The organism is Kumtagia sp. (assembly GCF_059502445.1).
The window spans coordinates 1-107,923 of record NZ_JCACER010000011.1 but is presented as its reverse complement, the minus strand read 5'-3'; the positions used below and the strand labels follow the sequence as shown (position 1 = coordinate 107,923).

Below are 107,923 nucleotides of genomic sequence, written 5' to 3'. Positions count from 1 at the left end.
AAGCGCCGCAGCGACAGATGTTGCCGCTCATATATTCGCGGATCTCGGCCGCGTTGGAGGCGTGACCTTCCTGCACACACGCGACCGCCGCCATAATCTGCCCCGGCGTGCAATAGCCGCATTGCAGGGCGTCGTGGTCGATGAACGCCTGCTGCATCGGGTGCAGCGACCCCTCGCGGAGCGACAGGCCTTCGATCGTCAGCACCGCGCGATCCTGTGTTGTTGCAGCAAGGGTGAGACAGGAGGCGACGCGGCGACCATCGATATGCACGGTGCAGGCGCCGCACTGGCCGTGATCGCATCCCTTCTTCGCACCTGTCAGCTCAAGCCGCTCGCGCAGTAAGTCGAGCAGGGAGGTACGCGGATCGACGACGACCTCGATCGGCTGGCCGTTCACTTGCAGTCGAAGAGGAACTGTCGCCCCCGGTGCGGCGGATTGCGTGACAGGGGTCTGCGCCTCGGCGCTATGCGCTCCAGCGAGAGCAGCGCCGGTCATTGCCGCGCCGACCAGCATCATATCGCGCCGGCTGATCGCAAGGGCGTCTTCGTCAGATTGTGGATCGGGTCCATTCAGTTCGTGCATGTCGTTGATCCTCGATGTCGGCGAGCTGTTCGTGGTCGCTGATTGTTTTTGCGAGTTCACCAGACGTCGGGCGAGCCTCAATATGGGGGCGGGATGCGGTGGGCCGCGCGGTCATAGCTGCTTGGAAAGCCAGCGATCTACGCCGTAGCGTCCGCCACCTGTGATCGCGATGTGCAGGGCGACGAAGCCGAGCATCAGCGGGTATTCGTAGCCGCGATCGATCCACGCGAATGTCGGCGCATGGGCGACACAGATGACCGCCATCTGCACCGCCAGCGCGGCTGCAAAGAACCGGGTCATGAAGCCGGCGGCCACGGCGATGGCGCCGACCGTCTCAAGCAGCATGGCTGCCACAGCGAGCGCGTACGGAAACGGAAGGTGGAGCACGTTGGCGATCATGTTGGTCGCGCCGGTCATCGGATCGGCCATCGATCCATGAGGCGTGCCAAATGCCTTGGGAATACCGTGGGTCAGGATGATAAGGGCAAAGGATATCCGCAGCAAAGCATAGGTGATCGGCTGTATCCGTAGATAGAAGGGCCCGAGCCTGGGAAGGAAATACGACGTCGGCGCGCGCTCGACATCCGCCTCGGTCTCTATGAAGGATGACTGTTCTGTCATTGCGGCCTCTCTTGCGGGATCTACGTGCACAATTCGTCACGGCACCATAGCCGTGGTGCGCATGCACGATAATCCGGTCAAACTTGAACGGCCCGTTCGGTGAGCCGGACAGTTGGATTGTACGAAACGCCGAACGGGGCGTCCGGATTTCAGCCCATTGCCGGATGATGGACATGGCGCTAAAAATAGCGGGTTGGCGCGTGCGCTGCTCTGGCCGGTCGCCCAGTTTGTGCGTGATCGAAAGGCCAGCTAATGGGCTCTCTTAATTTTTCCGACGTCTCGAACTTCATTGCCGTGGTCGATGCTGGTGGCTTCCGCGTCGCGGCGCAGATCAGGCGCGTGAGTGCTTCGACACTCAGTGACTCCATCAAGCGGCTTGAGACCGACCTCAGCATCCGGCTTCTCAACCGCACGACACGCAGCATCACGCCGACCGAGGCCGGCTCGCGGCTTCTTGATCGCGTGAGGCCGGCATTTGCGGAGATCGAAGCGGCCGTGAACGACCTGCGTGACGACTCCAGTCGCCCGGTCGGGACACTTCGGTTGAACGTTCCCGTGCCCGTGGCGCGGCATATCCTGCCCGAGATCGTCACAGGCTTTCTCGACACCTATCCCGGCGTTCGAATCGATGTCGTCATGGAGAACGACTTCACCGACGTCATCGGTCGCGGTTTCGATGCGGGCGTTCGCTATGAGGAAAGCATCGCCAAGGACATGATCGTGGTGCCTATCGGACCTCGCCGCCAACGGTTTGTGGCGGCCGCCTCGCAGGGCTATCTCGATCGCTTTGGCACGCCTGAGGAGCCGCGCGAACTGACCAGCCATCGCCTGATCGGCAACCGCTTTCCGAACGGTTCGGTGGGGACCTGGGAGTTCGAGCGCGGCAAAGATCTTTTGCGTGTCGTGCCCGATGGCCCGCTGGTCTCAAGCTCCATCGATCTGCAACTCGCAGGCGCCGCCGCCGGGGCCGGCATTATTTATACGTTTGAAGATTTCCTCCGGCCGCACCTCGAATCGGGCCTCGTGGTTCCGATCCTTGAGCCTTGGTGGCAGGAGTTCGACGGTCCCTATCTCTATTATCATAGCCGCCGCCACATGCCGTCGCCGCTCCGCGCGTTCGTAGACTTTGTAAAGCAGCGACGCGCGATCGATGCTGTTGGCGCCGCTTCCCTATCATCTTCGCCATAGGCGAAGACGGCCGCCGCTGGGTTACATGCGGCGATCGTCGTCAAGACTGTGTAATCAGGCCAGACCGCCATTGTTGAAGACGGTCTGGCCGTTGATCCAGAAACCGTCGTCACTGCACAGCATGGCGATATTGTCTGCGATGTCGGATGCCTCCGCGAGGCGCTTGTGCGGCGTGTTTGCCGCAAAGCCGGCAATTACCTCGGGCGTCTTGCCGTTCGTGAACAGCGTCGTGTTCACCGCGCCCGGCGCGACGGCGTTGACGGGGATCATGCGACCCGCCAGTTCCTTAGCCAGGACCGCCGCGAAATGCTCCTGCAGGCCCTTGGTCGAGCCATAGGGGCCATAGGCCGGCGACCGGATCTTCGACTGGCTGGAAGACAGCGTGATGATGCGGCCGCCATCGCGCACCCGGCGGGCGGCTTCACGCAATGTGTTGAAACTGCCCTTGGCGTTGACGGCGAACATGCGGGCGAGATCCGCGTCCGTCATCTCGCTGAACGGGGCGAGCCGCATGATGCCGGCATTGGCGACCACGACATCGACGCCGCCATAGGCCTGATCGTGCGCGTCGAACAACCGGCGAACCGCGGCAGGATCGCTGACGTCCGCCTGGACGGAGATCGCGCGACCACCGGCGCCTTCGATCTCGCGGACCAGGGTCGCTGCCAGATCACGGCTCTCAAGGTAGTTGATCGTCACGGCGTAGCCATCCTGCGCCAAACGTCTGGCGGTGGCGGCCCCGATCCCGCGTGAAGAGCCGGTCACCAGCGCGGCCTTATTGTTGGCGGGCTGAGTTTACTGTGTGTTTGCACTCCTGCTGGATAGAGCGGCAACTGCCGGAACAGCGAGCGCCGCTGCACTCAGCAGTCCGCGTCGTCCGATCCGATTGGCTTCCTTGGGCGTGGTCTCATCGCTCATCATAGTCTCCTGCGTTCTTGGGAGTTGTTGCAGGCGCTCGCAAATCTCAGTCATGCCTAGCTACATCGACGATCGATTGAGCCGAGTGCCAACGCTAATCTATTCGTGCGCCTGAGGATGATGTTCGCGCACTTAAGATCCTGCGATAAGCGGGACGGACCCGGACGGCCCGTCTGAAGGGCCGTACAAACGAACGCAAGAGATGGGCTGGACAATCCAATGCCGGCAAGGATTGCAATTGCCCTGTTAGATTGTCCGACATGCCGGACGGCCCGTTCGCAACTATTCGGCTAATCGATCGATCATAACGCCGCTATCGTCTTGTTCAATCAATCGACGCAAGGCGAGGGAGGCTAACATGTCCTCGATCAATATACCTGCGGAGGTCAGGAGCAACTGGAAGGTTCTTGTCACCGCGATGGTCGGGACGGGCTGCGGTCTGCTTTCAATCACCTTTTACACACAAGGGCTTTTCTTTGCGTCCGTGACGGAAGAATTTGGCTGGAGCCGCGCCGAGTTCTTCGCCGGTTATACTGTCCTGATGCTCCTTGGGATCGTCACTGGCCCGCTCGTTGGCAAGCTGGTTGCTCGCTACGGCGTTCGGACAGTCGGCCTGGCAGGACTTGCCGGCCATGGCATCGGTTATCTCCTGCTGGCGATCAATCCGGGCTCGCTGGCGCTTTGGTATGTCAGCTACGGTATGCTTTCGATCCTGGCCGCTGGGTCATTGCCGATCACGTGGACTGCGCTCGTCAGCCGCCATTTCAGATCCCGGCTTGGTCTCGCGATCGGCATCACCATGTCCGGCACGGGCGTCGCTGCGGCTCTCGCCCCGCTCTATGTTCAGTTCGGTCTGGAAGCGTTCGGCTGGCGCATGACGTACGCTACCTTGGGGCTCATCGCCTGGGCGCTGGCGACGGCGGTCATTCTGTCCTTGTACCGGGAGCCGGAGGGTGGATCCCATGTCGCGCAGCAAAGCGCCGATCAGGACGGCCTGACGCCACCGCAAGCGTATCGCAGCTATCGCTTCTGGTTTCTCTGCGCCGCGGTTTTCATCCTTTCTCTCGCGGTCGCCGGCCTCGTACCGAACTTCGTGCCCCTGCTTGAAGAGAAAGGCATTGCCACCGCCGACGCCGGCCCGGTTGTTAGTCTTTTGGGAGTTGCTGTGATCGTGGGGCGCCTTAGCGCCGGCGCTGTTATGGATCGCATCTGGGCGCCTGCTGTCTCGGCGATCTACTTCACCGGCACGGTGCTTGGAATTCTCGTCGTATGGGCGTCGGCCTCGCTCTCGCTGTCGATTGCGGCGATTGCAGCCATTCTGGCCGGACTGGCACTAGGCGCCGAACTCGACATCATCGCTTACCTCACCCGCCGATATTTCGGCTCGCGCCGTTACTCCGAGATTTTTGGCAGCGTCTATGTGGCTTTCGCCGTCGGCGTCGGCCTCGCTGCTCCTCTCTGGGGTGCGCTGCACGATCGCAGCGGGAGCTACACTCCGCATCTCATCGGCTCGGTCATCGCTATCGCAGTCGCCAATGCCATGATCCTCGCGCTCGGTCGTTATCCCGATCGCCTCGGGACACGCGCTGAAGCGTCGAGCACGGCGACCGGCTGACTGTCCGACTGACCGGACGGGCCATCCGGTTCGTCGCCTCTAATCGCGACCGCTCGAAACCCTCACATCAACTTTCATCTGCCGACCAGAGCGCGTCGGTCCCCTCTGGATGCAGGAGACGTGCAATGTCCCAAGTGGTGCTCATCACCGGAGCGTCGAGCGGTTTTGGGTTGTTGACCGCCCAAACGCTCGCCCTTCAGGGTCACATCGTCTACGCCGGAATGCGCGATCTCGATCACCGCAACGCAAAGAAGGCGGAAGCGGCGACGAAATTCGCGACCGAGAATCAGGTTGTCCTCAATCCCATCGATCTCGACATCCAGCTCCAATCGTCGATCGATCAGGCAGTCGAGACGATCATCGACGAGCAGGGCACGGTGGATGTCGTGGTCCACAATGCCGGGCACATGACGTTTGGGCCTACCGAGGCCTTCACAGCCGAGCAACTGGCGGAGCTTTACGACGTCAATGTTCTCGGCACGCAGCGCGTCAATCGCGCCGTCCTTCCGCACATGCGCAAACGCGGTATCGGCTATCTGGTCTGGGTGTCGTCCACGAGCGTGCGGGGCGGCATCCCGCCGTTCCTTGGTCCCTATTTCGCAGCCAAGGCGGGAATGGACGCGCTTGCGGTGACGTACGCTTACGAGGTCGCGCGCTGGGGCATTGAGTCCACGATCGTCGTGCCTGGGGTGTTCACCGAAGGAACAAGCCACTTTGAGCATGCCGGTCAACCGGCCGACAGCGGCGTGGCGGCGGAATATGCGCGCGGTCCTTACGCCGGCATTCCCGACATTATCATGAGAGGGCTCGATCGTCTCGAGCCCGATAACAACAATCCGCAGCAGGTCGCCGACGCGATCGCCACGTTGCTCGCATCGCCTGTCCGCAAGCGCCCCTTCCGCGTCCATGTCGATCTGTCCCAGGACGGCTGCGAAGTCGTCGAAGCTGTCATGGATCGGGTGCGGGCTGAGTTCCTGCGTCGCACGGATCTCGGCGATCTCCTGATCGCGAGCAGCCCCAGCAATACCAACTGAACCTCAAACCCAAGAATAGGAAAAGACAATGTCTACTAACGATCGCCGTATCGCCATCGTCACGGGCTCATCCCGCGGTATCGGCCGCGCGGCAGCGGAGCGGCTTGCGCAAGACGGACTCGCCGTCATCATCAACTATGCCGGCAACGATGCCGCCGCCAGGGAAGCGGTGGACGCCATCACCGCCGCCGGCGGCGAGGTGAAGGCTTTCAAGGCGGACGTCGCGAGCGAAGAGCAGGTTAAGGCCTTGTTCGATTTCGCCGAGCAGGAATTCGGCGGCGTCGACGTCACGGTGAACTGCGCCGGCATCATGACGACCAAGCCCGTAGTCGATTTCACCGTGGAAGAATTCGACCGCATGCATGCGATCAATGTCCGCGGCACCTTCCTCGTGGCACGTGAGGCCGCTCGCCGGATGCGGGCAGGGGGCGCGATCATCAATATTTCCACCTCGGCGGAGCGGCAGGCCATGCCTGCTTATGGTCCCTATGCGATGTCAAAGGGCGCGGTAGAGGGCCTGAATCTGGTGCTCGCGCGCGAGCTCAGGGGCCGCGAGATCACCGTCAACGCAATCGGCCCCGGTCCAGTAGCGACGGAGCTGTTCCTCAACGGCAAGGACGATGCCCTGGTCGAGCGGATTGCAAGCTTCAATCCATTCAATCGGATCGGGCAGCCGCCCGAGATTGCCGAAGTGATCTCGTTCCTGGCCGGCCCCGCTCGCTGGATCAATGGGCAGACGATCTACGTCAACGGCGGCATGAACTGATCTTCCGCTTCGATGACCAATTGTGGCTTGTCCACGTCCGGCGCCTTGCACGCGCCGGGCGCGGACGGCTCTTGGTGATTACGAAGGCGCGGCGCCGTGCCTGATCTTTCCCTGGATCTACGGCATTTGAGGTGCGCTCTTTCGGTCGCGGAACTCGGCAGCTTTCGACGTGCCGCAAGGGCCCTCGAACTCCCACAATCGACGGTAAGCAGGCGCGTGCAGGGGCTGGAGCATCGGTTGGGCTTTCCACTCTTTGTCCGCAGCAGGCACGGCGCAACGCTGACGACTGCTGGCGCTGAGTTTCTCCGAGATGCGGTTGGAGGTGCCCATCAGCTCAGCCGTGCCGCACGGCGGGCAATCGAGTTTCATCGGGGCGACCGCGGACAACTCAAGGTCGGGGTACTGGCGTCGCTGACCTCGGGCTATCTACACAGACTGCTTCGGCTCTTTCGCAAGGAGCATCCAAATATTCACGTCCAGCTGAAGGAGTCGACACCTCACGAGGTTCTCCGCAGTTTAACTGCTGCGGACCTGGACGTGTCGTTCGTGACCGGGCATCCATCCATGCCGGGTTACGAAGTGAAATTGTTGTGGACCGAGTCCATCTTTGTCGCGCTTCCCGCCGACCATCGCCTCGCGTCGCTAGTCGAGCTGACTTGGACTGACATTCGAGGCGAGACCTTCATCGTCGGCCAATCTGGACCCGGCTCGGAGATCGAAGACTATCTGATCGGCAAACTTGGTCGCCCCGGATTCAGACCGCGAATTGACGTTCATGACGTATCGCGTGGCAGTCTCCTTGATCTTGTCGCTATGGGTTATGGCATCACACTAACCAGCACTTCGTCCGGCCCTGCCGAGGCACAGGGCATGGCGTTCCGGCGAGTCGTGGGCGAGACGAATATCCTGCCGTCAAGCGCAGTGTGGTTGCGCACCAACGAGAACCCTGCGCTACGCCATCTTTTGCTGTTGGCCGAGCGCATCTCGGGAGGCGGTAGCGCCGCAATTTCCAGCCTGGCACTGACGGCGTGGCTGTCGACTATGTTCGCCAAGCGGCCGGATGGAGTGAAATGGGTACTTGATCTTTGGGCGAGCTTCGAAGCACTGGTTTAAAGGCGAGGCCGATAGGATGGCACTTCAAAGTTTGAGCTTAAGGGAAAGATGAAGACGAGATTCGTGGATTTTGCGAGCGGCAAGGGCACATGCGGGAAACCTTCCGTTTTTGAAAACCCGATTTCAGGGCTGAGGCTGAGAGTGTCAGGCTTTCGACCTATCCCGTTCGCGTAGTCTTTGAAGATAGTCCTGCAACATTCGCGCGCGGCGAGGTCGAAAGCTTTGGCCGTCGTCATCTAACTTCTCGATCCGGTCGCTCCGGAACATGCGATAGTCCTGCCGCAGACAGCACCAGGCCAGTAAAGTCAGAGCACGTTCGGTATACATGACGGCCAGCGGGTAAATTGTGCGCTCCGTATCAGTGCCATTTCGGTCGGCATACCGGATCTTCAGTGCGCGTTCCTGCCAGCACGCGCTACGTACCAGGTCCATATCGACCGTGGCAGGCAATCGGGCATCGGGCCGATAGACCTGCGAAATCGCGTGAAACAATTGCTGCTCGCGCTCGTCAGGGAGCGTCGCCCCGACCTTGGCCTGAACGGAGGCGGCGGCCCGCGCAAGCGTAGCGTCGCCCATATGGCGCACCTCGGCGAGCCCGAGCGCCAACGCCTCGATTTCATCGCGATCCAGGGTCTGTGGCGGCAGGGCGTAATCCTCGATCAGCCGGTAGCCATAGCCCCGCTCGCCCTCGATCCGCGCGCCCGCCGCGCGCAGGCTATCGATATCGCGGTAGAGCGACCGGAGCGACACATCCGTTTCCTCGGCCAGACGTGCAGCCGTGATGGGCGCTTGCATCACGCGCATGGCCTGAAGAAGGCGAAACAGACGGTCGGCACGGGCCATTATTTTCCCTCGTCGATGTAACTGCCGAAAACTGACAGTTGGGTTTGTTTATACGTCGGCCATCGAAGCAATCAAATCGGACCCACGCCAATGTCGATACAGACCACCACCCATCTCAATTTTCGCGGGCAGGCCCGCGATGCGCTGGCTTTCTACCAGTCGGTTTTCGGCGGAGAGCTCGCCGCCATCTCCTACAAGGACGCGGGCGCGGTTCAGGACCCCGGAGAGGCTGACCAGATCATGTGGGGCCAGGTCGCAGGCGAAAACGGGTTTCGCGTGATGGCCTATGACGTCCCCTCGGCGATGGACTGGGACGCTGGAACCATCCCCGTCTTTGTTTCCGTGCGCGGGGACGACGCAATTGAACTTCGCGGATACTGGGACAAGCTTGAAGACGGCGCCGATGTGATCCAGCCGATCGGACCCGCGGCATGGTCGCCGCTCTACGGGATGCTCAGGGACCGTTTCGGCATCACCTGGGTGCTCGACATCGCCGTGGCCTATCAAGGCTGACCTCTTTCGAGGCAACGCTGCCGCGCTACGCACGCATTGGAGATGGATTGAACGTCCGTGGCGCGGCGATTACTGACCTTCACCAGCGTGGTTGAAATCGGTCACCTGGCTTCGGAAAGTTATTGTCAGCGACTGCACAACAGCCCTTTTCATCATTTATATCGGATGAAAACGCGAGAAAGAGGGTCCCCATGCGACTGACAAACAGAACAATCCTTATTACCGGGGGCACGTCCGGGATCGGCCTCGAATTCGCCAGACAGCTTCTTGCGAAGGGCAACAGCGTGATCGTCACAGGCCGCAATCAGGACAAGCTGGACGAAACAGCGCAGAGCTTACCTGGCGTTCTAATCCTTCGGAACGATGTCGGCGAGGTCGAGACAATCGAACCCTTCCGCGATGCCGTCCTGAGGGAGCATCCCGGCTTGGACATGCTGATCAACTGTGCGGGCCTCATGCGGAAGATCGATCTTCAGAAGGCCGGCACCGACCTGCCGGACGCCACGCGCGAGGTCGAGATCAACCTCAACGGCACGATCTGGATGACGCTCGCCTTCCTCGATCACCTCACATCGAAAGACGACGCCGCCATCGTCAACGTCTCGTCCGGCCTCGCATTCGTACCGATGGCCATCTCACCGATCTACTCGGCAACGAAGGCCGCAATCCACGCTTACACTCGATCGCTTCGCGCGCAGCTCTCGAATACATCCGTCAGGGTGTTCGAACTGGCGCCGCCGGGTACTGAAACGCCGCTCTTCCACGGCGATTTCACCCCCGAGGACACGGAAGGAATGGCGCCCATGCCGGTCGGCAAGATGGTATCGACAGCGATCAGGGGCATTGAGGCGGATCGTCTTGAGATCCGTCCTGGAGCGGCGAACCTGCTCAAGATGGCCAGCCGGATCGCCCCGGAGTTTGTTTTCGGCAAAGTGAACGGGTCGGTCAAACGGATGCAAGGGCGGGGCTGAGCCAGGCGCTGCGGGCCGGCCTATCGTAGCCTCATTTTCGGGGCGAGAGAAGGCTGAGCAGCAAATCCATGCTTTGACCGATGCTGTTAAGGCCTTTTTCCGGCCTTAGCCTCGCGTTTGCATCCAGGTTGATGAGGCCGTGCAGGGTGGCGAAAATCAGCCCGGCAAGGGCTGGACCCGGGACATCCGGCAGGTCTCCGGCAACCCGGCATTCTTCGACAAGAGCGGAGAACTCGCCAAATGTCGCGAAGGCCGCCTTCTCGACGTCGCCATGCTCACCGATATCGGGGTTATTGGCCATGAGCCGGTAGCGCGCGGGCTTCTCCTGACCATATTTGGCAAAGACGGCCAGCGCCCGCCTGAACTTGTCCATGGGCTTTTCGGACGACTGTCGGATGCTGCTAAAAGCATCCGACAGCATCGCGAAATCATCAGCTACCACGGCTGCCAATAGGGCATTCCGGCTTTTGAAATGCTTGTACGGCGCGTTGTACGATACCCCGACAGCCTGGGCGACAGCCCTGAGCGTGACGGCGTCTTCGCCGCCAGCGTCCAGTAACGCCGAGGCAGCCGCAACCAGCCTTCTTGCGGTGCTCATTTCAGAATTGCCGGCTCCTCCGATGGCTGCAAGCGAGCAAGACGCCTGGAGTCGTCCCACAGCTTTGCCGCGCTTGCTTCGTTGTAGGAGGCTTTCGAGGACTTTGCCACCAGCAACGATCCGTCATTCGACTGCAGATATTTGCCCGACATTTGCGCGTAACCAGGGTCCGCGGCGACCTTCGCCAGAGATGCTCCCGAAAAGTCCAGATGGCCCTGAGTGATTCCCATCATTCTCGTTATCCATCGCGTAAACGAGGATTTGGTGAGCGCCTGGAGCGGCGCGGGCAGGCTTCGCATCAAACCGGTTTCAGGTATCGAGCCGGGATCAAAAGCGATCGAGGCGATCGACTTGCCCGACCGCTTCAAGCGCCGATCGAGTTCGTAGGCACAAAGGATCATGCAGAGCTTGGAAGTGGCATAACGCTGACCACCTGAGATGGGTTTTGCGCCGTCCTTGCCCAGGTTGGCGAGAGCAACGGCATCCGCCTCGGCCGCTTTCCCAACGAACCTGCCGTCCCTTGTATTCGGGTCGTGCGTGCCGCTCGCGACGAATACGACGCGGCCGTTTTCGGCCAGGTGGTCGAGTAGCAATTGCACGAGCAGGAAATGGCCCAGGAAGTTGGTCGCAAACGTGATTTCATACTCGTCCACGCTATACGAAACCTTGCCCAGGAAATTCGCCCCGGCATTGCAGACGATTGCCTGCAGCGCGTCGATGTCGCCACTCGCGATCATGGAATTGCAAACCGCGACTGCGCTTCTGACCGAGTCGAGCGAGGCAACGTCGAGCCTGATTGCGCTGACCTTCACCCCATGAGCAGACCTCAACTCCGCAGCGACTGGTTCAATGCTCTTAAGGTTGCGACCCGCAAGGACAAGGTTGAGACCCATTGCAGCCAGATTTTTTGCACCTTCGAGTCCAAGGCCGGAATGTCCGCCCGTGATTAAGACTGTTGGCATAGAATGCTCCTAGGTTGACAACGTCAACCTATAGGCCGCGCAGGTTGACGTTGTCAACTCGCTCCCTTCGCACATATGGAGGTGACAGTCGGTTCGGAGTCACGTGACCCCGCATTTCATTCAGCGGGACGATCTGCTGACTGGCCCGTTGATCGTGTCCTGCCCGCGTTGCGGATTGCCCCAGCCGCGCGCTTTGAAGCAGAATGGTCTCCAGGAGTGTTCGCCATGCCTCTCGCGAGACTAATCAGTTCGAGGCCGAGCGGCCTGCCGCGATGATCGGCGCGCTTCCGTCGCTCTGTTGGCTGGTGGATCGACTTCTCACCCTCTCGCGCCTCATCGACCGATTCCCGACCCCTTTTGCGGCGACCATTGGGCGACACTCAAAGCCTGAGTATTTTCCTCCCCCCACGTCCGCCGAGGGGACTAACGTCTGCGACGGTGTCCTTCGACCGATGCTCCACGATCGAAGGATACCGTGACCAATTGAACGGTTTGGATCCGCGCGCGAGACAGATCTTTCATAAGAGGCTAGCCCGCGATGCCAGCAGGCAATCCGGTCATGGCCGCGCTGGAAGCCCAAAGCTCGCGAGCCTTGTTCTCATCGTAAGAGGCTGCAGATGAACGAACGGCCTGGCCGTTGGAGAAGTACCGGCCGCCTGGCACGGCATCGTCTCCGGTCGTGAGTACGGCAACACGCTTTGCTGAGGTTTCAGGCAAATGGACGTTGTTGTGCACCAGCCGCAGCAATGGCAGTACGTTCCGCATAACCCATCGCATCGGGGCGGGCCAAGATCGAGCTAGTCCCGTGGCCGGCATCAGGCCGGGATCAATGGCATTCACCTTGATCGAGGACAGCCGCGGATCGCCTGATGCGGCCAGCCGGCGTGAAAGCTCATAGGTGCAATAAATGTTGCAGAGCTTGGAAGTCGTGTAGCGACGCGCACCGGCGGTTTTGGACGCCTCGAAATCGTGAGCGACCACTTCCGCGTTCTCGTAGACGGCTGCGGGCATCCCAGTCCGCTCCTTGGGATCATGTGTACCGCTCGAGACGAAGGTGATCCGGCCGTCCTTAACCATGTCGTCGAGGAGAAGGCGTGTCAGTAGGTAATGCCCAAGATGATTGACCGCAAAAGTCATCTCATACCCTTCGACGGTTTTCGTCGGCATGGCGACGTTTTGCGTTCCCGCGTTACAGATGAGACCCTTGAGTGGCGGCAAGCTCGCATTACGCCAAGCCACCGCGAAATCTCTGATCGAAACCTGGCTCGCCAGATCGAGCGGCAGGAAAGCCGCGTGACCACCGAGGGCCGTCAGTCGGGCGACAGCGTCCCGTCCCAACTGGGGATTTCGACAGGCGATTACGACCATCGCGGTCTTGTCGGATGCTGCAACCTTTGCAGTTTCGAAACCGAGGCCGGCATTGCCGCCGGTGATGATGATCGAATGCGTGGGAGACATGGGATGCCTTTGCTCTAGAAGATTGAAGATGTACAATGTATATCTTTGCATCCGCTGAGTCAAGGTGTACATTGATGACCATGGCCTATCCGAGCAAGATCGACTCTCAAACCATCATGAACGGAGCCCTCGCGCTGCTGGAGCGCGAGGGCGAGGAGGCGCTGACGCAACGGCGTCTGGCCACTGAGGTTGGGGTAACGGCAAATGCCCTTTATCGATATTTCAGCAGTCGCGATATCCTGATCGCAGCCACAGCCGATGCCGTGGCTCAACGCCTCTATTCGGCAATCGAACAAGGAATGGCTGAACTTCCGAGCGACGCAGATAGCGAAGCCGGGGTCCGTAAGCTGCTCACGGTGTATTCCCACTTCGCCGAACAAAATGCCACGCTTTATCGGGTACTTCTCAGTGCAAAACGGGAGGCTGCGAGCCAACTCCCTCATCCACGATATCACGAGTTATTGTGGCCAAGGGTCGTCGGTATTCTTGAACCGCTGGCCGGCGCTGACAATGCGACGGCGGCAGCCGTTACGCTTTGGGGATTACTCCATGGAATATGGTCGCTGCGACAGGCCGACGTGCTCGGCGGCAAGAAGCCATCAGAAATCGATGACTACGCTTTCGATGTGTTGATTCAAGGAATGAAAGGAAATGTACATCCGAAATCTGAGGGCCGCCCGTCATCGGCCTCGCCCGTATCAACCGCATTGGCGCCATCCGCACCAAACGTCTAGCGGCTCATAGCCGCTATGTTGGTCCAGTCGTCGCCATAGCCGTTTGCCTCCTGTTGATCGAAACCGCCGGTCAGCGAGTAGCGGAAGGCAGTCATGAGCTTCTTTTTCTCAACCTCCTTCCGGTCCAGCACTTCAACGCGGATCAGTTCGTCTTGCATCCGTTGGGCCGTGCGAGCTGCTTGGGCGATAACCGCCGCAGACGTTCATAGGATACCTCCTGATTAGAATTTTTCGCGAACGAGCGCTTCGCTCTTCGCCCAAAGCTGCTCGGCGCGCTTCGGATCGAGGGCGCAGGACCTCACGCCGTCGCCGAATCCCGAAGTGTCCTCGATCGGAGCGACCCGGCAATCCTGCAAATAGCGGCCGCCGAACTCATCGCCGTCCGCCACCACGACACTCCAAACCGGCGTTGCGGCTATCCGCGCATGCACGCCTATTCAGTTGTCGGCTTTGCCCGACGCGCTTTTGCAAAGCCTCGATCTGTAGCGATGAAGTGCTGCACCATCGGGGCGATGAGCTTCGCTGGATCGGCGACCGGCTGTCCCGTCTCGCGCGCGAGAACCTCCGCATAGACAACGAGATCCCGATGCACAGGCGCAGGCAGTTCTACTGTTACCTTGATGGGTTTATCATCGACGATCGCGTTGAGCTTCAACTTGGTCATGTCACCCTCCGTAGGGCTCGAGAACGAGATCACGGGTGACAATGACCCGGACCGGAAAGCCTGGCCGGACGGTGAGTGTGGGCGAGATATTGAGCTGGCGCCGGACGATCTGTTGGCCCGCATCATTGATCGTGTCCTGACCGCCATCGCGGATCGCCTGGATCAGTCGATCGTCATTGTCCACGGCGAGTTCGGCGCCGACACTGAGCAGGGTCGAGAGGCCCGCGGCTTTGGCGAGGTCCCACCAATGGTAGTCGACGCCATCCCGTAGGCCGGCGTAGCCCTCGGCGTCTGCGCCAGGTTGGCGCTCGAGAACGATCGAGCGTCCATTCGGGAGGATCAACCGGTTCCAAACCAACAGTACGCGGCTTTGTCCGAACTGGACGTTATTGTCGTACTGGCCGATGACGCGTGTGCCTTGGGGCACGAGGAGGATGCGACCCGTCGGGCTGTCGTAGATATTTTCTGTCACCTGAGCGGTAATCTGGCCGGGGAGATCCGAACGGATGCCGGTGATCAGTGCGGCGGAGATCACGGCGCCCGCTTGCAGCACGTGTGGCGAGGCCGGCGCAGCGACGCGATCAGCGGCGACCGTTCGCCGATCTGCGGCAGCGTTCAAGAAGGCGCTCTGTCGATCCTGCGCCGTGGGCGTCGTCGGCGGCGGGGCCAGCCCGAGACTGGTAAGATCGGGCGTTGGTAGCGCGCCGGACGTTGCCTGGGACGGCGTTGTAGCCGCCGTCCGGGTTTCGGTGGAGGCGAACAAACGCGCCGTGCGTGCCGATTCAAGCTCCTGAATACGGCGCTGCTCTTCCGGACTGAGGCCGGGGTTGGGCGTGGCGACGCCGGGCGTCGGTAGGGGTTGGCCGCGATTCTGTGCGCCAAGGATGGGGCGGCCGAGGTCGCCCGGAAGCGGCGGGCCCAGTTGGGGCACGCCGCTATAATCGCGTGGCAAACCGGCGATGCCGTCGGCTGTCGAGCGGTTCTCAGTCGAGTAGAGTTCCTCGTTCGACCGGCCGCCATCGCGGGTCTGAAGCGCGTAGATGAGCGCGCCGCCGATCCCGACGCTCGCGACCAGGCCGAGACCCGTCAGCACTTTTCGCGATAGTCGGGTGACGCGCGGCGGTTCGGCGCGCAGCCGCATAGGCGCGGGACCGACCGGCTCGCCGGTCAACGGCCGAGCCTCCTCGTCCGGCCCTTCCTCTTTCCGGGGCTCTGTTTCGCTCACGATGCCGGCCTCCCATCGGTACGCACGATGCGGACGCGCTTTTGGCGATCGCCGGAGCCGAAGCGCAGCTCGGCGGCGGCGAAAAGCCGATCGACGATCATGTGATGGCCGCGCACCCGGTAGTTCACCAGCTCGGAGGTGTTGCCCTCGGGACCGACCACGAACAGCGGCGGCATCTCGCCCTGTCCAATCCCGCGCGGGAATTCGATGAAGACCTGGCGGCCGTCGTCAAAGGCGCGCAGCGGCCGCCACGGCGCGCGATCGCCGTCGATCGCGTAGCGGAAGTTGACGCTGGCGAGGTCGACGCCGGATGCAACCGGCTGCGCAGCCTCAGCCTGCTGGTTCTGACGGCGCAGCGCGATGAGCTGGTCCTGCGGATACTGCCAGGAGACGGAGGCCATGTAGGTCCGCTCGGTGGACCGCAACTCCATGTGATAGGTGCGCAGGTTGGTGTTGATGACGAGGTTGGTCATCAGCTCCGGCCGGGTCGGCTTCACCAGGATATGGACTTGAAGCGTTGGCCCGGCGCCGCTCTGCGTGTCGCCGATGATCCAGCGGACTGTGTCGCCGGCGGCAACCGGGCCGGAGCCGACGAGTTGCTCGCCCGGCTGCAACGCGATGTCGGTGATCTGTCCGACGGCGGTGTAGACCTGATAGAGCGCGCCTTGCGTGAACGGATAGATCTGCATCGAGTTGATGAAGCCGTTGCGCACCGGCTGAATGCGGGCGGCGGCGTTGGCCTGGTTGACACGTGCCGTGGGATCGGTCGGTTCCGGCGTGGCTCGGGATGGCTCGACGCGCTGCATCTGCCCGGGCAGCGGAAGCGGCCGCGGGATCTCGACCACGGTGACCGGCGCGGGCGGATCGACGGTCTGTACGGCCGGAGCAGCGGCGTCGTAGGAGATTTCGGGGGGCGGAGTGCTGGTGGCGCAGCCGGCAAACGCGGACGTCGCCAGCATCAGGAGCGGCAATGCGCCCCGGCGCAAAGCCGGAACTGCGGAATTGTGCGAAGCCGGGTTTCCGGCTTTACGGAACGACGGCTTCATTGACCAAGCTCCCGTGACCAGTTGATGGCGTTGACGTAGATGCCGAGCGGGTTCGCCCTGAGCCGATCGGCGTTGCGTGGGACCTGCACGACGATTGTCAGGATCGCGGTCCATCGTTCGGTGGTGGCGAGCTGGCCATTCTCGTACCGGCGCTCGACCCAAGCGACACGGAAGCTGTCAGGAGACGCGCGGATGACGCTGGAGACTTCGACGGCGATCTGCTGGCGGCCGACCTTGGTGAACGGGTCGTTGGCCCGCGCATAATCGTTGAGCGCCGTCGCGCCGCGGTCGGTCGTGAAGTCGTAGGCGCGCAGCCAGTTCTGCCGCACGATGATGGCGTCGGCCGGGATCGAGCGGACCTGCTCGATGAACCGCGCCAGGTGGAAGGCTATCTGGGGATCGGTCGGACGATAGGCGGCAACAGCAGGCGCCACGGCTTGCGCCTGGCCGAGCCGGTCGACCTGCACCACCCAGGGAACGATCGTGCCGCGTGCCGATTGCCAGACCAGCGCGGTGGCGAAGCCAGCCGAGAGGATCAGCGAACCGAACGCCATCAGCCGCCAGTTCTTCGCCTGGACGCGCGACGCGCCGATCCGTTCGTCCCAGATCTGTGCGGCGCGCTGATAGGGCGTCTCGGGTTCGGGGGCTTTGCCATAGTGGGTGGAGGGTCGTTTGAACATCAGCGGTCGCCTTCGGAAAGATTGACGGAAGAGCCGCCGCCATGGGCGTCACCGGAGCGCACGGCATGGGCGGTCGCCTGGACGGCGTGGGTCATGCGTTGGGAGCGGCGCATGCGCTGCGCCCATGCGGGCGGCCCACCCGCGGCTGCCGGAGCAGCCGAGCCGCCACCGTCGCCGGCTGCGTCACCACCGACCGAGCCCATCGTCGAGGAGCCGCCGGTGGACTCGAACGCGGCCTTGCCACCGGCATTGAAGCTGGAGCGCATGCTCTCGGCGGCGCGTGAGGCGGCACGGCGCAGCGGCGAGACCGCCGCGCTGCCGCCAGCACGGGCGACGGCGCCGAGGCCGGATGCGACGCCACTGGCGCCTGACTGGCCGGCCGCGCCGAGGCTGTAGGCCGTGGATGCGCCGCCCGCGATCGCGGCGCCGCTCCGGGCCGCGGCTGCTGCGCCTCCGGCCAGCGCTGCGCCGCCGGATGCAACGGCGCCGACCGCGCCAGCTCCGGCGGCAATCATGCCACCGGCAGCGAGGCCCGTACCCACCGCCGCGCCGGCGCTGAGCTGCGGGCCGCCGGAGACGATGCCGCTGGCGATGCCGGGGCCGAAGATGCCGAGGCCAAGGAGCGACAGTGCGGCCAGGACGATAGCCATCGCCTCGTCGATCGAGGGCGTGGCGCCGCCAAAACCAGCAGTGAACTCGGAGAAGAGGGTCGAGCCGATGCCGATGATGACGGCGAGCACCAGCACCTTGATGCCGGACGAGATGACGTTGCCGAGCACCCGTTCGGCCATGAAGGCGGATTTGCCGAACAAGCCGAACGGGATCAGCACGAAGCCAGCGAGTGTTGTCAGCTTGAACTCGATGAGCGTGACGAAGAGCTGGATGGCGAGGATGAAGAAGGCGAGCAGCACCAGCCCCCAGGCAAGGAACATGCAGGCGATCTGGATGAAGTTCTCGAAGAACGACCAGTAGCCCATCAGGCCGGAGATCGATTCCAGCAGTGGCCGCCCGGCATCGAGGCCGGTCTGCGCCACCTTGCCGGGCCGCAGCAGGTCGGCGGTGGTAAAGCCTGTGCCGCTGGCCTTCAGGCCCAAGCCCGCGAAGCTTTCGAATACGATGCGGGCGAGATTGTTCCAGTTGCCTATGATGTAGGCGAACACCCCGACGAACAGCGTTTTCTTCACGAGCCGGGCGAAAATGTCGTCGCCGCCGCCCCAGGACCAGAACAGCGCTGCCAGTGTCACGTCGATCACGATCAGCGTCGTGGCGATGAAGGCGACTTCGCCGCTCAGCAGGCCGAAGCCGGAATCGATGTAGCGGGTGAAGACTTCGAGGAAGTGGTCGATGACGCCGGTGTTGCCCATGACGCTACCGCGTCTCGGCCGGCGGCGACACTGGCACGGGCTGGGCCGGGAGAGCCGCGTCCGATGGCGGGTGTGGAGCTGGCGCCGCTTCCGGCAGCCGCTCTGCCGGCCGAGCGCCCGGCGCGAGGAAGCGATTGCGGTTCTCGGCCCAAGCCCGCAGGCAGGCCGCGTCACGCGGCCCGGCTTCTCCGAGGGCCTGGCAGCGGAACAGCTCGTCGCGCAGCGGGTCGGACGGAGCCGTGTTCGACCGTGATGAAGCCCAGCGCTCCGGCTCCTCCTCATTCCGGCTCATCTCGATCGCTGTCGCAGTGATGGCCACCGCGACGAACACCACCGCGCCAAGTCGGGCGAGCATCTTGCCGTCCATGACCACGCCCTCAGTTGCCGCTGTTCGGGAACATGCGGGCGTTGCCCGCCTGGTAGCCGGAGCCCGGTGTCAGGAAGCGGCGGCGCTGCTCGCGGCCCTGCTCGGCGGCTGCGGCGCGCTCTGCCTCTGACAGCGCCTGTGCCCGACCGTTGGCAGCAGCGACGGCCGTGAGATCGGCAAGTTGCTGTGCCTGAAGCGCGAGGAGCTGGTTGCCGGCCTGCGTCGCCTGCAGCGCGCCCGTCGCCCCCTGGCTGCGACCGATCAAGGAGGACATCTCAGTCCGGTTGGTGTCGATGTTGCCGACGACACCGGCCTGCACGCGCATGGCGTCCTGCAGCCCGCCGACGGTGTTCTGCCAACGCTCGCGCGCCCGCGCCATGAGCGCCTGATCGGAGGCGGACATCGAGGCGTTGCCGTAGGTGGTTTGGAACGCCTGATCGATGTTCTGGACATCATAAGCGATGCGCTGCGCCTGTTGCAGTAGCTGCTGGGTGCGTTGCACCGACTGCTGAAGCTGCTGGAGCGACGAATACGGCAGGCTCGCGAGATTGCGGGCCTGGTTGATGAGCATCGTCGCTTCGTTCTGCAGCTGGGTGATCTGTTGATTGACCTGCTGAAGGGTGCGGGCCGCCGTCAGGACGTTCTGCGCATAGTTGGTCGGATCGTAGACGATCCATTGCGCGGCAGCCGGGCTGCTGATGATCGGCGAGAGCGCCATGGGCGCGGCGAGGAGAATTGCAGCGACGCGCATGGCGCGCGAGCGGGAATGAACGGAGCGGGTCATGGGCGTGCCTCCGGATCGGTTTGGGGGGTGACGTTGATGAGATCGGCGATGAGGTCGGCCGCCCAACCGAGGCGGTTTTCAGCGAGCCACTCGGCGAGGAATCCGTCGGTGCCGCTACGGGCATGCACCTCGGCGATGAGGGCTTGGTGCTGTTTCGAGGAGGCGGCGCAGAGCGCCAGAGCGACATCGGAAAGGCCCAGCTCGAACAGGCGATTGCCTCGCCGCGACTGGCAGTAATAGTCGCGCTTAGGCATGGCCCGCGCCAGGATCTCGATCTGGCGATCGTTCAACCCGAACCGGCGATAAATCGCGGTGATCTGCGGTTCGATTGCGCGCTCGTTCGGCAGTAGGATGCGGGTCTGGCAGCTTTCTATGATGGCCGGTGCGATTGCCGAGCCGTCGATGTCGGAGAGCGACTGAGTGGCGAAGATGACGCTGGCGTTCTTCTTGCGCAGCGTTTTCAGCCATTCGCGGAGCTGCCCAGCGAAGTCCTCGTCATCGAGTGCGAGCCAGCCTTCGTCGACGATCAGCAGCGTGGGCCGACCATCGAGACGGTCCTCGACGCGGTGGAAGAGATAGGCGAGGACGGCGGCCGCAGCGCCGGTGCCGATCAGTCCTTCGGTTTCGAATGCCTGCACCGAGGCCTCGCCGAGATGTTCGGCTTCGGCGTCGAGCAGGCGTCCATAGGGGCCGCCCACGCAGTAGGGCCGTAGCGCCTGCTTGAGATCATTCGATTGCAGCAGGACCGACAGGCCCGTCAGCGTGCGCTCGCTGATCGGCGCGGAGGCGAGGGAAGAAAGCGCCGACCAAAGATGCTCCTTGACCTCGGGGGTGATCGAAACGCTCTCGCGTCCCAGAATGGCGGCGAGCCAGTCAGCCGCCCAGGCCCGTTCCGCGACGACATCAATGCGTGCGAGCGGCTGCAGCGAGACACCGTCGTCGGCGCCTTCGGTGAGCCCGCCGCCGAGATCGTGCCAGTCGCCGCGCATGGCTAGCGCGGCAGCGCGGATCGATCCGCCGAAGTCGAACGCGAAGACCTGGCTTTGGGGATAGCGCCGGAACTGCAACGCCATCAACGCCAGTAGCACCGACTTGCCGGCGCCGGTCGGGCCGACGATCAGCGTATGGCCGACATCGCCGACATGGATGGAAAGCCGGAACGGGGTCGAGCCCTCGGTCTTGCCGAACAGCAGTGGGGGCGCTGCAAAATGCTCGTCCCGTTCCGGTCCCGCCCACACCGCCGACAGCGGGATCATGTGGGCGAGATTCAATGTGTTGATCGGGGGCTGCCGGACACTGGCGTAGACATGGCCGGGTAGCGAGCCGAGCCAGGCGTCCACGGCGTTGATCGTCTCGGGCATGGCGGTGAAGTCGCGGCCCTGGATGATCTTCTCGACGAGGCGCAGCTTCTCGGCCGCAATGCGCGGGTCCTCATCCCAGACGGTGATCGTCGCCGTGACATAGGCCTGGCCGGCATAGTCGGCGCCCAGCTCCTGCAACGCCATGTCGGCATCGGCAGCCTTGTTAGACGCATCGGTATCGACCAGTGCCGACGCCTCGTTGGTCATCACCTCCTTCAGAATGGCGGCGATCGACTTGCGTTTGGCGAACCACTGCCGCCGGATCTTGGTCAGCAGCTTGGTCGCGTCGGTCTTGTCGAGTAGGACGGCGCGCGTCGACCAGCGATAGGGAAAAGCAAGCCGGTTCAGCTCGTCGAGGATGCCGGGCGTGGTCGCGGTCGGGAAGCCGACAATGGTGAGGATGCGGACATGCGCGTCGCCGAGCCGGGGCTCAAGCCCGCCAGTCAGCGGCTGATCGGCGAGCAGCGCGTCGAGATACATTGGCGTTTCGGGCACGCGGACGCGATGCCGCTTTGTCGAGACGGTCGAGTGCAGATAAGTCAGCGTCTCGCCGTCATCGAGCCAGTCGCACTCTGGCATGAAGGCGTCGATGAGGTTGAGAATGCGGTCAGTGCGATCGACGAAGCCGCGCAGGATTTCGTGCGCATCGACGCCGGCGTGATCGCGGCCTTCATAGAGCCAGGTCTCAGCGCGGGCCGCATCCTCGGCCGGCGGCAGATAGAGGAAAGTCAGGAAGTAGCTGGACTCGAAGTGCGCGCCGGCCTCCTCGAAGTCCGCCTTGCGTTCGGCGTCGACCAAGGCGGAGGCGCTGTCGGCGAACATGCTGGCGGGATAGGTCGCGGCGCCATAGCGCTGCGCCTCGACGAAGATGGCCCAGCCGGAGCCGAGACGACGGAAGGCATTGTTGAGCCGGCCGGCGACCGCGACCAGCTCAGCCGGCACGGCGCTGTCGAGGTCGGGACCGCGAAAGCGTGCGGTACGCTGCAGGCTGCCATCCTTGTTGAGCACGACGCCTTCGCCGACCAGTGCGACCCACGGAAGGAAGTCGGCGAGCCGGGAGTTGCGGTTGCGGTACTCGGCGAGGTTCATCATCAGCTTCGCTCCTCAGACCGACAGGTGGCCGGGGATGCGCAGATGTTTGCGCACGACGTCGACGAACTGCGGATCGCGCTTGGCGGCCCAAACAGCCGCGAAATGGCCAACCGCCCAAAGGCCTAGGCCGACCAGCCAGAGGCGCAGGCCGAGGCCGAGCGCCGCCGCCAGCGTCCCGTTCAGGATGGCGATCGAGCGTGGCGCGCCGCCGAGCAGGATGTGTTCAGTCAGCGAGCGATGGACCGGAACCGAAAAGCCCGGCACTTCGCCTGCCGTCTCCGCCGACGTCGCCATCAGACCAGCGCTCCGCCGCCGAACGAGAAGAACGACAGGAAGAAGCTGGACGCGGCGAAGGCGATCGACAGGCCGAAGACGATCTGGATCAGGCGCCGGAAGCCGCCCGAGGTGTCGCCGAAGGCCAGCGTGAGGCCAGTCACGATGATGATGATCACCGCGACGATCTTGGCGACAGGGCCCTCGATGGATTCGAGGATGGACTGCAGCGGCGCTTCCCACGGCATGGACGAACCGGATGCGTGGGCAGCCGGAGCGAGCGCCAAGGTGAGGAACGTGACGGAGGCAGCCGTCGCGATGTGACGGCGGATTCGCATGGCATGCTGGATCATGACGGATCTCCTGTGGGGTGCTGGCTGGCTGGGAGGACGCGGTAATCGCCGTCGGCGCCGAGCCCTTCGACGCGAGCGAGTTCGGTGAGGCGGCGCGAGTCGCCGCGGCCGGAGAGCACGGCAACCAGATCAATCGTCTCGGCGATCAGGGCGCGCGGAACGGTGACTACAGCTTCCTGGATGAGCTGCTCGAGGCGGCGGAGCGCGCCGATGGCGGTGCCCGCATGAATGGTGCCGATGCCACCCGGGTGACCGGTGCCCCAGGCTTTGAGCAGATCGAGCGCTTCAGCGCCGCGTACCTCGCCGACCGGGATGCGATCGGGGCGCAAGCGCAGCGAGGACCGGACGAGATCGGACAGCGAGACGACGCCGTCCTTCGTGCGCATGGCGACGAGGTTCGGGGCTGCGCATTGCAACTCGCGCGTGTCCTCGATCAGCACAACGCGGTCGGAGGTTTTCGACACCTCGGCCAGCAGCGCGTTGGTGAGAGTGGTCTTGCCGGTCGAGGTGCCGCCGGCGACGAGGATGTTGCGGCGGTCCGCGACGGCCTGCCGCAGCGTCTCGGACTGAGTTGCGGCCATGATCCCAGCGGCGACGTAATCGTCGAGCGTAAAAACGGCGACGGCCGGCTTGCGGATCGCAAAGGCGGGCGCGGATACAACCGGCGGCAACAGTCCTTCGAACCGCTCCCCCGTCTCGGGCAGCTCGGCCGAGACACGCGGGGCGCCGGGATGAACCTCGGCGCCGACATGATGGGCGACCAGTCGGATGATCCGCTCGCCGTCCGAAGGCGACAGCAGCTCCCCCGTGTCGGCAAGGCCTTCGGAAAGCCGGTCGACCCAGAGCCGTCCATCGGGGTTGAGCATCACCTCGACGATCGCCGGGTCTTCCAGAAACCGGGCGATCGCCGGCCCAAGGGCCGTGCGCAGCATGCGGGCGCCGCGAAGGATTGCTTCCGATTTCTGGTGAGTTGCCGCCACGTCGTCCCCGTTCTCTTGCGGGACCGCGACATGCGGCCCTGGATCGGGGATGAGTAGAAGAGGCAGAAATCATGGCCTGACAACAACCATAATATGGCCGTCGTACTGTGGCGTACAAAGACAGGTGAACGGCGGAGTAGAAGACCTACGCCTTAATCACCACGAGCATTCGCGCTGTGATGCGGGGCTCACACCGTTGCACGCAGCGCATCTGCGACAACCATTTCGAGCTAGGCTGCTGATGCGGCGAACGTATCAGGAAATGCGGCGGCGACGCAGCTTCGAAACCAGCGCTGGGCAGGATGCGTATCATTCCGGCGGTGCCAGGACATGACGAACTGAACGGGTTCGAGTTCGAGCGGCGGCTTCAACACGGCCAACTTGTCTGCATGACCCGATGCGGAGACGACGCCTTCCATAACGGTGGCGATCATATCGGAAGATGCGATCAGCGCAGGTGCGGCGTACATATGTGGCAGCGTCAGGGCCAAACGCCGTTTGAGGCCCATATTCGCCAATGCGACATCAACAACGCCAAAGCGCTCATTTTCTGGCGAAACGAGAAGGTGCGACTGCGACAGGAAGTTTTCGAGACTGAGTTCGGAGCCAGCCGCAGGATGGTTCTTTCGCAGGATGCAGATGAAGTGCTCATCGAACAGGCGAACGTTGAGAATGCGACCCGTTGGAGTTGGTGGTACGCCAATCGTCAGGTCCGCTTCGCCACCATCAAGCATGTTTATCGCATCGTCGCGATTGGTGAAGTTACGGACTTGCAGCGTAATGCCCGGCGCCTTGTTGCGGAGTATCGCAACCAGGCGAGGAAGGAGAAGGAATGTGGGGTGATCCGACAAGCCGACGGTCAGAGCGATTGTCGATGTCGATGGATCGAACTCATGGGTGAATTCCAAAGTCCGCTGAATCTCACCAAGGGCGCGGGTGATCGGTTCAGCAAGATCGAGGGCACGCGGCGTAGGTTGTAGCCCGGTCGGACTGCGTACGAATAGTTCGTCGCGCAGGAGCGTGCGAAGGCGAGAGAGCGCGGCGCTCATTGCAGGCTGCGTCCGTCCGATCCGTGTCCCGGCGCGGGTGACGCTGCGTTCCGCCATCAGAGCGTCGAAAGCGACGAGGAGGTTGAGATCGATGCCGTGTAAATCCATTCTGTAAATATTGCCACATATCGCATATCGATTTCAAGTATGTGCAGCGACGCCGTATTTTCAGGGCCACTCAACTCAAGAGGACACCCTGATGACAATAGAACCAGGAACCGTGGTTTCAGGCCTAACAGCGGAGGAGCGCACCGCTGTAGAGACCTTCTACAAAGCGTTCGAGGGCCGACCCGAGCTTCTCAACGAAGCGGTCACCGAGGATTGGCAAGACATTCCGCTTGCTCCCGGTCAGCAGCCTGGCCGTGAGGGCATGAAGCCCTTGATCGACGGGTTCAAGGCCGCATTCCCCGACACAAAAGTTAATTTGCACGAGATCATCGGCGCGGGCGGCCGCGTCGCTGTGCGTGCATCGATTTCGGGTACGCATCTCGGCGATTGGTTTGGCGTTGCGGCCACTGGCAAATCCTTCGAGATGCCGATCCACGAGTTTCATCACATCACCGACGGGAAGCTGACCCATACCTGGCATCTGGAAGACTGGCTCGGATGGCTCTTCCAGGTTGGTGCTTGGCCGGCTGGCAAGCAGGAGACGGTGTGATGAAGGCTGTTCGTATCAATGGCTACAACGCTGCTCCGTCGCTCGAAGAGATCGCCAAGCCAGTCCCGGGCGCCGGGGAAGTTCTGGTGCGGGTCAAGGCTGCCGGCCTCAATCCGCTCGATGTCAAACTCCATCGTGGGTATATGGAGCAATTCTTCCCCCTGCAGTTTCCGTACACGCTCGGCACCGACCTGGCGGGTAGCATCGAAGAAATTGGCCCGGATGTCTTGGGATGGTCGATCGGCGATCAGGTTGTCGCAAGAACAGACCCAACGGCAGGCGGCGCGATTGCCGAGTATGTCGTGGTGCCCGCGGGTTATCTGACTACGGCGCCGTCGACAGTTCCGCTGGATGACGCGGCTGGAATCCCGACAGCCGCCGGCACGGCGTGGCAGGCGCTGTTCGAAAGCGTCAATCTGACGAGTGGCCAATCTGTGTTGATCCATGCGGGTGCAGGTGGCGTCGGAAGTTTCGCGATCCAATTTGCGCGCGATGCAGGCGCCCGAGTGACTGCGACTGCTTCCGGCGACGGGGTCTCCATTGCGCGGCAGCTAGGGGCGGACAAGGTGATTGACTATCGATCGTCCGATTTCACGAAGAACATCTCCGATGCTGATGTCGTGCTCGATACGATCGGCGGCGATACGCAGCATCAGTCCTACAGTGTGCTCCGCGTGGGTGGCAATCTCCTCGCCACGGCCATGCCGCCGGACGAAGCGTTGGCGAAGGCGCATAAGGTCGAAGCTGGCTTTGTTTTTCACGCTTCCGACGGTGAACGCCTGCGGCGCGTGGTGGAGGCGATCGACACGCGCGGAGTGACGATCCTGATTGACCGCAAGGTGCCGCTGGATCGCTTCGCCGAAGCATTCGCACACCAGGCATCCGGGCGGGCCCGCGGCAAGATCATCGTCGAAGTCGACGCCTGATTTCCAAGGTTGGCAGCCGGCTTGGCGCCGGCTGCCAACCTCGATCGTCTGATCAACGGCAATTCCACTCAGCCGCCGAAACGATCGGCAGCGACCACCAAGCCAAGAGCGCAGAACACAGGAGACGTGTGATGGAGACTGAAAGCAGGCTGCATGCAGACAGACGCGATGTGCTGAAGGTGGTGGCCCTGGCTGGATTGGCCGGCATCATTCCATTTCCCGCCAGCGCGCAGGAGCAGGAAGTCAACTTCAAATTGCCGGCGCGGCCTTTACCAGTCGTGGACACGCGATACCCCGCTGAAATCGCGCCGGGCGTTTTTCTTATTCCAGATAAGCGGATTCCGCTGGTTCCGAACATCGGGATCATCATCGGCACGGAAAGCGTACTTGTGGTCGATTGCGGGCTTGGAGTCTCAAGTGCGGAAAACGTCCTTCGGCTAACGCGAGAGCTCGCGCCTGGAAGAAAAATCATTCTCACTGTCACGCACGCCCATCCGGAGCATGGGTTCGGTGCTCAGGTTTTCAGGAATGACGCCCGCATCTACTACAACAGTGCGCAACGCGATTACTTCGCGCGCTCGGGGCAGGCCTTGCTTGACGGCTTCAGGGCCGGTGTCCTGCCTGAGGGGCAGAAGCACTTGCTGGACGGCATCGTCCTGACGCCGCCGCATGAAACCTATGACACAGCGGAATCGACGCTGGACCTGGGCGGCCGCGAGGTTCGGCTGAAGACGTGGGGCACCGCCCATTCTCCGGGAGACCAGATCGTCTTCTTTCCAGGCGAGCGCATCATGTTTGGTGGCGATCTGCTCGAAGAGCGGATGTTTCCAATCGTGCCGTACTTCCCGCCGATGATCGGCGCAGGAGACATCGATCTGGCCAAATGGGCAGTGGCGCTGAACGATATCATTGGACTGCAGCCACGCGTGATCGTGCCGGGTCATGGCAATCTCGGGGGCACCGAGATGCCTGAGTCAATCCTGGGCTACTTCCAGTCGCTCCAGCTTGTCGCGCAAGCTCGGGGTACGTCGGACGCCGACGCCCAACGACGTCTCCGAGATCAATATCCCACCTGGGAGAACCCCGAGTTTATCGGTCCAGCGGTCCGGTTCCTTCGGCAGCGCGGATAGGCCCCTTGGGGAAGAGCTATGCGATCCCGGTAGCGGAACAGGGCAGCTTCCGGCATGCCGCAGAGATCCTCAATCTCTCCTGGTCGACCGTGATTCGTCTGGTTCTATTACTGGAAAGACGCCTAGGCGCTCCGCTTTATCGATCGCGACAAAGGCGGTGCGCATTTGACGCCAATCTGCGGCCGCGAAAGGCGCCAAACTCAAGTGTCGGAGAAGCGGACACCGCGGACGCCACATAGGTGGGGTCCTTGCCAACGACCGGCGCTCCGCGAAACTCGGCCAGCTAATCGGAGATTCTAAAAGTGCTCGCCGACCATCTCCTCGCTCTTGGCCCAGAGCGCCTTGGCCCTGTCGCCGTCGAGCGCGTAGGGCACGACACCGCCCTCGCTTCCCTCACCAGTCAGTAGTCCGGCCACGTGGCAATCTTCGCAGTAACGGCCGCCGACTTCGTCGGCGGGCGCCACCGCCGCGGCCCAAACGGACGTTGCCGCACCCTGCGGTATCGACTTGTATGCCATGAGGACGACGCCATGCGCCTTCTGGGTGTAGTCGATCATCGCCGTGATCTTCTCGGCCGAGTCTGATGTCATGTGACGGCCGAGATCGGTTTCTTGAACGACGCCGGGGTGGATCGCCGTTGCGCGCACGCCGCGCTCGCGGTGGCGCCGATCGAACTCGACTGCGACGAGGATATTGGCGGTCTTTGAGCGCCCATAGGCAACCAGCTCATCATAGGGCGTCCGTTCGAAGCTGGGGTCGTCGAGGTCGACATCCGAAAAGCGGTGCCCGCCGGACGACACCATCACCAGCCTGCCGCCTGCACGCAGCAGCGAGGCGATGCGGTTCACCAACACGAAATGGCCGAGATGGTTGGTCCCGAACTGCGTTTCGAATCCGTCGCGCGTCTGGCCTTGCGGAGTGGCCATTACTCCTGCATTGGCGATGATGATGTCAAAGGGGCGACCATCCGCCAAGAGCGCGTCGGCGCAGGCGCGCACGTTGGCAAGTGATGCCAGGTCCAGCTCGACGAGCTCGATGCTGGCGCCGGACACTTCAGCCGCGGCCCGTACCGCCGCGGTGGCGCTGTCTGCCTTGGCGAGATCACGGGCGGCTCCGACGACATCTGCTCCGCGGGCCACGAGCGCACGCGCCGTTTCGAGGCCGATACCTGAGGAGACGCCGGTCACAAGGATGCGCTTGCCGGTGAGATCGACGCCGGCGAGCACATCGTCCGCCGTTGATCGTGCTCCGAAGGTTTGGGTCTGGTGGGCTGTTTCGGTGTTGGTCATATGAGCTCTTCCCGTGTTGGTGTTGGCCGGCGACGCGTCGAGCCGCGCCGATCTGGTCCAAAAGGTGGGAAGAGACCTTGGCCCGCCGAAGTCCGTTCCTATCCAAGTCTTGCCTAATTCTATCAAAATTAGTCCGTGCGCCGTACCCGAGACTTGTTCTTGCGATGGACAAGAGTGATGTTGCGGCATGCAGGAACAGATCAGCCGCATACGCCGGATCGTCGAACGTCACGCCGAGGGTGAACAGCCCGCGACGATGCTGCCGCGTGTCAGGCTCTATGTTGGCCGCTCCACAACGACGGCGACGACCGGCGTATATGAGCTCTCGTTGTGCATGGTCTTCCAGGGCGCCAAGCAACTGGTGATCGGCGATCAGGTGCTGCGCTATGATCCCGCCAACTACTTCGTCGCCGCCGTGGAGGTTCCCGCCTCCGTCTGCGTGTCGGAAGCGACACCGTTGCAGCCTTATGTCGGTGTGAGCATGATGCTGGATCCAACGACGCTTGCGTCTCTGGCCCTAGAGATGCCCGATCGCGCGGAGGATCAAGGCGTCGGCTTCGCCGTGAGCGCGGTCACGCCAGAGTTGCTCGATGCGTTCGCGCGGCTCCTTTCCCTTCTCGACGTACCCGACGATTTGCCGGTGCTCGGGCCGCTGCACGAGCGGGAGGTGCTTTACCGACTGCTCCAGGGGCCGCATGGCGGGGCGCTTCGCCAGATCGCGCGCGCCGACAGCCGCTTGAGCCGGGTGCGCCAAGCGATCGCCTGGATGCGATCGCATTTCGCAGAATCTCTCTGCGTGGAGGAACTGGCTGAATTCGCAGGGATGAGCCCGGCGTCATTTTATCGTCACTTCAAGGCGGCGACGACGGTAAGCCCGCTGCAATATCAAAAGATGCTCCGTCTGCAGGAAGCGAGGCGATTAATCCTGGTCAACGGCGATGCCGCAGGCACGGCCCACAGGGTCGGCTATGAGAGCGCGTCGCAATTCAACCGCGAATATTCTCGCATGTTCGGCGCGCCGCCCGGCCGAGACTTGAAGCGTCTGCGTGCCGGCTTCAAGGATGCGGGCGACGTACTGGATCGTCCCGGCCGGAAAGCGGGGCGCGTTTGACGCTAGTGGGCGCGTGCTTCCTCAAAGACGCGTCGCCTGGCGCTGCGTTATTGGCGCCAAGCTGCTGAAAACCTACTCGCGGCGAGGCAAAGCGAGATTGTCATGTCGATCGGCGTGCACAATGCTTCCCCGGGGCGGCCGCCAGCAATCCTCATCGACACTTCAGCGACAGCGCGGCCGGCCGCTCTTGCTAATTCCGTGATCGCCGCGTCTGCAACGCCTAGACGGCCGCAGCCGCCTCAATCTCCGGAAGGAACTTTGCGAGAAACACTTCACGGGTGATCTGCCCCATATCGACTGCCTTGGCATTGCCGCCGGCGACCACGGTGACGTCCCCGATACCGATGATCTTCAGGATCATGCGCAGGTACGTCGTGGCCAGGTCGAGGTCTCGGATAGGCGAACCCTCGGTGTAAACCCCGCCTGATGCCATCAGGATCGTACACTTCTTGCCGTGAACCAGGCCGTCGCCTGCGAACCCAAGGGTGATGCCCTTGCGAACGATATGGTCGATATAGGCCTTGAGATTGGCCGGCACGTTGTAATTGTGGACCGGGGTTCCAATTGCGATGTGATCCGCTTCAAAAATTTCGGCGACCAGTTCATCGGACAGCTTCATCAATTCCTTCATCTCGCCCGTATGCTGCTCGACCGGCGTGAAATAAGCGCCGAGCCAGGGCATTGTCAGGAAGCCCAACTCCGTCTTGATGAGATCGCGTTCGATCACGCGACCATCGGGATTATGCGTCCGCCAGTCCGCCACGAATTGGGCAGTGAGAGCGCGGGACATCGAGTGTTCGCCCCGGGGGCTTGCTTCGATGACTAACAGGGTGGCCATGCTTAGTTCCTTCTTGAGTTGATCGCGCCGGTTGTTGCCGGCGGAGTGGAAAGGTTCAGCCGAAGCGGAATCCCGAGATCGGCTTGCCGAGGACGTGGCCGTGGAACGCAACCGTCCCCGCCTCGCCAGAAGCGGCGCCGGCTGCGACCATCAGCGGAAGGAGATGGTCTTCATGCGGCTGCGCATGCCGGGCGCCGGGCGCGGCTTCCCAGTTAATCAGCAACTGCTCGCGTGTGGCGGCCAGGGTAACCGCGTCGCGAAGCCAGGCGTCGAACGCTTCCGCCTCGGGATCAGTGGCCGTCCCGCCAAGGCCACGCATGTTATGGTAGGTCTGGCCGCTGCCGATGATGAGGACACCTTCGCCGCGCAACGGCCTGAGCGCTCGACCGATCGCAAGATGCGCTGCCGGCTGGAGGCCGCGCTGCATCGACAACTGCACGACCGGCAGATCAGCATCCGGGAAGGCGATCTTCAGCGGCACGAACACGCCGTGATCATATCCCCGCTCGCCGTCCACTCCGCTGGGGATGCCGCTGGCACTCAGGAGCTTACTAACGCGGCGGGCAATCTCAGGCGACCCCGGTGCCGGCCAGGTCAGCTCGTACGTGTAGCTGGGGAAGCCGTGATAGTCGAACAACAGCGGCGGCGCTGGGGATGTGTTGACGGTCGGCACCGCCTCTTCCCAATGCGCGGATACGACAAGTAGCGCCCTCGGCTTGGTGTCGAGCGCACCGGAGAAACCGAGCAGATAATTTTCGAGAGAACTCCACGCCGTGCGCATCGGCCCTGGCCGCAGGAAAAAACAGGGGCCACCGCCGTGGTTGATGAAGAATGTCGGTTGCATTCCCAACCAGATAAGCCTCTATGTATCCCATAAAAAGAGATCAAATTGTGATGGCTTCTATCGGTTGGAGTGATGGACTTGATCGGCAACCTCACGCTTGATCAACTGCGAGTGCTTCTTGCGGTCAGCAGCAGCGGCAGCTTCTCGGCGGCTGGACGCTCTCTTGGCCGGGTCCAGTCAGCGATCAGCCAGACGATCCGGACACTCGAGGAAACCCAAGGCGTGGCGCTGTTCGACCGCCGCAGCCACAAGCCTACCCTCACCCCCGTCGGCGAGGTGCTTGTCGAGCAAGCGCGTAGGGTCGTCGCCAGCGCGGACCATTTCGAGGCCATCGCAGCAGGTACGAAGATCGGGCTCGAGCCCGCGCTGAACCTTGCGATCGATCCGCTTGTCCCCACGGAGCCGTTCATCGACAGCCTGCGTGCGCTGCGTGATATATTTCCAGATCTTCCGGTCTCTTTTTCTACAGAGGGTGTCGGCGGAGCCGAGCGTCGACTAAGAGATGGCTCGGCATCCCTGGCGATCTGCCTGCTCCTGCCGGTTGTTCCCGATGATTTGGCAGCTTACCCACTCGTCGAACTCAACCTCGTCCCCGTCGCCGCCGCGGAACATCCGCTGGCGCAGCTCGGACGACGGCTCGACCGTGCCGATCTCGAGGAGCATGTCCAACTGGTCCTATCCGATGCTGTCGGCGTTCACGGCCCCAGCTACGGTGTCGTGGGCAGCCGGGTCTGGCGCTTCGTCGACCTGGGGCGTAGGCTCGACTTTCTGCTGGCCGGCTTTGGCTGGTGCAAAATGCCTCCCTACCTGATCGAGCGCTACCTGGCGGACGGGAACCTTGTGCTATTGAACATCGCTGACGAGGACCTCGCGCCGACGGGTACACTCCCCGTACATGCCGCACATGTTCGAAACCAGCCATTGGGGCGCGGCGGGAGTTGGCTTCTTGACGATCTGCGCAAGAGGTTGATGACCTGACTATGTGCTAGAGTCGGCGGCGCCACTTCGATGCCCCGGTTCCTTGCCGCCGCCGTTCGTCGCCTGCCCGAGTCCGCGCTGACCAGCAGACGCGGCGCTGATTAAGCACGGCTGAATTCGCCGCCGCGCGCTCACGCGCACAAGGCTGGCGAGCTGGAGCCGTGCATCGCCAAAACGCGCGAGCGATTCTTCAGCACCTTGCAATGCACCAAGCACTGCCTTCCGATAACGCGATGGTACGCCTTTTCGTATCGCAGGGGCTATTGCTCGCCACGAAGCTGACGCACGGCTCGCCCCCAGTCCTCGATGTGATAGGTGCGAACGATCTTCCCACCCTCTACTTCATGGACGTCGAGCGTCATGATTGCGAAGGACCGCCCTTCGGGCGCAATACCCATAAACGGTTCGGTCGGCGCCCCTGTCGCTTGGCTGCGAACGATAATCCGGCTGCCGGAGACGAGGATTTCTCTGATGTCGAACCGAAAATCGGGGAGCCGAGCGATGCGGGCGCTCCAACGCGCGATCGTGGCGTCCCGCGTTTCGCATGCGTCGTTGGAGCTGCAATTCTGCCAGTCCGGCGAGGTCGCGGCTTCCAGCCGAGAGCGCACCTCGTCCGCCCTCGAAGCCGTCAAAGCCTCATAGAGCGGCCTGACGATAGTGGCCGCCTCAGTCGGCGCGATCGTTTGCAGACTTGCCGCATCTGGTCCTTGAGCCGTCAAGGCAGCAAGCGCCCCGGCGGCGAACGTCAACTTTTCCATGGCTGGTTTTCCTGATGACGGGAATGGTCGGTCCGACGCTCAAAATGCCGGTGGGGTAAGGTCGGAGAGGCCGAATTCTTCTAGAAGTGCGGCTTGTCGCGCATCCTGAATGGCCAGGATGTCCTCGACACCCTTCTTCTGGCCATCCACGAAAATGCGGTATGGCCGTTTGCCGACCGGCTTGGTGAGCGCGTCACGCAGAGCTTCACCCACGGCCGTGGCGTCCAAGGACCCGCCGTTGGCGTCATCGATGGCCTGCAGCCGCTCACCGAGGGTCTCGGCCCTGGCGGGAAGTTCGCCATACTGGGCGACGATCGTTGGGAACGCTGGCGCGACGGCGTGAGCAAAATGCTCGGTTCCCGTGGTAAACGCCCCCGGGACAATGATGATGGTGTCGATGCCAAAGGGCCGCGTCTCCATGCCCATTACCTCCGCCAGAACGTCCCCGGCAGCCTTGGCCGCGGCGTACGGGCCCAGGAATGGCTCCGAAATGTGGGCGGTCGTGCTGCCGGTATAGACAAGCGTGCCGCTGCGCTGCCGACGCATGACCGGCAGCACAGCGCGGTTGACGCGCAGCCACGACGTCGCGTTGGTATCGAAAATCCTTTGGAGCTGGTCTGGATCGAATGCCTCGGTAATGCCGGTCATGAGCATGCCGGCATTATTGACGACGACATCGATCCGGCCTTGCTCGACCAGGATCTGATCAACGGCGGCGCGGCAACTCGCCTCCGACAGGACGTCGAGATCCACGATCCGCAGGTCAATATTCTCGGCGGCGGCCAGATCACGTATTGCACTGGCTCGCTTCTCTGCATCCGGCCGTGCCAGTCGCAGACCCGCATACACGGTGTGTCCGGCGTGTGCGAGAGTTGTTGCAATGGCGTGACCGATGCCGGATCCCGCACCGGTCACGACAATGATCTGGGTGTCCTCGGTCATGCGATGCCTCCATTTGCGCGCACGACCTGGCCGTTGATCCAAGCCGCTTCTGGAGACGCCAGGAAGGTCACAAGATTGGCGATATCATCGGGTCGTCCGATGCGCTTCTGCGGGGCCATGGCAGCCATGCGATCAATATCGGCGTCGGACTTTCCGCGTAAAAACAACTCGGTCTCGACCGGGCCAGGAGCGATGGCGTTCACCGTTATGCCACGCGATCCGAGTTCTTTGGCGATGACGCGGACCATGCCTTCGACGGCGCCCTTCGTGGCATTGTAGATGCTGTAGCCGGGAGCGTTCAGGGCGAGCGTGGTGCTCGAGAAGCCGATCAGTCTGCCGCCGTCGCGCACTTGGCGCGCGGCCTCGCGAAAGGCGTTGAACGTGCCGCGCACGTTGGTTTGAAAGTGTCGATCGAATTCTTCGTCGGTGGCGTCTGCGATCGCAGACGGCGCCATCACGCCAGCGCTCGCAACGAGGACGTCGACGCCGCCGAAGGCCTTTGTGGCCGTTGTGAACAGGTCGCGAACGTCCTCACCGGACGAGACGTCGGCGCCTACCTTGATGGCCGTTCCGCCAAACGCCTCGATCTCACGGACTGTCGTCTCGGCATCTGCCGTCGAGTTCGCATAATTGATGACGACCGCGTGACCCTGGCGTGCCAGCGCGATTGCGCTCGCTCGGCCGATGCCCCTCGATCCTCCGGTAATGACGGCAGTTTTCATGGCTCTCACTCGAGTTGTTCAACGCTCGGGTCAGAATAGGCGTGCGTGGCACATTCCAGAAATCGATACTTGATATGCTTATTCATCGATGTCGTTTATGAGCGTCGTCCGCCTGCATTTACGGGCGCATTGCCTGGCGAAGCAGCAAATGGACGCGCCGCGCCGCGCTTGGGCGCGATATCTTCAGAAATCTCCTGCCGAAGCTTCGGCCCGTGAGCGACTCGCCGGCCGAGGGCGGTCACGAACACCTCGTAGCGCTCGACTGCTTTCGAGCGCGCCGCAGCCTGTGCGGGCTCGGGTAACCCAAGCGCCCGCGCTTCTGGAGGGATAGAGCGGCAATGCCGAGCCAGTGCGCCCGGGATCACCAGCTTTGCCAAGCAGCAACGCCGCAATCTTTGCCCATTCAACGTCGCTCAATTCATATCGGCTGGCTGCCATCCAGAGACTCCGTGCTTCAACGGCTGCCTATCAATCAGCCTTAAAGCGATTTGGGAATCCTGAATGTCGATTCGTCCTAGTGCGGTCGCGAGATCATGGCTCGCGAGCCTTGAAGTCAGCTATATCGCTCAGGTGATGGCTGGTTCGGCAGCTTATGCGCTCCGGTAACGTTGGAGTTTTTCGCAAATGAAATCTTCGATCTCGCGCAGCGCGGCCTGTTTTTCCCGAATTACTACAAGTCGGGTTTCAAGGAACTCGATCGTCTGCCTCCTGCTGGGACGCACCGAACCATAGGCCTTCAACAGCGGCCCGATCTCCTTGAGCGAAAAGCCGAGCTGTTGAGCTTGGCGAACATGTTCGATCGTCTCTAACACAGTGGGATCATAATCGCGGTAAACCCGACTTCCCGCCTGGCGGGGCCTCGAGGCGATCAATCCCATCTCCTCATAGTGCCGGATGCCGTCCTTCGACATGCCCGCCATCTTGGCCAATTCATTGATGAGCACACAGCACCTCTTGACTGTGGGGTATCCCCACAGTCTATCTGATGTGTCACTCGTTGAAAACAGCAGGAGTGACATGCATTGGACAAAACTTCGAAACTCGTTGCCCTTGTCACGGGGGCTTCGTCCGGTATGGGCAAGGATATCGCTCGTCGCCTCATTACCGAGGGCTACACGGTCTATGCCGCCGCCCGCCGGGTCGAGCGGATGGCGGATCTTCAAGCCGCAGGCGCAACCGCCGTCGCGCTCGATGTCACCGACGATGCCTCGGCGATTGCAACGATTGATCGGATCCTGCGGGAGCGGTCGCGGATCGACGTGCTGATCAACGCGGCCGGATATGGCCAATATGGCGCTCTCGAAGACGTGCCGATTACCGAGGGACGGCGCCAGCTTGAGACCAACCTGATCGGGCTCGCGCGGATCGTGCAGCTCTGCCTGCCGCATATGCGATCGCGCGGCTCCGGCAAGATCGTCAACATTTCCTCGATCGGGGGGAAGTTCGCGTTGCCGCTTGGAGGCTGGTATCATGCATCCAAGTTCGCGCTTGAGGGCTATTCCGACGCGCTTCGCAACGAGGTCCGACAGTTCGGCATCGACGTCATTGTGATAGAGCCGGGTGGAATTGCCTCTGAGTGGGAGGGGATCGCCCGGGAAGAAGCGGAGCGGCATTCAGGCAATGGCGCCTACGCAGACATGGTCACCAAGCTCAGCAAGATGCAGGGCCGGAAGGCTCCACCCCCAAGCCTCGTCTCCGACTTGGTCGTGCGTGCACTGAAGGCAAGACGACCGGCGGTTCGATACAGCGGAGGTTTGATGGCGCGCCCCTTACTCTTGTTGCGGCGCCATCTATCGGACCGGATGTTTGACCGCCTGGTGATGGTAGCGTTCCGATGACGGCTATCGGCGCAATCTTCTTGCGACGCCGCGCGAGCGGAACGCGTTCAACGTTAATGCCGTGCTTTGCGCATTGATTTCAACTACGACGCTTTCTCGGCCAATGCCCGTGGTAGAACAGTTAAAATGGCGATCAACAAGGCTTTCTAAACGCGTCGGGATTTTCTGAAGGATTGTGGTATGAGCTCTCGCGGCTCAATATTCATGTGAAGATCATCGAGCCAGGCTTTGTCCCATCAACGAACTTCGTCGCCCAGACGCGATGGCATTCAAATACACCAATCCCCGATCCCGCCTACAGAGCTTATGCGGATCACATGAACACACTCATGATGCATTTCGCCGAAACCGAACCGACGACATCGCAGCAGGTCGTAGCCGCCATGGTTGAAGCTGCCGAAGATGGCAAAGATCAACTGCGATATATCGTGGGGATCGAAGCCAATAATCTCTCAAAGGCGCGTAGGGAAACATCGGAAGAAACGTACATCTCGGCAATGCGCGCCGCCTTTCTACCGCAGCCCTAGTCCCTCTTCGCCTCGATCCGGTCAGAAGAGCCGGGAAGCAAGAGCGATGCTTCATTGCAATCCTTCAGATCGAGGCCAGTGGCATTGATGCGAAAGGCCTCCTTGACGAGTCAGGCTATTTTGGCGCCTGCCGCCTCGATCGAAAGGCCTCTCCGCTTACGAATGTTCGAGACACAATTGCGCCCGTGCTCTGAAGCGATCTGTTGTGCGAAGCCGTCACCAACGTAGGTCCTCAACTGCGGAGTTGTCGGGAATCGTGGCCGGCGGATTGGCGTGCCGGCGGGCGATAGGATTATCGGGTCAACTCCGTGCTGAGAGAGTGTCCTTGGGATCGGTCTTTGGGATATAGCGGCGCAGAACAGCAGCGAGCAGCCGGTCCACGACCCTGTCAGGAAGCATGTTCATGATGCCGATCAGGGCGGCTTCGCTGCCCACGCCATAGCGGGTGCGGGGCTTGCGCGAAGTAATTGCCTTGGCGACGACATTGGCTGCGACGGAAGCCTTCACCCCCGTTTTGTCAGCTGCTGCCGCTTGTGCGGTTACTGCATGGATAAGAGAGCCATAGCGTTCGGTCTGTTCTGGCGTCATTTCGGAGGCTACGTTGTTCGCCGTAGCAATCGCCCGACCCGATATTTTAGTCTGGACAGCTCCCGGCTCGATGACGACCACGTCAACGCCCAAAGGGGCCAGTTCCCTACGAAGGGAGTCGCTCAACGCCTCCAGCGCAAACTTTGCACCGCCATACGGGCCGTAAGTTGCCATAGCGACTCTGCCACCCACGGAGCTGATGTTGATGACTCGGCCTTTGCTGCGGAGAAGTGCCGGCAGCAATTTTTGCGTCACCGCGATGTGGCCGAAGTAATTTACTTCGAATAGCCTGCGCCACGCATCAAGGTTGAAAACCTCAATCGGGGCGTTGGCGCCGATGCCAGCATTGTTGACGATCGCCCGCAATGGTCTCCCAAGCGGGTCGGCATCAATGCGATGAGCGAGGGCTGTGACATCCTCCATGCGTGTTATGTCGATAAACACCGGTTCGATGTTCGGTCCTTGGATGTGATGTGCGTCCTGTTCGCGCCGCACACCGGCGAGAACAAGATAGCCACGCCGAGCCATTTCTTGCGCGATGGCCGCGCCGATTCCGCTAGAGGCCCCGGTGACAACAATAAGTTCTTGCGTGTCGCGCGACCTCGTCATGGAATTATCCTTTGTTCAGCGGAATAGCTGCGAAGCGCTCAGCCAAGATCTGAGTGCGCTGCTCCAGAGCCGCAATTGATGGTTGATCGGAAAGCAAACCGTCCATTGCCAAGAGGAAAACCTCCGCGCTGGCTTGGTCGCCCAAAATAATCGTCACGCTGCCAAGCACGACTTCGCGGTAAAGCGCCTCGCTCTTCGGAGCGATTTGCGCGCACGCCTCGAGGAACTCGCTTCCCATCGGTGTACAGATCATCTCCGCCCAAGGCTCCAGAACCATGGCGCGGCAGACGATGAGCAGGCGGTCACGGGGATGTCCTGGATCGGCAGCTGCTTCTTCTGCCCTAGGCCGCCTGGAAATGAGCCAATCGATGAAGACCGCCTCGTAGATTTCGCTCTTGTCCTTGAACGTCCGGTACAAGAGCGTTCGGGAGAGATTTGCCCGCTTGGCGATGTCCTCAAGTGACGTCTTGGTGAAGCCGAAATTCAAGAAGCACCAGCGCGCAGCTTCCAGGATTCTGGTCCGGCGTACGGCACTATCGGAGTCTGAAATTGGTGCAGGCATATGCGCATTGTGACAAAAAACGCATCTGATGTCAATATGTAATGCTGGAAGTACGTCGTGACAGGAGGGGCAGTCATCGACCAAATATTGGATTTACGTCTACGTCACGACCAAAGACCGCGATGTGCTTTCGCATGGCCTATCGTCTGAATGCATGGGTCTCCAGCCAAGGGGCAGATATCATTCCCCTCGTCGGCGTGCGCACTGTCGATCGGCTAACCGAAGCACTTGCGTCGCCCTTGCAGTTGACCGAGGAAGCCCTCTCCGAAATCCAGAATATCGTTCCCGATGATGCTGTTGCAGGTGGGCGCTTTATGGTCGCGCACTAATCAGCCTGTGTCAGTGATACTGGGTGCGAGTCGGGCGCCTGCGTGGGTCATGACAATGATGACCTGCTGAAGACAGTCATCAGAGCATCTTCTAGCGGGGAAATCGGAGGGGGAACCGACGTGCCGACCATGGGACTGAACTTGCGGCAACGTAGGATGGGGCGTGTACCAACCCTATCTTTCGACCGCGTTTGTGCGGGTGTCGATAGACGAGGGCAGGTCCTCGGAAATCTCCTGCCGAAGCTTCGGCCCATGAGCGAGTCGCCGGCCGAGGGCGGTCACGAACGCCTTGTAGCGCTCGCCTGCTTTCGAGCGCGCCGCAGCCTGTGCGGGCTCAGGTAGCGGCGGGTTTGTCGTCAGCCAGAAGCGGATGAACACGGCGAGCGTCTCAACGGCTATGCCAAGGTCGCGTTCCATGCGCGCCATGCGACGGTCGAGCTGATCGAGCCGCTTCGTCGTTGCCGCCTCCTGCCGTTCGGCAGCATCAGGTGACAGGAAGGAGGCGATGCCGGCTTCCGCGATCAGCGAGAGGGATTGATCGCGCCGGGCGGCGTGCGCGGCGAGCGCCTTCATGACGTCTGGTTCGAGATACACCGATAGGCGCTGCTTTTTGGGAGGCTTTGCCATGGTGTCTCCTAAAGCTCGATGCCGTCGTCGGGATCGAGCGACGCCTGGCGCGCGACTTGGCGCATGGTCTGATTCAAGCGGGAGAGACGCGCGGCGTCCTCATCGGCGTCGTCGCGGGGATCGATCTCGAACTCGTTTTCGATGGGTGGCTTAGGCTCGACGGGTTTCGAGCGGCTGAGCTCCGGCTGGTGCCGGCGCTCAGAGTCCGTCGTATCCTCGTCCTCCGATGCGTCGCCGCTGACGGCCATCGCGACCGCCGGCACCGCCGGCAGGGCCAGCGTGCTCCAGTCGTCGGATTGGGCCTTTGCCGGTTTCAACAAGTTCGGCGGCGGCAGGATGCGCTCCTGAAACCGGCGATCCTCATAATATCGCGCCTTCTTCGCGCGGATCGGCGGGGTGCCGGCGACCATGACGATTTCGTCGGATGGCGGAAGCTGCATTATCTCGCCGGGCGTCATCAGTTGCCGGGCTGTCTCCGAGCGCGAGACCATCATGTGGCCCAGCCAGGGCGACAGGCGATGACCGGCATAGTTCTTCATCGCGCGCATCTCGGTCGCGGTGCCGAGCGCGTCCGAGACACGCTTGGCGGTCCGTTCGTCATTGGTCGCGAAGCTGACGCGGACATGGCAGTTGTCGAGGATCGAATTATTCGGCCCATAAGCCTTCTCGATCTGGTTCAAGGACTGGGCGATCAGGAAGGCTTTGAGGCCGTAGCCGGCCATAAAGGCCAGCGCGCTTTCGAAGAAGTCGAGGCGGCCCAGCGCCGGGAATTCGTCGAGCATGAGCAGCAGCCGGTGGCGATTGCCCTTCGCATTCAGATCCTCCGTAAGCCGTCTACCGATCTGATTGAGGATCAGACGGATCAGTGGCTTGGTCCGATTGATGTCCGACGGCGGCACGACGAGGTAGAGCGTCGTCGGATGCTTGCCGCCGGCAATGTCGGTGATGCGCCAGTCGCAGCGCCGCGTGACCTCGGCGACGACGGGATCGCGGTAGAGGCCGAGGAAAGACATGGCGGTGGACAGCACGCCCGATCGCTCGTTGTCGGATTTGTTCAGCAGCTCGCGGGCCGCACTGGCGATCACCGGATGGGGTCCGGCCTCGCCGAGATGGGTCGTCCTCATCATGGCGGCCAGCGTCGAGTCGATCGGCCGCTTCGGATCGGAGAGGAAGGCGGCAACACCCGCCAAGGTCTTGTCGGCCTCGGCGTAAAGGACGTGCAGGATCGCGCCGACCAGCAGCGCGTGGCTGGTCTTCTCCCAGTGGTTCCGCTTCTCCAGCGAGCCTTCCGGATCGACCAGGATGTCGGCGATGTTCTGAACGTCGCGGACCTCCCACTCGCCGCGGCGGACCTCAAGCAGAGGATTGTAGGCGGCCGACTTCGCGTTGGTCGGATCGAACAGCAGCACGCGGCCGTGCCGGGATCGAAAGCCCGCCGTCAGCGTCCAGTTCTCCCCCTTGATGTCGTGGACGATGGCCGAGCCCGGCCAGGTTAGCAGTGACGGCACGACCAAGCCGACACCCTTGCCGGATCGCGTGGGAGCGAAGCACAGCACATGCTCCGGACCATCATGGCGGAGATAGTCGCGCTCGAACTTGCCCAGGATGACGCCATCCGCGCCCAGCAGGCCCGCGGCACTCACTTCGCGAGCAGCGGCCCATCGGGCGGAGCCGAAGGTCTCGGCGTTCTTGGCTTCGCGCGCCCGCCAGACGGACATGCCGATCGCGACGGCAATGGAGATGAAGCCGCCGGACGCGGCGATATAGGCCCCCTCGATGAAGATCGGCGGGGCATAGGCATCGTAGAAATACCACCACCAGAAGAAGGCGGGGGGATAGTAGATCGGCCAGCCAGCCAGTTCGAACCACGGAAGTCCAAGCTGGGGCTGAAAGCCTAGCCGATAGGCTGTCCACTGCGTCGCCGCCCAGGTCGTCATCAGCACGATCAGGAAGACGGTGAGGATCTGGCCCCATAGGATTTTGGTCGCCGACATGGCGGGCACTCCTTTCTTGATTGGGCTACATGCCGAGGCCGCGATTGCGGCCGAAACTCCAGTCGACGCCGCCAGCGCCGCGCGAGACGCCGGAGACGTGCTGACCGATCTGGCGTTCGAGGGACGGCGACCAGGGCACGAGCTGAAAGCCGAGGCCGTCGTCGATCATGGCGAAGCGGCCCGACGCGAGCGCGAAGCGCTGGCGGTAGGTGCCGCCCACATATTCGCCAGCCGCGGCCTTCGAGAATTGCCGACCGGTCTCGGCCGCAAGCTTCTCGCCAAGGGCGTCGACCTCGCGCTGGCGCAGCGTGTCGATCAGCCCCGGTGAGAAGCTGATGCCGCGCGTTTGCCGCTCGGCGAGACCTTGGCCGACGAGATGGTCGGCACGGCGGTCCATAGCCTCGCGCACCTCGGCGCCGAAGCCGCCACCGCCGAGCGCGACGGGCTCGCGGGCGATCGCTTGACGGTCGAGCCATGTGGCGCCGGTCGCGTGAACTTGCCGTTCGATGTCAAGATCGGAGCGGACTGCGAGCGCGACGCGACGTCGTCCCTGCGCGTCGTCGTACTTGCGCAGCTCCACGATCGAACCCGGCGCGCTGTCTCCGGCGGCGTCGAGGTCGGGCAGCTTGATGTGGTGGGTCCGTCCGTCGGTTCCATCGACCACGGCGTAGGCCGTGCCCTTCAGCTCGTCGTCGAGACCGCGATCGACCAACCGGCCGACGACAGGATCGTTGATGCTCTCGCCGGCGAGCACATAGCTCGCGGCGCCGCGCTCGATGCCGCGTTCGGTCAGCCCGCGATGGATGCGTTTGATGATGTCGCCACGCTCGCCCAGCTCGCGCAGCGTCGCCTCGGCATTCTCCGATACGACCCATTGGCCGGGGCCGATCTGATCCGCAAGGCCGAGTGTCTCCAGCTTCCGCAGCCGGCCGACCTTCATCGCGTGGAACTCGTCGGGCTGGCGATTAGGATGCGGGGCGAGATCGACGACGCCGGTGCGATAGGCGTCGCGCGAAAGTTGGCGGTCGAGATTGGTCCAGCGTTCCGACTCGATCTGGCGTTCGAGATCGCGGCGTATCTTGTGATCGGTGCGCGGCCCCAGCTCTTGGGTGACGAGATCCTGCGCGCGGGCGCGCATGCCTTCCTTGATGTAGTCGCGCGAGATGACCAGGTCCTGGCCGTCATCGGTGCGTCCCCGCAGGATGATGTGGACGTGCGGATTATCCGTGTTCCAGTGATCGACACCGACCCAGTCGAGCTTCGTGCCGAGGTCTTTCTCCATCTGCCCCATCAGGTCGCGGGCATAGGTCTTGAGGTCGGACATCTCCGTGGCGTCCTCGGGCGAGACGATGAACCGGAAATGATGCCGATCATCCTGGGTCCGCTCGGCGAAGGCCTTGGCATCGGCGTCCTCGGTCTCAGGACCGAACAGCCGCGCCTTCTCCCCATCCCGGGTGACACCTTCGCGCCGCAGGTAGCTGAGGTGGGCGGAAAGCGGCGCGGCGCGAGCGCCATGACGGACGACGCGCGTCTTGATGACGGTGTTGCGCGATCGGCTGGTGAGCAGCCGGTTGGCCTGGACGGCCGCGCGCTGGCCGCGGCCGAACCGCGAGCGGTTGCCCGAGCTGATCTTGCCGGAGCGCGAGACGCTGCCGCCGGCGCGCTGGGCGGCCGCCAACGCCTGGGCGATGAAGGGCCGCGCCTGCTGAGCGCGGGTCGAGCGGATGCGGCCTGGCCGGATGCGGAAATCGTCCTCGCCGCTCATGGCCGAGGTCCCGCACATCGCGCAATCGCGCGGCAATCCTTGGTGAAATGGCGGATGCGCAGCCTGCGCCGATCAGGCGCACCTCGCGCCAATGCGCCATAAGCCCCTGAAAACACACAACCGCACCAAGCCGCACCTCGCGCGCTTTTATCTCGCCATCGTTCGGTTGTGCTGCCTGCTCTTCCCGCCTCTGACGCCAAATCCGCGCCAGAGCCCGACAATGCCGCATGAAGTGCGAAGCCCCTCATCGCGGCCCCGCAGTATCGGTTCGCGCCACGAACAGACCGTCCGATCGCGGTGCAGGCAGGACCGGATCGCGCGCGGACTCCTGCGCAGAAGGTGCAGCCGGATCGCCGTCCCGCTGCCGCTGGACTGCACCCGCGCTGCTATCGACCTGCACGATGAAGAGCGGCGCGCGGGTCCAGGCGAGCGGATCGGCGGTCGCCACCGTGACGGGGGCAGCGAGATCGCCGCCGCCGATGATCGGTGCGAGAGCGGCGACATAGGCTCGCGTTTCCGCCGGCAGTTGGCGACCGGTCGCGCGATATTCCTCGTAGCGGCCGGGACCGGCATTGTAGGCCGCCAGAAAGCCCGGCGAGCCGTAGCGATCGTGCATCTCGCGCAGGTACGCTGCGCCCGCGAGGACGTTGTCGCGAGGGTCGTAGGGATCGTTGCCGAGACCATGTCGAGCGCGCAACTCGGCCCATGTGGCCGGCATGATCTGCATCAGGCCCATCGCTCCGGCCGAAGAGATCGCGCGCATGTCACCGGCGCTTTCGACCCGCATGACGGCACGAATCCAGCGCTCCGGAACGCCGAACCGTTGCGCGGCCTCGGCGATCAGGGCGGCGTAGGGATCGAGGCGAGAAGGGCGCTCGGCCGATACGGTCTGCGCATTCACGTTGGCGCAAAGCGGCGCGGCGACCAGCAGGCCGGAAAGGAGAAGGAAGGCTGTGCGCCGGGCGGTACTCGACCGCTCGACGACAGCACGATGGCGGCGGGCCGACATCGCTCAGTCCCGCTCGCTGCGCCGGGGCGGACGGTTCCAGTGCAGCCCCCAGGCGGACTTGTCGTCGGCCGACTGGAAGAGATTCGCGCGGATCGGCTGGCTGAACGTCGGATCGTCGAGCTGGAGCGAGACATAGTCGCCAGCCTTCTCGCCGGTGCGCTTCCAGCCGGCGCCGATCTCGGCGCCGGGTTCGTTATTCATGCCGTCGAAGACGTGAACGCGAAAATCTGGCGCATTCTCGGCGTCGGACGACTCGGCCGGAATGATGATGATGTCCTGGTGCAGCAGGAGCGTCGCCAAATGGCCGATGAAGCCGTTATCGTCGCATGTGAATTGACCGATCAGGGACATGATTTCCTCCTTGGGATTGCGGTGAGATTGGGAATGGGCACGTCGTCACCGCGTCGGCGCGCGCCAGACGAAGCGGCCATTGCCGTCCTCGTCGGTGTAGAGAGGGATGGCCCGGCCGATCACGGCGGAGGCGGGAAGCGGGCCGAAGTAGCGGCCGTCGAGACTGTCGGGGACCTGCCAGTTCATCAGGAACAGTTCGCCCTCGGCGACGACGCGGCAGCCCTGCCAGACAGGCAGCGGATTGCCGCGACGATCGCGATCGAGCGCATCGCCCATCGGCACGGTATCGACAGTGATGGCGAGGCCCGCCCTGCAAACCCGTTGGCCAGGAAGCGCGACGACGTGCTTGATCAGCGGCACGCCGCGCGGCAGATAACCGCCCTCGGCGAGGAAGCTTGCGAGCGGCTCGGGCGCGCGTACGGCGACCAGATCGGTGACTTCCGGGGACGGGTCTGGCGCGATGGTGTAGAGGCCGATCGGCGTGCTGGCCGACGCATTCCAGATCAGCTTCGGCGCGAACGATACGAGCGAGAGGATGCCGAGCAACGACACCGCAGCCGTCGTGGTGATGGCGTAGCCGAGCCGAGTCATGCGCCGATCCTCTGCGTCAGGAGGAAGGCGCGATGGCGCTGCATCGTGTAGGCGCGCGGCGCCTCGCCGACGGCAAGGCGGTTGTGAACGTGCCGCCAGTGATCGGGCGCGACTTCGACGGGATCGATACCGACGGCCTCAATGGCGTCGATGAGCTGGAGCATGCGCTCCACCTTCGGCCAGCCATCGACGCGCAGCAGGATGTCGCCGCCAGGCGTCACGGTCGGGATTGTCTGGCAAGGTTCGCCGGGAGCGACAGCGCGCAGGATGTCGAGGCGGGAGAGCACGGTGCCGTGCTCGTTCGCGGCCCAGCGCACCAGCGCGAAGGTCGTGCCGGGAGGGAAGAAGAGGATACGGCGACGGCGGTCGAGCACCTGTTCGCGCACCTCGCGGCCGAAGCGGATCCAGTGCTCGAGCTGCTTCTCGATCCAGACGAGTTCGACCTGGGTGAGATCGTCTGGTGGCGCGGCGGCAGCGCGGCCGGCGCGCGCGGATGCGGCGGCAAGGCCGGTCATCTGTCGTCTCCTTGGGCTGGCGGGAATTCGCGTTCGAACAGGGCGCGGAGCATGTCGGCGACAGTCTGGCCGCGCTGGAAGGCCGCGATCTTGATCCGGCCGCGCATGTCGGCGGTGACGTCGATGGTCAGCCTGGCCGAGAAGTCGTCGGCGGGCTCAGCGCGCTGCGCCTGGCGATCGGGCGCTTTGATCCAGCTCTCCGGACTACCCGGCCGGGATGCGAAACCGCGCTTGGGGGATCGTTCGCTCATGCGCCGATCCTCGCGACTTCGGCTGCGAGCGCGGCGATCTCCCGCGCGCCCGGACAATCCGCGTCCTGTTCGGCGGCGATCCGGCCGGTCTGCACGACGTCGGCAAAAATGATGCGCTGACCGATGGTGGTCGCGAGCAATGGTGGGTCGTGATCCGCAAGCGTCTCGGCGGTTTCGCGCGCGAGCACCGTGCGGGCCGCGCAGCGGTTCAGCACGAAGCGCGCGGCAAGCTGCGGACGGTAGATGCGTGCTTCGCCGAGCAGAGCAAGCATCTCGGCCGAAGCCCAACCGTCGAGGGGCGACGGCTGGACCGGGATCAGCACAAGATCGGCTGCGAGCAGCGCCGAGCGCATGAGGCTGGCGACGCGGGGTGGCCCGTCGATGACGGCATGGTCGGCATCGCGCGCCAGCTCCGGCGCTTCGCGATGCAGGGTGTCGCGCGCCAAGCCAACGACACCGAAGAGCCGCTGCAATCCCTCCCGGCTGCGTTGCTGCGACCAGTCCAGAGCCGAGCCCTGGGGGTCGGCGTCGATCAACGTGACGCGCTTGCCGCTGCGAGCCCATTCGCCGGCGAGATGCAGCGCCAGCGTCGTCTTGCCGACGCCGCCCTTCTGGTTGAGGAGCGCGACGATCATGACGGTCTCCCGGCGATCGGGGACTCGTCCACAGCGGTCGAAAACGCGGGTTCCGTTAGAAAGATTCCGTAGGAATCTAGGTTAGATAAGTTACAGGGCTCGCAAGCTGCTGATTCAGCGCGATGAATCGACGATTTCGGTCCCCGATAGCACGAGAGTCCGGTCCCCGATGGCACGATAGTGCCGGTCCCTGATAGCACGAGGCTATTCACAGCTTATCCCCAGGGCGAGTTGTCGAGCGGCGACGGCGGCGCAGGATGCCGAGCGCGTCAGGATCGGTTGGTGCGAAGGACAGGATTTCAGGGCCGCCGAGGCATTGCTCGATGGTGAGCCGGTAGCCCGGCAGCGGCTGGCGGCGGACGATGTCGCGCAGGTCGTAGGCGAAGTGCTTGAGCGGCGAGAGGCTGCCGGACTTGGCGTGGAGGTGCGGGAAGTCGAAGCTCCAGCCGAACTCCTGCTTGCCGCCGTGCTTGCGCACCAGGCGGTAAAGCCAGCGCTCCAGCCCGCCCGTGAGATCGAAGTATTTGCGATCGATCGTCAGCACGAGCGCGTCGTCGAGGACGGCGCCGTAAAACCAGTCGGGTACGATCAGTTCGAGCCCGAGCGGGCGACCGCGATGGTCGGCCTTCTCTTTCCACTCGTTGATCCAGGAGAAGCGATGCATCCGCCGCTCGGTCGGCTGGCGGATCGATGTCGCGATGGTTGTCGACTGCAATCGGTCGAGCGCGGCCTTGAGACGGTCGTAGTCGCGAAGCGACACGCCGCGGCCGATGAAGTTCAGAATTTCATAGGGGGTGGTCGCCATGAGGCGTGACGGGCGCAAGCCGACGTCACGGGCTTCGACGATCTGCGAGGCCGCCCAGATCAGGACATCCGCGTCCCAGATCGTCGCCATGCCGTGTTCGGGCACGGCTTCGACGCGGATCTTCACCGAACCCGCCTTGAAGTCGATCGGCGTCAGGCGCTTCGATTTGGCCAGAGAGAAGAACGGATAGGCCATGAGGTCCTGCGCGTCGCGCGGCGCGAGATCGCCGGGCAGCGCCCGAAACAGATCGAGCTGCGCACGCTCGTCATGCTGAGTGTGACGGGACGACATGGCAGGTCGTCTCAGCGCGGCTGACGGCCGGCAAAGCGGCGATCGGAGGGCTCCTGCCTCTTGGCGGGGAGCACGGTGCCGCGCGGATCGGAGGTCGAGCTGACGAGGCCGCGATCGGCCCAGGTCTGAAGGTCATCAATGGCGTAGACGACTCGGCCGCCGAGCTTCCGGTAGGCCGGGCCGGTGCCGTAGGTGCGGTGCTTCTCAAGCGTGCGCTCGGACAGTCCGAGGAAACGAGCGGCTTCCTGCGTGCGCAGGTAGCGTGGCGGGATGCCGGCGGTAGTTTCGGCCATTGTCGAGCCTCCGTGGTCTCGTTGGGGGCCGCTGCCGTCAGGCGGCGGTTCGAGAGCACGGTGGCGTGAAGGCGGTGGGTCGGACGATGTCGAAGATAGGAATCTAATTTCGACACGCCGCACGCGATCGACGACAGACTATGATCGGCGGGGTCGGCGTAGGAGGGAGCGGTAGCCGCCTTCGACGAGTTTCAGGCCGTCGCGCACGAGGCGGATCGTTGTTTCACGAACTGAGTTTCCGACCCACGATTTCACGTCGATCTGATGGTCCGGGAAGAGCGTTTCGCCGATGACGCGGTAGCTCGCGCCGTCATCGTGTGCGTCAACGGCCCTTAGCATAGCACGCAATCGTTGACGCCGTTGTGGCGTCAAGCGTTCGTCTGGCCGTGCTTTCCGTGCCCGTATCGTTGACCAGAAACGGTCGAGCGCGAGGATCCGATCAGGCGTGTCGTCATCCAGTATGACAAGCGCTGCGAGCGGCGTGTCGCTGATGTCTCCGTGGAGCACGATGTCGAACACCTCGCCGTCGACGACGATCCGGACAGTTCCATCGGAAGCGAAGAGCGCGGAGGGAATTTCTTTCCTAGTGACCGCTGTACCAGCGGGTAATGCGGGTGACGGAGCGAGGAGAAGCTTGAACGGATCGGCGGTAAGGGTCCAGGAGATAGCCACAGTAGAGGCATTGAGAGCCGGGTCTGTAGCGAAAAGACAACCCCCAGCGATCGGATAAGGCCCACGCCTTGTCCGGAGCGAGATGCCCTAAACGCTGTAGCGCTGAATATTCGCGTCGGTAATCGTGGTTTCTCCGCAGAAACTCCCACGCGATATCTGGCGCATTCAGATCATCAATATAGTCATAGGTCGAACCAGTTCTCCAACTTCCTTCCTCAGACATGATTTTACTCTCCTGTCCGCGCCTCTCTGGGGCGAGCGACACGAAGAACACGATTCCAAGTTGTCTTTGGCTTGGGAAGTTCGAAGGTGGCGCAACGTGATGCAGATTCCGCATCACCGCCAGATCAGTGGTAGCTCGACCGGACCAGATGGCGAAAGCCGTTCTCGGTCATCCATTTCGCGCGGGCCAGGTGGGTGGCGTAGACGCGCGCAGCCCGCTGGGCATCTTTGTCAGGGTCGAGGCCGAATATAACGGTGACCGCTTCTTCCCAGCACGCGCCGTCGGCCTCGGCATCTAGCAGTCGCAGATAGGTTTTCAGATGCTCGCGATCATAGGGCGTGAGCACCGCGCTATCAGGCGGTTGGTCTAGGAAATCTGTCTTGGTCACACCGGTCCCCTGAGGTCATTCTTATTCATTCCGGTGGCATTTGTTAACCGTGTGTCGGTTGCATCGCAGCAAAATCTGCGCCGGTGATGGCAACGGCGTACCGAAGGCATGCGGTTGGCAAGGGAGACGCTATCGCTTGTCGATTTTCCCACGAACCACCATCACTCCTTCGCCTTGGTCGGTGGTCAGGAGGAGGATGCCGTGGCCTTCAAGCGCCCGACGCACCTGATCGCGCGTGGTCTCGTACACCTCGAGTCCGCTTGCGGATTCGAGGCGTTTGAGCGCGGTCAGTGATACCTGGGCCTTGTCAGCGAGCGTCTCCTGATTCCATCCGAGCAACGCGCGTGCGGCCCGCGATTGTCGGGCGGTGATCATGCATGATCACCTCCCACTCAGACCGTCGCGCACACTAGAACTACGACTATAATAGTCGTTCTTGACGGTCGATGCTACCTGATACTGCCTTTACGGCCTTGCCTGACAGTCGCTCGAACCCAAACTGATTCGGTCGCCCACAAAGCGATCGGCCCCGCCCGGGTCAACCGGGCGGGGCGTCGCGCCGGCCTCAGTCGCCGTTGCGGCGGCCGTTCGGGCGGGACCAGATGAGGCTGAAGCCTTCGCCGTCCTCATCGTCGAAGAGGTTGGCGTAGATCGGGGCGTTGAAGCTGGGGTCGTCGAGCTTCAGGCCCAGATAGGCGCGGCCCTCGTTGGAGGTCTTGGACCAGGCGGCGCCGATCTCGGCGCGGCCGACGAAGACGCGATGGCTGGGGGCGTTCTCGCCGGTGGCGCGGGCATCGGGGACGATGCGGACGTTCTTGGTCTGGACGCTGAGAGTGACGATTTCGCCGGTGAACTCGTTGTTGCCGGTCTTCTTGAAGGTGCCGATGGTCGCCATGATAGTTCTCCTTGAACTCTGTTCCGAGCCCGCACCATTGCGGCCTCGATGGCGATCGACAGGCCGGAGGCGATTGACGGCGCACCCCGCAGGGGCCTGACAGCAAAGGAGGGGCTTTCTTGTCTCGCGAGGAATGACGGCGCAGCCGGCAGGGGAAGAAAGTTTTGACGCCGCTGTTGCGGCATAGGCGATCGAGGCGCAGCCGACCTTCGGCCAGATCAGCCCATTGAAGAGGCCGTTTTGGAGCGGTCGACCTGACAGAGACACATCACAGGAGAACGTGGCGACCATCCTCAACCGATATGACCGTGGTCACGTCGAGACATCGCGATGTCACCCGGTTCCGTCAGAACCAATGTCCTGCAAACTCCTGCCCGTCGCCAACGAGATCGCGTCCTGTTGGCACTCGCACCGTCGGGCGTGCTGTCACGGCGTTGCCCCCAACACCGTCACCGAGGGAATGGCTTGTCGGGCGGAGGTAGCCGTCGGTCCGATCAACGCGATTGCAAGCGACCCTGACGACGAGGAGCGCGACACGTAAGACATCAACCCACCGTGCTGCCGCCGCCGGTAACGATGTCAGGCGCGCGCGACGTTCTGCCCGGTTGACCCGGGCGCGGCCATTGCTGTCACCCGGATCAGCGCCGTGATGCCAACGGCGATTGCGCCGATGACGGAGAAGATGATCTGCCAGGTGTCGGAGGGCATGGTGTGTTTCACGATGCCATGCGTCGCGTGGTAGCCGGCGAGCGCTGCGGGCGCGACGAACGCGACAGCGATCGCGAGGCGTATCCAGAGCGGACGGATGAAGGCGAGCAGGAACTGCCCAAGGCCGAGGGTCAGTGCGGCGGCGATGAGGCCGACGATGATCGCGCCGAGCCAGCCGGCGCCGGTCTGATAGGCCCACGTCCCGGCGCTAACGCCCGCGAAGAACGGCAGCGCGAAGACGGCCAGTGTGAACAATAGCCAGCACAGGGCGCCGATTGCGGCGATGCTGGCGAGGATACCAATGAAGATCATGGTGGTGGTCTCCGTGAGATAAAGGTCTGACGGTCGCGCCTTCCACCACCACCACGGCGCGATCTGAAGTATAGCGGAAGATGACCGCCGACGGGAGCGGAAATCGGTTCGATTTCCGCATCCTCGACTGGCCATCGCGCCCCGATCAGGGGGCGAAGGGATCGATCTCCGCGACGACCTCGGCGTCGCCGTCGAACTCGGTGATGGGCGTGACAGAATGGGTGCCGTCGCCTGCCTTGAAGATGATAATCGCGACCATGAGGGTCGTGGCGAGGCTGAAGGCGTAGGCATGTGCGTCTTTGAGGGACATTGTACCGGCTCCTGTCTTGGAGGCGGGGGACCATCCCCCGCGTGACAGGCGCCCGATGTGTCCGGCCGAGGGCCGCAATCACCGCGTCGGCGAAGCAAAGCGGCGGCATGCTCGCATAGCCGACCCTTTACGGGTTGATGGCGTCAGGCCCTCGGCTGGACCAAGGATCAGCGAATGGATGCGGGGGTGGTTTTCCGTCAGTCAGAGGAGCGACCAGACGATTGGACTTCGATGCGTCTGCCGGATCCGCCAAGCATCCAACCGGTCGTGATACCGCCGACACCGGGCGCTATGATGCGGCACGAGTAACTGTCTGCGAGGTCGTTGCATGACGAAGATCCCAAAGAAGAGCGATTTCCCCGTCGGTCAGGTGCGCCGCTATCTGGAGCCAGGCCCGATCGTGCTGGTGTCCTCGAAATGGGAGGGCAAGACCAACATCATGACGCTCGGCTGGCAGACCATCCTGGAGTTCTCGCCGTCACTCGTCGGCCTGATGATCTCCGGCGGCAATCACAGCTTCGAGATGATCCGCAACAGCGGCGAATGCGTCATCAACCTGCCGACGACCGCATTGACCGACACGGTGGTCGGGATCGGCAATACGTCTGGAAGCGAAATCGACAAGTTCGCCCATTTCAAGCTGACGGCCGAAGACGCCGACGAGGTCGATGCGCCGTTGATCGGCGAGTGCCATGCCAGCTTCGAATGCCGGTTGCACGACGATGCGCTGGTCGAGAAGTACAATTTCTTCATTTTCGAGGTGGTGAGGGCGCATGTCGCGTCGTCGCCGAAGCATCCCGAGACGCTGCATTATACCGGCGACGGTGTGTTCATGGTGTCCGGCAAAGTCATCAGCCGGCGATCCCAATTCCGGCCTGAGATGCTGGGATAGTGGATGGCGCTCACGCGCCACCCGTGCCGAATTTCCAGACCGGGATGCCGAGCTTCTTCGCCTTGTCGGCGAGGTTGTCCTGAATGCCGGTGCCCGGGAAGTGCATGACCCCGATCGGCAGAATGTCGAGCATCTGATCGTTGCGCTTGAACGGCGCGGCCTTGGCGTGTTTCGTCCAGTCTGGAGCGAACCCAACCTGCGGGACCTTGCGATGGTCGGCCCAGCGGGAGGCGATCTTTTCGGCGCCCTTCGGCGATTTGCCGTGGATCAGCACCATATCGGGATGCTTGGCGTGGACCTGATCGAGCTTCGCCCAGATCAGTCGGTGATCGTTGAAGTCGAGCCCGCCGGTGATCGCGATCTTTGGGCCGGCCGGCAGCAGCACCTCGTTGTCGGCGCGCTTCTTTGCGGCAAGGAAGTCGCGGCTGTCGATCATCGCCGAGGTCAGGTTGCGGTGGTTGACCATCGATCCGCTGCGGGGACGCCAGGGTGATCCGGTATGCCGTTCGTAATGCTCGCCGGCCTGGTCGCGCATCAGCTCGAAGGCGTTGCGACGCTCGATCATCGTCTGCCCTTCGGCCGTCAGGCGCTCCAGCTCGACCGCCTTCACTTCGGAGCCGTCCTGTTCGCGTTGCCCGCGGCGCTGCGCCTGCTCGTTGTCGTCCAGCTCGCGCTCGATCCGGTCGGTGGCGCGGTGGAAGACGTTGACAGTCGACCAGAGAAGATCGTCGAGGTCGGGCTCGAGGCGGGTGTCTTCCAAGGTGACGATCAGGGCGTCGAAGATATCGGCGATGGCGCCGGCGACTTGGTTGCCCTCGGGTAGCGGCCTTCCGTCGGGTTCGTCCGCAAAGGGACGGTAGCCATAAAGCTGAAGTTCGGACAGGACGTGGTCGGTGGGGGATGATTCGTGATGCGGCTCGTAGCTGTCGTCGTGCTCGCTCATCGGGATGCTCCTTCGTCGGTGTGACCGCGACCCTCGCGGCCTTCTGGCGACGAAAGCCGGCAGGCGGACCGGACCTGCACCCGGAGCGGAGCGCAGGGCTGGAGCACAGCGGAGGACGGCGAAGGCCGGCTATTTTGCTTCGCGATGGAAAGGCCCGAAGGGCCGCCGGAAAATAGTCGGGCGCCGACGTTGTTGGTCCGGGCCGTTTGCTGGCCGATCGCCCTCTCGAAGGCCGGGTTGCGGCTCTCCCCGACACCTAGGAGCATCCGAGCGATGCCAGCGACGGCATTGCCGTGACCAGCATTCCCTCCCGACTATGCCGCCAGTGCCATGAAGCGCGCGACGTCCTGTGGTGCGATCTGCACCCGCGCCGCTGCCCGCAGGCTCTCCAGTCCCAGTGTGCGCAGATCCTCGTTGAAGTCGCCCAGCCTCGGAGACACGACAATCGCCTCGATCCCAGCGGTGTTGGCCCGTTCGATGAGCGTCGTCATCGCACCGTCGCCGGCCGGATCGTTGTCGCGCGCGATGTAGAGCCGGCGGAGTGTCTCGGGGAACTGGATGGCGGAGAGGTGGGCGGCCGAGAGCGCTGCCGCCACGGCCATGTCAGGCAACACGCATCGCAGCGATAGCACCGTCTCGATGCCTTCGCCCGCCGCCATCACGTCGCCCGGTACGCCAAAGCGGACCGCGTGCCCGAGAAGGTCGCCCATCGCGCGCCTCGGGGTATCGATCGGCGCCTTGTCCGAACCGTCCGGGGCGAGCCAGGTGCGATGCGCGCCGGTGATCCGGCCAGCCAGATCGGTGACGGAGGCGATCATCGCCGGCCAGGTCTCGGTTGGGGAATGTTCGTCAGGGCGATAATAACAACGCGGGTGGAACCGCAGCGATCCGGTTCCGTGCAAAGCCGTAATCGCACGTTCCCGCAGATACGCTTCTACGACAGTGCCCAAAATCGGCTGGGACATTCCGACAAGCCGCCGCGCCGCTTCCGGCGATCCGGTCGGAGCCGGTGCTTTGCGCTCGCCAGCATGCGGACCGTGCGGTTCGGGATGTGGCATCGACAAGAAGGTACGCGCCTCATCGGCGACGTCCTTGAAGTCGATCAAGCCGCAGCTCTCACGGATGACATCGAGCAGATCGCCATGCTCGCCCGTGGCGGCATCGGTCCATTTGCCGGCCGCGCCCTTGCCGGTGTCGCCACCCTTCAGCCGGACGAACGTCGAGCGGCCGGGCGTGTTGCGGACATCGCCGACCAGCCAATAGCGGCCCTCGCGATGTCCGGTGGAAAGGTAATGGCGGCACACTGTTTCGGCCAGCCGGCCGAGACGCTGCGCCAGTTCGGAGGCGTCGTGACGGGCCATCATACCGCCTCCCGCTCGCCGATGCGCTCGACAGGGAAGCGCTCGAGCACCTTGCCGAGAATCGTGGAGCCGGTAGCGTCGGTCGGGACGAAGAATCGCAGCTTCCACGAGATGATCTCGCTGAACAGGCCATAGGCCCGGAGGCGGTCGCGCATCACGTCGGTGAAGCCCGACAGTTCGATGCGGTTGGCGCCCATGACGCGGACGCGACGAAGCTGCATGCTTTCAGCGATGTCGAGGATGGTGCGGCCATCCATCAGCGCAGTGAACGCGTCGTCCGGGGTCAACGTGCTCGCTCCTGTCGCCAATGTGCCCGCGACCCACGCCGGCGAGACGCGGCGACCGATGATGCGTTCGCCCGCGTCGGTTTGGAGCCGATAGACCCGCGTGGACTCGTTCGGCAGCCGTTTCCAGATGGGCAGGAGGAGGCCGGCGACAATGTGGATCGTGCTGTCGGAAAATTCCGGCACCTCGGCCATTTCGGCGGTCCAGGCCGCCGCGAAGATGGTCCGATCGGCTTCCTCCCAATGGCTCTCGTCCATCGAGCGGAGGGTGGCATGGTGCTGTTCCATCGGGCGGATCAGCGCCACGCGACGCTCGATCTCGCCATCGTCGAGCATGACGGACGATGCCCGAACCTGTACGGCGGCTCGGCAAGAGCGGCCGTTGACCAGCAGCTTTGCGCCCGGCGCGGCGAGAAAATCGAACGCGGCGTCGAGCGAGGTCGGACGGTTGCGTTCGCGCCGGGTGACAGTGAGCAACTGCGTCTCGGCGCTGGTGCCTGGATGGACATGGATGGTCCGGCGGTCGGTGACGATGAAGCTCTCGGCCTGAAGCGTCTCCAGCCCGAGGTCATAGACGCCGCTGGTGATGGCGCCCTCGATCTTGGCGTTGAGGAGTTGCTCAAAGGCCGTAAACAGGATGCCTTGCAATTCGATGGTGAGCGCCAGCGACCGGTTGAGGAAGGTAGTGATCGGCGGCAACTCATCCTTGATGCCGTTGTCGTCCATCAGCTTCAGGCCAGTGGCGTTCTCGAACATCTGCAGCGAGCAGCCCTCGACTTTGCCGCGGACCAGCAGGAGATAGAGCTGGCGCAGCGCGTCACGCGCATAGTGCGATTCCAGATTATCCTCGGGCCGGAACAGGCCCTGGCCTCCGGTCTGGCGCTGGCCGCGCGTGATCGCCCCGAGCGTGTCGAGCCGGCGGGCGATCGTCGACAGGAAGCGCTTCTCCGCCTTCACATCAGTGGCGATTGGTCGGAATAGCGGAGGTTGCGCCTGGTTGGTACGGTTGGTGCGGCCGAGCCCCTGGATCGCGGCATCCGCCTTCCAGCCCGGTTCGAGTAGATAGTGGACGCGCAGCCGCTGGTTCCGCGCCGATAGGTCGGCGTGATAGCTGCGGCCGGTGCCGCCCGCATCCGAGAAGATGAGGATGCGCTTCAGGTCGTCCATGAAGGCGGACGTTTCAGCGAGATTGGCAGAGGCGGCGCGGTTCTCCACCGCAAGGCGCTCGCCCCTGCGGACGATCCGCCGCGACCGGCCGGTGACTTCCGCTACGATGTCGGTGCCAAAGCGCTGCACGATCTGGTCGAGCGCGCCGGGGACCGGCGGCAGGCTGGCCAGCGTCTCGATCAGGCGATCCCGGCGTGCGACGGCCTCGCGGCTTTCGACGGGCTGGCCATCGCGATAAACCGGCCGCGACGACAGGTTGCCTTCGCTATCGGTGAACGGCTCGTAGAGCTGCACCGGGAAGGAATGGGCGAGGTAATCGAGGACATATTCCCTCGGCGTGATGTCGACGCGGACGTCGTTCCATTCCTCGGTCGGGATCTCCGCGAGCCGGCGTTGCATCAGCGCCTCGCCGGTGGAGACGATCTGGATGACGGCGGTGTGGCCATCGGCCAGGTCCTGATCAATCGAGCGGATCAGGGTCGGCGTCTTCATGCTGGTGAGGAGGTGGCCGAAGAAGCGCTGCTTGGCGCTCTCGAAGGCTGAGCGGGCGGCGGACTTCGCCTGCCGGTTCAGCGTGCCGGTATCGCCAGTGATGTTGGCGGCCTGCATCGCGGCATCGAGATTGTTGTGAATGATCGCGAACGCCCCGGCATAGGCGTCGTAGATGCGCGTCTGCTCGGGGCTGAGCTGGTGCTCGACGAGTTCATATTCGACGCCGTCATAGGAGAGCGACCGGGCGGTGTAGAGGCCGAGCGAGCGGAGATCGCGTGCGAGCACTTCCATCGCCGCGACGCCGCCATCCTCGATCGCCTCGACGAACTCGGCGCGTGTGGCGAAGGGGAAATCCTCGCCGCCCCAGAGGCCGAGGCGCTGGGCGTAGGCGAGGTTGTGAACCGTGGTGGCGCCGGTCGCGGAGACATAGACCACGCGCGCATTCGGAAGCGCGTGCTGGAGCCGCAGGCCCGCACGGCCCTGCTGCGAGGCGGCGACGTCGCCGCGTTCGCTTTTGCCGCCAGCGGCGTTCTGCATGGCGTGGCTCTCGTCGAAAATGATCACTCCATCGAAATCGGAGCCCAACCATTCGACGATCTGTTTGACCCGAGAAAGCTTCTCGCCGCGGTCGTCGGACCGTAGCGTGGCATAGGTGGTGAATAGGACGCCTTGGCCGAGGGTGATCGACTTGCCCTGCGGGAAGCGCGACAGCGGCGTGACGAGCAGGCGTTCCATCCCGAGGGCCGACCAGTCGCGCTGCGCGTCCTCGATCAGCTTGTCGGATTTGGAGATCCAGACCGCCTTGCGGCGTCCATGTATCCAGTTGTCGAGGATGATGCCGGCTGCCTGGCGGCCCTTGCCGGCGCCGGTGCCGTCGCCGAGCATGAAGCCGCGACGGAAGCGCACGGCGTTCTGCGCATCGTCGGGCGCGGCCGAGACGAGATCAAAGGTCTCGTCCACGGTCCAGGCTCCGGCGAGGAATTCGCCATGGGCGTCGCCGGCATAAATAACGGTTTCGAGCTGGGCGTCGGACAGGATGCCGTCGGTGACGATACTGGCGGGGAGCGTCGGCCGATAGCTCGGCTTCGGCGGCGCGACCGAGGCCATCGCGGCGGACTGGACCAGCTTGGTCGGGTGCGCCTGAGCGCCGGGAATACGGATCGCCTGAAGGCCGTATTCCTCGTAGATGGCATCGGTTAGCCGGCCACCCTCGGGAGGCGTCCAGTCGACGATCTCATAGGCGAGTTCGACGCCCTCGGGTTCGGCGATCGAACGGGCAACCGGCGATGATGCGGCGCGAGCGAGATAGCCGCGCACGGTGCGCGGCACGGAAGCGGCCAAATCGACCTTTGGCAGCGCGACCGGTAGGCGTGCGGGAAGCTGGGCTGCGATCCAGCCGAGCAGCGTCGCGACATCGGGCGCAATACCGGCGGAGGGCGGAAATACTGTGCGATCGTCGGCAGGCTTCTTGTCGATGACGGTCAGGCGGGTTTCGATGGTCGTGCCATGCTTGGCGTAGACTGCGCCGTCGATAGCCGCGGTGAACACGACACGTCCGCGCTCCTGCAACCGGGCAAACGCGTCGCGCCAGGCCGGTGCGTCGGGTGCGAAGCTGGCGCCCGTGATCGTCACGAGCCGTCCGCCATCGGCCAGACGCGTCAGCGCCGAAGCGACGTGGCGATAGGCGGCGTCGGCCATGCGGCCGGAGACGTTCGCCATCACCGAGAACGGCGGATTCATCAACACGACGCTCGGCACCGCGGTCGCTTCGAGGTGATCGTCGATCTGAGCTGCGTCGAAGCGCGTGACGGGAATGGCCGGAAAGAGGGAGGACAGGAGGCCTGCGCGCGTGTCGGCCAGCTCGTTGAGCATCAGCCTGGCCCCGGCGATCTCGGCGAGGACGGCGAGCAGCCCGGTCCCGGCCGAGGGCTCCAGCACGCAGTCGGCGGGCGTGATCGCGGCGGCAGCGAGTGCAGCGAGACCGAGTGGCAGCGGCGTCGAGAACTGTTGAAAGGCCTGCATCTCCTCAGAGCGCCGCGTATGCGTCGGCATCAGGCTCGCGATCTTGGCCAGCATGGGCAGGCTGGCAGCCGGAGTTCCGGACTTGCGGAAAACCGCCTTTCCGTATTTGCGCAGAAACAGCACAGTCGCCGCTTCACAGGCCTCATAAGCCGTCTTCCAGTCCCAGGCGCCGGACGTGTCGGAAGCGCCGAAGGCTGCTTCCATCGCGCCGCGCAAGGTTACGGCATCGACGGGCTGACCGCGCTCAAGATGCGGGAGAAGGTGATGGGCCGCGGCGAGGATGGCGGCGGGCGCAGGGCTCGCGGCAAGCGGAGACGACGCGGCTGGAGCGGCCGCGGATACGGAAGCGATGGTCATGAAGGGCACCTCAGGAGAGCGGAAACGGAGGAGCCGGCAGGCGCTCTCTCTTGACCGCACCGGCTCGAACCCGTCCCGGCCAACCTCTCACTCTGGCGCGCGCGATGACCTTTTGACCGCTTCGTCTTCCGAGGTCGGCCGCGCGGCGCTACACTCCGTCATCCAACACATGGCAGGCGGCGGCCTCGACGATCGAGGACGCGCGCGCTTCACCGAGCGAGGTCAGGGGAGAGACGGGTATGAAGGGAAGCGCGATCGGCATGGTGGCGGCCGGATGCCTGGTGGTGGGGTTCGGCGCGGGATTCGTGGCGCGCCCCATGATTTCGCTGGGCGGATCGTCGGCCGCCGCCGCCGGCGTCGCGCAGCCAACGGAGGAAGAAGCGATCGCCGCCGTGCGGCGCCATCGCCTCTTCACGGGAACGTCGCTCGCCAATGCGACCCTGAAGCTTGGCGACTGTTCACCGGGAGGCGTCGGTCCGGGCGTGACATGCATGACGCAGCTCACGATGGACACGACGCGGGCCAACGCCACACCGCAGAACCGGCCGATCGGATTCGCGCGGGTCAACGGCCAGTGGGAGGTGGCGGTCTGGTAGCGGATATCAATCCACGATGCCGTCGCTGCCAGCCGGAGGTGTGTATGCCTCGTAGGGATCGCCGTCGGAGAGATGGCCGAACGGGGTAAGAACATATTCGCCATCGTCGCGGCCGACCGCGCAGATGACGTAACGGGTTTCTCCGGTGGCGGAGTCCGCGCATTCCATAAGCGCCAGATTGCCATCGGCTGCGGCGCGGAGCAGCGTCTGGAAATTGGCGCGCGCATAATCCGGGATGCTCATGACGCGCCTCCCGCAGCGAGGCGGTTGGCGAGCCAGCGGCCGCTGCTCATCCATTCGATGGTCTGCCCCGTCGTCAGGTCGAGGACATGGGCGCCTCCGGAAAAGCCGTCGATGCGCGGCTCGGACGCGATGCCGGCCCATTGGAAACCCCAACGTCCGGCGAGCCCAAACGCCTCGGCGCAGCGCGTCACAAAGGTGATGAGGAGCTGGGGGTCGGCGGTGCCCGGATCACGCATCCAGAGGCGCGCGGGGCCATGTTCCGGTTCGATCGAAAGCAGGAACGGTTCGGCCGGAGGATCTTCGGCGGCGTTCCGCGCCATCAGGTCGTTGTAGATGTCGAGGGCGCGCGCCGCGTTCTCGACCGTGCCCACATCCAGCAGGCATGAAAAGCGTGTGAAATATTCCGCCATGGCGGTCTCCTGAAACGAAAAGAGCCCGGCGCGTGGCCGGGCTCGAGGTGGATGAAAGGGCGTGGTGGGGTCAGTAGCCGAACTGCCAGGACGGCCATGGCTGCCCGTCGTCGGATGCGCCGACGGCCTCGTCGAGATAGGCGCTGTCGCCTTCGACGATGGTGGGGTTACGCACGGGTGTTTCGTCGATCACCGTCACGCGGCAGATGAGGCCATCTTCGACCTCGACGTGAACGGGAACGAGATACTGGAAGACGACGCGGCGCGGCGCGTCGATGACGGCGGTATCCATCTGTAGGATCCTTGGGAAAAGCGGCGGGGAGCGATCGGCGTCGCTCCCCGCCAAGGGGCCTATTCGGCGGCGATCAGGTCAGAGGCGTCCGCATCGGCTTCGGTCACCTCGTCATCGTCACCGGTGAGGAAGTCCGGCAACGCTTCGGTGTCACCGGCGTCGTCGACGTCAGGCTGATCGGCAAGGCGCAGCGGTTCGGGCAGCCAGCCGCTGTCGGCCAGGAGCCGTTCGGCTTCCTTGGCCATGTCGCCCTTCTTCAGATGGTCGATGAGTTGGGCGGCCTGTTCGCCCTTCGCCTCGCGGACCGCTTCGAGGATGCGCGGCTTCGTGACGCGATTGAGGTAGTTGCCGAACGTCGGACGCCAACCAGCTTCCACGATGTCGAGCCCGGTAGCCCGCGCCAGACGGTCGGCCTGGGTCAGCCGCATGTCGAGCGTATGCTGCGACACGCCGCTGGAGCTGTGCGGATTCGGCCGCTCGTAGAGCGCATTGACGCCATAGCTGACGCAGTGTGCCAGCAGCGCCATGCGGCTGGCATCGTCGAGACCGGCAAGCCAATCCCAAAGCGCGTCGTCGTCCTTCGGGATGTCGGCGGCCCAGGCGTCGTGACGCTCCTGCACTGCCCGCGCGGAGGGGCTGTCCTGCAGCGCATCGTCCTGGACGGGGAAGTAGATGTGCTTCACCCCCGCCTCCATGGCTCCGGCATACATGCGGGTCATGAACCGGTCCGAGACGAGCTTGTGCAGAAGCGCCGTCATGGCGATGTGCGGGTTGTTGGCGACGGCATCACGCAGCGCGAGTGTGCGGTAGGCGGTCAGCTCGACGACCAGGCGCTCGGGCAGCGGCTTGATGGTGCCGTCCTCGTCATCATCTTCCGGTTCGGCGGGCTGGCCCCCGATGGTGATGACGGCGCGCTGCACCGTCGGGCCTTCGGGCTGGCGCGATACGCCATCGGCCTCCGACCCGGCCTCTCCGTCGCCGTCGACTGGGATGACAGGGACATCCTCGGGCCGGACAAAGCCGCGATCGACCGTGAGCGAGCCATCGGTGTCGATGCTGACGAATACGCCAGCGATGGCGATATCGGCCGGCTCGTAGTGAACCGGGCGATCCTCGAAGCTCGCGAGCGCGGTCTCGATTTCACCGAGACGCTGATCGACCTCGTCCGGCAACTCGTCGGCGTCCTGATATTGGGCTTCAAGCCTGGCCATCTCGGCGTTCAGCGCGTCGATGGTGGCCTGCTCCGCCGCCGTCAGATCAAGGGGTGTGCCGGCGATCTCCTGCAGGCCGCGTGCCGCGTCATAGGGGAAACTGACCGCCACCTCGATCCACTTCCAGCCTTCCGCAGCGATGGTCTCGGCTTCAGCCTTCAGCTTCTCGCCAACAAGGCGGTCGAGAAGCGCCGGGTCCTGCAACCATCCGCCATCGTCGGACTGGAACAGGTCACGCATGACGATGCCACCTGCCGCCTCATAGACCTCGATGCCTACGAAGATGGCGCGCTTGTCGGAGGCGCGCACCGTCGTTTCAGTCAGCATGCGCCGGATCTGATAGGCCTCCTTTGACCAGGCGTCCTTGATCGCATCCCATACCTGCTGCTGGCGCGCGTGATCGTCGGAGACCGTGAACGCCATGAGCTGCTCCAGCGTCATGCCATCCTCGGCATAGACATCGAGGAGCGCCTGCGAGACCGAGGCGAGGCGCAGACGCTGCTTCACCACGTTGACCGGCACGAAGAACGCCGCGGCGATCTCCTCCTCGGTCATGTGCTTGGCGCGCATGTCCTTGAAGGCGCGGTATTGATCGAGCGGATGAAGCGGAGCGCGCTCGATATTCTCAGCGAGCGAGACTTCCTCGGCGAGGACATCGCTGTCGCGGTCGCGGACGATGCAGGGCACCGGCGCGATCTTGGCGAGGCGCTTTTGCTTCACGAGCAGTTCGAGGGCGCGGAAGCGGCGTCCGCCGGCCGGGACCTCGAACATGCCGGTCTCCGCGCCTTCGGCGTCGACGACAGGCTGAACGCTGAGGCTCTGAATCAGGCCGCGACGCGCGATCGAGGCGGCGAGGTCCTCGATCGATACGCCGGCTTTCACACGCCGGACGTTAGACTGGGACAGAACCAGCTTGTTGAAAGGGATGTCGCGCGAGGACGACAGGGTGATCTTCTGAACGGCAGCAGCCATCGGGGTAGTCTCCGCGACGGGCGCCGAGAGACTCTCTCTCAGCCCTAAACCCGTCACGGAGCGAAGCGCCGCCCTCTTCCTCTAAAGGGGGCAGCGCCACGGAACGGAATTGGGGACACGCGGAAGCGCAAAGCCGGAGACACGGAAAACCGCATCTCCGGCTTTGCGGATGTCAGGCGGCTCGATCGAGCAGCTTCTTCGCCTTGGCCTCCATGTCGAGGCGGGCGTCTTGATGCGGCTTGTCGCGCGCGACGGCGGTGATGCCCTGCACGAAATCGAAGATGCTCTCGGGCGGCCGTCCTTCCTCGGCCAGCACCGTGTCGATGATCTTGCCGGTCTCGGCCTTCGAGAAGCCGCGGCGGCGCAGGAAGTCGGTGCGATCTTCGTCGCTGCGCGCCACGATCCGCTCGCGGGCCGCCTTGATGCCGTTGACGAAAGGCAGCGGCGAGGAATTGGCGAAGTTCGCCAGCGCCGGCGCCGCCTCGTGGGCGAACCGATTGGCGGCGTATTTGGAGTGGCGGATGGTGATCTCCTCGAAATCCTCCACGCCCCAGAGATTGCGATTCTGGCAAACTGCGCGCAGATAGAAGCTCGCCATGCCCAGTGTCTTGGCGCCGACCTCGGAGTTCCAGCAGTAGAAGCCCCGGAAGTAGAGATCCGGCGAGCCGTCCGGCAGACGGCCGGCCTCGATCGGATTCAGGTCGTCGACCAGGAACAAGAAAACGTCGCGGTCGGAGGCGTAGAGCGTCGTGGTGTCCCTGGTGATGTCGACGCGCGGATTGTAGATGCCCGTCGACCAATCGAGCACGCCCGGCACCTTCCAGCGGGTGTCGCCCGTGCCATTGCCGGCAATGCGCTGCACGGCCTCGACCAGTTCGTGATCGTAGATGCGGCCGTAGTCCGGGCCGGTGACGGCGCGCAGTTCGACACGGCCATTATCGGTTTCCAGCGTCTTGATCTGCTCCGCCCGATTGGATGTCAGGCCATATTGCAGGTTGATCGCCGCGAGCGGCGCGGGAAGCTGGCGCAGATAGGCTGCCGGCGCGCCGACCAGGCTCGCGAGTTGGCCGAAGCTCCAATGGGTCGGGGCGATGGGCGTATCCGTGCCTGGCAGGATCAACGCCAGCCGTTCCGGGTCGCTGCGGTTCGCCTCCACATGGATCAAGGCGCTTTCCACCACGCGGGTCCGGCTGCGATCGGCGCGGTCACGGACGGCCCGCGCCAGCTCGGACAGCGACAGGTAGCGCTCGTCTGCGGGCCGGGAAAACCATTCCGACGAGACGCGGCCGATTCGCTCGCCGCGGCCGACATCCACTTTGTAGCCGCCGCTGGTGTCGCGGCGCGCGTCGAGAACTGAAACCTGGGTCATGGGACCAATCTCCGTGACGGGCGCCGGAGACCTCTTCTCCAGCCCTCAACCCGTCACGGCAAAGCCGGTCCGTCCTCTTCCTCTCAAAGGGGCGTTGCGGGGCCTCCCGCAGAAGGGGTCGGCCGAGACGCAAGGCTCGGACGCAGGGGAAGGCTTTCCCCTCCTGGCGGTCAAGATTTCGGATGTTTTGCGCGAGGAAAGAGTGCGGACGAACGGGAGCTCAATCTGCTACGAGTAGCTTGAGCCATTTTGCGATGAAGGACGATTACTCTCGGCCCATCAGCTACTCTAACAGCCGGGGAGGATTGTCATGGATTTCGAGGATCTCGTTACGGCGCTGGCGCCGCCGCCAAACCGGGTCGGAAAATCCGACGGCGAACACGAACACCATCTCTACGAAGGCGCGGTCATGGTCGCCTATGCCATGCACCTGTTGCGGACGCAGGATACCCAACACATCCGTGTTCACCCCGATGGAGAGCACGGTAAGCAATTCGACTTCGCGGCCTGGCTGCTTCGACGCGACTTCATCAAGATCTCCAGTGTCGGCACCACCAGCTATGGCGGCACGTACCGGAACGCCGCTGGCCAGCAGATCACCGTCAATCCAAAGTCGGGTCTGGGTGATGTGGTCGCAGAGGTCGGCAACCACGTCATTTCCGCCGAGTGCAAGGGCGGGATCATCAACACGAGGCATTCGGGCCAGGTGTCTCGGCTCTACAAGGGTCTGTGCGAGACGGTCGGCATGCTGATGGCGACCCCATCGCCAGGGCGTCAGATAGCTGTCGTGCCTTTCACGGAAGGCACCTTGCGTCTGGCGGAACGACTAGCGCCGCGTTGCGCGCTGGCCGGCATCGAGATCGCACTGGTCGGAAGTCGCGGCGAGGTCAGGGACGTGAGGCCGGTCCCGGTCGCGGGGTGAGACTGTGGGGCTGGGCGCATCGTCGGGCGAGACTACAGAAGACAACGAAGGGTGAGAGTTGATGAAGCGCGTGCTGACGGTCGGGGTCACATATACCGGCGAGAAGATCGAAGGTGTCGAGATTGAAAATCTCGGGCTCTGCCAGGCTGGAGTGGACAAGGCGCGCGCGGCGTTTCCGCTCTACGAGTACGACACGATCATCATCAATCCGCAGAGCTATTCTCATTTCCTGTTCGGCGCGGAGGGGGAGTTCTCGAACGAGCCCAATGAGCTGGGGAAGCTCAAGCGCCAGAATGACAGCTACGACATCGATTCCGCCTTCCTGGCTGACGATCGGGAAAAGGAGATGGAGGCCGCGATCGCGGCCGGCGCCACCGTGGTCTGGTGCCTGTCGGAGCCAAAGCGGATGAACTTCTTCGGCTATCGCGAAACCCATCTGGGCTATGCCGCACCGAAGGTCGCCGGGCTTGTGAAGCGTTCGGACCTGCTCGTGAAGAAGGGGCGGCGGATGGGCGCGATCGATCACGATAGCCCGTTCGTGCGCTATTTCGATGTCCTGTCGAAGACGGGCTGGACCTTGTGCCTGTCGGACCCGGCCGAGGGGATAGCTTCGATCGCGTCGACGCCGGAGGGCTATAGCCTAGGCGGGCGCGTGGCGCTTGGAATGACGGTCGGGTGGCTGTTGACGCCGCCGACGTCGCCGGACGCCGAGAACCAACTGGTCCGGGATAGCCTGGCGCTGGAGAAGGCCGACCCGGCCCACGAGAAATATCACGGGATTTTCCTGAGCCATACCGGCGTCGACAAGCCGTTCGTGCGTCGGTTGCGAACCGACCTGCTCGCTCATGGCGTGCCGCGAGTCTGGCTGGACGAAGCCGAAATCGACATTGGTGACTCGCTCATCGCCAAGATCGACGAGGGCATGAAGCTCAGCCGCTACATCGCCGTCGTGCTCTCGACCAAGTCGATCGACGCCCCTTGGGTGAAGAAGGAGCTCGACGTGGCAATGAATCGGGAGATCACCAGCGGCGAGGTTGTCGTGCTGCCGCTTCTCTACGAGCCGTGCGAGCTGCCAGAGTTTCTGAAAGGCAAGATGTACGCCGATTTCTCGAAACCCGAGGAGTATGAAGCGATGCTGGCGAAGCTCTTGCGCCGACTGCGGATCACCTGATGAGCGAGGCACAGCCAGGCCCGAGCGAGGCAATGTTGCACGCAATGGCGGAGCTGTGGCGGCTGGCTCCGCCGGGGCCTGACAATCTCCTCGCCGCACCGGCGTTCGTGCGGCTGCGTGAAGCCTGCCGTGACGGCTATCCCAATGCCGGGAAGGAGGGGCCGACCTTCGCACTCTCGACGGCGCTGCGCTCGCTCGGTCTGCCATGCGAGCTTCGCGCGGACGCGGCGCATCTCGCGTCTCCTGTCGAGGTGGCGGCGATAGGGCTCGACACAGCATTTCGCGCGACCCACGCGCGCCGTGTCCATCTCGCGCCGCTCGATCTGGCAGAGGAGCTTCCGTCCCTTGCGTTCGGGCCGGCGCGGGTTGCCCAGTTCAAGGCGGACGAGCTTCGCGCGCTCGTCGACACGACGCGGCTGAAGCGCATGTTTCAGGGCGTCGATTTCGATGCCGATCGGTTTTCGGAATTCCATTGGCTGGTGGTCGAGGAAGATGTGGCGCTCGACAAGGAGCCGGAGGCGCGTGCCGTCCCCGTGCTGTTCATGGACCTGCGGCAGGATCTCGGCCAGATCGAACCACACAAAGGGCGGTTTCCGGGTGCGCTCGAGGACGCGCTGTTCTTCTTCCTGCTGGCGCCCTGGGAAGGCTGGTCGACAATGCCGGAGGTCGACTGGCGCGGCTTCCGCGTCCCGTGGGTTTATACCGTGGACAACGACATCTTCGTGCGCCCCAGCTCACCACCATCGGCCGATACGCTCAACTGGGAAGACCGCGTTTATGACGACGGCTATGGCGGGACGGTCGAGGTAGAGCGGCCCCTGGAATTGCGGTTATCCGACGAAGCCAAGACAGAGGTAGCCGTTTGGGATCAACATCGATGGGCGATCGTGGAGCGGGCGAAGCGGACCGTCCTGTTCGAAACGCCGATCGCCCATTTCCTCGTGCGCGCATTTCTGGCCGAGGGTGTCGATGAGTTTCTGGCGCATATCACCACGATCGAGGCGGCTCTGGGCCTGCAGGCCGACTATCAGAAGAGCTTTCGCGTCGCGCCGGACCGGCAAAAAAAATGAGCCCTACGAGAAGAATGCGTGGACGGGTGGCCGGGCTGCTGGGAGATCGCGGCTATGCCGACCAGTACGAGACGCTTTTCAATGTCAGGAGCGCATTCCTGCACGGCCGCACTATGGCGGCGATCAAGACCAGTGAACGTGTCCTGGCGCGCTCACTGGCGCGACAGGTGGTCGAAGCGCTCATCCTGGCGACTCAGGCCGGGCCGATCGCCTCACGAGAGGATTTCCTCGATGATCTGCTCGATAAGGGCGCTCCCATGATCCAGATAGTCACAGGGGCGCCGAACTAGGCATCGTCACCGAACCGGTCATGGAAGGCGGCTGGATAGCCCCGCCCGAGGGTCGCGAAGTCTGGCTCGCCGCCGCTATGTACGCGCAGCAGCGCTTCGGGGCCGAGGTGCGAAGAAGCGTATAGGTCGAACCCGCCCCAATCAGCGTGACAGTTGAGCGAGCGCGCATAGAGCGCGATCACCGCCTTGGCCGCTGAATAGGCGTCGGGCGAGACGCTGAGGGGAACAGCGATTTCGAGGACGCGCGGCGCGCCGAGATTCGAGAGCCTGTCGAGGATCTCGCCCTCGTCGTGATTGAAATAGGCGGATTCACCGCCCCAATGGGCGAGCAGAGAGGTCACGCCGCTATCGTCGATGCGGTGCGGGTGAGATGTCATCCAGAACTTGCCGCCCCGCGAACCGAGTTGGTCGTTGTGAAAGGGGCTGGCCTCGAAGATCACGCGAGCCTCATCGGCGCTGAAGTCACCGTCCGCCACTCGGTCGGCCAGGCGCGCGCGCAAGGTTTCGAGCGTCGCCGGATAAAGCCCGTTGCTCGTGGCGGTCTCGACCTCGCGGTCGGTCATCCGCGTATGATGCCAGGCCCGGATCGTTCGGGTCTGCGTGACTGCCATCAAGTCCTCGGCGAAGCTGTAATAGGCGCCGGCATGGGGGTTGGACGGGATCGGACCCCTATGGTCCGAGGCTTCACGCTCCAGGTAATTCGTCCGATCTGTCGCGAAATAGTCGATGAGGAGCTGCTGCTGATCGCGCAACTCGCCCATCAAGGCTGCGTCAAAGGTGTCGAGGTTCCAGACGTCGATCAGCGTCCTCATTGCTCGGCCGACGCTTCCGCCAATGGCTCGGGCGCGAGAATGTCCGTCGATTCCCACGCCTCTCCCTGGGGCGTGGTGACAAACTCGCGATCCCAGACGCCCCAGTTCGTCGGAAGTGGGAGCTGCGCGAGGGGATTGTGGACGTAGGTGAGTGGTCTGCCTTGGCGCGAAAGGTTGCCGAGCCCGACGCGCGACCAGAGAACGCCGGAGATGTCGGCGAACCGTTCGTCGAGAAAGGCCGTGCGCGGGATCGGGTCGCGTTCGCGAGCGATGAAGGGCGCAGGGTGGAATCCTTCCTCGACCACATTGCCGGTCTCGCGATCAATCGTGATGAAGGCATCGCCGATCGGGAACAGCGAGGTCATGATGAGCGGTAGGGGCCTTTCGGCGACATAGACACCGAAGCGGCTTGCGCTGATGGCGATGATCCTCACGTCGTCAGGGCCGATAACGCCCTGAGCAAGGTAGCGTGCGATCTTCTGCGCCTTCGTCCAGAACGCGCTCGTCGTGCGCAATTGCGCCTGGCGGATCGGCGCGGCGGAGAGACCACCACCTTCATTCATTGGGATAGGTCGCACAATTTGATCGGGGCCGGGGTCGCCTTCGTCGGGTGTGATCGCTTCGATCCAGATGCGCCGACCCTCTTCGACGACGCACAGATCCGGTTGACCGCCGGCGCGCTGACGCTCGACGACAGGCAGCAGCGCGCGGCCCGCTTCGAGCAGCGTGCAGCCAAGGTACATTTCCCAGAACCGGCCATCGACGTCGCGCGCGAAGCCTTGGGGGAAATCCGGATCGGCGTAGGGCTCGTAGGTCGCCCACATCGATTCGATCAGCTCGTGAAGCTGCTGCTCGTGGCGGGATTCTGCCGCCCTGAGGTTCACGAAGCCGCGGTCGAGATTCTCTCCATCGACATCAAACAAGAGCGTCATCGGGGCTTCTACCGCAAGCCAACGACCTTGCGTCGAGCGACGGTAGGCTTGTCGGCCGGCGCGGCGACATCGCCGAGATGGTTGATCGTGAATGCCGGACGAGCTGGCAGCTTCACGGTCAGTTCCAGCTTTCCGCCTATCGCCTCGACATACCCACGAAGCGTCGAGAGATACATGTCCGCCTGCTTCTCGATCTTCGAGACCGAGGGCTGCTTGATGTTCAGCGCCGTCGCGATGTCGGCCTGGGCTTTTCCGGCGATCTCCCGCAGTTCGCGGAGGCCCTCGACCTCCTGCTTCAGCTCTTCGTAGCGCGCCTCGATCTGCTCCTGCTGGTCGCGGGGTAGGGAAGCGATGATTTCGTCCAGGCTCCGGCCCATCGGATCAGTCCTTCTTTGCGGATTTCAGGTTTTCCAGATGTGCGGAAAACCGGCTGTCCGCCTTTGCAATAAGCTGCTTATAGAAGCGCTTCTGGCTGCCGCCGGATTTGTCGCCCGCGACGAGAAGGATGGCCTTCCGTTCGGGATCAAAGGCGAAGGCAGCACGCCATTCGCCGTCGGCGGCCGAGAAACGCATCTCCTTCATGTTGGCGTGTTTCGAGCCTTTGAGCGTGTCGGCATAGGGCCGACCGAGCTGTGGGCCGTATTCGCCTAGCAGCTTCGCGACCGCCAGCAATTCGGTCTGGACCTCGCGCTCGAAAGCCAGAAACTCCGCCTCGAAGGCATCATGCAGTCTGACGTTCCAAGTCATATAGCCTCCAAGCTATGTGGAGTCAATGGGGAACTGGATCGCATCAGTTGCCGCCCTCGGCTACGCCGGCCTGACGCAGCAGGTCGCCAAGATTGGCTCCGCTGATCCGGCAGCGCGCGATAACGCGGTCAAAGGAGCGGACACGGCCGCCACGCCCGCGCTCGGGTGTGCATATGACCTCGTGCTGTAGCGCCAGGCGTTCGAGCGCCGCCTTGGCCGCGGGACCGTCGGGAGTGTGTAGCTCCGGGGCATTGAAATCGGCGAGGCGGACTTCAATCCACTCATTGGGATCCGCCGTTCGCCCGACACAGAGGCCGTCGCCATCTCCCACATATCGGACGATGCCGGAGAACTGGACGCCGGCCCGCGTGGGGAGAGTGCCTTCGCACGGATCTGCATGGGCCGGGGCGGTATAGCAGAGCGTGGCGGTGGCGGCGGCCAGCACGAGAAGCCGACCGCTCACGCTGCCTTCTTCAAGGCGTTGTCGCCTTTCTTCTTTGCCAGCATCGCGCGGACGAACTTGTCCCACTTCGCCATGCCGGCCCGCTTCTCGGGCATGTAGTTCCAGCGGTCGTAGTTCTTGGAGCTGACGTCCTGAAGCGCGTGGTTCTGGAGACGGTCGCGGATTTCCTTCGAGACGCCCGCTTTGCCCGCCAAGGTCTTGAAGGTGCGGCGGAGATCTCGGTTCGTCACATAGGGGATGACGCCGCGATCGCGCTGGCGCCACATGAACGAGTAAAGCGTCCCATGACTGACAGGCTTCGACGGGTCCGTCGCGGAGGGAAAGAACCAGCCATATTCGTTCACGTTGATGGCTTCGAGCAACTCGGCGGCAAGCGACGGCACAGGGACGGCATGCGGCTGAAGGTTCTTGGTCTTTGACCAGTCGATGATCCGCTCCTTTGCATCCCACTGGTCGATGTGGAGCCGAGCGATTTCCTGGACCCGCTGGCCGGTCAGCATGAGAATGCGAACGGCGCGGGTATAGGGCGGATGGATTGGCGTGTCGGGGCTTTCCAGCCAGCGATAAAGCCGCACGAATTCGTCTTCGTCGAGCCAGCGAGTGCCCTGGACCTTGGGCTCGGTCGGAATGCCCGTGGCCGGATTGAAGGGAATCCGGAAACGGCGTGGCGAAGTGTTCCGATAGTCGTTGTCGGACTTCATGCCCCAGCCAAAGGCTGCGTGAATATAGCCGCGGACATGGTCGGCCATCGCCCGCGCGCCACGGTCGTAGATTGGTCGGATCACTTCGACGATCTCATCCGGCTCGATCTCGCGAGCAAGACGGTTGCGGCCAAGCGTGTCGGCTATCTTGTTCAGGCCTTTTTCCGTTTCCTTCCACGACGGCTTGCCTGCGCTCTTGAGCGAGGCGACATAGCCCTCGAACAGGTCGGCGACAGTTCCGGGCCGCGTATCGGTCGCGATCCTGATGCTCCGGCCTTTCTGGATGACGTCGGCATAGTCGCGCTTGTAGATATCGCGCGCTTCGGCGAGCGACATGGACGGGTAGGCGCCGATCTTCTTCTTGGTGCGCTTACCGTCGCGCCATTGCTGCGCCATCCAATCGGCGGTTACGCGCTTGGGCATGGGCTTCAGGACGAGGACAAGCCTCCCGGTCCCGCGCCCTTCGCCGTCGGCAAGGTTTTCTTGTTTCTGGCTCGCTTCGACGCGCTTCAACGCATGTCGGATCGCGGTATCGGTCAGGCTTGGCATCACGTTTCTCCTGTCCCGCAACTGGGATCGGTCAAGGAGAAACGGGGATCGTTTGCTGGGAGCGGAATGCCGTTTCCTACCCCTTAAACCGCCCCCAATTTGCCAAAACCGCCCCCACTACGCAAGGCCAAAAATACGCGAATTTCCTAGTGATTCAGCGTGCTTGTGCGTGATCAAACGTGATCGATTTGAGCGAGTGGGATGGTTGTGCACCAGGATGACCGCCGTAGCCGACAGTTCGAGCGCGCGGCGCACCACCTCGCGCGGATAGACCGGCGTGTGGTCGACGGTTCCCGTCTGCTGGACCTCATCGGCGATCAGCGCGTTCTTCTTGTCGAGGAACAGGATGCGGAACTGCTCGCGGTCCTCGAAGGCCATTGCGGCGCGGCAGTAGTCGAGCACCTGCGTCCATGACGACAGGATCTCGCGCCCCTTGATCTCGCCGCGCGCCATGCGCTGGGCGGCGGCGGCCACGATCTTGAGATCGAGCGCCGCGGCTTCCCCGACATCCTCCACCTCGCGCAGCAGATGTTCCGGCGCGCCGAGCACTTCCGCCAGCGAACCGAATTTCTTCAGCAGAACCTTCGCGCGCGCCTTGGTGTCGGCGCGCGGTATCGAACGGAACAGCAGCAGTTCGAGCAGTTCGTAATCGGCAAGCGCCCCGGCGCCGGCCTCGCGGAAACGCTGCCGCAGCCGGTCGCGGTGCCCGGCATGATGCGGCTTCGGCGGCTTGGCGGAGCCAACGGCCAGCGGCTGCTCGCCGAAGAAGCCGCGTTCGTCGTCCTTGTCCGCCATGTCCGCCCCCACGGTCGAGATGTGAGCTTACCATGATGGCTTTGGAAGGAAACGGTGCTTTGCCGGAGCGCGAAGGCTGCTGGCGAAGCGCGCCTCAGCCGGGCAGGCCGGGGCGGTCGAGGCCGGCGGGCGACAGGGTGAAGACCTCGCAGCCGCCGGCGGTCACGCCGACCGTGTGCTCGTACTGCGCCGACAGCGAGCGGTCGCGGGTGACGGCGGTCCAGCCGTCCGACAGCACCTTCACATGCGGACGGCCGAGATTGATCATCGGCTCGATGGTGAAGATCATGCCGGGCCGCATCTCGACGCCCTCGTTGGCATTGCCGTAGTGCAGGATGTTGGGCGCGTCGTGGAACAGCCGGCCGACGCCGTGGCCGCAGAAGTCGCGCACGACCGAGCAGCGCTCGGCCTCGGCGAATTTCTGGATCGCCGCGCCGATCGCGCCGGTGCGGGCGCCGGGCTTCACCGCCGCCACGCCGCGCATCAGGCATTCGTGGGTCACTTCCAGCAGGCGTTCGGCCGCACGCTTGATCGTGCCGACCGGGTACATGCGGCTGGAATCGCCATGCCATCCGTCGAGGATGTAGGTGACGTCGATGTTGACGATGTCGCCCTCGCGCAGCGGCTTGCCGTCGGGGATGCCGTGGCAGACGACATGGTTGATGGAGGTGCAGGTGGACTTGGTATAGCCGCGATAGTTCAGCGTGGCCGGCAGCGCGCCGTGGTCCATGCCGAACGCGAAGACGAAGCGGTCGATCTCGTCGGTGGTCACGCCCGGGGCGACGATGCCGGCCAGTTCGTCCAGGCAGCGCGCGGTCAGCTGGCAGGCCTTGCGCATGCCTGCGAACGCGTCTTCCCCATAGAGCTTGATCTGGCCGGTGTTGCGGGCCGGCGCGGCGTCGGCGTCGAGATAGGTGACCATGGCTTCGTCGGACGTGTCGGGTTCTTGCAGGCGTGAAAGTTGAACAGTCGCCTCATGTGACACCGGAACGCCAAAGCTTCAAGGGCAAAGCGTGGCAACGGCTCCGCGGGAGGCCTGATGGAAGCGATCAGCTCGCCGGCCCCGCGCGCTTGGATCTGCGGAGGGGCTTCGGCCATTTTGCTCCGCCATGCGACGGAAAATCTGAATTTCTTGCGAAAATAAACTTCAGGATGTCCGCTTTATCTGGAGGCTACTGCAAAAACCATCGTTGATCTTGCCTTCCATTGCCTTTCGGTCCATGCTGAGCTTGGGGCGAAACCAGGGAGCGGGATGAGTGATCCCGCCGCGGGAGACGTTTCATGCCCACGATGACGCAGTTCGCGCCCGGCAATCCGGAGACGCTGTTCACCAACATCACCACCCGGTCGGGCCAGCATACCTTTGCAGGCGATTCGACCTATTTCAACTTCGGCTACGGGATATTCTCGATCGAAGGTATCCATCTGCAGGTCCTGGGGACCGGGCTCAGCGGCTACTACGACGACGAGGAATGGTATCCCTACAACACCGGCACCGTGACGGGCTTCCGCATCGTCACCGCGGAGGGCTATGCCGTGGTCGAGATGATCGGCCTCGCGATCACGGTCAACGACTTCTACGGCCTGTTCGTCTACGGCAATGCCAGCACGCTGCGGACATTCGTCGAGGATCAGGCCTGGACCTTCAACGGCAGCGCCGCGGCCGACACCATCACCGGCGGGCTGTCGGGCGACGAGATCAACGGCAATTCCGGCAATGACAGCCTGTTCGGCCTGACCGGCAAGGATGAGCTTTTCGGCGATGCCGGCAACGATACGCTCACGGGTGGCGCGGGCGGCGACTTCCTCGCCGGCGGTACCGGTACGGATACGGCATCCTACGCCGGCGCCGCCCAGCGCGTGATCGCGAGCCTTGCCAATCCGGCGGTCAATGCCGGGGACGCCGCCGGCGACACTTATGATTCGATCGAGCGGCTGGTCGGCTCGAACTTCAACGATTTTCTGTACGGGGCCAACGAGACCAACGACATCATCGCCGGCGGCGCGGGCGCCGACACGCTCAAGGGCTACCGGGGCAACGACACGCTGTATGGCGGCAACGGCGCCGACAATTTCGTCTTCAACTCCCCGCTGAACGCGGCGACCAACGTCGACACGATCAAGGATTTCAACGGCGCCGATACCATCCAACTGGACAACGCCTATTTCGCCGCGCTGGCTGCGACGGGCGCGCTCGCGCCCGAACGCTTCAAGAACCTCAACATCGCCGCAGTGGATGCGGACGACCGCATCCTCTACGATCAGGCGGCCGGCGATCTGTTCTACGACAGCAACGGCTCGGGCGCCGGCGGCAGGGTTTTGTTCGCCCACATCGACAATGGCTACGCCATGACGTCGGCGGATTTCGTGGTGATCTGAGGCGGCAACGGCATTCCAGGCCATCGGCCGAACGGTGCCGGCAATCGCGATTGCGATGGCACGCCCAACGGGAATCGAACCCGTGTTTCCGCCGTGAAAGGGCGGCGTCCTAGACCGCTAGACGATGGGCGCAGCGACGCGGCTTATAGTGGGCTTCCAGCGGGTCGGCAACCCGCGTCGTCAAAGTTTTTCGGCCTTATGAACCGCGCCGGCAGCGCCAGTTCCAGTCGCGCTCCGGCCCGATGTCGACATGCACGGAATTGGTATGGCAATAGGTGCCGACGCCGCCACGACCCTGCATGGAGCGGGCGAATTTGGCCAGTTCCCACTTGCTGACGCCCGGCACCTGGATGTCGGCGGCCGCGCAATACATGTGCTGGGAATTCTTGGCGCCGCGCACACGCATGTTGTAGGAGCGGCTGCGGTATCCCGAGGTCACGATCAGCCTTTTGCCGAAGCGCCGCTCGATGGTCTTCAGCACGCGCACCAGCGACGGCTTCAGGCAGGCGACGTCGACGCTCTCGGTCTGCTTGAGCAGGCCGTTCGGCGCGAGGCGCGCCATGCCGGCGGCCGAGGCCAGGATGACCCCCGGTCCTTCTTCCTCGTGCAGGTCGATGTCGCTGTCGTCGTCTATGCCGGACTTGCGCTTGATCTCGAACAGCGCGGTGGTGCGCACGCCGGGCAGGCCGTTGCCGTTCTCGCCGCCCAGGGAGGCCAGCTGGACCGGCTTGCGGTTGGGCGCCGCCTCGAGGTCGATGATGGGCTTGGCGGCCTTTTCCGCGTCGCGCTTCGATCCGTCCGTTTCGGCGGCGGCGCGGGAGGGGCGGTTCTCGATGAAGGCCTTCGCCTGCTCCCTGGCGGGGGCGGCGGCCGAGCCGCGATCCTGGCGGACGATCGGTGCTGGAGCCGCGGACGCGGGCGTGGATCCGAAGAAGGACAGGAGCCCCTTCTTCCTGGGTGCCGGCGCTTCGGTCTGCGGCCATGCGGCGGCGCTGGCGACCACCTGAGCCTTGTCTTCCCCGGCAGCCTTGTCGTTCGTTTCCGGCTTGGCGGAAGCTTCCACGGCCTGCGCAGGTTGATTGCCTGCACTCGGCTCGGCCGGCTTCTCCGCAGCCGCGGCTTCGGTCGGCGCGCCCGCGGCCTCGGCCGTCCGCTGCGCGGGTTTCGACTGCTGCGGGGAGGTCGCGGGAACGGCGGCAGCCCGGGCGGGGAGCTCGGCGTCGCCCTGCGCTTCGGTCGCGGCCGTTGCCTTGCCGGAGCCGGCCAGGCGGTTGGTGCCGTCGGCGGGCGCGGGCGCCGTCATCGCCGCCGAATTGAAGCCGTTCACATCGAGATTTGGATCGGTCGCGGACGTGCAGGACGCGAGCAGGACGGAGACCAGAGCTCCGATGACGGTAAAGCTTCCCCCTCGTGCGCTACGTTGTCCCCGTACTCGCAAACCGAAATCCCTCGCGTGGTGCCGGTCCCGCCCGCCGGCATAGTATCGATTTCAACTATGAGTCACGCCTTCGAGAGGCGCACGCGTGATTCGTGATTTTTAACCAGAATCCAGCTAGGGAGCAAATGAGGCGGCATCATGGTCGCGCCATGATTCTGCCGGCTTTTTAGGCAGTGGCGGCCGGCCGCGGGCGGCTGCCTCACACGCGCACCTTGACATAGGTCCCCGGCGCGTCGCCGAGGACCTTGCCATGCGCGCCTGGCTTGCGCGCCGGCACCTTTTTCCCGTCCTGCCGCTCGATCCATTTCTGCCAGTGCGGCCACCAGGAGCCCGCATTCTCGCTGGCGCCGGCAACCCACTCGTCAAAACTGCCCGTCGCCCGGCCGCCGGTCCAGAACTGATACTTGTTCAGCGCGGGCGGATTGACGACGCCGGCGATATGGCCCGATCCGGCCATCACGAACTCCACCGGCCCGCCGAAGAATTTCGAGCCGACGAAGACCGAGCGCGGCGGCGCGATGTGGTCCTCGCGTGTGGCGAGGTTGTAGACCGGAACGGTCACGTCGGCGAGCGAGAGCTGCCGGCCGGCGATCTCCATCCGCCCCGCGGTGAGATTGTTCTCCAGATAGCAGTTGCGCAGGTAGAAGGAGTGGTTGGCTGCGGCCATCCGGGTGGAATCGGCGTTCCAGTAGAGCAGGTCGAAGGGCAGGGGATCCTTGCCGCGCAGGTAGTTGTTGACGAAATAAGGCCAGATCAGGTCGCCCGAGCGCAGCATGTTGAAAGCGGTCGCCATCTTGGTGCCTTCGAGGAACCCCTTCTCGTTCATGGCGCGCTCGAGTGCGGCGATCTGGTCCTCGTCGACGAAAACCTTCAGGTCGCCCGCATGGGTGAAGTCGACCTGGGTGGCGAAGAACGTCGCCGAGGCGATGCGGTCGTCGCCCTCCTGCGCGAGCAGGGCGAGCCCCGCCGCCAGCAGCGTGCCGCCGACGCAGTAGCCGATGGCATTGACCTTCTTCTCCCCCGTCGCCGTCTCCACGCAGTCCAGCCCGTATTGCAGCCCTTCGCGGACATAGGCCTCCCAGCCCTTCATGCCGTGCCGCTGGTCGGGGTTGACCCAGGAGATGACGAAGACGGTGTGGCCCTGGTCGAGCGCCCAGCCGATGAAGGATTTCTGCGGGTTGAGGTCGAGGATGTAGAATTTGTTGATCCAGGGCGGGCAGATCAGCAGCGGCCGCTTCAGCACCTTGTCGGTCGTCGGCGCGTATTGCAGGATCTCCGCCACGTCGCTGCGCCCGATCACCTTGCCCGGCGTCACCGCGACGTTGCGGCCGATCTCGAACGGCGTGTAGTCGGCCTGACGGAGTTTCAGGTCGCCACGCCCGGCCACGATGTCCTCGGCCAGCATCTTCATGCCGCGCACCAGGTTCTCGCCGCTGCTGGCCACCGTCTCGCGGAACAGTTCGGGGTTGGTGAGGATGAAATTCGACGGCGACAGCGCGTTGGAGACCTGCTTCACATAGAAGGACGCCTTGTGCCTGGTGTGCTCGTCGAGGCCTTCCGCCTGCTCGACCAGATCGCCCGCCCAGCGCGAGGTGACGAGATAGGCCTGCTTGAGGAAATCGAAGAAGGCGTTGCGGCCCCAGTCCGGGTCCAGGAAACGCTTGTCGCCTTTGTCCGGCTTCACCGCGTCGTCGGCCGGCTCGCCGCCCGCCTTGTGGATGGCGCTGGTCCAGACGTTCATGTAGCCGGCGAACAGCCGCGTCTGCGCCTCCAGGGCGCGCTGCGGATCGGACAGCCAGTATTCCGTCAGCTTGGAGAACGTCTTGACCATGTCGACGGCCGGCTCGGCGACGGTGTCGCGCACTTCGCCTTTCTCGCGCGGCTCGGCCCAGGCGGCGGCGGCCTTGCCGGCCTGCTCGACCATGCGGGCCATGTTGAGGGCGAAGCGTTCCGGATCCTTGACGAGGTACTCCTCCACGGATGCCGTCTCGGCGCCATTCCTGTCGGCAGCGCCCGGCTTGCCCGCATCCGAAGTTTTGTTCATGCCGTCCACGGTCCTCCCGGGGCTTTTCCCAAGGCTTTTTATTGACATACTAGCATGACACATTCGAAAGGGTCCAACGTCGACTCACGGCGTTCGACTAACGGGGACTTCGGAAAAGATCATGACGGTCGGGTACAAATCCTCTCCGGCGGCCATGTGCCGCGCCGGTCTTGCGGCCGTGCTGGTCTCCATCCTTGCCGGCTGCGCTTCGAGTGCTTCCGATACGGCGATGCCGCTGGTGCCGCAACGCGGCCCGCTGGATACCGGCACCTATCCGAATCTCAACGTGCCGCCGCAGGTCGCCGCGCCGCCGATGACGGACGAGGACAAGGGCAGGGTCACCGCCCGCATCCAGTCGGCGCAATCGGCCCAGGCGACCTCCGGACGTGGCGCCGGCACGACCGGCGATCCGCGGCGCCTGCAGAAGCTCGCCGAAGAGCATGGCGGCGACACGCTGAAGGCGATCGAGGCCCAGTGACGGCCTCGACCGCTGCCGACTTTGGGTATATAGCGCGCGCAACGCTGCCCTCCCTTTTCTTGGAACGACGATGGAAGAGTTTCACAAGGTTCGCCGGCTTCCGCCCTATGTGTTCGAGCAGGTCAACCGGCTGAAGGCCACAGCCCGCGCCAACGGCGCCGACATCGTCGATCTGGGCATGGGCAATCCCGACCTGCCGACGCCGAAGGCGATCGTCGACAAGCTGTGCGAGGTGGTGCGCGACCCGCGCACCCATCGCTATTCGTCGTCGCGCGGCATTCCCGGCCTGCGCCGCGCCCAGGCGAACTACTACGCCCGCCGCTTCGGGGTGAAGCTCGATCCCGAGACCGAGGTCGTCGCCACGCTCGGCTCGAAGGAAGGCTTCGCCAACATGGCGCAGGCGATCACCGCGCCCGGCGACGTGATTCTCTGCCCCAACCCGACCTATCCGATCCATGCATTCGGCTTCATCATGTCGGGCGGCGTCATCCGCTCGCTGCAGGTGGAGCCGGACGACGGCTTCATCCCGGCGCTCGAGCGCGGCATCCGCCATTCGATCCCCAAGCCGCTGGCGCTGATCCTCAACTATCCGTCCAATCCGACGGCGTTGGTGGCGAGCCTCGACTTCTACAAGGACGTCGTCGCCTTCGCCAAGAAGAACGACATCATCATCCTGTCGGATCTCGCCTATTCGGAGATCTATTTCGACGGCAATCCGCCGCCTTCGGTGCTGCAGGTGCCCGGCGCCATCGACGTCACCGTCGAGTTCACCTCCATGTCGAAGACATTTTCCATGCCGGGCTGGCGCATGGGTTTCGCCGTCGGCAATGCCCGCCTGATCGCGGCGCTGACGCGGGTGAAATCCTATCTTGACTACGGCGCCTTCACGCCGATCCAGGTGGCGGCGACCGCCGCCCTCAACGGCGACGGCTCCGACATAGCGGAAGTGCGCGACGTCTACCGCAAGCGCCGCGACGTGATGGTCGACGCCTTCGGCCGCGCCGGCTGGGATATTCCGGCGCCGGCGGCCTCGATGTTCGCCTGGGCGCCGATCCCCGAACCGTTCCGCCATCTTGGTTCGCTCGAATATTCCAAGCTGCTGATCGAGCATGCGGACGTCGCGGTGGCGCCGGGCATCGGCTTCGGCGAGCACGGCGACGACCACGTGCGCATCGCGCTAGTAGAGAACGAGCACCGCATCCGCCAGGCTGCGCGCAACATCAAGCGCTTCCTGAGCACCGCCGCCAAGCAGCCCAACAATGTGGTGCCGCTGGTGGCGCGGCGCTGATCGCATCATTCAAGTCGACGGATTTTCAGAGGGCGGACCGGTCATGGCCGAAGCTTTGCGTATTGGGGTGGCCGGTCTCGGCACGGTCGGCGCCTCGGTGGTGCGGGTGATCGCGGAAAAGCAGGCGGAACTCGCGCGCCAGTGCGGCCGGGAAATCGTCGTGACCGCGGTGTCGGCGCGCGACACCGGCCGCGACCGCGGCATCGACCTGTCCCGGACCGCCTGGTTCGCCGACCCGGCCGAACTCGCCGCCAATGCCGAGATCGACGTCTTCGTCGAACTGATCGGCGGCGATGACGGGCCGGCGCGCGCCAGCGTCAAGGCCGGGCTCGAGGCTGGGCGCCATGTCGTCACCGCCAACAAGGCGCTGCTTGCCAAGCATGGCGTCGCTCTGGCGGAGATCGCCGAGCGGAAAGGCGTGCTGCTCAACTACGAGGCGGCGGTGGCCGGCGGCATCCCGGTGATCAAGACGATGCGCGAGGCGCTGGCCGGCAATACGGTGAACCGCGTCTTCGGAATTCTCAACGGCACCTGCAATTACATCCTCACCCGCATGGAGGCGGAAGGCATTTCCTTCGACGAGGTGCTGAAGGACGCGCAGCGGCTCGGCTATGCCGAGGCCGACCCGACCTTCGACATCGAGGGCCAAGACACCGCGCACAAGCTGTCCATCCTGACCAGCCTGGCCTTCGGCACCAGGATAGCGGCCGACGACATCTATCTGGAGGGTATCTCCAACATCACCCAGGCCGACATCCGCGCCGCCGCCGAGCTCGGCTACCGCATAAAGCTGCTCGGCGTGGCGCAACGCACCGAAAGCGGCATCGAGCAGCGCGTGCACCCGACCATGGTGCCGACGGCGTCGGTGATCGCGCAGGTGCATGGCGTGACCAATGCGGTGGCGATCGAAACCGACATTCTCGGCGAACTGCTGCTGTCGGGGCCGGGCGCCGGCGGTAATGCTACCGCCTCGGCGGTGGTCGGCGACATCGCCGACATCGCCAAGAGCCGGCCGGGTTTCCAGCACGGCCCGGTGTTCGGCCGGCCGGCCAAGGAGCTGAAACCCTACAAGCAGGCGAAGATGCGCAGCCACGAGGGCGGCTATTTCATCCGCCTGACCGTGCACGACCGCGTCGGCGTCTTCGCCGCCGTCGCCAAGCGCATGGCCGACAGCCAGATCTCGCTGGAATCGATCGTGCAGCACGCCTCCGACCTCGGCGACGCGGCGCTGAAGACGGTCATCCTGGTCACCCATGAGACGACCGAGGCGGCGGTACGCAAGGCCGTCGACGGCATCACCAAGGACGGCCATCTCGCCGACAAGCCGCAGGTGATCCGCATCGAGCGGGCGGATTAGATACGTCCCGGCAGCGTCTATTGAATGCTTATGTCGGTAAGCATCCACGTTCCTGCGTCGTCGTTGTATTTCATATCCACGATGTACACCGACCTGATTTGGGCACCGAAGCTGTTCTGCGCGTCCACCCAGGCAATGACCCGGAAAGCACAGCCCGGCTTGGTGGAGACGGCGACCTGATCGTCCGTGTACCATGGGAATTCGGCAGTCGAAGGCGCCTTGAGGTTCCGCCTGACGAATTCCTGCGACATCACGAATGCCATGGTCTTGTCGGCACATTTTTCGACGAGCTCGGCGGCCTTCTCGGCCGCCATTCTGGCCGCCTGCTCTTCGGCGTCCCGCTTGCGGCGCTCAGCGTCCAAGGCTGCCTGCCTGGCTTCCTCTTCGGCCTTCCTTTGGGCGTCTTGCGCTGCCTTCTTTTCGGCGGCAGCCTTTGCACGTGCACTCTCGGCATCGGCCAGCGCCTTTTTCGCGGCTTGCGCCTCCTCCAGGCCATCGCGTGAGCTCAGGCCATAGTCGAGATAAAGCAGTTGATTGCACACGATAATGCCGACGAATGAGCAAACGAACACGGCGGCCGAGATCGCGGACTGTCGGATGCCGCTCCTGCGCCATCGAGGGAGAATAAGTCTCAGTAGCGAAACAACGAGCCAAATTCCCGAGATCGGCCAGATAATCAGGCCGATCAGCAAACCAGTCTCGAACATGGTATCCCCCCAATCGAGATGGATCTCGATTGAAGCGTCTGCCCGGGATTTTCGCAACGGGTCTTGCTGTCGCCTGGGTACTTTGCCAAGAAGATCCGGTTTCGACCCCGCCGCCCGCCATTTCGTTTCAAGGACATTCACGCGGTGACCAAGAATTCCAGCCTCGACCGTATCCTGACGATGGAAGCCGTCCGCGTTACCGAACGCGCGGCGATCGCCGCCGCGCGGTTGCGCGGCCGCGGCGACGAGAAGGCGGCCGACGACGCGGCTGTCGCCGCGATGCGCACCGAGCTCGACCGGCTGCCGATCCGCGGTACCGTGGTGATCGGAGCGGGAGAGCGCGACGAGACGCCGACGCTCTATCTCGGCGAGACGCTGGGAGGCGGCGAGGGACCGGAGGTCGATATCGCCGTCAGACCGCTCGAGGGCGCCACCGTCTGCGCCAAGAACCTGCCGAACGCATTGTCGGTGATCGCGGTGGCCGACAAGGGCAGCCTGCTGTTCGCGCCCAACATCTACATGCAGAAGATCGCGATCGGACCTGGCTATCCCGCCGGACTGGTCGACATCGACGCCCCGGCGGAAGACAATATCCGCAGTCTCGCCCGGGCGAAGGGTGTTCCGGTGGGCGAAATCACCGCCTGCATTCTTGACCGCCCGCGCCACTCCCGCCTGATCGAGACGGTGCGGGCGGCCGGTGCGGCGATCCGGCTGATCGGCGACGGCGACGTGGCCGGCATCATCCACACGACCGAGCCGGAAGAGACCGGCGTCGACATCTATCTCGGTTCGGGCGGCGCGCCGGAAGGGGTGCTGGCCGCCGCCGCCCTGCGCTGCATCGGCGGGCAGATGCAGGGGCGGCTGATCTTCGACACTCAGGAAAAGCGCGCGCTGGGCGCGCGGACGGGTATCGTCGACTTCGACCGGGTCTATGGGGTCGAGGACATGGCGAAGGGCGACGTGCTGTTCGCCGCGACCGGCGTCACCGACGGCAACCTCTTGTCCGGCGTCCGCTTCGGCCGCACCGCGATTACCACCGACACGATCGTGCTGCGCTCGTCGTCGCGCACCGTGCGCGAGATCAGGGCGCGCCACAAAGACCTGGAGCGGGTGTGAGGACGGATCGGGCGCAGCCGACATGACTCCCGAAAAACGCCTCTTCCTCGGCGTGCGCCGCTCGGCCGCTGGGGCGGCCTGGGCGCACCGGCTGAGCGAGCGCCAGGAAATGACGGCGCTCGCCATCGCCCAGGGGCAAGGCGTGCCGGAGATCGTGGCGCGCGTGCTCGCCGGCCGCAACGTCGCGACCGACGCCGTGACGAAGTTCCTCGACCCGACCATCCGCGACCTGCTGCCGGATCCGGCGACGCTGACCGACATGGAGGCTGCGGCCGATAGGCTCGCCGCGGCGATCGAGCGGCGTGAGCGGGTGGCGATCTTCGGCGACTACGACGTCGACGGAGCCGCTTCCTCGGCAATGCTCAAGCGGTTCCTCAATCATTTCGGCATCGAGTCCGAAATCTACATCCCCGACCGCATTTTCGAGGGTTATGGCCCCAATCCGGATGCCATGCGCGAGCTGGTCGGGCGCGGTGCCCGGCTTGTCGTCACCGTCGACTGCGGCACCAACAGCGCACCCTCCATCGAAGCAGCGCGGCAGGCCGGAGCGGATGTGGTGGTGCTCGACCATCACCAGGTCGGCGGGGCGCTGCCGGCAGGCGTGCCGGTGGTCAATCCGAACCGAGACGACGACCTGTCCGGGCAGGGCCATCTGTGCGCGGCCGGTGTCGTCTTCCTGGCGCTGGTGCAGACGGCAAGGGTGTTGCGGCAGCGCCGCCCCGATCGGCCGCCGCCCGACCTGCTGTTCATGCTCGACCTGGTGGCGCTGGCGACCGTCTGCGACGTGGTGCCGCTCACCGGCGTCAACCGCGCCTTCGTCGTCAAGGGCCTGCTGGCGATACGGCAGCAGCGCAATGTCGGCCTGGCGGCGCTGGCAAGGACGGCGCGCGTCGGCGAGCCGATCAACGTCTTCCATCTCGGCTTCCTCATCGGCCCGCGCATCAATGCCGGCGGCCGCATCGGCGATGCGGCGCTGGGCAGTCGCCTCCTGGCCACCGACGACCCGGTCGAGGCCGAACGCATCGCCGAGGTGCTCGGCCGCCTGAACGGCGAGCGGCAGGCCATGGAGCAGGTTATGCTGGAGCAGGCCCGCGCCGAGGCCGACGCCGAGCTCGCCGGCGGTGTCGGCCCTGCGGTGATGGTGACCTGCAACGACGGCTGGCATCCTGGCATCGTCGGTCTGCTTGCGTCGCGGCTCAAGGACCATGTGCGCCGCCCCGCCTTCGCCATAGCTTTCAACGCCAACGGCGTCGGCACCGGCTCGGGCCGGTCGGTGGCCGGGTTCGACCTGGGCCGGCTGGTGCGCGGTGCCTTCGAGCGCGGGCTGATCGACAAGGGTGGCGGCCACGCCATGGCGGCGGGCATCACGGTGCAGCGTGCCCGGCTCGGCGAGCTTCGCGCCTATTTCGAGGAGCGGGCGGCGGCCGACGTGTCGCGGCTGCGAGACGAGGAGACGCTGCTGGTCGACGCGGCGCTGTCGGCCGAGGGCGCGACGCAGGCGCTGCTCGACGCGCTGGAGCAGGCGGGCCCATTCGGCGCTGGGTATCCGGCGCCGACCTTCGTGCTGCCGCGCCACCAGCTGCGCGACGTCCGGCCGGTCGGCGGTTCGCATCTGCGGCTGGACCTGCGCTCCGATGCCGGAGGATCGCTGCAGGCGATGGCTTTCCGGGCCGCCGGCACCGAGCTCGGCGAATTCCTGGGCAGGAGCCGTGGCGCCCGCATCCATGTCGCGGGACAGGTGCAGGCAAACTACTGGAACGGCGCCCGCAGCGTCCAGTTCAGGATCGTCGACGCGGCGGAAAGCCCGATGTGAGGTGGCGCGGCAGGCCCGGCCTGCGGCTCAGGCGAGCACGCTCTGCAGCCGGATGAGCTCGCCGAGCCGCTCCTTGGTGGTCTCGTAGCCGATGCGGATCGCCTCGTCGGCGCGATAGAATTCCGAAAGGCCGATATGGCCGAGCTTGGGCTGCAGCGACAGATCCGGCGGGTCGCCGGCCAGCCGAGCCCGCGAGATGCGGTCCTGGATAATATTGAAGGCCTCGACCATGACGCCGCTGATGCCGAGCCGCGACTCATGCTGGATGCCGGGAACGCGGCGGCCGCCATTGGTCTCGACCACCAGCTCGCCGGCGCTGTGCTTGATCACCGCGGCGCGGCCGAACAGGTCGTAATGCAGGTTGACCGCCACCACCAGCGGCTGTTCGTAGGCGCGGCAGACCGACACCGGCACCGGATTGACCAGTGCTCCGTCGACCAGGACGCGCTTGTTGGCGGTCACCGGCTCGAACACGCCGGGCAGGGCATATGAGGCGCGCATGGCGGTGATCAGCGAGCCGCTGGACAGCCAGATCTCGTGACCGGTGCGGATTTCCGCCGCCACGCAGACGAACGGCTTCGGCAGGTCCTCGAAGGTCATGCCGTTGAGGTGCTGCTGCATGCGCGCATCGAGCCGCATGCCGCTGAACAGGCCGTTGCCGCCGAAATTGAAGTCCAGCAGCCCGAAGATGCGGCGCTTGGTCAGGCTGCGGGCGAATTCTTCCAGCTGGTCGAGCTTGCCGGCGAGATAGCAGCCGCCGACCAGCGCGCCGATCGAGGTGCCGGCGATCATGCTGATCTCGATGCCTGCCTCGTCGAGCGCCCTGAGCACGCCGATATGGGCCCAGCCGCGCGCCGCGCCGCCGCCGAGGGCAAGCGAGATCCCGGTTTTCTTGACAGGCTTGCCGTCCTCGGGCGCGTGCGAGGAAAAGCCGTCCGCTTCACTGACCCCGGGTCTTCCCCTGAACGACGCCCAATCGAGCATCTTCAACTCCCAAGCCTCCCGTTCATGCTTTTAACGCCCGCAGCGTATCGAAAGCATGAAGCAGGTTGGTTTTCAAACCGGAAAGAGATGGGCCAGTCAGCCGTGTGCGTGTGGCGCAGACGCATTCGTCAGCACCGCGCTTCCATCGTCGCGCAGGCCAGCTTCCCCGTCCGTGATTTCGACAATCCTGTAAAAACAAGAACGCCGCCCGGTGTGACAAGTTGCACCGTCGCCCGCTACTTTGACACTCAGCCAGATCGCGTCCTGATCGCAATCGGCCCGCATTTCGACCACTTGCTGAACGTTGCCCGACGTTTCCCCCTTTTTCCACAAGGATGCACGCGATCGTGACCAGAAATGGGCAATGCCGGTTTTGAGCGTGAGCGCCAGCGCTTGGGCGTTCATGTGGGCGACCATCAGCACCGTGCCGTCCTCGGCATCGGTCACCACGGCGGTCACCAGTCCGTTGGCGTCGAAACGCGGCGTCAGCGTGCCGCCCGCCTCGAGCAGCGTCTTGTCGGAAGGCGGGGCAGGGAACCTATCCGGCATTGCCGGCTCCTTGTCTGAAGCCGGTGGGCTAGGGTCAGCCGCCCTGGCCCGCCCGGACCATTGTCAAGAACCGGATCTGTTCTTCGGGATTGTCCTTGAACACGCCGGTGAAGGTGGAGGTCAGGGTGCTGGAGCCCTGCTTGCGGATGCCGCGCATCGCCATGCACATATGCTCGGCTTCGACCATGACGGCAACCCCGCGCGGGTTGAGCACCTCCTGGATGACGCCGGCGATCTGCGCCGTGAGCGCCTCTTGCGTCTGCAGCCGATGGGCGAAGATGTCGACGACGCGCGCGATCTTGGAGAGGCCGACCACCTTGCCGTCGGGCAGATAGCCGACATGCGCCCTGCCGATGATCGGCACCATATGGTGCTCGCAATGCGAGTGGAACTTTATGTCGCGCACGATCACCAGGTCGTCGTAGCCGGCGACCTCTTCGAAGGTGCGGCCGAGCTCTTCGGCCGGGCACATGTCGTAGCCGTTGAACATTTCGAGAAAGGCCTTGGCGACCCTCTTTGGCGTGTCCCTCAAGCCCTCGCGCTCGGGGTCGTCGCCGGTCCAGCGCAGCAGCGTCAGCACGGCCGCCTCGACTTCGGCCTGCGAGGGGCGGTTGGTCGCCGGCTTGTCCATGTAGTCGGACCGCGGCATGATCTTCTTGACGACAGCGTCCATGAAAGGAGTCTCCCGTAGTCGCTCTCTCTGGAGCGACGAGTTGAACGGACCACTGCCTTTCGCGGCCACCTGACCCTGCGGTGTCCGAAAAGCGGCAATACGGCATGTCCGAGCCTGCGACCCAGACCGGATCATTATATAAGGGGCGCAGGCGTCAATGAAAGACGCCGGAATGACACAGTCCGTTTGCGCGACGGCCCTCAGGCGGAACGGCAAGCGCAATTTCGACGAAGGGGCGAAAATCATTTCGGTTGGCCTGCCGCATCGAGCCGGCGCTTCACTGGCGAGGCCCGGCCGGCGAAAATGTGCATGCGGGGATTTGCCTGACGCATTATATAGGTGACCGAAGGCTGCGAGCGGCGCCGACCGCCGACAGTGAGCAATGGATCGCGATCATGATCGACGACGTCTACAACGCGAAAATCCTTGGCTTTGCCGGCAATATCGGCCGCATCGGCCGGCTGGCCGATCCCGATGCGACGGCGCGGGCGCATTCCAAGCTGTGCGGCTCGACCGTCGTCGTCGACCTGTCGATGCGCGATGGCGTGGTGACCGATTTCGCCCACGACGTGAAAGCCTGCGCGCTCGGACAGGCCTCCTCGGCTATCATGGCGCAGAACGTCGTCGGTGCGACCGCCGACGAGTTGCGCGAGGTGCGCGAGGCGATGCGAAAAATGCTGAAGGAGAATGGTCCGCCGCCGATCGGCCGTTTCGCCGACCTCAAATATCTGGAGCCTGTGCGCGACTACAAGGCGCGTCACGCCTCGACCATGCTGACCTTCGACGCCGTGGTGGACGCCATCGGCCAGATCGAGCGCAAGCAGGCCGAGAAGGCGGCCTGACGCCGGAACGGAAACCTGGCCGGAGCGATGGCGATGCGACCCTCGGAAGCGCTGGCAAGACATCGGGACGAGGTGCGCGCGATCATCGCGCGTTATCCCGTCAGCAACCCGCGCGTCTTCGGCTCGGTGGCCCGCGGCGAGGACGTCGATGGCAGCGACCTGGATATTCTGGTCGATGGCCGGCATGGGGAGACCACCTTCGTTCATCTAGATGGGCTGCAAAGCGATATTTCGGAATTGCTGGGCGTGCCCGTGGACATCATGACGCCCGGCGGGTTTTCCGAGCCGGTCGCCGCAAGGGTTCGGCGGGACGTGCGTCCCCTATGAAGGACCAGCCCGATAGCCGGTTCTTGGAATTGCTGTCGGATATCGTTCTTTGGGGCGAACGTGTTCCTGCGCTCCTTGGCGGAATGACGTTCGAGCAGTTCGAAGAGGATCATCGCACCCATCTCGCCGTATGGAAGTGTCTTGAGGTGGTTGGCGAGGCCTCGGGCAGAATCCTCAAGATCGATCCGGGCATCGAACGGAAATATCCCGATCTGCAGGTGAGGGCGGCGTATGCGATGCGAAACCGCCTGAGCCATGGCTATGGCGGCGTCGACCTTTCCGTACTGTGGACTACGGCGCACAACTTCCTTCCGCCCATGGTTGCGGCTGCACGCACCGCACGTCAGCGCTCAACCGTCGATGGCGATCCGAACCGATCCTCGCTTTGACGTGATGCAATTTTGCTTTCATCGGCCGATGGTGTAGCTGCGTCGATCACGCCGAGGTCTCTCGCGATTTCCTCTGCAACCCACTCCGCGAAGGCCTTTGCCGGCTCGCCGAGCCGGTCGAAATCCGATGCGACCAGCCAATAGGCACCGCCCGGGATATCGAAATCCACCGGTGCGATCAACCTGCCGGCCGAGAAGTCCGGCCAGGTCAGCAGCCGGCAGCCGAGCGCGACGCCATGGCCGAGCGCTGCGCTCTGCGCGGAGAGCGCGGCATCGGGAAAGATCGGTCCGCGACGCGGCTCCGTGGCTCCGGCGCCGGCTGCCTTGAACCAGTCGGCCCAGCCGTCGCGATCGTCCTCGTGAAGAAGGGGAAAGTGGAGGAGATCCGCGGCGGACGTGACGGGAGGTCCCGCGGCCAGCATCGCCGGCGCCATCAGGGCCGTCCTCGTGCAGTCGAACAGATGGCGCGACTGCGTCCGCGGCCAGGACGTCGCCGTCATGCCGTGGCGGATCGCCAGGTCGAACCGGTGGCCCCTGAAATCGATGAGGAGAGGGCTGGCGTCGATCGAGACGTCGACATCCGGCCGCAGGGCATTGAAGGCGTTCAGCCTCGGCACCAGCCAGGCCGCCGCCAGCGAGGGCTCGACGCTCACCGTCACGACATGCTGGGCCGGCCGCTCGATGATCTCGCCGAGCCGGCGGTCGATGGCGTCGAAACTTTGCGTCAACTGGTCGAGAAGGTGCCGGCCTGCCTCGGTGAGAACGACCCGGCGGTGATTGCGGAAGAACAGCGCCCGGCCTACCGAAGCTTCCAATTCGCGGACTTGGCGGCTGATCGCCGCCTGCGAGACGTAGAGTTCCTCGGCCGCGCGGCTGAAACTCGAATGCCGGCCGGCCGCCTCGAAGCTGCGCAGGGCGGTGAGCGGCAGGCGTCCGCGTTTCATTTCGCATAACCTCAAGGCATACGAGGCCAACACTATACTCGTTTGAAGCCGGGTGCCAGCGGCGGTTCAATCCCCTCGAAGGAGAACCGCGATGCGCGACTTTCTCGAAATCTTCGCCGACGTTCTTCGGATCGCTACGTTCCAGTACCGGCCGGGCGGACACCCGTTCGACACGCCGGGCAGCCGCGAACGGATTCCGGCGAAGACATTTCCACCCTCCAGGAACGGCCTCCGGCCATTCTCCTGAGCCGAACTCGGCCCAGGCAGCCTCTTGCCAAGATCGTTCGGGATGAACATGTCTGGGCGATGGAGCACAAGGCATGCCGCGGGTCGGGGAAAGACGATGGGCGCGAGGCCCGGCGCCCGCGCGGCCGCAACTGGCGCGGCCCTTGGCGAAAGACGCCAGGACGTCTTCTCGGCACCGGCATTGTGCGCCTCTACCAACTCACGCTTTCCGGCTTCGTCGGCAATACCTGCCGCCACCTGCCGACCTGCTCGGAATATTCCTATGAGGCGATCGCCCGCCACGGTTTATGGGCAGGCGGGTGGATGGGGCTGTTCCGCGTGATGCGCTGCGGTCCTGGTGGCACGCAGGGCATCGACAACGTGCCGGAGCGGCTGTCCGCGCGCTATCGCTGGTTCACCCCGTGGCGGTATTTTCGGCTGGAGAGTCCCTGAGCGCCCTCGGGTGGCTCGAACCGGTCGAGAAAGGCGCGGGCGTGCGGCAACGCGTCGTGCAGACACTGTTCCGGCCCGCGCAACCACAACCCTTCGATCTCTTTCGACCTTGCCTCCGAGGTCAGTGCCTCCGGCGGCAGTGGCACCAAGGTACAGCTCCAGCCAGGCATCAGCCGCTCGGCCTTGCGTGTCGTGTGCTCCAGGAGGTGCCGCCAGCGTGAAAAGCCGTGATAATCGAAGGCGATATCGCCGTCGGTGGCGACGACGTGATTGCCGGTGTAGCCGGCGGCCGGCTTGATCCAGACCGCGCCGAAGCCCGAGGCGGGGTACTTCCCCAGGAAGGCATAGGCAAGGATATGGCAGGCGCCGCAGGCGAAGAACTGGCGGTCGGCAAGCGCCCATTGCAGGTCCGGCTTTCGCTTCACGCTGCGTTTCAGGAGGAACATCGGCCCGATTGCTCCGCGAAAGAGAATCATCGGGCAATCCTGCTTTACGCGGGCGCCTGCGGCTACTAAAAGCCGCTGCTGCCGGCTTGCCCGGCATTCACCACCCGCGCTCGTTTGCGGGACTGGATAGCAGGAGCATCTTATGTCCCAGTCCGTTTCCCTGACATTTCCCGATGGTTCCGTCCGCGACTACGACGCGGCGACGACCGGCGCCGCGCTCGCGGAGTCGATCTCGAAGTCGCTCGCCAAGAAGGCGGTCGCCTATGCGCTCGACGGTACAGTGCGCGATCTGTCCGATCCGGTCGGCCGCTCGGGCAAGGTCGAGATCGTCACCCGCGACGACCCGCGCGCCTTGGAACTTATCCGCCACGACGCCGCGCACGTGCTGGCGGAGGCGGTTCAGGAGCTGTGGCCGGGCACCCAGGTAACCATCGGCCCGGTCATCGAAAACGGGTTCTACTACGACTTTGCCCGTAACGAGCCGTTCACGCCCGAGGACTTTCCGGTCATCGAGAAGAAGATGCGCGAGATCATTTTGCGCAACAAACCCTTCACCAAGGAGGTGTGGGACCGCGAGCGTGCGAAAAAAGTGTTTCGCGACAAGGGTGAGGCCTACAAGATCGAGTTGATCGAGGCCATTCCCGAAGACCAGGACCTGAAGATCTACTTCCAGGGCGACTGGTTCGATCTCTGCCGCGGGCCGCACATGGCCTCGACCGGGCAGATCGGCAACGCCTTCAAGCTGATGAAGGTGGCTGGCGCCTACTGGCGCGGCGATGCCAACAATCCAATGCTGACGCGCATCTACGGCACCGCCTGGGCCGACCAGGCGCAACTCGACGCCTATATCCACATGCTGGAAGAGGCCGAGAAGCGCGACCACCGACGGCTGGGGCGCGAGATGGACCTGTTCCACTTCCAGGAAGAGGGGCCGGGCGTCGTCTTCTGGCACGCCAAGGGCTGGAAGATGTTCCAGAATCTCATCGCCTATATGCGTCGCCGCCTCGGCGACGACTACCAGGAGGTCAACGCCCCGCAGGTCCTCGACAAGAGCCTGTGGGAGACGTCGGGCCACTGGCGCTGGTACCAGGAGAATATGTTCGCGGTGAAGTCGGCGCATGCCTTCACCCATCCCGACGATCCGGAAGCCGACCAGCGTGTCTTCGCGCTGAAGCCGATGAACTGCCCCGGGCATGTGCAGATCTTCAAGCACGGCCTGAAGTCGTACCGCGATCTACCGATCCGGCTTGCCGAATTCGGCAACGTCCATCGCTACGAGGCGTCGGGCGCGCTGCACGGGCTGATGCGTGTGCGCGCCTTCACGCAGGACGACGCTCACATCTTCTGCACGGAGGAGCAGCTCGAGGCGGAGATCCTGAAGATCAACGACCTGATGATGTCGGTCTACAAGGATTTCGGCTTTGACGAGGTCGTGGTGAAGCTCGCCACTCGGCCGGAGAAACGCGTCGGCACCGATGCCATGTGGGACCACGCGGAAGACATTCTGAAGCGCGCGCTCGGCCGCATGGCGCGCGAGGACAACCGCATCAAGACCGGCATCAACGAGGGCGAGGGCACGTTCTACGGGCCGAAGTTCGAATACACGCTGAAGGACGCCATCGGCCGCGAGTGGCAGTGCGGCACCACGCAGGTGGATTTCAACCTGCCGGAGCGGTTCGGCGCCTTCTACATCGGCTCCGATTCGGAGAAGAAGCAGCCGGTGATGGTGCACCGCGCGATCTGCGGCTCGCTCGAACGCTTCCTCGGCATCCTGATCGAGAGCCATGCCGGGCAGATGCTGCTGTGGTTCGCGCCGCTGCAGGTGGTGGTGGCGACCATCACGTCCGATGCCGACGCCTATGCCGAAAAGGTGGTGAAGCGGCTGAAGGCGGCGGGGCTGGCCGCCGAGGCGGATCTGCGCAACGAGAAGATCAACTACAAGGTCCGCGAGCACTCGCTGGCCAAGGTGCCCGTGATCCTCGTCTGCGGCAAGCGCGAGGCGGAGGAGGGCACCGTCAACATGCGTCGGCTCGGCTCGCGCGACCAGCAGTCGCTGACGCTGGAGGCGGCGGTGACGGCACTCACCGACGAGGCGACGCCGCCCGATCTGAGGCGCAAGGACGAGGCTGCCGAAGTGGCCTGAGCATCCTGGCGCACGACCCGCGACGCTGACGCGCCCGCTCGGCATTGCCGCGCGGGCGCGCGCGGGTTAAATCGCATGTCATGACCGCGCCAGACATACTCCGCATCGCCGTCGCCCAGCTCAACCCGACTGTCGGCGATGTCGCCGGCAACCTTGCCAGGGCGCGTGAGGCGCGCGCCGACGCCGCCCGTCAGGGCGCCGACCTTGTGCTGTTCACGGAACTGTTCATCGTCGGCTACCCGCCGGAGGATCTGGTGCTGAAGCCGGCGCTGCTGGCCGCCTGCGAGAGGGCGGTTGAGGAACTCGCCGCCGACACCGCCGACGGCGGGCCGGGCGTGATCATCGGCACACCGCTGAAGCGCAAGAGCGGCACCCACAATTCGATCATGCTGCTCGACGGCGGCAAGATCGTCGCCGAGCGCTACAAGGTCGACCTGCCGAACTATGGCGAGTTTGACGAGAAGCGCGTCTTTCAGGCCGGTCCGGACATGCCGGGACCGGTGAATTTCCGCGGCGTGCGGCTCGGCATCCCGATCTGCGAGGACATCTGGAACGACCTCGGTGTGTGCGAGACGCTGGCCGAGAGCGGCGCCGAGCTGCTTTTGGTGCCGAACGGGTCGCCCTACTATCGGGGCAAGCTCGACGTGCGCCAGCAGGTGGCGATTCGCCAGGTGATCGAGAGCGGTCTGCCGCTGCTCTTCGCCAACCAGCTCGGCGGCCAGGACGAATTGGTCTTCGACGGCGCCTCCTTCGCCATCAATGCCGACAAGACGCTGGCCATGCAGATGTCGCAGTTCGAAGAGCAACTCGCCGTCACCAGCTGGAAGCGTAGTGCGGAAGGCTGGGTCTGCACCGGCGGACCGATGTCGAAAATTCCGGAGAAGGAGGAAGCGGACTACCGCGCCTGCCTGCTGGGCCTGCGCGATTATGTCAACAAGAACGGCTTCAAGAACGTCGTGCTCGGCCTCTCCGGCGGCATCGATTCGGCGATCTGCGCGGCCCTCGCCGTCGACGCGCTCGGCGAGGAGCGGCTGCGCGCCGTGATGATGCCCTACCGCTACACCTCGATGGAATCGCTCAAGGACGCCGAGGACTGCGCCCGCGCGCTCGGCTGCCGCTACGACATCGTGCCGATCGCCGAGCCGGTCGAGGGCTTTTCGCATGCGCTGACGCAGCTCTTCGAGGGCACCAAGGAAGGCATCACCGAGGAGAACCTGCAGAGCCGGGCGCGCGGCACCATCCTGATGGCGATCTCCAACAAGTTTGGCTCGATGGTGGTGACCACCGGCAACAAGAGCGAGATGTCGGTCGGCTACGCCACGCTCTATGGCGACATGAACGGCGGCTTCAATCCGATCAAGGACCTCTACAAGATGCAGGTCTACGCGCTGGCGCGTTGGCGCAACGGCAACGTGCCGCCGGGCGCGTTCGGGCCCTCGGGCGAGGTGATCCCGCAGAACATCATCGACAAGGCGCCGTCGGCCGAATTGCGCGAGAACCAGACGGACCAGGATTCGCTGCCGCCCTATCCGGTGCTCGACGACATCCTCGAATGCCTGGTCGAGAACGAGATGGGGGTCGACGAGATCGTGGCGCGCGGCCACGACCGCGACACGGTGCACCGGATCGAGCACCTGCTCTACATCGCCGAATACAAGCGCCGGCAGGCGGCGCCCGGCGTCAAGATCACCAGAAAGAATTTCGGCCGGGACCGCCGCTACCCGATCACCAACCGTTTCCGCGACCGGGGGTAGGCCGACGATATCCGGAGTGCCGACCGTACCATCATAGGTACTCGCAAGCCAAACGGAGGGAAGCCCACCTTCGGGCTTTTCCAATCATCCTTCGACATCCAGGCGATTGCCGTTGACCTTGTCGACGATGCCCCAATCCCTTGCTTCCTCCGCCGTCATGAAGAAGTCGCGGTCGAGCGTGCGCTCCACCTCTTCCTCGGTGCGGCCGCAATGCCTTGCATAGAGCCTGATCATGCGGCGCTTGGTCTTGAGGATGTTCCGGGCGTGGCGCTCGATGTCGGAAGCCTGGCCCTGGAAGCCGCCGAGCGGCTGATGCACGACGATGCTGGAATTGGGCAGCGCGACGCGGCGGCCGGGTTCGCCCGCCATCAGCAGGAACGAGCCCATCGAGCAAGCGGTGCCCATGCACAGCGTGGCCACCGGGCATTTGATGAACTGCATGGTGTCGTAGATGGCGAAGCCGCTGCTTACGACGCCGCCCGGCGAGTTGATGTAGAAGGCGATCTCCTTCTTCGGATCCTCGGCTTCGAGGAACAGCAACTGGGCGCAGATCAGCGCCGCCGAACTGTCGTCGACCATGCCGTTCAGGAAGACGATCCGCTCGCGCAGGAGGCGGGAAAAAATGTCGAACGAGCGCTCGCCGCGCGGCGACTGTTCGACGACCATGGGGACGAGTTGCATCGTGTCGCGCATGGCGCGATCCTCCAGATTTTCCGTGTTGCAGTGACTTCGGCTACAGCGCGTCGCGTGAAAAAGAATTCACGCGACGCGCTGTAGGTTCTTGATTTTGCGCATGTCCTTATCCCGAAACCGCTGCACACGTTCGGGAGACATGCTTTAGGCGGCGAGCGCCATCGGCGTGTTGCCGTTAGCGGCCGTCCGGGATTCCGGCGGCCTGTGAACCAGCCGGAACCAGGTGCTTTTCGCTCCGCGCGGCGACAGCTCGACCGTCACGAAACTCTCCACGCGACCCTCGCGCCAGCGATAGGTAAGGCGCGAAAACGGTTCGGCCTCGACGATCTCGAACGTTTTCGCTCTCGGGTTCGGACCGTCGGGTTGAGTTTCCCGGTCCGGCGGCACATCGCCATCACATCGTCCCGCCGCCCACGTCGCATCCAGCCAGTCGGCTGCGAGTTCCGGGGTGGCGAGCGCGCGCCACACCCGCTCGGCAGGGGCGTCCAGGCCGCATTCGACCACCACCTCGCCGTCCTCGCCGATCGTCGTCGCGGTCATTGGTCCATCTCCCTGAGCAGATCCTTGAGGCGGTCGACCCGCGCCGGCCAGAAGGCGCGGTGCCGCTCGATCCAGGAAAACAGCGGCTCCAGCCCGTCCGGCTCGACGCTGTAGTGGACGTGCCGTCCGGCCCGCCGCTCGCGGATCAGGCCGGCGCCGCGCAGGATGGCCAGATGCTGCGAGATCGCCGGCTGCGAGACGCCGAAACCCTCGCGCAGCTCGGTGGCGTTCCTCTCGCCCGCCGCCAGCTTCTCGAACACGGCCCGTCGGGTCGGATCGGAAAGCGCGCGGAATATGTCCGTCTCGTTCATGCAAACAAATAAGCAGATACTTATCTGTTTGGCAAGAGAGCAACCTTGCTCGATTGGGCCAGACGGTTTCGGCGCTTTCCATGCCGCAGCGGCCGCCCTATCAAGGCCGGACCTCCTCGGCGATCCCTGCATGGCCCTTCTGACATTCCTTCGCGACAACGTGCGCTGGCTCGCCGGCGGCTTCCTGCTCACCTTCTTCTCGACGGTCGGGCAGACCACGTTCATCTCGCTCTCATCCGGCCACATCCGTCAGGACTATGGGCTTTCGCATGGCGAGTTCGGCACGATCTACATGGTCGCAACGCTTGCCAGCGCGCTGACGCTGCCGCGGCTCGGGCCGATCGTCGACCGGTTCAGCGTACGCTCGGTCACGCTGCTGGTCGTGCCGATGCTGGCGCTGGCCGCGGCTACGATGGCCTATTCGAGCAACGTCGTGCTGCTGCTGCTGACCATCTACCTGCTGCGTCTCTTCGGCCAGGGCATGATGGTGCACAACGCCTATACGGCGATCGCTCGCTGGTTCTCGGCGCAGCGCGGCCGGGCGCTGTCGATCATCATCATCGGCCACAATGCCGGCGACGCCGGCTTCCCGCCGGCCTTCGTCGCGCTCGCCGCGGCGATCGGATGGCGCAACGGCTGGCTGGTGGCTGCGGCTCTGCTCATCCTGGTGGCGCTGCCGGCGGCAGCCGCGCTGGTCGCTGTCGACCGCACGCCGCGCGCCAGTGATCCGGTGCCCCGCGTCGCAGACGCGCGCGACTGGACGCGCGCCGAAGTCATCCGCGATCCGGTCTTCTACATGGCGCTGCTCGGCGTGGCGGCGCCGAGCTTCATCGTCACCACGGTGTTCTTCCATCAGGTCTATCTGGTTGAGCTGCGCGGCTGGTCGCTGACCGCCTTCGCTTCGTCCTTCGTGCTGATGGCCGCCGTCAATACGGGCTTCACCCTGGTATCGGGGCAATTGATCGACCGCTATTCCGGGGTGAGGCTGCTGCCCTTCGTGCTGCTGCCGCTGGGCGCCGCCTGTTTCGTGCTCGGCGGCGTCGAGGCGCAGTGGAGCGCCTTCGCCTTCATGGCGCTGATCGGCGTCTCCAACGGGCTGTCGACCACGCTGTTCGGCGCCGTCTGGCCCGAAATCTACGGGCTGAAGCATCTCGGCGCCATCCGCTCGCTGATCGTGGCGGCATCCGTGCTCGCCTCGGCGGCGGGGCCGGGCCTGAGCGGCATCCTGATCGATGCCGGTGTCAGCTATCCCGCCCAGATCGTCGCCATGGGCATCTATTGCCTGGCGGTATCGGCGGTGTTGTGGCGCGCATCGGCGCTCGCCCGGGGCAGGGCGGGGCAGCCTGTTGCCGGCGGGCCTGCCTGATGCCTTGAAATGGCCGGACGCTTCCGTTAACCCGCCCGACCATGACAGTCACCGTTCGTTTCGCCCCGTCGCCGACGGGCAACATCCACATCGGCAATGCCCGCACGGCACTGTTCAACTGGCTGTTCGCCGCCAGGCACAAGGGGCGCTTCATCCAGCGCTTCGACGACACCGACCAGGCGCGCTCGAAGCAGGAATACGCCAATGCCATCCTCTACGACCTGCATTGGCTCGGCATCTATCCCGACCGGACGGAATACCAGTCGCGGCGCTTCGACCGCTACGACGCGGCGGTCGAGCGGTTGAAGGCGGCGGGCCTGCTCTATCCCTGCTACGAGACGCAGGAGGAGCTGGAACTGCGCCGGAAGGTCCGGCTGTCGCGAAAGCTGCCACCGGTCTATGGCCGCGAGGCGCTGGCGCTGACCTCGGAAGAGACAGCAGCACTCGAGGCGGAGGGGCGCCGGCCGCACTGGCGCTTCCTGCTGCCGAATTTTCCCGCCGGCGAGCCGGAGAATCCGGAACGCACCGAGATCGCCTGGGCCGACATCGTGCGCGGCGACGAAACCGTCGATCTGGCGTCGGTGTCCGACCCGGTGCTGGTTCGGGAGGATGGCACCTATCTCTACACGCTGCCCTCGGTGGTGGACGACATCGACATGGGCGTCACCCATGTCATCCGCGGCGACGACCACGTGACCAACACCGGCGTGCAGATCGCCCTGTTCCGGGCACTGGGCGCCGAGCCGCCGGCCTTCGGGCACCACAATCTGTTGACGACGGCAACGGGCGAGGGGCTGTCGAAACGCACCGGCGCGCTGTCGGTCGGCAGTCTGCGCGACCAGGGCATCGAGCCGATGGCGGTGGCCTCGCTGGCCGTGCTCACCGGGACGTCGGAGGCGATCGCCGCCGTGCCGACGATGAGCGAGCTTGCCGAGCGCTTCGACCCCGCCGCCGCATCGAAATCGGCGGCGAAATTCGATCCGGCCGATCTGGTCGCTCTCAACCACACGCTGCTCAAGGACATGCCCTTCGCCGAGGCGCGCGATCGGCTGGGCGTGCTCGGCATCTCGGGCGAAAAGGCCGAGCCGTTCTGGCTGGCCGTGCGCGGCAATGTCGACAGCGTGCAGGACGCCGCCACCTGGTGGCGCATCTTGCGCGATGGGCCTGCCGAGACGCCGGAGTTCGGCGACGAGGACCGCGATTACGTCCGCACTGCCTTCGACCTCCTGCCGGAGGAGCCATGGGACCGCTCCACCTGGAAGCAGTGGACCGAGGCGGTGAAGGCCGAAACCGGCCGCAAGGGCAAGCCGCTGTTCCTGCCGCTCAGGTTGGCGCTCACCGGACGCGAGGCGGGACCGGAGCTGGCGGATCTCCTGCCGCTTCTGGATCGGGAAGGAACGCTGGCCCGACGACCCTGACCTTGCGGTCGTCCAGCGGCCTTTCCATGCCAGGTGCCGGGGCTATCGGCGGGGCAGCGGGGCCGGCAGGTCTCGTCGCCTGCCGCGGCGCCGGAATCGCCACGATGCTCGCGGACGCCTCGCCGGAGCGGGGCTTTTCTATGCCGACCGGGGCAGGGGCGGGCGGCACGGCAAGGCGCTGGTTTCCGGCCCCGCCGGCGACCACTTCAAAACTTCTATTCGCCTTGCAGCCGCAACCGGGCGTGCGCGACTCCGACATGTTCTGGTGCAGGAAGGCGGTGGGAAGCGCCTGGTAGGCGCGGCCGGTCGCCGTCGACAGCATGTCGGCCGCGCCTTCCGCCTCCGGCGGGCCGTAGAAGAGCTGCGTCTCGGCGCCCGGACAGGACGACCCGCAGTTGCGGGCGTCGCGATCGAAGTCGCCGATCGAGGAGGACTGCGACATCGGGAAGAAATAGCCGTCGCAGATGCGCACGCACATGGTGCGAAAACGCTCCGACGGAGCGCCCAGAAAGACGTATCCGGCAGCGTCCTTCTTGTCCGGTACGCGCACGGGCGCGTCGTTGGGGCGCCTGTCCGGCGCATTTTCCGGCTCGGTGGCGGCGCGCATGCCGCCCCGGTCGCCTTCGTCGTTGCCCCCGCCGCGGCAGCCGTTCGCGTCGAGCGCCGCCAACAGGCTCGCGCGCGAGCGCTTGCCGCCGGCAAGCTGGCCGCGCTGGCGCTGCAGCGTTTCCAGATTGCCGGCCATGCGCTGCAGCGTGGCGTTGATGACCGCGCATTGCCGCACGGCGCGCCAGGCGAGCGCGAAGCCGCAGCCGGCGTCGCGCGCTTGCGCCCGCGCGACCGCCATCTGCTCGCGCTGGCGGGCGATCGCCGCATCGTATTTGCGCACGCGCGCCGGGCTTTTCGCGACGCCTCCGGCGAGCTCGGCTTCGAGCTGCCTGCAGATGCGGGCGGCGGCGTCCGCCGGCCCGGCAGGCGCCAACAAGGTCAGGGACGCAAGAACCAGTGCCCGGAACCGGATATGCGAAGCCTTCATGGCGCCTCCCGGTCTGCCCCTTTCCGAGTCGATGCGTGATCCCGATTCAGATGCTACCATCGGCAGCTCTGCCGCCGCAACGAAACGCAGGCTGAGCTTCCGCCGATCGGCGGGCTATGGCTTGCGAAGGAGCGTCTGGACGTGCGCGCGTTTCGCGGCGGCGCATGATGCGCGCATCTGCCGGGGGTGCCGGCGTGTTGCTGCGCACTGCGGGAAAAACAAAGCCTGGGCCGTGGCCCAGACTTATCTTCACCGCCTAAACGGAAAGCTTTGTTTGGCTCGGTGCGCGAGCGCTTGCCTATTGACCAGGTCTGATCAGGATGTCCAAGTCGACAGACTCCGCCATGGCATTGTAGCCCGTGTCGTTCGGATGGAGATGATCGCCACAGTCCTATTCCGCACGAATGTAGCCGGATTTGGCCGGGTCCTCGACGACCTTGTCGAAGTCGATGACGGCGTCGAATGCTCCGCTTGTCCTGATCCACTCGTTGACGGACTGGCGAGTTTTCTCTTTCTCGGGCGTATAGTAGCCTTCAGTCGGCTGGCCCTTGACGGTATCGGCGAAGGGCGTCAACGTCGCGCCGATGATTTCGGCCCCGGCTGTATGCGTGCGGTCGATGATTTGTCGATAGCCGGCGATTATGTCGTCGGCGGTAGGCTCCTTGTCGTCCTGGGTGATCGCATTCGGGCCTGGCCAACCGATATCGTTGATGCCCATCATGAAGACTACGGTCGAAAGGCGCGGCTGCGACAAAATATGATCGTCGAGGCGGGCCAGCGCGTTCACTCCCATCCCATCGCTGAGGACGCGGTTGCCGGAGTAGCCCTGATTGACGACGGTGACCTCCTTGTGCCCCGCTTCCTGGAGACGCTCGGCAATACGATCCGGCCATCGGTTGTTCGCGTCGACCGTGGAGCAGTTGCCGTCGGTAATCGAGTCCCCAAAAAACACGACCGCCTGCGACGTCGGTTTGGCGTCGACCTGGATTCCGCTCAGAAACAGGCGCTTGGTGAGCGTGCTTGCCACCTTGAAGGTTTCGGATGAAACAAAATTGCCGGGTTCGGATACATAGGCCGTCTGCACGCCGTCCCAGTGCACCGAAGTCAGAGCGGTCCTGTCCGGGAGAAAAATGCTGACGGCGAGTTCCGACAGCGGATCGACCTTGAAATCGACAGGATCGCTTATCACCTGCGCCCCGGGTGGAGCCACGATAAACGGACGCCCACCCCATGTCAGCGGCTTCAGCAAAGCCGCGTCGACCGCCCCTTCCTTTTTGGCGACCGAGATGCTGGCCGCCCCGATTCTGAGCGGTTTGGTCCCGTACTCGTTCGAGAGCACGACGCGCACCTTGTCTCCTCCGGCGCTGACGCGCGCCACCTGGCGAACCGTCTGGTCAGCGAGCAATTCAGGGACCTCGAACGGGGCCGGCAGCTCCTCCGCCCAACGCGGCGCGGGAGTCGAAGCCCAGGTTGTGATCCACTGCTTCATTCGCGCAGAGTCGTCGGCAGCCGAGGCTGCCGATGCCGTGCCAACAGTAAGGCAAGCCGCTGCTGCAATCCGCAGGCCTACACTCAAGTAAGTCCTCACCTTTTCCTCCTTCGCCCCTCCAAGTTGCACTTTGCGGATAGCAGTCCGGCTTTGCAATGAAACTTTCGTTGCGGGGGGAGGCGGCGCTGACCGAGGCGATATGAGTACATGGCCACCATCCGCTGCTGATTTCAACTTTCGACAGGTGATGTCGGAGAGACGTCCATGACCAAGCGGTTCGTCTCCTCACCAGCGTCGGATGTCTATCCTTCCAACTCCGGCGGATGCCTTTCAGATCGGGCGAGGCGGGCGCTCGAACCTCGGCGAAACCCATGTGTCCAGCGACGCCTTGCCCCGGCGTGCATAGAAAACCGCAGCCACCACCGGCGATCCGGACTGAGAGGCACATCCAGCGGGCATCCTACGATCACCGCGTCGCGGCTGAGCGGCATCGCGGCTCTGAAGCCGTCAATCCTTCGTTAACCACACGACCCGGGCGGACCAGAAGGCAGCGCAGGGATGCATTGACTTTAGAACAAATTAAGAACAAAATATAAACATATCCAAAACAGGAGGGATTGATGACCGATTTCATCCAGGATGTCGTGTCTCTGGTCTCGATGAGCACCTTTCTGATCACCGTGTCGTTGTGGATCGGCGCGCTCTGAAGATGCTGGTCCGCGTTACGTGGGCAGCCGGCTAGTCGCCGAGCGCGACGCCTTCGCGCCGCGGGTCGGCACCCCCGACGAGGCCAGCCGGCGTCCAGGCGATGCCGTGCAGGCCGGAGTTGAGGTCCTTAACCGCGACGGTGAAGCCGAGCGAGGTCAGATCGTCGGCGAGGTCTTCGGCCTTGGTACCTTTCTCGATATCGTAGGGGCCGAACCGGTTCACCAGATGCGGCATGGCGATCGCTGCCTGCATGTCCATCTTCCAGTCGATCAGTCCAATCAGCGTGGTGGCGACATAGGAGATGATGCTGCTGCCGCCGGGTGAGCCGAGCGCGAAAGCAGGCTTGCCGTCGCGAAGCACGATCGTCGGCGACATGGATGAGCGCGGGCGCTTGCCCGGCTCGACGCGGTTGGCGACGTTGTGGCCGCCCTCGACCGGCGAGAAGGCGAAGTCGGTGAGTTGGTTGTTGAGCAGGAAACCGTCGACCATCAGCCGGGCGCCGAACCCGTTCTCGATCGAGGTGGTGACGGAGGCGACGTTGCCGGCCGCGTCGACGACGACGAAATGCGAGGTCGACGGCATCTCGGCCGAGACGCCGTCGAGCCTGAACTCGGCCTTGTCCCAGGGCGGCTCGCCGGCCGTCGCCTCGTCTTCGCCGAGCGCGGTCGGCCGGCGCAGCAGGGCCGAGCGGTCCCTGAGATAGGGCGGGTCGAGCAGGCCTTTCGGGATGGAGACGAAGTCGCCGTCGGCGAGATAGCGCTCGCGATCAGCGAAGGCGAGGCGCGTGGCGTCGCCGATCAGGCGCCAGCTTTCCGGATCGCCGGCGCCGAGGGTAGCCAGATCGAACGGCTCGAGCATGCCAAGAATCTGGCCGATGGCGAAGGCGCCGGAGGAGGGCGGTCCCATGCCGCAGACCTCGTGGCCGCGATAGCGCGCGCAGACGGCCGGCCGCTCCTTGACGCGGTAGGCCGCCATGTCACGGCCGGACAGCAGGCCGGGATTTTTCGGATGCGTGCGCACGACCTCAACGAGGCGGGCGCCGATCCGCCCGTTGTAGAAGGCATCGGCGCCGCCGTCGGCGAGCGCCCTCAGCGTCTCGGCATAGGCGGGATTGGCGAGCCGGTGGCCGGCCGGCAACGGCGCGCCGGCAGCGTCGAAGAAATAGGCGCGGGTGCTGGGCTCCAGGTCGAGCCGCCCCTTGTCCTCCGCGATCGCGGCGGCAAGCCGCGGCGACACCGCGAAGCCGTCATCCGCCAGACGGATCGCCGGCTCGAACAGGGAGTTCCAGGGGCGGGTACCATACCGGCGATGCACGGTCTCCAGCAGGCGGGGCACGCCGGGAACGCCGACCGAGCGGCCGCCGACCACCGCGTCGAAGAAGGGGAGCGGCTTGCCGCCGGCGCCGCGAAAAAGGTCCGGTGTGGCTTCGGCGGGTGCCGTCTCGCGGGCATCGAAGGTAGTGAGTTCGCCGCTTGCCGCGTCGTACCAGACGAAAAAGGCGCCGCCGCCGAGCCCGGACGATTGCGGCTCGACAAGGCCGAGCACCGTCTGCACGGCGACCGCCGCGTCGGCGGCGCTGCCGCCGGCGCGCAGCACGTCGAGCCCGGCCTGCGCGGCGAGCGGATTGGCCGCGACCACCATCTGGTGCTTTGCCGTGACCGCGGCAGCCGCGCGGCTGCCGGTCGCCTGCTCCGGCTGGACGAGGTCGGTCCCCTGCTGAGCGCCGGCCTGGAGCGGCAGCAGCGTGGCGAGCGCCAGGGCCGGCAGCAGGCAGGAAAGACCGGCCCGCCGCATGTCAGCCGGCCAGCCGCTGCGGTTCGGAGGCCACGTCGGCCACAGGGCCGAACACGTTGCGGAAGGCCGCCTTCAGCCCGACGTCGAAGTCGTGCATGGTCACGGGCAGGCCGAGATCGACCAGGCTGGTGACGCCATGATCTGTGACGCCGCACGGCACGATCCCGGCAAAATGCGTGAGATCCGGCTCGACATTGACGGCGATGCCGTGAAAGCTCACCCAGCGACGCAGTCTTATGCCGATCGCCGCGATCTTGTCCTCGGCGGGCGTTCCGTCGGAGAGCGGCGGTCGGTCGGGTCTCACCACCCAGACGCCGACGCGGTCCTCGCGTCGCTCGCCGCGCACATTGAAGGCCACCAGCGCGGCGATGATCCATTCCTCCAACGCCGCCACGAAGGCGCGCACGTCCTCGCGCCGCCGCTTCAGGTCGAGCATGACGTAGGCGACCCGCTGCCCGGGCCCGTGATAGGTGTATTCGCCGCCGCGGCCGGCCTTGAAGACGGGAAACCGGTCCGCATCGATCAGATCGCGCGGCTCGGCGCTGGTTCCGGCGGTGTAGAGCGGCGGGTGTTCGACCAGCCAGACGAGTTCGTTTGCCCGGCCTTCGCGAATCGCGGCGGCCCGCGCTTCCATGACGGCAAGGGCCCGCTCGTAGGGCGTCAGCCCCCGCTCGACCAGCCATTCTACCGGCGGCGCGCCGGGAACGGGCAGAAACGACGTGGCGATTTCGCTGCGCTGCATGGGCTGATCCCTTCCCTTCTATATGGACGGGTCGGTCGAAAACGTCCAGTTGCTCGGCGCGTTGGCGATTATTCTCGGCGGGCGCCCTCATGGCCGGTGACCTTCGGTCGGGGTAGGCACCGCGCATCGGAATTGCCGGTGTTTCCGACACTTGCGGCGGCTGTGGAGGAAGCCGCCGAAATCCGTCCCGGCGCCCTTGTTTCGCCGGAGGCTATTTGCTAAAGGCCCGCTTGCCGGTTCTGACCGGCCCTTTCGTGACGTGCGGTCGTGGCGGAATTGGTAGACGCGCAGCGTTGAGGTCGCTGTGGGGCAACCCGTGGAAGTTCGAGTCTTCTCGACCGCACCAACGATCTTCAGGGATTGAAGAGACTTCTTTCTGTTTCATTGTGCTTTTGCGGACGGCGGTAGGCGGAAATGCCGCCGACCCGGATGGCGGCTGCTGCCGTCTGCAACGGCCATGCCTCAGCCACACACCGCCGGGCTTAACGCCGATCGACGCCATTAGGGCGATGTAAACCATGTTTGGTCCATAGGTCTTCCGTTACTGGGGATAGACCTGATGGTACGCAAGCAGTCCTTCGTTGGCGAAAAATCCGCATCTAGCCGGCGGGCGTTTCTCGTCGGCACCGCGGCCTTGGGGCTTGCCGCCTGCTCGCGCGCGCTCGACCCGGCCGAACTCGGCCTCGACACTGCCAGCACCGGCTCGATCCGGCCGAAGATAAGCGTCGATCCTGCCGTCACCAATCCGGCGGTGATGTATGCCGCGGTGACCGAGGGTCCGTTCGTGCTGCCCGAGATCCCCTACGAAAAGATCCCGCGCGCGTTTCGCCGCCAGATCGTGCCTGACCCGACCGGCGAGGCACCTGGCACCATTGTCGTCGACCTCAACAACCATTTTCTCTATCTCGTGCAACCGGGCGGCGACGCGCTGCGCTACGGCGTCGGCATCGGCAAGGCCGGTTTCGAGTGGTCGGGCCGCGCCAACATCCAGTACAAGAAGCAGTGGCCGACCTGGACGCCGCCGCGCGAGATGATCGCCCGCAAGCCTGAAGTCGCCAAATGGGCCGGCGGCCAGCCGGGCGGCCCCGACAATCCGCTTGGCGCCCGCGCGCTCTACATCTTCAAGGACGGCGTCGACACCGGCTACCGCATCCACGGCTCACCCGAATGGTGGACGATCGGCCAGAACATGTCGTCGGGCTGCGTGCGCATGATCAATCAGGACGTGATCGATCTCTACAACCGCGTGCCCGGCAAGACGACGGTCGTCGTCGGCTGAAGGCGACCGGCCTCAGATCGGTCGGCGAGCGCACGCCTTCCCCGCAAGCGGACTTCACGCGTCGGGTGCCGGGCTGCACATCTGCAGCCGGTTGCCGTCGGGATCGCGGAAGCCGGCGAAGGTGACATAACCCGGGAACACCTGCGGGTCGTCGCAGTCGACGCCCCGCTCGCGCAGGTCGGCGACGGCGGCATGGCAATCCTCGACGTCGAACACCACGGTGGTGCCTGCCGACGGCCGCCAGCCCGGTCCGGCCGGCACGAGTGCCAGGTTGCCGCCGCCGTCGCGACCCGTCGAAAACTCGATCCAGCCGGCTTCTGGCAGGTCGTAGAGAGGCTCTCCAAGTTCCAGCGTTTCGCGGTAGAAACGGCGCGAGCGGTCGAGGTCGGCCACGGTGATCGACACCACGTTGATGCCCCTGAACAGTCTGGTCATCCGGTTCTCCCGAGCTTGTCGGCGAGGCTTGCGCCTGCCGGCAGAATACCTATCTGAACGGCTTCCTGCACGATCGCCGGAGACCGACAGCCTGCAGCCGCCCGTCATCGGGCGGATGGGCGAAAACCCCTTGTCTTTTGCAGCCTTTGTCGCTAATCGGCCCCATCCAAAGCAGACCCACGAGCTGACGCCAAGGAAAGAGCAGAATGGCCAAGAGCAAATTCGAGCGGACGAAGCCGCATGTGAACATCGGGACGATCG

General features: G+C 64.2%; 120 protein-coding genes, 2 tRNA genes and 1 pseudogene (1 of these 123 cut by a window edge). 41 read left to right on the top strand and 82 right to left on the bottom strand.

Going from position 1 to position 107,923, the window contains the following annotated elements; translation table 11 throughout:
- Both AC5JDC_RS05445 and AC5JDC_RS05440 read right to left on the bottom strand, forming a co-directional pair.
- A protein-coding gene (locus tag AC5JDC_RS05445; protein ID WP_495839830.1) for a (2Fe-2S)-binding protein crosses the window boundary here: on the bottom strand, positions 1-583 show its 5' portion. The gene continues 56 nt to the left of window position 1, outside the view; only the first 583 of its 639 coding nucleotides appear in the window; it begins with the start codon at positions 581-583; its stop codon lies beyond the left edge, outside the window.
- Between the two features lie 111 nt (positions 584-694).
- Positions 695-1,204, bottom strand: coding sequence for a DoxX family protein (locus AC5JDC_RS05440; RefSeq protein ID WP_495839828.1), 510 nt, complete (start codon positions 1,202-1,204; stop codon positions 695-697).
- A 252-nt stretch (positions 1,205-1,456) separates the two neighbouring features.
- Here AC5JDC_RS05440 and AC5JDC_RS05435 point away from each other — a divergent pair, with 252 nt between their 5' ends.
- Positions 1,457-2,392, top strand: a complete 936-nt coding sequence (locus AC5JDC_RS05435) for a LysR family transcriptional regulator (RefSeq protein WP_495839826.1) — start codon at positions 1,457-1,459, stop codon at positions 2,390-2,392.
- A gap of 54 nt (positions 2,393-2,446) precedes the next feature.
- Here AC5JDC_RS05435 and AC5JDC_RS05430 read toward each other — a convergent pair whose 3' ends face one another.
- The gene (locus AC5JDC_RS05430) at positions 2,447-3,160 is read right to left on the bottom strand and encodes an SDR family oxidoreductase (RefSeq protein ID WP_495839864.1); all 714 of its coding nucleotides are present in this window, start codon (positions 3,158-3,160) and stop codon (positions 2,447-2,449) included.
- A gap of 508 nt (positions 3,161-3,668) precedes the next feature.
- Here AC5JDC_RS05430 and AC5JDC_RS05425 point away from each other — a divergent pair.
- The 4 genes from AC5JDC_RS05425 to AC5JDC_RS05410 all read left to right on the top strand — a co-directional run bounded on the left by AC5JDC_RS05425 (position 3,669) and on the right by AC5JDC_RS05410 (position 7,838).
- Positions 3,669-4,925 carry an MFS transporter gene (locus AC5JDC_RS05425; protein ID WP_495839824.1) on the top strand — a complete coding sequence of 419 codons (1,257 nt, stop codon included), beginning with the start codon at positions 3,669-3,671 and terminating at the stop codon, positions 4,923-4,925.
- A gap of 125 nt (positions 4,926-5,050) precedes the next feature.
- Entirely contained in the window at positions 5,051-5,959 is a 909-nt protein-coding gene (locus tag AC5JDC_RS05420) for an SDR family oxidoreductase (RefSeq protein ID WP_495839822.1), read from the top strand.
- Positions 5,960-5,987: 28 nt separating this feature from the next.
- Positions 5,988-6,725 (top strand): SDR family oxidoreductase, encoded by a 738-nt coding sequence (locus AC5JDC_RS05415; protein WP_495839820.1) that lies wholly within the window; start codon positions 5,988-5,990, stop codon positions 6,723-6,725.
- 96 nt (positions 6,726-6,821) lie between these two features.
- Positions 6,822-7,838 carry a LysR family transcriptional regulator gene (locus tag AC5JDC_RS05410; RefSeq protein ID WP_495839818.1) on the top strand — a complete coding sequence of 339 codons (1,017 nt, stop codon included), beginning with the start codon at positions 6,822-6,824 and terminating at the stop codon, positions 7,836-7,838.
- A gap of 144 nt (positions 7,839-7,982) precedes the next feature.
- On the opposite strand, the gene AC5JDC_RS05405 is transcribed toward AC5JDC_RS05410, so the two are convergent.
- Positions 7,983-8,681 carry a helix-turn-helix transcriptional regulator gene (locus AC5JDC_RS05405; protein WP_495839816.1) on the bottom strand — a complete coding sequence of 233 codons (699 nt, stop codon included), beginning with the start codon at positions 8,679-8,681 and terminating at the stop codon, positions 7,983-7,985.
- A gap of 90 nt (positions 8,682-8,771) precedes the next feature.
- On the opposite strand from AC5JDC_RS05405, the gene AC5JDC_RS05400 reads away from it, so the two are divergent.
- Complete coding sequence (locus AC5JDC_RS05400; RefSeq protein WP_495839814.1) at positions 8,772-9,194, top strand: VOC family protein; 423 nt, start codon at positions 8,772-8,774, stop codon at positions 9,192-9,194.
- A 191-nt stretch (positions 9,195-9,385) separates the two neighbouring features.
- Positions 9,386-10,165 carry an SDR family oxidoreductase gene (locus tag AC5JDC_RS05395; protein WP_495839812.1) on the top strand — a complete coding sequence of 260 codons (780 nt, stop codon included), beginning with the start codon at positions 9,386-9,388 and terminating at the stop codon, positions 10,163-10,165.
- 31 nt (positions 10,166-10,196) lie between these two features.
- Here the strand turns inward: AC5JDC_RS05395 and AC5JDC_RS05390 are convergent, their stop codons facing one another.
- The 3 genes from AC5JDC_RS05390 to AC5JDC_RS05380 form a co-directional block, all read right to left on the bottom strand.
- Positions 10,197-10,763, bottom strand: a complete 567-nt coding sequence (locus AC5JDC_RS05390) for a TetR/AcrR family transcriptional regulator (RefSeq protein WP_495839810.1) — start codon at positions 10,761-10,763, stop codon at positions 10,197-10,199.
- Positions 10,760-11,725 (bottom strand): SDR family NAD(P)-dependent oxidoreductase, encoded by a 966-nt coding sequence (locus AC5JDC_RS05385; RefSeq protein ID WP_495839808.1) that lies wholly within the window; start codon positions 11,723-11,725, stop codon positions 10,760-10,762. The genes AC5JDC_RS05390 and AC5JDC_RS05385 overlap by 4 nt, the downstream gene beginning before the upstream one ends.
- Before the next feature lie 528 nt (positions 11,726-12,253).
- On the bottom strand, positions 12,254-13,219 hold the full coding sequence (locus tag AC5JDC_RS05380; RefSeq protein ID WP_495839806.1) for an SDR family NAD(P)-dependent oxidoreductase: 966 nt from the start codon (positions 13,217-13,219) through the stop codon (positions 12,254-12,256).
- Between the two features lie 38 nt (positions 13,220-13,257).
- Here AC5JDC_RS05380 and AC5JDC_RS05375 point away from each other — a divergent pair, with 38 nt between their 5' ends.
- Positions 13,258-13,917, top strand: coding sequence for a TetR/AcrR family transcriptional regulator (locus AC5JDC_RS05375; protein ID WP_495839804.1), 660 nt, complete (start codon positions 13,258-13,260; stop codon positions 13,915-13,917).
- Here AC5JDC_RS05375 and AC5JDC_RS05370 read toward each other — a convergent pair.
- The 14 genes from AC5JDC_RS05370 to AC5JDC_RS05305 all read right to left on the bottom strand — a co-directional run bounded on the left by AC5JDC_RS05370 (position 13,914) and on the right by AC5JDC_RS05305 (position 25,263).
- Positions 13,914-14,075, bottom strand: coding sequence for a hypothetical protein (locus AC5JDC_RS05370; protein ID WP_495839802.1), 162 nt, complete (start codon positions 14,073-14,075; stop codon positions 13,914-13,916). The genes AC5JDC_RS05375 and AC5JDC_RS05370 overlap by 4 nt on opposite strands.
- A gap of 63 nt (positions 14,076-14,138) precedes the next feature.
- Positions 14,139-14,306, bottom strand: a complete 168-nt coding sequence (locus AC5JDC_RS05365) for a hypothetical protein (RefSeq protein WP_495839800.1) — start codon at positions 14,304-14,306, stop codon at positions 14,139-14,141.
- Between the two features lie 44 nt (positions 14,307-14,350).
- Positions 14,351-14,581: a DUF2274 domain-containing protein gene (locus AC5JDC_RS05360; RefSeq protein WP_495839798.1), complete on the bottom strand. Its 231-nt coding sequence runs from the start codon at positions 14,579-14,581 to the stop codon at positions 14,351-14,353.
- Between the two features lies 1 nt (position 14,582).
- A complete protein-coding gene (locus AC5JDC_RS05355; RefSeq protein WP_495839796.1) occupies positions 14,583-15,806 on the bottom strand; it encodes a TraB/TrbI/VirB10 family type IV secretion system protein in 1,224 nt (407 codons plus the stop codon).
- Positions 15,803-16,852, bottom strand: coding sequence for a P-type conjugative transfer protein TrbG (gene trbG, locus AC5JDC_RS05350; protein ID WP_495839795.1), 1,050 nt, complete (start codon positions 16,850-16,852; stop codon positions 15,803-15,805). Before trbG ends, AC5JDC_RS05355 begins: the two co-directional genes overlap by 4 nt.
- Positions 16,849-17,532 carry a conjugal transfer protein TrbF gene (gene trbF / locus AC5JDC_RS05345; RefSeq protein WP_495839793.1) on the bottom strand — a complete coding sequence of 228 codons (684 nt, stop codon included), beginning with the start codon at positions 17,530-17,532 and terminating at the stop codon, positions 16,849-16,851. Before trbF ends, trbG begins: the two co-directional genes overlap by 4 nt.
- Complete coding sequence (trbL, locus tag AC5JDC_RS05340; RefSeq protein WP_495839791.1) at positions 17,532-18,896, bottom strand: P-type conjugative transfer protein TrbL; 1,365 nt, start codon at positions 18,894-18,896, stop codon at positions 17,532-17,534. Before trbL ends, trbF begins: the two co-directional genes overlap by 1 nt.
- A gap of 4 nt (positions 18,897-18,900) precedes the next feature.
- Positions 18,901-19,263, bottom strand: coding sequence for a putative entry exclusion protein TrbK-alt (trbK-alt, locus tag AC5JDC_RS05335; protein WP_495839789.1), 363 nt, complete (start codon positions 19,261-19,263; stop codon positions 18,901-18,903).
- A gap of 10 nt (positions 19,264-19,273) precedes the next feature.
- Entirely contained in the window at positions 19,274-20,047 is a 774-nt protein-coding gene (gene trbJ, locus AC5JDC_RS05330; RefSeq protein ID WP_495839787.1) for a P-type conjugative transfer protein TrbJ, read from the bottom strand.
- A complete protein-coding gene (gene trbE / locus AC5JDC_RS05325) occupies positions 20,044-22,500 on the bottom strand; it encodes a conjugal transfer protein TrbE (protein WP_495839785.1) in 2,457 nt (818 codons plus the stop codon). The genes trbJ and trbE overlap by 4 nt, the downstream gene beginning before the upstream one ends.
- A gap of 12 nt (positions 22,501-22,512) precedes the next feature.
- Positions 22,513-22,794 carry a VirB3 family type IV secretion system protein gene (locus AC5JDC_RS05320; RefSeq protein ID WP_495839783.1) on the bottom strand — a complete coding sequence of 94 codons (282 nt, stop codon included), beginning with the start codon at positions 22,792-22,794 and terminating at the stop codon, positions 22,513-22,515.
- Positions 22,794-23,126 (bottom strand): TrbC/VirB2 family type IV secretion system protein, encoded by a 333-nt coding sequence (locus tag AC5JDC_RS05315; RefSeq protein ID WP_024021669.1) that lies wholly within the window; start codon positions 23,124-23,126, stop codon positions 22,794-22,796. The genes AC5JDC_RS05320 and AC5JDC_RS05315 overlap by 1 nt, the downstream gene beginning before the upstream one ends.
- Positions 23,123-24,058 carry a P-type conjugative transfer ATPase TrbB gene (trbB, locus tag AC5JDC_RS05310; RefSeq protein ID WP_495839780.1) on the bottom strand — a complete coding sequence of 312 codons (936 nt, stop codon included), beginning with the start codon at positions 24,056-24,058 and terminating at the stop codon, positions 23,123-23,125. Before trbB ends, AC5JDC_RS05315 begins: the two co-directional genes overlap by 4 nt.
- 278 nt (positions 24,059-24,336) lie before the next feature.
- Positions 24,337-25,263 (bottom strand): LysR family transcriptional regulator, encoded by a 927-nt coding sequence (locus AC5JDC_RS05305; protein ID WP_495839778.1) that lies wholly within the window; start codon positions 25,261-25,263, stop codon positions 24,337-24,339.
- Between the two features lie 91 nt (positions 25,264-25,354).
- Between AC5JDC_RS05305 and AC5JDC_RS05300 the strand changes: the two genes are divergently transcribed.
- The 4 genes from AC5JDC_RS05300 (at position 25,355) to AC5JDC_RS05285 (ending at position 28,108) form a co-directional block, all read left to right on the top strand.
- Positions 25,355-25,813 carry an ester cyclase gene (locus AC5JDC_RS05300; protein ID WP_495839776.1) on the top strand — a complete coding sequence of 153 codons (459 nt, stop codon included), beginning with the start codon at positions 25,355-25,357 and terminating at the stop codon, positions 25,811-25,813.
- Positions 25,813-26,739, top strand: a complete 927-nt coding sequence (locus tag AC5JDC_RS05295; RefSeq protein WP_495839774.1) for an NADP-dependent oxidoreductase — start codon at positions 25,813-25,815, stop codon at positions 26,737-26,739. The genes AC5JDC_RS05300 and AC5JDC_RS05295 overlap by 1 nt, the downstream gene beginning before the upstream one ends.
- Before the next feature lie 131 nt (positions 26,740-26,870).
- Positions 26,871-27,869 carry an MBL fold metallo-hydrolase gene (locus tag AC5JDC_RS05290; protein WP_495839772.1) on the top strand — a complete coding sequence of 333 codons (999 nt, stop codon included), beginning with the start codon at positions 26,871-26,873 and terminating at the stop codon, positions 27,867-27,869.
- Positions 27,870-27,874: 5 nt separating this feature from the next.
- Positions 27,875-28,108, top strand: coding sequence for a LysR family transcriptional regulator (locus tag AC5JDC_RS05285; protein WP_495839770.1), 234 nt, complete (start codon positions 27,875-27,877; stop codon positions 28,106-28,108).
- Positions 28,109-28,165: 57 nt separating this feature from the next.
- Here AC5JDC_RS05285 and AC5JDC_RS05280 read toward each other — a convergent pair whose 3' ends face one another.
- On the bottom strand, positions 28,166-29,158 hold the full coding sequence (locus AC5JDC_RS05280; RefSeq protein WP_495839768.1) for an SDR family NAD(P)-dependent oxidoreductase: 993 nt from the start codon (positions 29,156-29,158) through the stop codon (positions 28,166-28,168).
- 187 nt (positions 29,159-29,345) lie between these two features.
- Between AC5JDC_RS05280 and AC5JDC_RS05275 the strand changes: the two genes are divergently transcribed.
- Positions 29,346-30,269, top strand: coding sequence for an AraC family transcriptional regulator (locus AC5JDC_RS05275; protein WP_495839766.1), 924 nt, complete (start codon positions 29,346-29,348; stop codon positions 30,267-30,269).
- Between the two features lie 220 nt (positions 30,270-30,489).
- Here AC5JDC_RS05275 and AC5JDC_RS05270 read toward each other — a convergent pair whose 3' ends face one another.
- Together AC5JDC_RS05270 and AC5JDC_RS05265 are read right to left on the bottom strand one after the other, a co-directional pair.
- The gene (locus AC5JDC_RS05270; protein WP_495839764.1) at positions 30,490-31,107 is read right to left on the bottom strand and encodes an FMN-dependent NADH-azoreductase; all 618 of its coding nucleotides are present in this window, start codon (positions 31,105-31,107) and stop codon (positions 30,490-30,492) included.
- 55 nt (positions 31,108-31,162) lie between these two features.
- Positions 31,163-31,951 (bottom strand): DODA-type extradiol aromatic ring-opening family dioxygenase, encoded by a 789-nt coding sequence (locus tag AC5JDC_RS05265; RefSeq protein WP_495839762.1) that lies wholly within the window; start codon positions 31,949-31,951, stop codon positions 31,163-31,165.
- Between the two features lie 78 nt (positions 31,952-32,029).
- Here AC5JDC_RS05265 and AC5JDC_RS05260 point away from each other — a divergent pair, with 78 nt between their 5' ends.
- Positions 32,030-32,929, top strand: a complete 900-nt coding sequence (locus AC5JDC_RS05260) for a LysR family transcriptional regulator (RefSeq protein ID WP_495839760.1) — start codon at positions 32,030-32,032, stop codon at positions 32,927-32,929.
- A 260-nt stretch (positions 32,930-33,189) separates the two neighbouring features.
- On the opposite strand, the gene AC5JDC_RS05255 is transcribed toward AC5JDC_RS05260, so the two are convergent.
- From AC5JDC_RS05255 to AC5JDC_RS05235, 5 genes and pseudogenes are all read right to left on the bottom strand, one after another.
- Positions 33,190-33,687: an ester cyclase gene (locus AC5JDC_RS05255; protein WP_495839758.1), complete on the bottom strand. Its 498-nt coding sequence runs from the start codon at positions 33,685-33,687 to the stop codon at positions 33,190-33,192.
- A 39-nt stretch (positions 33,688-33,726) separates the two neighbouring features.
- Positions 33,727-34,629, bottom strand: coding sequence for an SDR family oxidoreductase (locus AC5JDC_RS05250; RefSeq protein ID WP_495839756.1), 903 nt, complete (start codon positions 34,627-34,629; stop codon positions 33,727-33,729).
- Positions 34,626-35,351, bottom strand: a complete 726-nt coding sequence (locus tag AC5JDC_RS05245; RefSeq protein ID WP_495839754.1) for an SDR family oxidoreductase — start codon at positions 35,349-35,351, stop codon at positions 34,626-34,628. Before AC5JDC_RS05245 ends, AC5JDC_RS05250 begins: the two co-directional genes overlap by 4 nt.
- A gap of 95 nt (positions 35,352-35,446) precedes the next feature.
- Positions 35,447-35,653: pseudogene (locus AC5JDC_RS05240) on the bottom strand (hypothetical protein); the annotation flags it as partial.
- Between the two features lie 288 nt (positions 35,654-35,941).
- Positions 35,942-36,295 (bottom strand): MerR family transcriptional regulator, encoded by a 354-nt coding sequence (locus AC5JDC_RS05235; RefSeq protein ID WP_495839752.1) that lies wholly within the window; start codon positions 36,293-36,295, stop codon positions 35,942-35,944.
- Positions 36,296-36,373: 78 nt separating this feature from the next.
- Here AC5JDC_RS05235 and AC5JDC_RS05230 point away from each other — a divergent pair, with 78 nt between their 5' ends.
- Together AC5JDC_RS05230 and AC5JDC_RS05225 are read left to right on the top strand one after the other, a co-directional pair.
- A complete protein-coding gene (locus tag AC5JDC_RS05230; protein WP_495839750.1) occupies positions 36,374-37,189 on the top strand; it encodes an oxidoreductase in 816 nt (271 codons plus the stop codon).
- A gap of 173 nt (positions 37,190-37,362) precedes the next feature.
- A complete protein-coding gene (locus tag AC5JDC_RS05225) occupies positions 37,363-37,716 on the top strand; it encodes a hypothetical protein (RefSeq protein ID WP_495839748.1) in 354 nt (117 codons plus the stop codon).
- 300 nt (positions 37,717-38,016) lie between these two features.
- Here the strand turns inward: AC5JDC_RS05225 and AC5JDC_RS05220 are convergent, their stop codons facing one another.
- Both AC5JDC_RS05220 and AC5JDC_RS05215 read right to left on the bottom strand, forming a co-directional pair.
- The gene (locus AC5JDC_RS05220; protein WP_495839746.1) at positions 38,017-38,913 is read right to left on the bottom strand and encodes an SDR family NAD(P)-dependent oxidoreductase; all 897 of its coding nucleotides are present in this window, start codon (positions 38,911-38,913) and stop codon (positions 38,017-38,019) included.
- A gap of 4 nt (positions 38,914-38,917) precedes the next feature.
- Positions 38,918-39,475, bottom strand: coding sequence for a TetR/AcrR family transcriptional regulator (locus tag AC5JDC_RS05215; protein WP_495839744.1), 558 nt, complete (start codon positions 39,473-39,475; stop codon positions 38,918-38,920).
- 134 nt (positions 39,476-39,609) lie between these two features.
- On the opposite strand from AC5JDC_RS05215, the gene AC5JDC_RS05210 reads away from it, so the two are divergent.
- Positions 39,610-39,804 carry a hypothetical protein gene (locus AC5JDC_RS05210; protein WP_495839742.1) on the top strand — a complete coding sequence of 65 codons (195 nt, stop codon included), beginning with the start codon at positions 39,610-39,612 and terminating at the stop codon, positions 39,802-39,804.
- 174 nt (positions 39,805-39,978) lie between these two features.
- Here the strand turns inward: AC5JDC_RS05210 and AC5JDC_RS05205 are convergent, their stop codons facing one another.
- The 18 genes from AC5JDC_RS05205 to AC5JDC_RS05120 all read right to left on the bottom strand — a co-directional run bounded on the left by AC5JDC_RS05205 (position 39,979) and on the right by AC5JDC_RS05120 (position 52,439).
- Positions 39,979-40,431, bottom strand: coding sequence for a CopG family transcriptional regulator (locus tag AC5JDC_RS05205; protein ID WP_495839740.1), 453 nt, complete (start codon positions 40,429-40,431; stop codon positions 39,979-39,981).
- A gap of 8 nt (positions 40,432-40,439) precedes the next feature.
- Complete coding sequence (locus AC5JDC_RS05200; protein ID WP_495839738.1) at positions 40,440-42,425, bottom strand: conjugal transfer protein TraG; 1,986 nt, start codon at positions 42,423-42,425, stop codon at positions 40,440-40,442.
- Positions 42,426-42,450: 25 nt separating this feature from the next.
- Positions 42,451-44,190 carry a relaxase/mobilization nuclease domain-containing protein gene (locus AC5JDC_RS05195; RefSeq protein WP_495839736.1) on the bottom strand — a complete coding sequence of 580 codons (1,740 nt, stop codon included), beginning with the start codon at positions 44,188-44,190 and terminating at the stop codon, positions 42,451-42,453.
- A gap of 244 nt (positions 44,191-44,434) precedes the next feature.
- Complete coding sequence (locus tag AC5JDC_RS05190) at positions 44,435-45,199, bottom strand: lytic transglycosylase domain-containing protein (RefSeq protein WP_495839734.1); 765 nt, start codon at positions 45,197-45,199, stop codon at positions 44,435-44,437.
- A 3-nt stretch (positions 45,200-45,202) separates the two neighbouring features.
- Positions 45,203-45,550: a DUF736 domain-containing protein gene (locus tag AC5JDC_RS05185; protein ID WP_495839732.1), complete on the bottom strand. Its 348-nt coding sequence runs from the start codon at positions 45,548-45,550 to the stop codon at positions 45,203-45,205.
- A 45-nt stretch (positions 45,551-45,595) separates the two neighbouring features.
- Positions 45,596-46,141 carry a S26 family signal peptidase gene (locus AC5JDC_RS05180; RefSeq protein ID WP_495839730.1) on the bottom strand — a complete coding sequence of 182 codons (546 nt, stop codon included), beginning with the start codon at positions 46,139-46,141 and terminating at the stop codon, positions 45,596-45,598.
- Positions 46,138-46,656, bottom strand: a complete 519-nt coding sequence (locus AC5JDC_RS05175) for a DUF2840 domain-containing protein (RefSeq protein WP_495839728.1) — start codon at positions 46,654-46,656, stop codon at positions 46,138-46,140. The genes AC5JDC_RS05180 and AC5JDC_RS05175 overlap by 4 nt, the downstream gene beginning before the upstream one ends.
- On the bottom strand, positions 46,653-46,907 hold the full coding sequence (locus AC5JDC_RS05170) for a hypothetical protein (RefSeq protein WP_495839726.1): 255 nt from the start codon (positions 46,905-46,907) through the stop codon (positions 46,653-46,655). The genes AC5JDC_RS05175 and AC5JDC_RS05170 overlap by 4 nt, the downstream gene beginning before the upstream one ends.
- A complete protein-coding gene (gene parA, locus AC5JDC_RS05165; RefSeq protein ID WP_495839724.1) occupies positions 46,904-47,542 on the bottom strand; it encodes a ParA family partition ATPase in 639 nt (212 codons plus the stop codon). The genes AC5JDC_RS05170 and parA overlap by 4 nt, the downstream gene beginning before the upstream one ends.
- A 208-nt stretch (positions 47,543-47,750) precedes the next feature.
- Entirely contained in the window at positions 47,751-48,638 is an 888-nt protein-coding gene (locus AC5JDC_RS05160; RefSeq protein WP_495839722.1) for a replication initiator protein A, read from the bottom strand.
- A gap of 11 nt (positions 48,639-48,649) precedes the next feature.
- Complete coding sequence (locus AC5JDC_RS05155) at positions 48,650-48,931, bottom strand: helix-turn-helix transcriptional regulator (protein ID WP_243979105.1); 282 nt, start codon at positions 48,929-48,931, stop codon at positions 48,650-48,652.
- A 138-nt stretch (positions 48,932-49,069) separates the two neighbouring features.
- Positions 49,070-49,603 (bottom strand): DUF2285 domain-containing protein, encoded by a 534-nt coding sequence (locus tag AC5JDC_RS05150; protein ID WP_495839720.1) that lies wholly within the window; start codon positions 49,601-49,603, stop codon positions 49,070-49,072.
- Positions 49,515-49,826, bottom strand: coding sequence for a transcriptional regulator domain-containing protein (locus AC5JDC_RS05145; protein ID WP_495839718.1), 312 nt, complete (start codon positions 49,824-49,826; stop codon positions 49,515-49,517). Before AC5JDC_RS05145 ends, AC5JDC_RS05150 begins: the two co-directional genes overlap by 89 nt.
- 124 nt (positions 49,827-49,950) lie before the next feature.
- Positions 49,951-50,214 (bottom strand): DNA -binding domain-containing protein, encoded by a 264-nt coding sequence (locus AC5JDC_RS05140; protein ID WP_494700102.1) that lies wholly within the window; start codon positions 50,212-50,214, stop codon positions 49,951-49,953.
- 129 nt (positions 50,215-50,343) lie between these two features.
- On the bottom strand, positions 50,344-50,589 hold the full coding sequence (locus AC5JDC_RS05135; protein ID WP_008830084.1) for a helix-turn-helix domain-containing protein: 246 nt from the start codon (positions 50,587-50,589) through the stop codon (positions 50,344-50,346).
- Between the two features lie 190 nt (positions 50,590-50,779).
- Complete coding sequence (locus tag AC5JDC_RS05130) at positions 50,780-51,109, bottom strand: DUF736 domain-containing protein (RefSeq protein WP_495839714.1); 330 nt, start codon at positions 51,107-51,109, stop codon at positions 50,780-50,782.
- Positions 51,110-51,688: 579 nt separating this feature from the next.
- Positions 51,689-52,129, bottom strand: coding sequence for a hypothetical protein (locus AC5JDC_RS05125; RefSeq protein WP_495839712.1), 441 nt, complete (start codon positions 52,127-52,129; stop codon positions 51,689-51,691).
- A 145-nt stretch (positions 52,130-52,274) separates the two neighbouring features.
- Positions 52,275-52,439 carry a hypothetical protein gene (locus AC5JDC_RS05120; protein ID WP_495839710.1) on the bottom strand — a complete coding sequence of 55 codons (165 nt, stop codon included), beginning with the start codon at positions 52,437-52,439 and terminating at the stop codon, positions 52,275-52,277.
- Positions 52,440-52,767: 328 nt separating this feature from the next.
- Between AC5JDC_RS05120 and AC5JDC_RS05115 the strand changes: the two genes are divergently transcribed.
- Positions 52,768-53,331: a flavin reductase family protein gene (locus AC5JDC_RS05115; protein ID WP_495839708.1), complete on the top strand. Its 564-nt coding sequence runs from the start codon at positions 52,768-52,770 to the stop codon at positions 53,329-53,331.
- Between the two features lie 10 nt (positions 53,332-53,341).
- Here the strand turns inward: AC5JDC_RS05115 and AC5JDC_RS05110 are convergent, their stop codons facing one another.
- From AC5JDC_RS05110 to AC5JDC_RS05100, 3 genes are all read right to left on the bottom strand, one after another.
- The gene (locus tag AC5JDC_RS05110; protein WP_495839706.1) at positions 53,342-54,274 is read right to left on the bottom strand and encodes a DUF2493 domain-containing protein; all 933 of its coding nucleotides are present in this window, start codon (positions 54,272-54,274) and stop codon (positions 53,342-53,344) included.
- Between the two features lie 314 nt (positions 54,275-54,588).
- Complete coding sequence (locus AC5JDC_RS05105) at positions 54,589-55,635, bottom strand: DUF7146 domain-containing protein (RefSeq protein WP_495839704.1); 1,047 nt, start codon at positions 55,633-55,635, stop codon at positions 54,589-54,591.
- Positions 55,635-59,957 (bottom strand): strawberry notch-like NTP hydrolase domain-containing protein, encoded by a 4,323-nt coding sequence (locus AC5JDC_RS05100; RefSeq protein ID WP_495839702.1) that lies wholly within the window; start codon positions 59,955-59,957, stop codon positions 55,635-55,637. Before AC5JDC_RS05100 ends, AC5JDC_RS05105 begins: the two co-directional genes overlap by 1 nt.
- A gap of 239 nt (positions 59,958-60,196) precedes the next feature.
- Between AC5JDC_RS05100 and AC5JDC_RS05095 the strand changes: the two genes are divergently transcribed.
- Complete coding sequence (locus AC5JDC_RS05095; RefSeq protein ID WP_495839700.1) at positions 60,197-60,553, top strand: hypothetical protein; 357 nt, start codon at positions 60,197-60,199, stop codon at positions 60,551-60,553.
- Positions 60,554-60,559: 6 nt separating this feature from the next.
- Here the strand turns inward: AC5JDC_RS05095 and AC5JDC_RS05090 are convergent, their stop codons facing one another.
- From AC5JDC_RS05090 to AC5JDC_RS05070, 5 genes are all read right to left on the bottom strand, one after another.
- Positions 60,560-60,796 (bottom strand): DUF6117 family protein, encoded by a 237-nt coding sequence (locus AC5JDC_RS05090; protein ID WP_495839698.1) that lies wholly within the window; start codon positions 60,794-60,796, stop codon positions 60,560-60,562.
- Positions 60,793-61,206: a hypothetical protein gene (locus AC5JDC_RS05085; RefSeq protein ID WP_495839696.1), complete on the bottom strand. Its 414-nt coding sequence runs from the start codon at positions 61,204-61,206 to the stop codon at positions 60,793-60,795. Before AC5JDC_RS05085 ends, AC5JDC_RS05090 begins: the two co-directional genes overlap by 4 nt.
- A 70-nt stretch (positions 61,207-61,276) precedes the next feature.
- Positions 61,277-61,498, bottom strand: a complete 222-nt coding sequence (locus AC5JDC_RS05080) for a hypothetical protein (protein ID WP_495839694.1) — start codon at positions 61,496-61,498, stop codon at positions 61,277-61,279.
- A gap of 59 nt (positions 61,499-61,557) precedes the next feature.
- Positions 61,558-63,681, bottom strand: a complete 2,124-nt coding sequence (locus tag AC5JDC_RS05075) for a ParB/RepB/Spo0J family partition protein (RefSeq protein WP_495839692.1) — start codon at positions 63,679-63,681, stop codon at positions 61,558-61,560.
- A gap of 172 nt (positions 63,682-63,853) precedes the next feature.
- Entirely contained in the window at positions 63,854-65,050 is a 1,197-nt protein-coding gene (locus tag AC5JDC_RS05070) for a DUF932 domain-containing protein (RefSeq protein ID WP_495839690.1), read from the bottom strand.
- A 310-nt stretch (positions 65,051-65,360) separates the two neighbouring features.
- Here AC5JDC_RS05070 and AC5JDC_RS05065 point away from each other — a divergent pair, with 310 nt between their 5' ends.
- The 4 genes from AC5JDC_RS05065 to AC5JDC_RS05050 all read left to right on the top strand — a co-directional run bounded on the left by AC5JDC_RS05065 (position 65,361) and on the right by AC5JDC_RS05050 (position 68,503).
- Complete coding sequence (locus tag AC5JDC_RS05065) at positions 65,361-65,972, top strand: hypothetical protein (protein WP_495839688.1); 612 nt, start codon at positions 65,361-65,363, stop codon at positions 65,970-65,972.
- Positions 65,973-66,033: 61 nt separating this feature from the next.
- Complete coding sequence (locus AC5JDC_RS05060) at positions 66,034-67,143, top strand: toll/interleukin-1 receptor domain-containing protein (RefSeq protein WP_495839686.1); 1,110 nt, start codon at positions 66,034-66,036, stop codon at positions 67,141-67,143.
- Positions 67,143-68,213, top strand: coding sequence for a hypothetical protein (locus AC5JDC_RS05055; RefSeq protein WP_495839684.1), 1,071 nt, complete (start codon positions 67,143-67,145; stop codon positions 68,211-68,213). The genes AC5JDC_RS05060 and AC5JDC_RS05055 overlap by 1 nt, the downstream gene beginning before the upstream one ends.
- A 26-nt stretch (positions 68,214-68,239) precedes the next feature.
- The gene (locus AC5JDC_RS05050) at positions 68,240-68,503 is read left to right on the top strand and encodes a hypothetical protein (protein ID WP_495839683.1); all 264 of its coding nucleotides are present in this window, start codon (positions 68,240-68,242) and stop codon (positions 68,501-68,503) included.
- Here AC5JDC_RS05050 and AC5JDC_RS05045 read toward each other — a convergent pair.
- The 8 genes from AC5JDC_RS05045 to map form a co-directional block, all read right to left on the bottom strand.
- A complete protein-coding gene (locus tag AC5JDC_RS05045; protein ID WP_495839681.1) occupies positions 68,500-69,315 on the bottom strand; it encodes a hypothetical protein in 816 nt (271 codons plus the stop codon). The genes AC5JDC_RS05050 and AC5JDC_RS05045 overlap by 4 nt on opposite strands.
- On the bottom strand, positions 69,312-70,247 hold the full coding sequence (locus tag AC5JDC_RS05040; RefSeq protein WP_495839679.1) for a hypothetical protein: 936 nt from the start codon (positions 70,245-70,247) through the stop codon (positions 69,312-69,314). Before AC5JDC_RS05040 ends, AC5JDC_RS05045 begins: the two co-directional genes overlap by 4 nt.
- 8 nt (positions 70,248-70,255) lie before the next feature.
- Positions 70,256-70,624, bottom strand: coding sequence for an XRE family transcriptional regulator (locus AC5JDC_RS05035; RefSeq protein ID WP_495839677.1), 369 nt, complete (start codon positions 70,622-70,624; stop codon positions 70,256-70,258).
- Between the two features lie 4 nt (positions 70,625-70,628).
- Positions 70,629-70,994, bottom strand: coding sequence for a type II toxin-antitoxin system RelE/ParE family toxin (locus AC5JDC_RS05030; RefSeq protein ID WP_371421999.1), 366 nt, complete (start codon positions 70,992-70,994; stop codon positions 70,629-70,631).
- 43 nt (positions 70,995-71,037) lie between these two features.
- Entirely contained in the window at positions 71,038-71,457 is a 420-nt protein-coding gene (locus AC5JDC_RS05025) for a thermonuclease family protein (RefSeq protein WP_495839674.1), read from the bottom strand.
- On the bottom strand, positions 71,454-72,707 hold the full coding sequence (locus AC5JDC_RS05020; protein ID WP_495839672.1) for a tyrosine-type recombinase/integrase: 1,254 nt from the start codon (positions 72,705-72,707) through the stop codon (positions 71,454-71,456). The genes AC5JDC_RS05025 and AC5JDC_RS05020 overlap by 4 nt, the downstream gene beginning before the upstream one ends.
- 117 nt (positions 72,708-72,824) lie before the next feature.
- On the bottom strand, positions 72,825-73,502 hold the full coding sequence (locus tag AC5JDC_RS05015) for a JAB domain-containing protein (RefSeq protein WP_495839670.1): 678 nt from the start codon (positions 73,500-73,502) through the stop codon (positions 72,825-72,827).
- Positions 73,503-73,596: 94 nt separating this feature from the next.
- A complete protein-coding gene (map, locus tag AC5JDC_RS05010; RefSeq protein WP_495839668.1) occupies positions 73,597-74,424 on the bottom strand; it encodes a type I methionyl aminopeptidase in 828 nt (275 codons plus the stop codon).
- Positions 74,425-74,783: 359 nt separating this feature from the next.
- Between map and AC5JDC_RS05005 the strand changes: the two genes are divergently transcribed.
- A complete protein-coding gene (locus AC5JDC_RS05005) occupies positions 74,784-75,881 on the top strand; it encodes a calcium-binding protein (RefSeq protein ID WP_495839666.1) in 1,098 nt (365 codons plus the stop codon).
- Between the two features lie 56 nt (positions 75,882-75,937).
- On the opposite strand, the gene AC5JDC_RS05000 is transcribed toward AC5JDC_RS05005, so the two are convergent.
- From AC5JDC_RS05000 to phaC, 3 genes are all read right to left on the bottom strand, one after another.
- Positions 75,938-76,013, bottom strand: a tRNA-Glu gene (locus AC5JDC_RS05000).
- 64 nt (positions 76,014-76,077) lie between these two features.
- A complete protein-coding gene (locus tag AC5JDC_RS04995; protein ID WP_495839664.1) occupies positions 76,078-77,208 on the bottom strand; it encodes a YcbK family protein in 1,131 nt (376 codons plus the stop codon).
- Between the two features lie 310 nt (positions 77,209-77,518).
- Entirely contained in the window at positions 77,519-79,363 is a 1,845-nt protein-coding gene (phaC, locus tag AC5JDC_RS04990; protein ID WP_495839662.1) for a class I poly(R)-hydroxyalkanoic acid synthase, read from the bottom strand.
- 121 nt (positions 79,364-79,484) lie between these two features.
- Between phaC and AC5JDC_RS04985 the strand changes: the two genes are divergently transcribed.
- From AC5JDC_RS04985 to AC5JDC_RS04975, 3 genes are all read left to right on the top strand, one after another.
- Complete coding sequence (locus AC5JDC_RS04985; protein ID WP_495839660.1) at positions 79,485-79,841, top strand: hypothetical protein; 357 nt, start codon at positions 79,485-79,487, stop codon at positions 79,839-79,841.
- Positions 79,842-79,911: 70 nt separating this feature from the next.
- The gene (locus AC5JDC_RS04980) at positions 79,912-81,129 is read left to right on the top strand and encodes an LL-diaminopimelate aminotransferase (RefSeq protein ID WP_106770127.1); all 1,218 of its coding nucleotides are present in this window, start codon (positions 79,912-79,914) and stop codon (positions 81,127-81,129) included.
- Positions 81,130-81,172: 43 nt separating this feature from the next.
- Positions 81,173-82,486, top strand: a complete 1,314-nt coding sequence (locus AC5JDC_RS04975; protein WP_495839657.1) for a homoserine dehydrogenase — start codon at positions 81,173-81,175, stop codon at positions 82,484-82,486.
- A gap of 17 nt (positions 82,487-82,503) precedes the next feature.
- On the opposite strand, the gene AC5JDC_RS04970 is transcribed toward AC5JDC_RS04975, so the two are convergent.
- A complete protein-coding gene (locus AC5JDC_RS04970; RefSeq protein ID WP_495839655.1) occupies positions 82,504-83,193 on the bottom strand; it encodes a hypothetical protein in 690 nt (229 codons plus the stop codon).
- 144 nt (positions 83,194-83,337) lie between these two features.
- Here AC5JDC_RS04970 and glpX point away from each other — a divergent pair, with 144 nt between their 5' ends.
- Positions 83,338-84,309, top strand: coding sequence for a class II fructose-bisphosphatase (glpX, locus tag AC5JDC_RS04965; protein WP_495839653.1), 972 nt, complete (start codon positions 83,338-83,340; stop codon positions 84,307-84,309).
- A gap of 22 nt (positions 84,310-84,331) precedes the next feature.
- Positions 84,332-86,122, top strand: a complete 1,791-nt coding sequence (recJ, locus tag AC5JDC_RS04960) for a single-stranded-DNA-specific exonuclease RecJ (protein ID WP_495839651.1) — start codon at positions 84,332-84,334, stop codon at positions 86,120-86,122.
- 27 nt (positions 86,123-86,149) lie between these two features.
- Here recJ and AC5JDC_RS04955 read toward each other — a convergent pair whose 3' ends face one another.
- The 3 genes from AC5JDC_RS04955 to folE all read right to left on the bottom strand — a co-directional run bounded on the left by AC5JDC_RS04955 (position 86,150) and on the right by folE (position 88,328).
- The gene (locus AC5JDC_RS04955) at positions 86,150-87,106 is read right to left on the bottom strand and encodes a patatin family protein (RefSeq protein WP_106770410.1); all 957 of its coding nucleotides are present in this window, start codon (positions 87,104-87,106) and stop codon (positions 86,150-86,152) included.
- 96 nt (positions 87,107-87,202) lie between these two features.
- Positions 87,203-87,655, bottom strand: coding sequence for a phosphoribosyl-AMP cyclohydrolase (hisI, locus tag AC5JDC_RS04950; protein ID WP_495839649.1), 453 nt, complete (start codon positions 87,653-87,655; stop codon positions 87,203-87,205).
- A gap of 34 nt (positions 87,656-87,689) precedes the next feature.
- The gene (folE, locus tag AC5JDC_RS04945) at positions 87,690-88,328 is read right to left on the bottom strand and encodes a GTP cyclohydrolase I FolE (RefSeq protein WP_106770122.1); all 639 of its coding nucleotides are present in this window, start codon (positions 88,326-88,328) and stop codon (positions 87,690-87,692) included.
- 395 nt (positions 88,329-88,723) lie between these two features.
- Here folE and AC5JDC_RS04940 point away from each other — a divergent pair, with 395 nt between their 5' ends.
- From AC5JDC_RS04940 to AC5JDC_RS04930, 3 genes are read left to right on the top strand one after another with little or no spacing between them, the layout of a single operon-like run.
- Positions 88,724-89,170: an iron-sulfur cluster assembly scaffold protein gene (locus AC5JDC_RS04940; RefSeq protein ID WP_106770121.1), complete on the top strand. Its 447-nt coding sequence runs from the start codon at positions 88,724-88,726 to the stop codon at positions 89,168-89,170.
- A 33-nt stretch (positions 89,171-89,203) separates the two neighbouring features.
- The gene (locus tag AC5JDC_RS04935; protein ID WP_106770409.1) at positions 89,204-89,497 is read left to right on the top strand and encodes a nucleotidyltransferase family protein; all 294 of its coding nucleotides are present in this window, start codon (positions 89,204-89,206) and stop codon (positions 89,495-89,497) included.
- Entirely contained in the window at positions 89,494-89,886 is a 393-nt protein-coding gene (locus AC5JDC_RS04930) for a HepT-like ribonuclease domain-containing protein (RefSeq protein ID WP_495839645.1), read from the top strand. Before AC5JDC_RS04935 ends, AC5JDC_RS04930 begins: the two co-directional genes overlap by 4 nt.
- On the opposite strand, the gene AC5JDC_RS04925 is transcribed toward AC5JDC_RS04930, so the two are convergent.
- On the bottom strand, positions 89,841-90,830 hold the full coding sequence (locus tag AC5JDC_RS04925; protein WP_495839643.1) for a LysR substrate-binding domain-containing protein: 990 nt from the start codon (positions 90,828-90,830) through the stop codon (positions 89,841-89,843). The two genes, AC5JDC_RS04930 and AC5JDC_RS04925, sit on opposite strands and share 46 nt — an antisense overlap.
- A gap of 91 nt (positions 90,831-90,921) precedes the next feature.
- Here AC5JDC_RS04925 and AC5JDC_RS04920 point away from each other — a divergent pair, with 91 nt between their 5' ends.
- Both AC5JDC_RS04920 and yidD read left to right on the top strand, forming a co-directional pair.
- A complete protein-coding gene (locus AC5JDC_RS04920; RefSeq protein WP_495839641.1) occupies positions 90,922-91,077 on the top strand; it encodes a hypothetical protein in 156 nt (51 codons plus the stop codon).
- Positions 91,078-91,136: 59 nt separating this feature from the next.
- A complete protein-coding gene (gene yidD / locus AC5JDC_RS04915) occupies positions 91,137-91,508 on the top strand; it encodes a membrane protein insertion efficiency factor YidD (protein ID WP_106770118.1) in 372 nt (123 codons plus the stop codon).
- Here the strand turns inward: yidD and AC5JDC_RS04910 are convergent.
- Positions 91,460-91,954 (bottom strand): hypothetical protein, encoded by a 495-nt coding sequence (locus AC5JDC_RS04910; protein WP_495839638.1) that lies wholly within the window; start codon positions 91,952-91,954, stop codon positions 91,460-91,462. The two genes, yidD and AC5JDC_RS04910, sit on opposite strands and share 49 nt — an antisense overlap.
- 142 nt (positions 91,955-92,096) lie before the next feature.
- On the opposite strand from AC5JDC_RS04910, the gene thrS reads away from it, so the two are divergent.
- Both thrS and AC5JDC_RS04900 read left to right on the top strand, forming a co-directional pair.
- Positions 92,097-94,097, top strand: coding sequence for a threonine--tRNA ligase (gene thrS, locus AC5JDC_RS04905; protein WP_495839636.1), 2,001 nt, complete (start codon positions 92,097-92,099; stop codon positions 94,095-94,097).
- 80 nt (positions 94,098-94,177) lie between these two features.
- Positions 94,178-95,851 carry an NAD+ synthase gene (locus AC5JDC_RS04900; protein WP_495839634.1) on the top strand — a complete coding sequence of 558 codons (1,674 nt, stop codon included), beginning with the start codon at positions 94,178-94,180 and terminating at the stop codon, positions 95,849-95,851.
- An 84-nt stretch (positions 95,852-95,935) separates the two neighbouring features.
- On the opposite strand, the gene AC5JDC_RS04895 is transcribed toward AC5JDC_RS04900, so the two are convergent.
- The 3 genes from AC5JDC_RS04895 to AC5JDC_RS04885 all read right to left on the bottom strand — a co-directional run bounded on the left by AC5JDC_RS04895 (position 95,936) and on the right by AC5JDC_RS04885 (position 97,395).
- Complete coding sequence (locus AC5JDC_RS04895) at positions 95,936-96,544, bottom strand: ATP-dependent Clp protease proteolytic subunit (protein ID WP_495839632.1); 609 nt, start codon at positions 96,542-96,544, stop codon at positions 95,936-95,938.
- A gap of 144 nt (positions 96,545-96,688) precedes the next feature.
- Positions 96,689-97,084 carry an SRPBCC family protein gene (locus AC5JDC_RS04890; protein WP_495839630.1) on the bottom strand — a complete coding sequence of 132 codons (396 nt, stop codon included), beginning with the start codon at positions 97,082-97,084 and terminating at the stop codon, positions 96,689-96,691.
- Positions 97,081-97,395: an ArsR/SmtB family transcription factor gene (locus AC5JDC_RS04885; RefSeq protein ID WP_106770112.1), complete on the bottom strand. Its 315-nt coding sequence runs from the start codon at positions 97,393-97,395 to the stop codon at positions 97,081-97,083. Before AC5JDC_RS04885 ends, AC5JDC_RS04890 begins: the two co-directional genes overlap by 4 nt.
- A 130-nt stretch (positions 97,396-97,525) precedes the next feature.
- On the opposite strand from AC5JDC_RS04885, the gene AC5JDC_RS04880 reads away from it, so the two are divergent.
- Both AC5JDC_RS04880 and gltX read left to right on the top strand, forming a co-directional pair.
- Positions 97,526-98,761 carry an MFS transporter gene (locus AC5JDC_RS04880; protein WP_495839627.1) on the top strand — a complete coding sequence of 412 codons (1,236 nt, stop codon included), beginning with the start codon at positions 97,526-97,528 and terminating at the stop codon, positions 98,759-98,761.
- A 41-nt stretch (positions 98,762-98,802) separates the two neighbouring features.
- Entirely contained in the window at positions 98,803-100,179 is a 1,377-nt protein-coding gene (gene gltX / locus AC5JDC_RS04875; protein WP_495839625.1) for a glutamate--tRNA ligase, read from the top strand.
- Here the strand turns inward: gltX and AC5JDC_RS04870 are convergent.
- The 4 genes from AC5JDC_RS04870 to lipB form a co-directional block, all read right to left on the bottom strand.
- On the bottom strand, positions 100,097-101,215 hold the full coding sequence (locus tag AC5JDC_RS04870; RefSeq protein WP_495839623.1) for a DUF2865 domain-containing protein: 1,119 nt from the start codon (positions 101,213-101,215) through the stop codon (positions 100,097-100,099). The genes gltX and AC5JDC_RS04870 overlap by 83 nt on opposite strands.
- A 391-nt stretch (positions 101,216-101,606) precedes the next feature.
- Complete coding sequence (locus AC5JDC_RS04865) at positions 101,607-102,704, bottom strand: SGNH/GDSL hydrolase family protein (RefSeq protein WP_495839621.1); 1,098 nt, start codon at positions 102,702-102,704, stop codon at positions 101,607-101,609.
- Between the two features lie 738 nt (positions 102,705-103,442).
- Positions 103,443-105,206, bottom strand: coding sequence for a gamma-glutamyltransferase (gene ggt / locus AC5JDC_RS04860; protein ID WP_495839619.1), 1,764 nt, complete (start codon positions 105,204-105,206; stop codon positions 103,443-103,445).
- 1 nt (position 105,207) lies between these two features.
- The gene (gene lipB, locus AC5JDC_RS04855; RefSeq protein WP_495839617.1) at positions 105,208-105,948 is read right to left on the bottom strand and encodes a lipoyl(octanoyl) transferase LipB; all 741 of its coding nucleotides are present in this window, start codon (positions 105,946-105,948) and stop codon (positions 105,208-105,210) included.
- Between the two features lie 261 nt (positions 105,949-106,209).
- Between lipB and AC5JDC_RS04850 the strand changes: the two genes are divergently transcribed.
- Together AC5JDC_RS04850 and AC5JDC_RS04845 are read left to right on the top strand one after the other, a co-directional pair.
- Positions 106,210-106,294 (top strand) — tRNA-Leu (locus AC5JDC_RS04850).
- 213 nt (positions 106,295-106,507) lie between these two features.
- Positions 106,508-107,227, top strand: a complete 720-nt coding sequence (locus AC5JDC_RS04845) for a L,D-transpeptidase (RefSeq protein ID WP_495839615.1) — start codon at positions 106,508-106,510, stop codon at positions 107,225-107,227.
- Between the two features lie 54 nt (positions 107,228-107,281).
- Here the strand turns inward: AC5JDC_RS04845 and AC5JDC_RS04840 are convergent, their stop codons facing one another.
- Positions 107,282-107,662, bottom strand: coding sequence for a VOC family protein (locus tag AC5JDC_RS04840; protein WP_495839613.1), 381 nt, complete (start codon positions 107,660-107,662; stop codon positions 107,282-107,284).
- 28 nt (positions 107,663-107,690) lie between these two features.
- Here AC5JDC_RS04840 and AC5JDC_RS04835 point away from each other — a divergent pair.
- On the top strand, positions 107,691-107,923 hold a 233-nt coding region (locus AC5JDC_RS04835), incomplete at its 3' end, for a hypothetical protein (protein WP_495839611.1).

Coding starts and splice junctions, on each gene's coding strand:
- AC5JDC_RS05305 (WP_495839778.1), bottom strand. CDS start 25,263: ATGGATTTACACGGCATCGATCTCAACCTCCTCGTCGCTTTCGACGCT.
- AC5JDC_RS04910 (WP_495839638.1), bottom strand. CDS start 91,954: ATGTTCCTCCTGAAACGCAGCGTGAAGCGAAAGCCGGACCTGCAATGG.
- folE (WP_106770122.1), bottom strand. CDS start 88,328: ATGGACGCTGTCGTCAAGAAGATCATGCCGCGGTCCGACTACATGGAC.
- AC5JDC_RS04865 (WP_495839621.1), bottom strand. CDS start 102,704: ATGAAGCAGTGGATCACAACCTGGGCTTCGACTCCCGCGCCGCGTTGG.
- AC5JDC_RS05195 (WP_495839736.1), bottom strand. CDS start 44,190: ATGAGCGGCGAGGACGATTTCCGCATCCGGCCAGGCCGCATCCGCTCG.
- AC5JDC_RS04880 (WP_495839627.1), top strand. CDS start 97,526: ATGGCCCTTCTGACATTCCTTCGCGACAACGTGCGCTGGCTCGCCGGC.
- gltX (WP_495839625.1), top strand. CDS start 98,803: ATGACAGTCACCGTTCGTTTCGCCCCGTCGCCGACGGGCAACATCCAC.
- AC5JDC_RS05035 (WP_495839677.1), bottom strand. CDS start 70,624: ATGGGCCGGAGCCTGGACGAAATCATCGCTTCCCTACCCCGCGACCAG.
- AC5JDC_RS05400 (WP_495839814.1), top strand. CDS start 8,772: ATGTCGATACAGACCACCACCCATCTCAATTTTCGCGGGCAGGCCCGC.
- AC5JDC_RS05360 (WP_495839798.1), bottom strand. CDS start 14,581: ATGACCAAGTTGAAGCTCAACGCGATCGTCGATGATAAACCCATCAAG.
- AC5JDC_RS05275 (WP_495839766.1), top strand. CDS start 29,346: ATGCAGGAACAGATCAGCCGCATACGCCGGATCGTCGAACGTCACGCC.
- AC5JDC_RS04870 (WP_495839623.1), bottom strand. CDS start 101,215: ATGAAGGCTTCGCATATCCGGTTCCGGGCACTGGTTCTTGCGTCCCTG.
- AC5JDC_RS05370 (WP_495839802.1), bottom strand. CDS start 14,075: ATGCAAGACGAACTGATCCGCGTTGAAGTGCTGGACCGGAAGGAGGTT.
- AC5JDC_RS05130 (WP_495839714.1), bottom strand. CDS start 51,109: ATGGCGACCATCGGCACCTTCAAGAAGACCGGCAACAACGAGTTCACC.
- AC5JDC_RS04920 (WP_495839641.1), top strand. CDS start 90,922: ATGCGCGACTTTCTCGAAATCTTCGCCGACGTTCTTCGGATCGCTACG.
- AC5JDC_RS05015 (WP_495839670.1), bottom strand. CDS start 73,502: ATGGCGGACAAGGACGACGAACGCGGCTTCTTCGGCGAGCAGCCGCTG.
- AC5JDC_RS04930 (WP_495839645.1), top strand. CDS start 89,494: ATGAAGGACCAGCCCGATAGCCGGTTCTTGGAATTGCTGTCGGATATC.
- AC5JDC_RS05080 (WP_495839694.1), bottom strand. CDS start 61,498: ATGGATACCGCCGTCATCGACGCGCCGCGCCGCGTCGTCTTCCAGTAT.
- AC5JDC_RS05270 (WP_495839764.1), bottom strand. CDS start 31,107: ATGGCCACCCTGTTAGTCATCGAAGCAAGCCCCCGGGGCGAACACTCG.
- trbG (WP_495839795.1), bottom strand. CDS start 16,852: ATGAAGCCGTCGTTCCGTAAAGCCGGAAACCCGGCTTCGCACAATTCC.
- AC5JDC_RS04890 (WP_495839630.1), bottom strand. CDS start 97,084: ATGACCGCGACGACGATCGGCGAGGACGGCGAGGTGGTGGTCGAATGC.
- AC5JDC_RS04955 (WP_106770410.1), bottom strand. CDS start 87,106: ATGCTCGATTGGGCGTCGTTCAGGGGAAGACCCGGGGTCAGTGAAGCG.
- AC5JDC_RS05055 (WP_495839684.1), top strand. CDS start 67,143: ATGAGCGAGGCACAGCCAGGCCCGAGCGAGGCAATGTTGCACGCAATG.
- AC5JDC_RS04895 (WP_495839632.1), bottom strand. CDS start 96,544: ATGCGCGACACGATGCAACTCGTCCCCATGGTCGTCGAACAGTCGCCG.
- AC5JDC_RS05185 (WP_495839732.1), bottom strand. CDS start 45,550: ATGTCCCTGATCGGTCAATTCACATGCGACGATAACGGCTTCATCGGC.
- AC5JDC_RS05395 (WP_495839812.1), top strand. CDS start 9,386: ATGCGACTGACAAACAGAACAATCCTTATTACCGGGGGCACGTCCGGG.
- AC5JDC_RS05210 (WP_495839742.1), top strand. CDS start 39,610: ATGGCCTATCGTCTGAATGCATGGGTCTCCAGCCAAGGGGCAGATATC.
- hisI (WP_495839649.1), bottom strand. CDS start 87,655: ATGCCGGATAGGTTCCCTGCCCCGCCTTCCGACAAGACGCTGCTCGAG.
- AC5JDC_RS05265 (WP_495839762.1), bottom strand. CDS start 31,951: ATGCAACCGACATTCTTCATCAACCACGGCGGTGGCCCCTGTTTTTTC.
- AC5JDC_RS05415 (WP_495839820.1), top strand. CDS start 5,988: ATGTCTACTAACGATCGCCGTATCGCCATCGTCACGGGCTCATCCCGC.
- AC5JDC_RS05120 (WP_495839710.1), bottom strand. CDS start 52,439: ATGTCCCTCAAAGACGCACATGCCTACGCCTTCAGCCTCGCCACGACC.
- AC5JDC_RS05425 (WP_495839824.1), top strand. CDS start 3,669: ATGTCCTCGATCAATATACCTGCGGAGGTCAGGAGCAACTGGAAGGTT.
- AC5JDC_RS05040 (WP_495839679.1), bottom strand. CDS start 70,247: ATGACGCTCTTGTTTGATGTCGATGGAGAGAATCTCGACCGCGGCTTC.
- AC5JDC_RS05440 (WP_495839828.1), bottom strand. CDS start 1,204: ATGACAGAACAGTCATCCTTCATAGAGACCGAGGCGGATGTCGAGCGC.
- AC5JDC_RS05155 (WP_243979105.1), bottom strand. CDS start 48,931: ATGGCCGAAACTACCGCCGGCATCCCGCCACGCTACCTGCGCACGCAG.
- AC5JDC_RS04940 (WP_106770121.1), top strand. CDS start 88,724: ATGATCGACGACGTCTACAACGCGAAAATCCTTGGCTTTGCCGGCAAT.
- trbK-alt (WP_495839789.1), bottom strand. CDS start 19,263: ATGGACGGCAAGATGCTCGCCCGACTTGGCGCGGTGGTGTTCGTCGCG.
- AC5JDC_RS04925 (WP_495839643.1), bottom strand. CDS start 90,830: ATGAAACGCGGACGCCTGCCGCTCACCGCCCTGCGCAGCTTCGAGGCG.
- trbJ (WP_495839787.1), bottom strand. CDS start 20,047: ATGACCCGCTCCGTTCATTCCCGCTCGCGCGCCATGCGCGTCGCTGCA.
- AC5JDC_RS05170 (WP_495839726.1), bottom strand. CDS start 46,907: ATGAGCGAACGATCCCCCAAGCGCGGTTTCGCATCCCGGCCGGGTAGT.
- AC5JDC_RS04970 (WP_495839655.1), bottom strand. CDS start 83,193: ATGTTCGAGACTGGTTTGCTGATCGGCCTGATTATCTGGCCGATCTCG.
- AC5JDC_RS04845 (WP_495839615.1), top strand. CDS start 106,508: ATGGTACGCAAGCAGTCCTTCGTTGGCGAAAAATCCGCATCTAGCCGG.
- AC5JDC_RS05145 (WP_495839718.1), bottom strand. CDS start 49,826: ATGTCTGAGGAAGGAAGTTGGAGAACTGGTTCGACCTATGACTATATT.
- AC5JDC_RS05125 (WP_495839712.1), bottom strand. CDS start 52,129: ATGATCTTCATTGGTATCCTCGCCAGCATCGCCGCAATCGGCGCCCTG.
- AC5JDC_RS05190 (WP_495839734.1), bottom strand. CDS start 45,199: ATGTCGGCCCGCCGCCATCGTGCTGTCGTCGAGCGGTCGAGTACCGCC.
- AC5JDC_RS05300 (WP_495839776.1), top strand. CDS start 25,355: ATGACAATAGAACCAGGAACCGTGGTTTCAGGCCTAACAGCGGAGGAG.
- AC5JDC_RS05020 (WP_495839672.1), bottom strand. CDS start 72,707: ATGCCAAGCCTGACCGATACCGCGATCCGACATGCGTTGAAGCGCGTC.
- AC5JDC_RS04885 (WP_106770112.1), bottom strand. CDS start 97,395: ATGAACGAGACGGACATATTCCGCGCGCTTTCCGATCCGACCCGACGG.
- recJ (WP_495839651.1), top strand. CDS start 84,332: ATGACTCCCGAAAAACGCCTCTTCCTCGGCGTGCGCCGCTCGGCCGCT.
- trbE (WP_495839785.1), bottom strand. CDS start 22,500: ATGATGAACCTCGCCGAGTACCGCAACCGCAACTCCCGGCTCGCCGAC.
- AC5JDC_RS05030 (WP_371421999.1), bottom strand. CDS start 70,994: ATGACTTGGAACGTCAGACTGCATGATGCCTTCGAGGCGGAGTTTCTG.
- AC5JDC_RS05280 (WP_495839768.1), bottom strand. CDS start 29,158: ATGACCAACACCGAAACAGCCCACCAGACCCAAACCTTCGGAGCACGA.
- map (WP_495839668.1), bottom strand. CDS start 74,424: ATGGTCACCTATCTCGACGCCGACGCCGCGCCGGCCCGCAACACCGGC.
- AC5JDC_RS05220 (WP_495839746.1), bottom strand. CDS start 38,913: ATGACGAGGTCGCGCGACACGCAAGAACTTATTGTTGTCACCGGGGCC.
- yidD (WP_106770118.1), top strand. CDS start 91,137: ATGGAGCACAAGGCATGCCGCGGGTCGGGGAAAGACGATGGGCGCGAG.
- trbF (WP_495839793.1), bottom strand. CDS start 17,532: ATGTTCAAACGACCCTCCACCCACTATGGCAAAGCCCCCGAACCCGAG.
- AC5JDC_RS05385 (WP_495839808.1), bottom strand. CDS start 11,725: ATGCCAACAGTCTTAATCACGGGCGGACATTCCGGCCTTGGACTCGAA.
- trbB (WP_495839780.1), bottom strand. CDS start 24,058: ATGCTGCGCACGGCCCTTGGGCCGGCGATCGCCCGGTTTCTGGAAGAC.
- AC5JDC_RS05375 (WP_495839804.1), top strand. CDS start 13,258: ATGACCATGGCCTATCCGAGCAAGATCGACTCTCAAACCATCATGAAC.
- AC5JDC_RS04975 (WP_495839657.1), top strand. CDS start 81,173: ATGGCCGAAGCTTTGCGTATTGGGGTGGCCGGTCTCGGCACGGTCGGC.
- phaC (WP_495839662.1), bottom strand. CDS start 79,363: ATGAACAAAACTTCGGATGCGGGCAAGCCGGGCGCTGCCGACAGGAAT.
- AC5JDC_RS05245 (WP_495839754.1), bottom strand. CDS start 35,351: ATGAAAACTGCCGTCATTACCGGAGGATCGAGGGGCATCGGCCGAGCG.
- AC5JDC_RS05390 (WP_495839810.1), bottom strand. CDS start 10,763: ATGAGCACCGCAAGAAGGCTGGTTGCGGCTGCCTCGGCGTTACTGGAC.
- AC5JDC_RS04840 (WP_495839613.1), bottom strand. CDS start 107,662: ATGACCAGACTGTTCAGGGGCATCAACGTGGTGTCGATCACCGTGGCC.
- AC5JDC_RS05060 (WP_495839686.1), top strand. CDS start 66,034: ATGAAGCGCGTGCTGACGGTCGGGGTCACATATACCGGCGAGAAGATC.
- AC5JDC_RS05135 (WP_008830084.1), bottom strand. CDS start 50,589: ATGATCACCGCCCGACAATCGCGGGCCGCACGCGCGTTGCTCGGATGG.
- AC5JDC_RS05250 (WP_495839756.1), bottom strand. CDS start 34,629: ATGACCGAGGACACCCAGATCATTGTCGTGACCGGTGCGGGATCCGGC.
- AC5JDC_RS05200 (WP_495839738.1), bottom strand. CDS start 42,425: ATGTCGGCGACCAAAATCCTATGGGGCCAGATCCTCACCGTCTTCCTG.
- lipB (WP_495839617.1), bottom strand. CDS start 105,948: ATGCAGCGCAGCGAAATCGCCACGTCGTTTCTGCCCGTTCCCGGCGCG.
- AC5JDC_RS05205 (WP_495839740.1), bottom strand. CDS start 40,431: ATGGCAAAGCCTCCCAAAAAGCAGCGCCTATCGGTGTATCTCGAACCA.
- trbL (WP_495839791.1), bottom strand. CDS start 18,896: ATGGGCAACACCGGCGTCATCGACCACTTCCTCGAAGTCTTCACCCGC.
- AC5JDC_RS05215 (WP_495839744.1), bottom strand. CDS start 39,475: ATGCCTGCACCAATTTCAGACTCCGATAGTGCCGTACGCCGGACCAGA.
- AC5JDC_RS05065 (WP_495839688.1), top strand. CDS start 65,361: ATGGATTTCGAGGATCTCGTTACGGCGCTGGCGCCGCCGCCAAACCGG.
- AC5JDC_RS05085 (WP_495839696.1), bottom strand. CDS start 61,206: ATGGCGGAATATTTCACACGCTTTTCATGCCTGCTGGATGTGGGCACG.
- AC5JDC_RS05315 (WP_024021669.1), bottom strand. CDS start 23,126: ATGATCCAGCATGCCATGCGAATCCGCCGTCACATCGCGACGGCTGCC.
- AC5JDC_RS05290 (WP_495839772.1), top strand. CDS start 26,871: ATGGAGACTGAAAGCAGGCTGCATGCAGACAGACGCGATGTGCTGAAG.
- AC5JDC_RS05100 (WP_495839702.1), bottom strand. CDS start 59,957: ATGACCATCGCTTCCGTATCCGCGGCCGCTCCAGCCGCGTCGTCTCCG.
- AC5JDC_RS05435 (WP_495839826.1), top strand. CDS start 1,457: ATGGGCTCTCTTAATTTTTCCGACGTCTCGAACTTCATTGCCGTGGTC.
- AC5JDC_RS04980 (WP_106770127.1), top strand. CDS start 79,912: ATGGAAGAGTTTCACAAGGTTCGCCGGCTTCCGCCCTATGTGTTCGAG.
- AC5JDC_RS05255 (WP_495839758.1), bottom strand. CDS start 33,687: ATGGAAAAGTTGACGTTCGCCGCCGGGGCGCTTGCTGCCTTGACGGCT.
- AC5JDC_RS05180 (WP_495839730.1), bottom strand. CDS start 46,141: ATGACTCGGCTCGGCTACGCCATCACCACGACGGCTGCGGTGTCGTTG.
- AC5JDC_RS05420 (WP_495839822.1), top strand. CDS start 5,051: ATGTCCCAAGTGGTGCTCATCACCGGAGCGTCGAGCGGTTTTGGGTTG.
- AC5JDC_RS05175 (WP_495839728.1), bottom strand. CDS start 46,656: ATGACCGGCCTTGCCGCCGCATCCGCGCGCGCCGGCCGCGCTGCCGCC.
- AC5JDC_RS05095 (WP_495839700.1), top strand. CDS start 60,197: ATGAAGGGAAGCGCGATCGGCATGGTGGCGGCCGGATGCCTGGTGGTG.
- AC5JDC_RS04900 (WP_495839634.1), top strand. CDS start 94,178: ATGACCGCGCCAGACATACTCCGCATCGCCGTCGCCCAGCTCAACCCG.
- thrS (WP_495839636.1), top strand. CDS start 92,097: ATGTCCCAGTCCGTTTCCCTGACATTTCCCGATGGTTCCGTCCGCGAC.
- AC5JDC_RS05090 (WP_495839698.1), bottom strand. CDS start 60,796: ATGAGCATCCCGGATTATGCGCGCGCCAATTTCCAGACGCTGCTCCGC.
- ggt (WP_495839619.1), bottom strand. CDS start 105,206: ATGCGGCGGGCCGGTCTTTCCTGCCTGCTGCCGGCCCTGGCGCTCGCC.
- AC5JDC_RS05075 (WP_495839692.1), bottom strand. CDS start 63,681: ATGGCTGCTGCCGTTCAGAAGATCACCCTGTCGTCCTCGCGCGACATC.
- AC5JDC_RS05295 (WP_495839774.1), top strand. CDS start 25,813: ATGAAGGCTGTTCGTATCAATGGCTACAACGCTGCTCCGTCGCTCGAA.
- AC5JDC_RS05045 (WP_495839681.1), bottom strand. CDS start 69,315: ATGAGGACGCTGATCGACGTCTGGAACCTCGACACCTTTGACGCAGCC.
- AC5JDC_RS05115 (WP_495839708.1), top strand. CDS start 52,768: ATGACGAAGATCCCAAAGAAGAGCGATTTCCCCGTCGGTCAGGTGCGC.
- AC5JDC_RS05405 (WP_495839816.1), bottom strand. CDS start 8,681: ATGGCCCGTGCCGACCGTCTGTTTCGCCTTCTTCAGGCCATGCGCGTG.
- AC5JDC_RS05005 (WP_495839666.1), top strand. CDS start 74,784: ATGCCCACGATGACGCAGTTCGCGCCCGGCAATCCGGAGACGCTGTTC.
- AC5JDC_RS05320 (WP_495839783.1), bottom strand. CDS start 22,794: ATGGCGACGTCGGCGGAGACGGCAGGCGAAGTGCCGGGCTTTTCGGTT.
- AC5JDC_RS05070 (WP_495839690.1), bottom strand. CDS start 65,050: ATGACCCAGGTTTCAGTTCTCGACGCGCGCCGCGACACCAGCGGCGGC.
- AC5JDC_RS05105 (WP_495839704.1), bottom strand. CDS start 55,635: ATGGCCCGTCACGACGCCTCCGAACTGGCGCAGCGTCTCGGCCGGCTG.
- AC5JDC_RS04985 (WP_495839660.1), top strand. CDS start 79,485: ATGACGGTCGGGTACAAATCCTCTCCGGCGGCCATGTGCCGCGCCGGT.
- AC5JDC_RS04935 (WP_106770409.1), top strand. CDS start 89,204: ATGCGACCCTCGGAAGCGCTGGCAAGACATCGGGACGAGGTGCGCGCG.
- AC5JDC_RS05110 (WP_495839706.1), bottom strand. CDS start 54,274: ATGAGCGAGCACGACGACAGCTACGAGCCGCATCACGAATCATCCCCC.
- AC5JDC_RS05160 (WP_495839722.1), bottom strand. CDS start 48,638: ATGTCGTCCCGTCACACTCAGCATGACGAGCGTGCGCAGCTCGATCTG.
- parA (WP_495839724.1), bottom strand. CDS start 47,542: ATGATCGTCGCGCTCCTCAACCAGAAGGGCGGCGTCGGCAAGACGACG.